Source organism: Paraburkholderia sp. TE9906 (assembly GCF_056279605.1).
Genome location: NZ_JBWCCT010000004.1, coordinates 338,000 through 449,431 on the forward strand (window position 1 = coordinate 338,000; position 111,432 = coordinate 449,431).

Below are 111,432 nucleotides of genomic sequence, written 5' to 3' on the forward strand. Positions count from 1 at the left end.
CCAGGAGCTCGACCTGTATGTGTGTCTGCGGCCCGTCCAGTATTTCAAGGGCGTGCCGTCGCCGGTGCGCGAGCCCGAGAAGACCAACATGGTGATCTTCCGCGAGAACTCGGAAGACATCTATGCGGGCATCGAATGGGCGGCTGAATCGGAGCAGGCCAAGAAGGTCATCAAGTTCCTGCAGGACGAGATGGGCGTGAAGAAGATCCGCTTTCCGGAGTCGTCGGGGATCGGCATCAAGCCGGTGTCGCGCGAAGGCACCGAGCGTCTGGTGCGCAAGGCGATCCAGTACGCGATCGACAACGATCGCCGTTCGGTCACGCTGGTGCACAAGGGCAACATCATGAAGTTCACCGAAGGCGCGTTCCGTGACTACGGCTATGCGCTCGCGCAAAAGGAATTCGGCGCGGAACTGATCGACGGCGGCCCGTGGATGAAGGTCAAGAATCCGAAGACGGGCGGCGACATCGTGGTGAAAGACGTGATCGCCGATGCGTTCCTGCAGCAGATCCTGTTGCGCCCGGCCGAATACGACGTGATCGCCACGCTGAACCTGAACGGCGACTATGTCTCTGATGCGCTGGCCGCGCAGGTCGGCGGCATCGGCATCGCCCCGGGAGCGAATCTGTCGGACTCGGTCGCGATGTTCGAAGCGACGCACGGCACGGCGCCGAAATACGCGGGCAAGGACTATGTGAATCCGGGTTCGGAAATTCTCTCGGCGGAAATGATGCTGCGCCACATCGGCTGGACCGAAGCGGCGGATCTGATCATCCATTCGATGGAGAAATCGATTCTGCAAAAACGCGTCACTTACGACTTCGCACGCCTGATGGAAGGCGCGACCCAGGTGTCGTGCTCGGGCTTCGGCCAGGTGATGATCGAGAATATGTAGAACGAAGCGAACTGAATTATTCAGTTCGCATGAAAAGCCCTGGCATCGCAAGAAGGCCGGGGCATTTTTTTGCCCACTCGTGGAAGCGGCCGCCATCGATCCGAAGAGCGGGCAGCGTGAGCGCGAAATCCGCCGGCAGCCAAAAAAATACGGATGTACCCGATAATTGGGAGCCACGACTGTCCGATAAGAACTAACGAAACGACAAAAGCGCCGCGCAAAAAAAGAAACCCGGCAAGCCGGGCTTCAAAGGACGGGTAACGAACAGCCTCAGGCGGGTGCCTGAATGTTCGATGCCTGTTTGCCTTTCGGGCCTTGAACGACCTCGAAGGTTACCTTTTGGCCTTCCTTGAGGGTCTTGAACCCATTCATCTGGATGGCCGAGAAGTGTGCAAACAGATCCTCACCACCTTCATCCGGCGTGATGAATCCGAAACCTTTTGCGTCATTGAACCATTTGACCGTACCAGTTGCCATTCCAACATCCCCTGTAACTCATGTCACTACCACGAGCCCTCGAAAAGCGCCGCGACCACGCAAGTAGCCGCTCCCTCCTCACAAGCTCACCATCGGCATTTTTTCGAAATTATGGCTCGGTGAAAAAAGTGCCAGCTTGATTGTTGGGGCTCTTTATTCGAGTGTCAAGAAAATTTTGAGATGTCGTTGTCGCGTTGCAAACAAGCGCTTTCCAGGGGTTTTTCCCGCTTCCGTTATGTGCGGTTGCGCAAGCGGGCCGTCTTGAAAAGTCGCATAATCGACTCACATGCTGTGCTACGGGCCGCCCGCCGCCGTCAGGCTCCGGCGGCGCCGGCAACCAGCTCCGGCAGGTTGTGCGATACTCGATCCGACTGCGGTGCAACACGGCCGCACTGCATCATTGGATAGGGGCCGGCTCCGCAATCGGCTCGTCGAATCGCACATGCATGGCGGGTCATTCACCCATCACGCAGAAGCGAACGGGCTCACCGGCGGGTTGACCGGGTTTTGACAGGATTGCGGGCCTGTCCTAGTTGTTTAGAATGGGTGTATGGCGATTATCCCGGACAAGCAGGACGGCACCGTACTGGAGCGGCAGGAGAAGAAGCTCAAGCCGCCATCCATGTACAAGGTGGTGCTGCTGAATGACGACTTCACGCCAATGGAATTTGTCGTGATGATCGTGCAGGAATATTTCAATAAAGATCGTGAAACCGCAACGCAGGTGATGTTGAAGGTGCATCGCGAGGGCAGGGGAGTTTGTGGGGTCTATACGCGGGACATCGCGTCGACCAAAGTCGAGCAAGTCGTTACCCACGCACGGCAGGCCGGGCATCCGCTGCAGTGTGTGATGGAGGAAGCATGATTGCCCAGGAACTGGAAGTCAGCCTGCACATGGCGTTCATGGAAGCACGCCAGGCGCGGCACGAGTTCATAACGGTCGAACATCTTTTGCTGGCACTGTTGGACAATCCGACAGCGGCGGAGGTGTTGCGTGCATGCGCGGCCAATATCGAGGATCTGCGTCAGAACCTGCGCAACTTCATTCATGACAACACGCCAACCGTGCCCGGCACGGACGACGTCGACACGCAGCCCACGCTGGGTTTCCAGCGTGTGATCCAGCGCGCGATCATGCATGTGCAGTCCACCTCGAACGGCAAGAAGGAAGTGACCGGCGCGAACGTGCTGGTGGCGATCTTCGGCGAGAAGGATTCGCACGCGGTGTACTACCTGCAGCAGCAGGGCGTGACGCGTCTGGACGTGGTCAATTTCATCTCGCATGGCATCGCCAAGACGAGCAGCACGGACGCCGCGAAAGCGAGCGACGCGAATGCCGAGTCTGACGAAGCCGCCGCGCAGAAGGAAACGCCGCTCGCCCAGTTCACGCAGAACCTGAACCAGATGGCGAAGGACGGCCGCATCGATCCGCTGATCGGGCGCGAGTCGGAAGTCGAGCGCGTGGTCCAGGTGCTGTGCCGCCGGCGCAAGAACAATCCGCTGCTGGTCGGTGAGGCCGGCGTCGGCAAGACGGCGATCGCCGAAGGTCTCGCGTGGCGTATTACGCGCGGTGAAGTGCCGGACATCCTCGCGGATGCGCAGGTGTATTCGCTCGACATGGGCGCGCTGCTCGCTGGTACCAAGTACCGCGGCGACTTCGAGCAGCGGCTGAAGACGGTCCTCAAGGAGTTGAAGGAACGTCCGCACGCAATCCTGTTCATCGACGAAATTCACACGCTGATCGGCGCGGGCGCCGCGTCGGGCGGCACGCTGGACGCGTCGAATCTGCTGAAGCCGGCATTGTCCTCGGGCACCCTCAAGTGCATCGGCGCGACCACGTTCACGGAATATCGCGGCATCTTCGAAAAAGACGCGGCCCTGTCGCGCCGTTTCCAGAAGGTCGACGTGACCGAGCCGACCGTCGAGCAGACGGTAGCGATCCTGCGTGGCCTCAAGTCGCGTTTCGAAGAGCACCACGGCGTGAAGTATTCGTCGGGCGCGCTGTCGGCGGCGGCTGAGTTGTCGGCACGCTTCATCACGGATCGTCATCTGCCGGACAAGGCGATCGACGTGATCGACGAAGCGGGCGCCGCGCAACGCATCCTGCCGAAGTCGAAGCAGAAGAAGACCATCGGCAAGAACGAGATCGAGGAAATCATCTCGAAGATCGCCCGTGTCCCGCCGCAAAGCGTGTCGCAAGACGATCGCAGCAAGCTGCAAACGCTCGATCGCGATCTGAAGAGTGTGGTGTTCGGGCAAGACCCGGCCATCGACGCGCTGTCGGCCGCGATCAAGATGGCGCGTGCGGGTCTCGGCAAGCTGGACAAGCCGATCGGCGCGTTCCTGTTCTCCGGCCCCACGGGTGTCGGCAAGACGGAAGTGGCGAAGCAGCTGGCGTTCACGCTGGGCATCGAGCTGATCCGCTTCGACATGTCGGAATACATGGAGCGTCATGCGGTCAGCCGCTTGATCGGCGCGCCGCCGGGCTATGTCGGTTTCGACCAGGGTGGTCTGCTGACCGAAGCCGTCACGAAGAAGCCGCACTGCGTGCTGCTGCTCGACGAAATCGAGAAGGCGCATCCGGACATCTACAACGTGCTGCTGCAGGTGATGGACCACGGCACGTTGACGGACAACAACGGCCGCAAGGCGGACTTCCGCAACGTCATCATCATCATGACGACGAATGCGGGTGCCGAGGCGATGGGCAAGTCGGTGATCGGCTTCACGAACCGCCGGGAAGCCGGCGACGAGATGGTCGACATCAAGCGCATGTTCACGCCGGAGTTCCGTAACCGTCTGGACGCGACGATCAGCTTCCGTTCGCTCGATGAAGAAATCATCATGCGCGTGGTCGACAAGTTCCTGATGCAGCTGGAAGATCAGTTGCACGAGAAGAAGGTCGATGCGCTCTTCACCGACGCGTTGCGCAAGCATCTCGCCAAACACGGTTTCGATCCGTTGATGGGCGCGCGGCCAATGCAGCGTCTGATCCAGGACACGATCCGTCGTGCGCTGGCCGACGAACTGCTGTTCGGCAAGCTGATGAACGGCGGCCGGGTCTCGGTCGACGTGGATGCGGAAGACAAGGTGCAGTTGACCTTCGACGAGCATCCGGCGCCGCGCAATCCGAATCCGGAAGCGGTCGAAGTCGAGTAAGGCGGCGAATAAGTCTCAGGCAGTATTGAAGAAAGCAGAACGGCGCGGGTTCAACCCCGCGCCGTTCTGCTTTTTGCGCCCTGATTTGCGTCGTTCAGGGTTAGTGCTTGCCGGTACTGCCGAAGCCGCCCGCACCGCGCTCGCTTTGTTCGAAATCATCGACGATGTTGAACTCGGCCTGCACGACCGGCACGATCACGAGTTGCGCAAGGCGCTCCATCGGATTCAGCACGAATGTCGTTTGGCCACGATTCCACGTCGAGATCATCAGTTGACCCTGGTAATCGGAGTCGATCAGGCCGACCAGATTGCCGAGCACGATCCCATGCTTATGTCCCAGTCCCGAACGCGGCAGAATCAGCGCCGCATAGCCCGGGTCGCCGACGTGAATCGCGAGGCCGGTCGGCACCAGCGCGGTTTCGCCGGGCTTCAGCGTCAACGGCTCGTCGAGGCAGGCACGCAGATCGAGGCCGGCACTGCCGGTGGTCGCGTAAGCCGGGAGTTGCTCGCGCATGCGCGCATCGAGAATCTTCAGGTCGAGTTTCATGCAGATTGGAGTGAGGTTAGGGCGTGGTGTTTGAGCCGAGCTGGAATGCGTCGGCGAGAAGTTCATAGGAGCGCAGCCGGGCGCGATAGCTGCCTGCGACGGTCAGCACCATCAGCTCGTCTGCCTGGAATTGCTCCTGCAATGCATGTAGCCGCTCGGTGACCATCTCCGGCGTACCGATGATGCTGCGTGGCTTTTCTCGTGCAATCACGAGTTGTTCGCGCTCGCCATACTCCTGCTCGATCCCCTGTTCGATGTTTGGAATGGGTTCGTTCAGGCCGTACGCCATTTGAACGCGACGCAGGTCGACGGCCTTTTCCAGATCGGCGGCTTCCTGTTCCGTATCCGCGCAAATCACGAAGACGGCAGCGGCCAGATACGCTTGCTGCGTTTCCTGACTGGCCTTGAAGCGTTCGCGATAGGCAAGGGCCACCTGATGCCCGAAATGCGCATTGATGAAATGCGCGAACGCGAAGCGAATGCCGAGCTGCGCGGCGAGCAAGCCGCCGAATTCGCTCGAACCGAGCATCCACAGTTGCGGACGCGTGTCGATCTGTGGCTGCAGCAGCACGCCACGCGCGATGTGGTCCTCGGGGAGCGTCCCGTGCATCAGGCCGAGCAGGTCGGCGACCTGCTGCGGAAAAATGTCGCCGCGGTTGTAGTCGCCAGCGGCAACCGCCTGTGCTGTGCGCATGTCGCCTCCCGGTGCGCGTCCCACGCCGAGATCGATGCGATTCGGGAACAGTGCCTCGAGCATCATGAATTGCTCGGCGACCTTGAACGGGCTGTAGTACGGCAGCATCACGCCGCCGGAGCCGAGGCGGATGCGTTGGGTCACGCTCCCAAGGCGGGCCAGCATGACCTCGGGACAAGGATTCGATACGCCACGCAAGCCGTGATGTTCGGCGCACCAATAGCGCGTGTAGCCAAGGTCGTCGGCGAGCTGCGCGAGTTCGATGGTGGCGGCGATGGCGTCCGCCACCGAGTGCCCGGCGATCACGGGCGTTTGATCGAGCACGGAAAGTAGCGTCATGTCAGTGGCTCCAGATGATCCGATTCGTCAGCGCGGCTTGCCGTGGTGGCGAAAAATACGCCTTGACGGACTCAACGAATCAGACTCGTGTCGGGCAGACGCTTCGCAATCTCTGCGATCAGCGCACGCGCGAGCGTCTGCTTGTCCGCGCGCGGGAGCTTCGTGGCGCCGCCGGCTTCGAACAGGATCACTTCGTTGTCGTCGAGACCGAAGGTGAGGGGGCCGAGATTGCCGATCAGCAGCGGCACGTTTTTGCGCACGCGCTTTTCTTCGCCATGCACTTCGAGGTCGCCGCTTTCCGCCGCGAAGCCGACCGCGAACGGTGGATGCGGCAGCTTCGCCACCGAGGCCAGAATGTCGGGATTCTCGACGAATGTGAAGCTTGGCAGCGCGCGTTCGGCGGTCTTCTTGATCTTATGCTCGCTCGCGTGATCGACGCGCCAGTCGGCCACCGCGGCGACGCCGATGAAGATGTCGGCGTCGGCGACCGAGCGCATCACCGCGTCGTGCATTTGCTGCGCGGTTTGCACGTCCTGGCGGAACACGCCCCACGGCGTTTCCAGCGCGACCGGGCCGGCGACCAGGTGCACTTCGGCGCCGGCCTGTTGCGCGGCGCGCGCGAGCGCGAAGCCCATTTTGCCGCTGGAGCGGTTGGTGATGCCGCGCACCGGATCGAGCGGTTCGAAAGTCGGCCCGGCGGTCAGCAATACGCGCCGGCCGGACAGGATCTTCGGCGAAAAGAACGATGCGATTGCCTCGTAGGTCGCCTTGGCTTCGAGCATGCGTCCGTCGCCGATTTCGCCGCAGGCCTGCGGGCCGGAGTCCGGACCCAGCAGCGTGACGCCGTCCGCGCGCAGTTGCGCGACGTTGCGTTGCGTGGCCGGGTTTTGCCACATCTGCCGGTTCATCGCCGGGACGACGAGCAGCGGACAATCGCGGGCGACGCACAGCGTCGACAGCAAATCGTCGGCCATGCCGTGCGCGAGTTTGGCGAGGAAGTCGGTGGAGGCGGGCGCGATCACGATCGCATCCGCTTCACGCGACAGATCGATGTGCGCCATGTTGTTCGGCACGCGCCCGTCCCACTGGCTCGTATAGACCGGACGGCCCGAGAGCGCCTGCATCGTGACGGGGGTGATGAACTGGGTGGCCGCTTCGGTCATGACGACCTGCACGGTTGCGCCTGCCTTGGTCAACAGACGCGTGAGTTCGGCGATCTTGTAGCAGGCAATCCCGCCCGTCATGCCGAGGACGAGGTGTTTTCCTGCGAGTTCTGCGGTTGCCAACGAAAGCCTCCGGCAAAGCGTGGTGGCGGGTGGCAGGGCGGGCGTTATCCGCGCCGCCGCGCCTTTGAATCCTGACACAAAGCGCGGACGCCGGCGCCTCGTGTCGGTGACGTTAGCGTGTGCTGCGCACGCGCCGCAACTCGTCGAGCACGAGCAGGATCGCGCCGATCGTGATCGCGCTGTCGGCGAGATTGAACGCCGGCCAGTGCCAGCCGCGCACGTGGAAATCGAGGAAGTCGATCACGTGCCCGTACGCGAGCCGGTCGATCACATTGCCGAGCGCGCCGCCCAGAATCAGCGCGAGCGCCGTGCAGAACATCTTCTGCCCGCCGTGACGCTTGAGCAGATAGCAGATCACGAGCGCGGCAACCACGCCGAGCGCGGTGAACGCCCAACGTTGCCAGCCGCCCGCCATCGCGAGGAAGCTGAATGCCGCGCCACGGTTGTACACGAGCACCAGGTTGAAAAACGGCGTGACTTCATGCGCGACACCGTAGGCGAACACCTTCTGGACCGCGATTTTCGTCAACTGGTCGAACAGGATGACGATTAGCGCGATGCCCAGCCAAGGGGCCAGCGAACTGCTTCCAGTGGACGTTTTCGACGAGGTTTTCGACATGGTTCTCGCCATTATGCAGCGCTCCTCGTTTCACCGTTGCCGAACAGGTTGCTGAAGCAGCGGCCGCACAGCGTGGGGTGCTCGGCGTTCGCGCCGACGTCCGCGCGGTAGTGCCAGCAGCGCTCGCACTTCAGGTACTTCGACGCGATCACGTCGACGCCTTCTTCCGCTTCGCTCGCGACCTTCACGACGTTCGCGCTCGAGGTGATCAGCACGAACTTCAGGTCGTCGGCGAGACTCGCGAGTGCGTCGTAACGCGCGCCGCTCGCGCGGATTTCCACTTCGGCCTGCAGCGACGAGCCGATCAGATTCGCGACGCGTGCCTCTTCCAGCGCCTTCGTCACGTCGCTGCGCGCGGCGCGCAACAGCGTCCATTTGTCGAGCAGCGCGCCGGCTTCCGGCACTGCCGGGAACGCGTGATACGTCTCGGTGAAGATGGTTTCGCTGTTCGGCTGGAACACCTTCCACGCTTCTTCCGCGGTGAACGACAGGAACGGCGCCATCTGGCGCAGCAAGCCATGCGCGATGTGATACAGCGCGGTCTGCGCCGAGCGGCGCGCGACGGAGTCGGCGGCGGTGGTGTACAGGCGGTCTTTCAGCACATCCAGATAGAAGCCGCCGAGGTCTTCCGAGCAGAACGTCTGCAGCTTGGCGACCACCGGGTGGAACTCGTATTTCTCGTAGTGCGAGAGGATGTCGTCCTGCAGATTCGCCGACAGCGCCACCGCATAGCGGTCGATTTCGAGCCAGTCTTCGACCGGACGCGCGTGTTGCGCGAAGTCGAAGTCCGACAGATTCGCGAGCAGGAAGCGCAGCGTGTTGCGGATGCGGCGATAGCCTTCGGTGACACGCTTGAGAATTTCCTCGGAAATCGCCAGCTCGCCCGAGTAATCGGTCGACGCGATCCACAGGCGGATGATTTCCGCGCCGAGGCGGTTCGCCACTTCATGCGGATCGATACCGTTGCCGAGCGACTTGCTCATCTTGCGGCCTTCGCCGTCGACGGTGAAGCCGTGCGTGAGCAGCGCGTTGTACGGCGGGCGGCCGTCGAGCATCGACGCGGTCAGCAGCGACGAGTGGAACCAGCCGCGGTGCTGGTCCGAGCCTTCCAGATACAGGTCGGCCGGGAATTGCAGTTCGTCCTTGTGCGAGCCGCGCAGCACATGCCAGTGCGTGGTGCCCGAGTCGAACCAGACGTCCAGCGTGTCGCGGTTCTTCTCGTACATGTTGGCGTCGTCGCCGAGTAACTCGCGCGGGTCGAGCGATTGCCATGCTTCAATGCCGGCCTTCTCGACGCGTTGCGCGACTTCTTCGAGCAATTCCTGCGTGCGCGGATGCAGCTCGCCGGTTTCCTTGTGCACGAAGAACGCCATCGGCACACCCCATTGACGTTGCCGCGACAGCGTCCAGTCCGGGCGGTTGGCGATCATGCTGAAGAGGCGCTGCTTGCCCCAAGCCGGATAAAACGCGGTGTTTTCGATGCCTTCGAGCGCGGTTTCGCGCAGCGTCCTGTCGGTGTCGTTCGGCTTCACGTCCATGCCGGCGAACCATTGCGACGTCGCACGGTAGATGATCGGCGTCTTGTGGCGCCAGCAGTGCATGTAGCTGTGCGTGTACTTCTCGGTGCGCATCAGCGAGCCGGCGCCTTGCAGCGCTTCGACGATCTGTGGATTGGCCGCCCAGATCGACAGGCCGCCGAACAGCGCGAGCGATTCGATGTAGCGGCCGTCGCCCATCACCGGGTTGATGATGTCGGAGTCGGACATGCCGTGCGCCTTGCACGACACGAAGTCTTCCACGCCGTAGGCCGGCGACGAGTGCACGACGCCCGTACCGGTTTCAGTCGTCACGTAGTCGCCGAGATAGACCGGCGCGGTGCGCTTGTAGGCCGGATGCGCGGACGCGAGCGGGTGATTGAAGCGCAGGTTGACGAGCATTTCGCCCGGCGTGGTGGCGACGACCGAGCCATCCAGTCCGTATTGCTTCAGGCAGGCTTCGACGCGTTCTTCAGCGAGGATCAGCAGGCCGCGCGACGTATCGACCAGCGCGTAGACGATTTCCGGATGCAGGTTCAGCGCCTGGTTGGCGGGGATGGTCCATGGCGTGGTGGTCCAGATGACGATGCCGCCTTCGTTGCGCGGCAGCGCATTCAGGCCGAACGCCTGCGCGGTCTTTTCCGGCTCGGCGAAGCTGAACAGCACGTCGATGGTCGGATCGGTCTTGTCCTTGTACTCGACCTCCGCCTCGGCCAATGCCGAGCCGCAGTCGAAACACCAGTTCACCGGCTTCAGGCCGCGGAACACGTAGCCCTTTTCCATGATCTTCGCGAGCGCGCGGATTTCGCCGGCCTCGTTCGTGAAGTTCATCGTCTTGTACGGGTTGTCCCAGTCGCCGAGCACGCCCAGACGGCGGAAGCCGACCTTCTGCTTCTCGATCTGCTCGGTCGCATAGGCGCGCGCCTTCTGCATCACTTCGGCCGCCGGCAGCGACTTGCCGAACTGCTTTTCGATCTGGATTTCGATCGGCATGCCGTGGCAGTCCCAGCCCGGCACGTAGACCGCGTCGAAGCCCGCCAGATTGCGCGCCTTGACGATCATGTCCTTGAGAATCTTGTTGACCGCGTGGCCGAGGTGGATGTCGCCGTTCGCATAGGGGGGGCCGTCGTGCAGGATGAACTTCTTGCGGCCCTTGGAAGCGGCGCGGATCTTTTCGTAGATCTTGCGTTCCTGCCATTCCTTGACCCATTGCGGCTCGCGCTTGGGCAGGTCGCCGCGCATCGGGAACGGCGTGTCGAGCAGGTTCACCGGGTAGCGTGACTGCGGTTTCGAATCGGCTTTCTTGTTGCTCATGATGTGGTCGCGGTGAATTCGTTCTATGCGCAGCAAAGGCGCGGGGTTGCGCACGATGCGCGAGGACGTGGGACGCGCCCGGCAGGTCTGTCGCGTGATCCACGGACGCCTTTCGATGCGCGCAACGACGGTACGCGCGGCGCTTGAGCGCTCGCCGTACCGCGGCGGCTACCTAATTCGGTCGGTGGCCGAGGTGGCGAAACCGGTGGAACGGCTGCCCGGCGTGCCGGCGCCGACGGCCGCGAACCACGCGCGCGCATTGGCGACGTCGCGCGCGATGGCCGCGGTCAGCGTTTCGAGGTCGACGTACTTTTCCTCGTCGCGCAGCTTCTTCAGGAATTCGACGCGCACGAGTTTGCCATACGCGTCGCCGTGCCAATCGAGCAGGTGCACTTCGAGCAGCACGCGGCCGGAGTCGTCGACGGTAGGGCGCAGGCCGAGGCTTGCGACGCCCGGCAGCGGCTCGTCCGCCACGCCGTGCACGCGCACGACGAAAATGCCGGCGAGCGCCGGACGCTTGTGGGCGATCGGCAGATTGAGCGTGGGGAAGCCCAGATCGCGGCCGAGCTTCATGCCGTGTGCGACGTGGCCGCTGATCAGATAATCGCGGCCGAGCGCGGCACGCGCCGCGTCGAGGTCGCCCGCCACCAGCGCCGCGCGCACGCCCGAACTGGAAATGCGCGCGCCCGACGGATCGGCGACCGTGGCCATCTGTTCGACTTCGAAGCCATACTGCTGGCCCGCGGCCTTGAGCGACGCGAAGTCGCCGGCGCGCTTCGCGCCGTAGCGGAAGTCGTCGCCGATCATGACCCAGCGCGCGTGCAGCCCGTTGACGATGATCCGCTCGACGAACGCATCCGGCGACTGGCTCGCGAACGTGTGATTGAAATGCTCGACCACCACACGGTCGACGCCGTTGGTGCGCAGCGCCTCCAGCTTGTCGCGCAGCATCGCGATGCGCGGCGGCGCGCCGGCCGGATTGAAGAATTCGCGCGGGTGCGGCTCGAAGGTCATCACGCAGACGGGCAGGCCGCGCGCATCCGCTGCTGCGCGCACGTGGGCGAGCAGAGCCTGATGGCCGCGGTGGACACCGTCGAAATTGCCGATGGTCAGTGCGCAGGGCGCACGGCTTTCAGCATTGGGAAGACCGCGGAAGACTCTCACGATAGCGGGTTGCAGTAGGGCGGCCGGGATGCCGCAAAACAAACGATTATAAACGCTCGGCGCAGCAGCCGCCTCTCGCGTCGCGGTTTGAGTGTTGCCGAATGATAAAATCCGCGGATGAAAAAACTCGTCATCCTGATTTCGGGGCGGGGAAGCAACATGGAAGCCATCGTTCGAGCCTGTCTGGACGAAGGCTGGCCGGCGCGCATCGCCGCTGTGATTGCCAACCGTCCTGACGCCGCGGGCCTTGCGTTCGCGGCGTCGCACGGCATTGCCACGGCGGTGGTCGACTACCGCCAGTTTCCCGACCGCGACAGCTTCGACGCCGCGCTGGCGCGCGAAGTCGACGGTTTCGCGCCGGACCTGGTGGTGCTCGCCGGCTTCATGCGGGTGCTTACCGCTGGTTTCGTCGACCGGTACGCCGGGCGCATGCTCAACGTGCACCCGTCGCTGCTGCCGAGCTTTCCGGGCCTGAAAACCCATCAGCAGGCGCTCGACGCCGGCGTGCGGCTGCATGGCGCGTCGGTGCATTTCGTCACGTCGCAGCTGGATCACGGCCCGATCGTCGCGCAGGCGGCGGTTCCCGTGGAAACCGGCGACACCCCCGCCACGCTCGCCGAACGCGTCCTGGCAACCGAACATATTATTTATCCACGCGCGGTGCGCTGGTTCGTCGAAGGGCGTCTTGCGCTCGACGGTCTGCGTGTCACGCTTACGCCGCCAGAGCCGCAGTGGCTCTTTGCCGGTCACACCGCCGGAGAGGGCGCATGAGATTACATGGTTTTTTGATTGGACAAACCGAGACTTTGCTGGCTGAAGTCCTGAAGCTGACCGGCCCCGCCGACGCCACCACCAGCCGCTTTTTCCGCGCCCATCCGAAGCTCGGGCACGGTGAGCGCGGCGTGATCGCCGAGGCGGTCTTCGCGGTGCTGCGCCGCCGGATGGAATTCGCCCACCTCGCCGAAAGCGGCGCGGGCAGCCCGGCGCGGCGCATGGCCTTGCTGGGCCTGATGCAGACGGCAGGGCGCTCGGCGCTCAAGCCGTTCGTGTCGGAGGCGGAATCGAAGTGGCTCGATCACGTCGCGATGATCGACCCGGAAAGCCTGCCGCTGCGCATTCGCCTGAATTTGCCCGGCTGGATCAGCGAGGCGCTGAGCCAGCGTTTCGAAGCCGCGGAACTCGCGCAACTGGCTGCCGCGCTGAACTACCCGGCGCCGCTGGATCTGCGCGCGAACCCGATCAAGGCGAGCCGGGACGACGTACTGAACGCGCTGTCAAAAGCCGGCATCGAGGCCGGCGCGACGCCGTTCGCGCCGTTTGGCGTGCGCGTGGTCGGCAAGCCGCCGCTCACCAAACTCGACGCGTTCCAGCATGGCTGGCTCGAAGTGCAGGACGAAGGCAGCCAGTTGCTGTGCTCGCTGGTCGCGCCCAAGCGTGGCGAGATGATCGTCGACTTTTGCGCGGGCGCGGGCGGCAAGACGCTGGCGCTTGGCGCGGCGATGCGCTCCACCGGGCGTCTCTACGCATTCGACATCTCCGAGCGGCGTCTGGCCAAGCTCAAGCCGCGCCTCGCGCGCAGCGGGCTGTCGAACGTGAATCCGGTGCTGATCGACAGCGAGCATGACGCGAAGATCAAGCGCCTCGCCGGTAAGATCGACCGCGTGCTGGTCGACGCGCCGTGCAGCGGCTTGGGCACGCTGCGCCGCAACCCTGACCTGAAGTGGCGCCAGTCGCCGGAATCCGTTGCCGAGCTGGCGCCGAAGCAATTGTCGATTCTGGCGAGCGCGGCGCGTCTGGTGAAGAAGGGCGGCCGTCTCGTCTACGCGACCTGCTCGATTCTGGAAGCCGAAAACGAGGCCGTGGTGCAGCAGTTCCTCGCCAATCATCCGGACTTCGCGCTGGTGCCCGTGCGTGACGTGCTCGCCGAGCAGCGAATCGACCTCGAAATGGGCGACTACCTGTCGATGTGGCCGCATCGCCACGCCACCGACGGCTTCTTCGCCGCCGTGCTGGAACGCCAGAGCTAACGCAACAGTGGCTTGTTGCCGGCGCTAGCGGGTTCATTGCCGAACCCGCCGGTGCCGGCCGATTCGGCAACAACATGGAAAACCGCATTTTTTCTCACATGTTCGGCGACCTCGCGCGCGACTTCGGTCAGCCCGTGATGATGTGGCAAGCCGGCATCCTGCTCGCGACGCTCGTGCTCGCGTGGTTGCTCGCGCGTCTGCTGCGCCGCTCGCTGGATCAGCGCCAGGAGTCGCGCTACCACACGGTGCGCTTCGGCGCGGAAAGCCTGAACCGCGCGGCCTTTCCGCTGATCGGCGCGGTGCTGGTGTGGCTCGCCCGGGCGATCGCCGGGCGCTTCATGCACACGGCGCTGCTCGATCTGGCGCTCGTGCCGCTGTTCGGCATCAGCCTGATTTACATCGTGTTTTTCTTCGCGCGACGGGTGTTCAGCCGGGACGGGAAAATCCATCCGTGGCTGTTCCTCGTCGAGAAAATCGTTTCCATCGTCGTCTGGCTCGGCATGCTGCTCACCGTGATGGGCATTCAGGACGACGTGATCGCGTGGCTGGGCAGCGTCCAGTTCCGCATTGCCAACGCGCACCTGACGCTGCTCTCGCTCGTCACGGGCCTGCTGTGGGTGGGCGTGACGATGATCGTCGCGATGTGGCTCGGCTCCGCGTTCGAAGACCGGCTGATGCGCTCTACCACGCTCGACGCCAACCTGAAGGTGGTGGTGGCGCGGGTCGGCCGGGCGGCTTTCGTGCTGGCGGCGGTGCTGGTCAGCCTGTCGGTGGTCGGCATCGACATTACGGTGCTGGGCGTATTCGGCGGCGCGCTCGGCGTCGGGCTGGGCTTCGGCATGCAGAAGATCACCAGCAACTACGTGTCGGGCTTCATCATCCTGCTCGACCGGTCGCTGCGCATCGGCGACACGATCAACGTGAGCGGCCTGCAGGGCATGGTCACGCAGATCCGCACGCGCTACACCGTGGTGCGCGGCCTGGACGGCATCGAAACGCTGATTCCGAACGAAAAGCTGATTACGGACGTGGTGCAGAACCAGTCGTCGTATCTGACGCGCGGTTATGCGAAGGTGGCCGTGCAGGTCGCGTACACGTCCGATGTCGAGCAGGCGATGAGCCTGCTCGCCCGGGCCGCCGAAGACGTTCCGCGGGTGCTGCGGGAGCCGGCGCCGACCCCTTATCTGGCGAGCTTCGGCCCGGACGGCATCAATCTCGAACTGGGCTTCTGGATCGAGGATGCGGCAACCGGAACCTCGGGCGTGCGCTCGACGGTCAACCGCAATATCTGGCGTTTGTTCTCCGAGCACGGCATTGCGATTCCGCTGGCGCAGCGCGAAGTGCGACTCGTCGGCAACGCGGCCGAAGCAATGCTGAATCCGGTAACAGTGACCGCCCCGGCTGCTAACGCGACGGACGGCGCCCGCTGACGGGCCGCTGGGGCCTGCCGGCAGCGTTAAATTTGGCTCCGGCAGGCTTCGTTCTCTTGATGCCGCACAAAAAATCCCTATTTGTTACAAACACTTGGAACGCTTCGAGTAGAATGTCGTCCAATCCCGCTGTATGCTTTCACTTTCTTGACACGCGCATTCCGCGGGTGTCTCGTGTCTCTCGTTTCACAGGTAAATTGCCTTGTTGAATTCATTGCTCGCTTTCCTTGCCCACGGCCTGTTGCACTTCTCGTGGTGGCAACTCGTCGTGTACACGCTGGTCGTGACGCACATCACCATTATTGGGGTGACGGTCTATCTGCACCGCTGCCAGGCGCACCGCGCGCTGGAGCTGCATCCGATCGCCAGTCATTTTTTCCGCTTCTGGCTGTGGATGACCACCGGCATGCTGACCGGCCAGTGGGCCGCGATTCACCGGAAGCATCACGCCAAGTGCGAAACCGAAGAAGATCCGCACAGCCCGCAGACGCGCGGCATCTGGAAGGTGCTGCTCGAAGGCGCGGAACTGTATCGCACCGAAGCGAAGAACGAAGAAACGATGCGCAAGTTCAGTCACGGCACGCCGAACGACTGGATGGAACGCAACGTGTACACCAAGTACCCGATCCTCGGCGTGAGCCTGATGATGGTGCTGAACGTCGCGCTGTTCGGCGTCGTCGGTCTGACGATCTGGGCCGTGCAGATGGTCTGGATTCCGTTCTGGGCCGCCGGCGTGGTCAACGGTCTCGCGCACTTCTGGGGCTATCGCAACTTCAACTCGTCGGATGCGAGCACCAACATCTTCCCGTGGGGCATCATCATCGGCGGCGAAGAGCTGCATAACAATCACCACACGTATGCGACATCGGCCAAGCTGTCGAACAAGTGGTACGAGTTCGATATCGGCTGGATGTACATCCGCATCATGTCGGCGTTTCGTCTGGCCAAGGTGAAGAAGGTCGCGCCTACGCCGCGTCTGACCACCGGCAAGCTGGTACTCGACCAGGACACGCTGCAAGCTGTGCTGGCCAACCGCTACGAAGTGATGGCCCGTTACGGCAAGGCGCTCAAGCGTGCATACCGTCAGGAGCTCGCGCATCTGAAGGAAGTCGGCGCGCGGGAAAAGTATCAGGTCATGCGTGGTGCCCGCAGCTGGTTCCATAAGGAAGAGGCCGGGCTCGATGAGCCGCAGAAGCGCCTGTTGCCGCAAATCTTCGCGAACAGCCAGAAGCTCAAGACGTACATCGACATGCGCAATGAGCTCTCGGCCATGTGGGAGCGCTCCAATGCGTCGCGCGATCAGCTGCTGATCCAGTTGCAGGACTGGTGCCATCGCGCTGAGCAGAGCGGTATCAAGGCGCTACAGGATTTCGCGACGCGACTGCGTCGTTATGCTTGATCGCGAAATCTATTAAAATTTCGTTACGTCACAAAACCCCGCGTTGGCGGGGTTTTGCTTTTTGGGCCGCGGAAATTGCAACGACATGAGATTGGCAGTCGGCGGCGGCAGAGCGAAGGTAGAGGAGATCATGGATCAGCAGGCGATCAGGACGGTCGAGTACGACCGCCCGCAAGCACAGGGCACCACCTGTGGGATCGGGCAGGCGTGGGCGAAGGTGCCAGTGACGCCGTCGGTGGAAGAGAAAGTTGCGCTCAAAGCCCGCATCCGCGCGTTGCTCGAGCGCGAGAAAGCCGTGCTTGTCGCGCACTATTATGTCGACGCGCAATTGCAGGAGCTTGCGGACGAAACCGGTGGTTGCGTGGCGGACTCGCTGGAGATGGCGCGTTTCGGGCGCGATCACGAAGCGCAAACGCTCGTGGTGGCCGGCGTGCGCTTTATGGGCGAGACGGCGAAAATCCTTAGCCCGGACAAGCGCATTCTGATGCCGGATCTGGACGCAACCTGTTCGCTCGATCTGGGCTGTCCCGTGGACGAATTCTCCGCTTTCTGCGACGCGCACCCCGATCGCACGGTGGTCGTGTACGCGAACACAAGCGCCGCGGTCAAGGCGCGCGCGGACTGGATGGTGACCTCGTCGATAGGGCTGGAGATCGTCGCCGACCTGCACGCGCGTGGCGAAAAGATCATCTGGGCCCCGGACCGGCACCTTGGCAGCTATATCCAGAACAAGACCGGCGCGGACATGCTGTTGTGGCAGGGCTCGTGCCTCGTGCACGACGAATTCAAAGGCATCGAACTCGATCTGTTGCGCGCCGAGTATCCGGGCGCGAAGGTGCTCGTGCATCCGGAGTCGCCTGCCAACGTGGTCGCGCAAGCGGACGTGGTGGGCTCGACCACGCAATTGATCGACGCCGCGCAAAAGCTTGACGCAACGCACTTCATCGTGGCGACCGATCTCGGCATTCTGCACAAGATGCAGCTCGCCGCACCCGGCAAGACGTTGATCGCCGCGCCGACGGCCGGCAATAGTGCGACTTGCAAGAGTTGCGCGCACTGCCCGTGGATGGCCATGAACGGGCTCGCGAATCTGGCCGACGTGCTGGAGCGTGGCCACAACGAAATCTTCGTCGATCGCGCGATCGGCGAGCGGGCGCGTCAGCCGATCGACCGGATGCTGGACTTCGCCGCGCGTCACAAGAAGCGCGTGCAGGCAAGCGGCGATCTCGCGCGCGACGCGCAACTGTATTCGAACGTGGGGGCAGCGTGATGGGGGCGGTTGAAGGGAGCGTTGACGGAGCAGTCGAGCGCGCGCGGATCGAGGCGGTGTCGCCGCTGTTCGCCGAGATTCACGCGCAGTACGGCGCGGCGTTCGACGCCGCCTTGGCGCGCAATGTCGTCGATGCGTTGGCCGAAGATGTCGGTACGGGCGATCAGACCGGCCGCCTTGTCCCCGTCGACGACGTGCGCGATGCGCGCATCATCGTGCGCGAGGAGGCGGTGTTGTGCGGCGTGCCGTGGTTCAACGCGGTGATGCGCGAGGTCGATCCGCGGATCGACGTGCGGTGGCGTTATCGTGAGGGTGATCGGATGATCGCGGACACGCCGGTCTGCGAACTGCGCGGACCGGTTCGCGCGCTGTTGACTGCGGAACGCAATGCGCTGAATTTTCTGCAATTGCTGTCGGGTGTGTCGAGCGCGACGCGCCGGTATGTCGACGCGATCGCGCATACGCGCACGCACATTCTCGACACACGCAAGACACTGCCGGGTTTGCGGCTCGCGCAAAAGTACGCGGTGCGCGTGGGCGGCGGGGCGAATCAACGGCTCGCACTGTACGACGGCATCCTCATCAAGGAAAACCATATTGCTGCGGCAGGCGGCGTGGGTGCCGCTATGGACGCGGCGCTCGCGTTGAACGCGGGCGTGTCGATCCAGATCGAAGTCGAGACGCTCGAGCAACTGGAAACCGCGCTGGCGCATCGCGCGCAATCCATTTTGCTGGACAACTTTTCGTTCGATGCAATGCGCGACGCGGTCCGCATCACGGCGGGGCGGGCGGTGCTGGAGGTGTCCGGCGGCGTGAACTTCGAGACCGTGCGGACGATTGCCGAAACGGGCGTCGATCGCGTCTCGATCGGCGCGCTGACCAAGGACGTGCGCGCGACGGATTACTCGATGCGGATCGTTTGATCGCTCGCCCGCAAGCGGTTGCGGTCAATGATAAAGGCCATCGCCGGATCATTCCGGCGATGGCCTTTTCGTTTCATGCAGCTCGAAACGATCACACGTTGCGGTTGCGCACGTGCTCTGGCGAGAGAACCGTCGGCAGCGCTTTGGGCAGCGTTGCCGGCCAGTCCCGGCTGAAATGCAGCCCGCGGCTCTCACGCCGTGAGCGCGCGCCTTCGACGATCAACGAGGCGACGTCGACCAGATTGCGCAGTTCCAGCAGATCGCGGCTCACCTTGAAGTTCGCGTAATACTCATGAATCTCGTCGCGCAGTAACGCCAACCGGTGTTTCGCGCGTGCGAGCCGCTTGTCGGTGCGCACGATGCCGACGTAATTCCACATCAGCCGACGCAGTTCATCCCAGTTGTGAGCGACCACGACTTCTTCGTCGGGATCCGACACGCGGCTTTCGTCCCAATCCGGCAACGGCGCATGAACGGCCGCGCTGAAGCCTTCTTCCTCGATAGCCTGCGCCGCGGAGCGTCCGATCACGAGGCATTCGAGCAGTGAGTTGCTGGCGAGCCGGTTCGCGCCGTGCAGGCCGGTGCACGACGTCTCGCCGACGGCATACAGGCCCGCGAGATCGGTGCGGCCCGCCAGATCGGTCACGACGCCGCCGCACGTGTAGTGCGCCGCCGGCACGACGGGGATCGGCTCCTTGGTGATGTCGATGCCGAACTCCAGGCAGCGCGCGAGAATTGTCGGGAAGTGTTCGCGCAGAAATTCGGGTGGTTGATGGCTGATGTCGAGATACACACAGTCGATGCCGCGCTTCTTGATCTCGAAATCGATCGCACGCGCGACGATATCGCGCGGTGCAAGTTCGGCGCGCTCGTCGTGGTTCGGCATGAAGCGCGTGCCGTCCGGTAGCTTCAGAATGCCGCCTTCGCCGCGCACCGCCTCGGAAATCAGAAACGACTTCGCGTACGGATGGAACAGGCAGGTCGGATGGAACTGGATGAATTCCATGTTCGACACGCGGCAGCCGGCTCGCCATGCCATGGCGATGCCGTCGCCGGTCGCGGTGTCGGGGTTCGTGGTGTACAGATAGACCTTACCGGCGCCGCCGGTGGCGAGCACCGTATGCGGCGCTTCTATCGTCACGGTGCGGCCGCTTTGCAGATCGAGCGCGTACAGACCGTGGCAACGGCGGCCCGGCAGACCGAGGCGGTCGGACGTGATCAGGTCGATCGCGTAGTGATCTTCGAACAGCGTGATGTTCGGATGGCGGCGCACGCGCTCGCTGAGCGTGGCAACCACCGCGTGGCCGGTCGCATCGGCAGCATGAATGATCCGGCGATGGCTGTGCCCGCCTTCGCGCGTCAGGTGGAAGCCAAGTTCGGCGGCATCGTCTTTGGTGAACGGCACGCCTTGCTCGATCAGCCATTCGATCGCGGCACGCCCATGCTCGACAATGAAGCGTGTAGCGGCCTCGTCACACAGTCCGCCGCCGGCGATCAGCGTGTCGCGCACGTGATTTTCGATGCTGTCCGCTGAATCCAGCACCGCGGCGATGCCGCCTTGCGCCCAGTCGCTTGCGCCTTCGGTCATCGATCGCTTGGCGACCACTGCAACCCGCCGGGTCTCCGCCAGATTGAGCGCAACGCTCAAGCCAGCCAGACCGCTACCGACAATCGCCACATCGAATTCCATTACCTGCATCTCCGTCTTTCGTTTTGCCACGACGGCGCGCGATCCGCTCGCCGCTAAAACAAGAAAGCATACGCGCCGCAACGGATGAACGAAAGCTGGCTGAACGACATAAGACTGTTCGCGTGGACGAAGAACGGAGCAACTTGGCGGCGGTGAGGTAAGAAGGGCGCGCAGAAAACAAAAAAGCCCCGCACGAATGCGAGGCTTTTTTGCATGTCTTTTGCCTTCGTCAGGCTGGAGCCAAGATTTATTTGATCTTGCTTTCCTTGTACTCAACGTGCTTACGGACGACCGGATCAAACTTCTTGATCAGCATCTTTTCCGGCATGTTGCGTTTGTTCTTCGTCGTCGTGTAGAAGTGACCCGTGCCTGCGGTCGATTCCAGCTTGATCTTGTCGCGTGCGCCTTTCGCCATGATTTACTCCTTAGGCTTCACCGCGTGCGCGCAGATCTGCGAGCACAGCGTCGATACCGTTCTTGTCGATCAGGCGCAGGCCGGCGTTCGAAACGCGCAGACGCACCCAACGGTTTTCGCTTTCCACCCAAATGCGGCGGTTTTGCAGGTTCGGCAGGAACCGGCGCTTGGTTTTGTTGTTCGCGTGGGAAACGTTGTTGCCGCTCATCGGCGCTTTCCCAGTTACTTGGCATACGCGTGCCATGAGAGCACTCCTAATACGCTAATTCTGAGTTCGAACGCCGTGAAAGTTTCCCGAAAAGAGCCGCGCTTAAGTTTGGAAACTAGAGGCGCTTGAGCTTTCCGGAACGCCTTGATGGCTTCGGAACAGGGGGTTGGAAATAGGCAAACCGGAATTATAGCGGAAAAAAAGCCGCAAAATCAAACCTTATTTGCGACACCGGACACGGCGCCCCGCCTGCGCGGCCCTGGTCCTTGTGCCATCACGGCCAGCCGGCGCGGGCAAACGAGTAGACGCTGTCCGCGCCGACCACCAGATGATCGATCAGTTGCACGTCGATCAACGCCAACGCGTCGCGCAGCGTGTGCGTCAGGCGGCAGTCGCTGGCGCTTGGCTGGACGGCGCCGGAAGGGTGATTATGCGCGACGATCAGGCTCGCCGCATTGAGATTCAGCGCGCGCCGTACGATTTCGCGAGGATAGACCGCCATGCGCGTGACCGAGCCCTGCGCGCTTTCCTCGCAGCGTATCAGCCGATGCCGCGCGTCGAGAAAGAGCGACACGAACACTTCCTGCGGACGACCGCCGATCAGCAGGCGCAAATAGTTCTCCACGGCTTCGGGCGAGTTCAACAGCGAGCGCCTGCGCATTTTATCGACCAGGGAGCGCCGGGCCATTTCCATGATCGCCAGCAACTGCGCTTTTTTCGCCGGCCCGAGGCCGCGGATGCCGTCGAGGTCCACGTAGGCCGCGTCGAGCATGGCGCGCAGTGAGCCGAAGCGGTCGAGCAATGCGCGCGCGACGCTGAAGACGTCGTGGCCGGGCCGGCCCGAGCCTAGCACCAGTGCGATCATCTCGGTATCTGACAGGGCGCTCGCGCCCAGGTCGATCAGACGCTCGCGCGGCATGTCTTTTTTTTGCCATTTGCCGCGCAGCAGCGGTGGCCGGGCGGGCGCGCCAGCCGCTGCGGCGGCGCGTGGGGTCGGCGCCTCCGGCAGCGCTGTCTGTGCGGCTGCATCGTCAATCGTGCTCACGTAATCGGCCATATAAAGAGAATCCTCCGCTTCGGTGGGTGGTGCAGGGCGAGGTTATGCCCTGCCGCCATGCGCGCGACTGACCCAAGCCGCCGCCCGCTATGTGGCTTACAATAGACGCTTTGCGCACGGCACCCCGATGGTGTGCCACACGCGTGAACTGCGGCGTCGACTGCGCCTGCAGCACACCCGTGCAGCGCGCTTCGACTGAGCGAGCATTGCATGAGCATCATCGACATTTCCGAGGTGAAGGCCGGTTCACACGTGACGCTTCACTACCGGCTTTCCCTTGCCGATGGCGCCGAAGTCATCAACACGTTTACTGACAAGCCGGCCACGCTGCTGCTTGGCGCCGGTCAACTGGCGCCGCCGCTGGAAGATATTTTGCTGGGTTTGAAGGTGGGCCACCATTCGACCTTTCAGCTAACCCCGGGCCAGGCGTTCGGCCCCCGCAATCCGGAGCTGATCCAGCGCGTGTCGCTGGCCACGCTGCGCGAAAACAGCATGATCGGCGAGGATTTTTCGCCAGGTGACCTGGTCGAATTCAACGCGCCGGGCGGCGGGCGCTACGCCGGTGTCCTGAAGGAGGTCGGCGAGACGTCGGCCCTGTTCGATTTCAACCATCCGCTTGCCGGCCAGGCGCTGGCGTTTGAAGTGAAAATCATCGGGATTTTGTAAACATGAGCATCACGGATACGACTCTTGCCGAAACCGAGATCCTGCTGGCGCAGCCGCGTGGATTTTGCGCCGGCGTCGATCGGGCGATCGAGATCGTCGAGCGGGCCATCAAGCTGCACGGCTCGCCGATCTACGTGCGCCACGAAATCGTCCACAACGCCTATGTGGTCGAAGACTTGCGCAAGAAGGGCGCGATCTTCATCGAGCGGCTGGAAGAAGTGCCGGCCGGCAATACGGTCATCTTCAGTGCGCACGGCGTGTCGAAGGCCGTGCGTTCGGAAGCCGAGTCGCGCGGGCTGCGCGTGTACGACGCCACGTGCCCGCTCGTGACGAAGGTGCATATCGAAGTCGCGAAGATGCGCCAGGACGGCTTCGACATCGTGATGATCGGCCACAAGGGCCACCCGGAAGTCGAAGGAACGATGGGGCAGGCGGGCGAAGGCATGCATCTGGTCGAAGACATCGAAGACGTGCAGGCTTTGCAGCTGGCCGATCCGGAGCGGATCGCGTTCGTCACGCAAACCACGTTGTCAGTCGACGATGCGGCTGAAATCATCCGCGCGCTGAAGACCAAGTATCCGTCTATCCGTGAGCCGAAGAAGCAGGACATCTGCTACGCCACGCAAAACCGCCAGGACGCCGTGAAATTCATGGCGCCGCAGTGCGACGTCGTGATCGTGGTTGGCAGCCCGAATAGTTCGAACTCCAACCGGCTGCGCGAACTGGCCGAAAAACTCGGCGTGCCGGCCTATATGGTGGATTCGCCCGATCAGATCGATCCGATATGGGTCGAAGGCAAGCGGCGTATCGGCGTGACTGCCGGCGCGTCGGCGCCGGAAGTGCTGGCGCAGGCGGTGATCGCCCGCTTGCGCGATCTCGGCGTGCGCAATGTGCGCGCACTCGACGGCATCGAGGAAAATATCGCGTTTCCGCTGCCGCGCGGATTGGGTCTGCCGGCCTGACAGTTCCGCTGAACCAGGTTGGAAGAAGGCGCGCCCCAGGGCGCGTTTTTTTTCGTCCGAAGCCTGGGCAAGTTCATGAAAATAAAGTGCCATATCAGCTCGGCGAGCCGGTTGGAGTGCCCTCCCGCACAAATTCTTTTGAATCGTGATTCGGTTTTTTATCCATAACGGTTCGATGTGTCCCCGTTTTGTCGGTGTTAAATCCGTCGCATTGAATTTTGACGCACTAAAGTAGTGCGTCGTCTTCGATATTGCAGGAAACGTAATACATAACGCAAACCAAGCTCCAACCGGGTATCGGGCCGATTCGCTGCAACACTTGATGCCATTGGGTCCCGAGCTGGTGCAACTGATGCACGAAAAACTGTCGCAACCCGGTTGCGCCTTTTAGCGGTTTTAGCTCTCAAAATAAGGTTGCAATGCAGGAAAACCCCACCGGTTCAACAATATTGCCAGCCGTAAAATTGGAGTTACAATGCGCGCGTTCTCAAGGCCTTACGGTCCCGAACAACGGATTTTGCAAGGCGCAGGAGACCTACTTAATGCGAGTCAAATTTGCTTACGCCGTGTCCGTCGCGACTGCGGTTGCGATGTTGACCGCGTGCGGCAAGAAACAGGATGTCGAAGCGGGAGCGGGCGCCTCGGCGGCGGTAGCAGCAGCCCCCGCCAGTGAAGCGACCGTCGTGAAGATCGGTCATGCGGCCCCTTTGACGGGTGGCATCGCCCATCTCGGCAAGGACAATGAAAACGGCGCGCGTCTGGCGGTCGAGGAAATCAATGCGCAGGGTTTGACGATCGACGGTCACAAGATCCAGCTGCAGCTCGACGCGCAGGACGATGCGGCGGACCCGAAAACGGGCACCGCCGTCGCGCAGAAGCTGGTCGACGACCATGTGGTCGCGGTGGTCGGGCATCTGAACTCGGGGGTGTCGATTCCGGCTTCGAAGATCTATAGCGATGCGAGCATCGTGCAGATCTCGCCGTCGTCGACCAATCCGGCGTACACGCAGCAGGGTTTCAAGACGACCTACCGGGTCGTCGCCACCGACGCGCAACAAGGTCCGGCGCTCGCCAATTACGCGACAAAGGCGTTGGGCGCCAAACGCATCGCCATCGTGGACGATGCAACCGCCTACGGTAAGGGGCTCGCGGACGAATTCGCGAAGACCGTCGAGGCGAGCGGGGCGAAAGTCGTCGCACGGGAGGCGACGAACGACCGGGCCACGGATTTCCGGGCCATCCTCACAAAGATCAAGAGTGTTCAGCCGGACGTGATCATGTTCGGCGGCATGGACGCGACGGGCGGGCCGTTTACGAAGCAGGCGGCGGCGCTCGGTATCAGGGCAAAAATCCTTGGCGGCGACGGTGTGTGTACCGACAAGGTGGGTGAGCTGGCGGGAACCGCCGTGCAAAACCTGGTCTGTTCGGAAGCAGGGCTCGCGCTTTCGAAAATGGACCGCGGAGCGGACTTCGAAAAGAAGTACGAGGACCGCTTCCACACACCGGTGCAGATTTACGCGCCGTTCACGTATGACGCTGTGTACGTGATCGTCGATGCAATGAAGCGCGCTAATTCGATCGAGGCGCCCAAGGTGCTGGCTGCGATGCCCTCGACCGATTACAACGGGGTAATCGGTCACATCGCGTTCGACGACAAGGGTGATTTGAAAGAGGGCGCCATTACGCTTTACGACTTCAAGAACGGCAAGAAAGCGGTTCTCGACGTCGTGAAGATGTGATGACGGGACGTTCAGCCTGACGGCACCGAAACCACCCAACGGTGCCGTTTTTGCATCCGTTCAAGGGCAAGCCCGCGACCGCATCCCGGTCGTCTGGGCGAACCGGCGGCGGATAACCCTTACCGGTCTTTTACATCAGTACCCGCAGTGCCGTTGAGATTCCGTAGCGCATCACCGCCCACCGGCTGATGAAGAACGCGAATCCAGTCGCACGGGCTAAGGAGCATTAAATGGATATCTTCATCCAGCAGATCCTAAACGGACTGGTGCTTGGCAGCGTTTATGCCATCATCGCACTGGGCTATACGATGGTTTACGGCATTCTGGGCATCATCAACTTCGCTCACGGCGACGTGTTGATGGTGGGCGCGATGGTCGCGCTCTCCGCCATAGGCGTGCTGCAGAACCACTTCCCCGGCCTCGGCAACGTGCCGACGCTGATCATCGCGCTGATCATCGCGGCGGTGGTCTGCTCGCTGGTCGGCTACACGATCGAGCGCGTGGCCTACCGGCCGCTGCGTAAGGCACCGCGTCTCGCACCGCTGATCACCGCGATCGGTGTGTCGATCCTGCTGCAGACCCTCGCGATGATGATCTGGTCGCGCAACCCGCTGCCGTTCCCGCAACTGCTGCCCACCGATCCGATCAACGTGATCAAGGCCACCGACACGACGCCGGGCGCCGTGATCTCGATGACCGAAATCGTGATCATCGTGGTGGCGTTCCTCGTGATGGGCGGGCTGCTGCTGCTCGTGCACAAGACCAAGCTCGGCCGCGCGATGCGCGCGATCGCCGAGAACCCCGGCGTCGCGAGCCTGATGGGCGTGAACCCGAACTTCGTGATCTCGGCGACCTTCATGATCGGCTCGGCGCTCGCCGCCCTGGCTGGCGTGATGATCGCGTCCGAATACGGCAACGCACACTTCTACATGGGCTTCATCCCTGGCCTCAAGGCCTTTACCGCAGCGGTGCTGGGCGGTATCGGCAATCTCGGCGGCGCGATGGTGGGCGGGGTGATCCTCGGCCTGATCGAACAGTTGGGGGCGGGGTATATCGGCAACCTCACGGGCGGCGTGTTCGGCAGTAACTACCAGGACGTGTTCGCGTTCGTGGTGCTGATCGTCGTGCTGGTGTTCCGTCCGTCGGGTCTGCTCGGCGAACGCGTTGCGGATCGCGCTTGATCCCGGGCCATAAGGAGTAAATAGACATGACCTCAATTCAACCGATCGAGCCGTCCACGACGCTCATCCCTGAAAAGAACCTGGGCAAGACGCTGACTGTCGGCATCATCACGGCGGTTCTCGTGATCGCCGCACCGATGATCATCGGCGCGGCCGGCGGCAACTACTGGGTCCGTGTGCTCGATTTCGCGATGCTGTATGTGATGCTCGCGTTGGGCCTGAACGTAGTGGTCGGCTTCGCCGGCCTGCTGGATTTGGGCTACATCGCGTTCTACGCGATCGGCGCCTACACGGCCGCGTTGCTGAGTTCGCCGCACCTCTCGTCGCAATTCGAGTGGATCGCACATCTGGCTCCGAACGGGCTGCATGTGCCCATCTGGATCATCGTGCCGGTCGCGATGTCGTTCGCCGCGTTCTTCGGCATCGTGCTCGGTGCGCCGACCCTGCGCTTGCGTGGCGACTACCTCGCCATCGTGACGTTGGGCTTCGGAGAAATCGTGCGGATTTTCATGAACAACCTCGACCGTCCGGTGAACATCACCAACGGCCCGAAGGGGATCACGGGGATCGATCCGGTGCAGGTGGGCGGCTTCAGCCTCGCGCAAACGCATTCGCTGTTCGGCTTCCAGTTCCCGTCGGTGTACTCGTATTACTACCTGTTCGTGTTGTGCGCGCTGCTCGTGATCTGGGTCTGTACCCGCTTGCAGCATTCGCGTATCGGCCGCGCATGGGCCGCCATCCGTGAAGACGAAATCGCCGCCAAGGCGATGGGCATCAACACCCGCAACGTGAAGCTGCTGGCGTTCGCGATGGGCGCGTCGTTCGGCGGCCTGTCGGGCGCGATGTTCGGTTCGTTCCAGGGCTTCGTGTCGCCGGAATCGTTCACGTTCTGGGAGTCGGTCGTGGTGCTGGCGTGCGTGGTGCTCGGCGGCATGGGCCACATTCCTGGCGTGATCCTCGGCGCGGTGCTGCTCGCGGTGTTCCCGGAATTCCTGCGCTCGACGATGGGTCCGCTGCAGAACATGATCTTCGGCCACGAAATCGTCGATACGGAAGTGATCCGTCAGCTCCTGTACGGTCTCGCGATGGTCGTGATCATGCTGTATCGCTCGGAAGGCCTGTGGCCGTCGCCGAAGCACGAAGACAAGATTGCGAAACTGGCCAAGCGTAACGGCAAAAAGCCGGTGCGCGCCTAAGCCCCGCGGGAGAAACGATATGAGCGATAACGTAAGCAACAACGCGGGCAGCGATCAGATCCGCCTCTCGGTGAAGGGCGTCAACAAGCGCTTCGGCGGCTTGCAGGCGCTGTCCGACGTGGGCCTGCAAATCAAGGCCGGCCAGATCTACGGTTTGATCGGTCCGAACGGCGCCGGCAAGACGACCTTCTTCAACGTGATCACGGGTCTGTACACGCCGGATTCGGGCGAGTTCAAGCTCGACGGCGAGAACTACACGCCGACCGCGGTGTACCAGGTGGCGAAGGCGGGCATCGCCCGCACATTCCAGAACATTCGTCTGTTCGGCGGCATGACCGCGCTCGAAAACGTGATGGTCGGCCGCCATGTGCGCACGAAGCATGGCCTGATCGGCGCGGTGTTCCAGACGCCGGCCGAGCGCAAGGAAGAACGCGAGATCAAGGAACGCGCGGTCGAACTGCTGGACTACGTGGGCATTGCGCAGTACGCGGATTACACGTCGCGCAATCTGTCGTATGGTCACCAGCGTCGTCTGGAAATCGCGCGCGCGTTGGCAACCGATCCGAAGCTGCTCGCGCTCGACGAACCGGCCGCCGGCATGAACGCGACGGAAAAGGTCGAGCTGACCAAGCTGCTCGACAAGATCCGTGCTGACGGCAAGACGATTCTCCTGATCGAACACGACGTGAAACTCGTGATGGGTCTGTGCAACCAGATGACGGTGCTCGACTACGGCAAGGTGATTGCGCAAGGTCTGCCGCAAGACGTGCAGAAGGATGCGAAGGTGATCGAAGCTTATCTGGGTGCGGGAGTCCACTGATGTCCACAACGCAAGCAATGTTGAAAATCAAGGGCCTGCAGGTCAATTACGGCGGCATCCAGGCAGTCAAGGGCATCGACCTCGAAGTCGCGCAGGGCGAGCTGGTCACACTGATCGGCGCGAACGGCGCGGGCAAGACCACGACGATGAAGGCGATCACGGGTCTGAAGCCCTACGCGGCGGGCGACATCGAGTACATGGGCCAGTCGATCAAGGGCATCCCCGCGCACGAGCTGCTCAAGCGCGGTCTCGCGATGGTGCCGGAAGGGCGCGGCATCTTCGCGCGCATGTCGATCGTCGAGAACATGCAGATGGGCGCGTATCTGCGCACGGACACGGAAGGCATCAAGAAGGACGTCGATCGCATGTTCGGCTTCTTCCCGCGCCTGAAGGAACGTGCGTCGCAATACGCGGGCACGCTCTCGGGCGGCGAACAGCAGATGCTGGCGATGGCGCGCGCGATCATCTCGCGCCCCAAGCTGTTGCTGCTGGACGAACCGTCGATGGGTCTGTCGCCGATCATGGTCGAGAAGATCTTCGAAGTGGTGCGCGCGATTTCCGCTGAAGGCATGACCGTGCTGCTGGTCGAGCAGAACGCGCGTCTCGCGTTGCAGGCGGCGAACCGCGGCTACGTGATGGACTCGGGCCTGGTCACGATGTCGGGCGACGCGAAGCAGATGCTGGACGATCCGAAGGTTAGGGCGGCTTATCTGGGTGAATAAGTTGGACTGAACAACCCGGCTGTACCGATAAAAAAGCCGCATGCGTTTTCGCATGCGGCTTTTTCCATTCAGGCGTGCGACGCTTCAGCCAGCCGGCACGGGGTCTGCCAGTTCGCCCAAGCGCTTGCCGAGACTGATCACCGCATCGGTGCGATACCCGAGCGCCTCGTAAAACGCGCGTAGGTCGTTCTTCGCGGACAGAATTTGCAGATTCAGCTTCGGACAGCCAAGTGCGGTCAACACCTGTTCGACGTGCGCGACCAGACGCGTGCCGATGCCGTGACGACGCAGCGATTCATCCACCGCAAGCGAATACATCCAGCCGCGATGCCCGTCATAACCACCCATCACCGTGCCGACGATACGCTCGCCGAGCACCGCGACAAAGAACAGCTCGGGTTGCGTCGCCAGCTTGTTGGCGATCGACAGATGCGGATTGCGCTGCGGCCTCGTCGCGTCCCGATACTCGGGGAAGGCTTGTTGCCACAGTGCGACCACGGCATCGGTATCGCGCGCGTCGAAGCGGCGGATCGATAGCGTTGTGCCCGTCGTCATCGGCGTGCTCCGGTTGATTACAGCGTGTCGAGAATCGAACGCAGCATCGCCATCATCTGGTCGATCTCTTCGTTCGTCACGTTCAGCGCCGGCATGAAGCGCAGCAGGTTCGGACGCGCCGCGTTCAGCAGCAGGCCGTCGGGCTGCATGTCGCGCGCCTTCTCGACGATCTGGTTGCCGATGTCCTTGCCGAGCAGCAGCGCGCGCAGCAGACCCTCGCCGCGCTCGCCCTTGAAGCCACGTTCCTCGGACAACTCCAGCAGCTTCGCGCGCAGATACTCGCCACGCGCGCGCACGCCTTCGAGGAAGCCCGGCGCGGTCAGTTGCGAGATCACCGAATAGCCGACCGCGGTCATCAGCGGATTGCCATTGTAGGTGCCGCCCTGATCGCCCGCTTCGAACACGGCGACCTCCGCTTTCGACAGCAGCGCCGCGAGCGGCACGCCGCCGCCGATGCCCTTGCCGAGCGTCATGATGTCCGGCTCGATGCCCGACAGCTCGTAGGCGAACAGCGTACCCGCGCGGCCGCAGCCGCTTTGCACTTCGTCGACGATCAGCAGCAGGTTGTGCTTCTTCGTCAGCTCGCGCAGTTGCTGCATGAATTCACGCGACGCGGGAATCACGCCGCCTTCGCCCTGAATCGGTTCGAGCATCACCGCGACCGTCTTCGCGTTGATGAGCTTTTCCACCGATGCGATGTCGTTCAGATCCGCCTTCGGGAAGCCCGACACCTGCGGTGCATAGATCGTGTCCCAGCCCGGCTTGCCGCTTGCCGACATGGTGGCGATCGTGCGGCCGTGGAAGCTGTGATCGAACGTGATGATTTCGAACGCGCCGTCCTTGAACTTCTTGCCCCACTTGCGCGCGAGCTTGATCGCGCCTTCGTTGGCTTCGGCGCCGCTGTTCGCGAAGAACACCTTGTCGAAGCAGCTGTGCTGCGTGAGGAGGTCCGCGAGTCGCGCCATCGGCTCGTTGTAGAACGCCGGCGACGGATTGAGCAGCAGCTTCGCCTGCTTGTTCAACGCTTCGATCATGCCGTCGTTGCAATGGCCGAGGCTATTGACCGCCCATCCCTGGATGAAGTCGAGATAGCGCTTGCCGTTGTTGTCGTAGAGCCATGAGCCCTTACCGTGCGTGAAAACGATTTCAGGCCGGTTCGTGATGTACATCAGCGACTCGATCGGGTACTCATTGAAATTCATGACGGCGGGCTCCAGGAGACAGGTGAAAGCAGGGTGAAGGTGAATGAACGGTTGGCCAGATAGCGGCCGGAAAAACAAAAAGCCACGGCATGCCGTGGCTTTCATGATTCGAACAGCTTGCGCTCTGGTGTGGCGCGAATCCGTGACGAAGCCAGCGGCGTCCCTAAGGGAGCGGCGAGCGGCGACGTCGGAGTTCGGACTGGATGTGGTTCATGCGCGAAAGAATACGACAAGGAAAGCGCCGGTGTAAACCATGAATTTGCACCGCGGCGCATGAAGGCGATTTTTTGCGCCGCGGCCTTGATGCCGACACGTTGCGCGAGAACCGCCTCGCCGATACACCGACGAGGCCTTCCAGTCGCGCAGACCGTGCGCTCGAACGCGCGTTCAGACCGCGTTGGCCAGATCCGCTTCGCTCGTGAACGAGTCCGCATAGAACTCGTCTTCCGGTAGAGCATGATGCTGCGTGAAATCGCGCTGTGCCGACTCGACCATCACCGGCGCGCCGCACGCATACACCTGGTACGCCGACAGATCGGGCAGATCCTCGATCACCGCGCGGTGCACGAAGCCGACCCGGCCCGTCCACGCGTCGCCCGCGTCCGGCTCGGACAGCACCGGCACGAACTCGAAGTTCGGGATCTCGCGCGCCCACTGTTCGGCCAGCTCGAGCAGATACAGGTCTTTCTTGCGGCGCGCGCCCCAGTACAGCGTCATGGGGCGATCGAGATTCTTGTACAGCGCGTGCTCGACGATTGCCTTCAGCGGCGCGAAGCCGGTGCCCGATGCGAGCAGCACGATCGGCTTGTCCGAATCTTCACGCAGGAAGAACGTGCCGAGCGGCGCTTCGAAGCGCAGGATGTCGCGCTCTTTCATCGTGTTGAACACGTGATCGGTGAAGGCGCCGCCGGGCATGTGACGGATGTGCAGTTCGATCGGGCCTTCGGTATGCGGCGCGCTCGCCATCGAATAGCTGCGGCGTTTGCCGTCTTTCAGAATGAATTCGAGGTACTGGCCGGCCAGATATTGCAGACGCTCGTTGGCGGGCAACTGCAGTTTCACGACGACGACGTCGTCGGCCTTGCGCTCGATCGCGTTCACGCGGCAGGGCAGCTTCTTGACTTGCACGTCGCCGACCCCGGCCACTTCGCGGATATCCACTTCGAGATCGGAGCAGGCGGTGGCGCAACACAGGAGTGCCATGCCGCGCGTCTTTTCGTCGTTCGACAACGCCGACGACGAATGCGCGCGCTGTTCGACTTCGCCGCTCACGGTGCCCTTGCACGAACCGCAGGCGCCGTTCTTGCAACCGTAGGGCAGGCCGATGCCCTGGCGCAAGGCGGCGCTCAGTACCGGTTCGTCCTGTTCTACCTGAAACTGCCGGCCGCTTTGCCGGAGCGTGACGTTAAATGCCATAGAGTGTTCGAAATCGAAAAGTCGGGAATCGTTATCGGACGCGCCGGATCAACCGCGCGATACCTGCCGCGCTTGACGGCTACAATGCGTCCACCATGAACGCGACACGAAACTTCCGCCGGCCGCGCGTGCTGATCGTAGGATGCGGCGATGTCGGCATGCGCTGCGTGCCGCTGTTGCGCCCGCGCGCGCATATCTTCGCACTGACCAGCCACGCCGAACGCAGCGCCGAGTTGCGTGCCGCCGGTGTGACGCCGCTCGTCGGCGATCTCGATGTGCGCCGCAGCCTGAAACGGCTCGCGGGCCTCGCGCCAACCGTGCTGCATCTTGCTCCGCCGCAAAAAAGCGGCGACGACGACCGCCGGACTCGCGCCTTGCTCGCCACGCTGGGCGCGCGCCGCGATGCCGCGCTGCGTGCCGCGAGGGCGCCCGCCGTGTCGCCGGCGGGGCGCTTGCGCTCCGGGTTGCGCGCCATTCATGTCTCGTGGGCGCGTTCTGAAACAGCCCGTATTGTACCCGACGGGGTGCGCCGGACCGCTGCAGCGCGTGCGCCCGTGCGTCTCGTCTACGCGAGCACGACGGGCGTGTACGGCGATTGCGGCGGGGTATGGATCGACGAAACGCGCGCGACGCAGCCGGCCAATGCGCGCGCGAAACGCCGCGTCTCGGCCGAGCGGCAGTTGCGGCGCGCGAGCGCGCGCGGCAGCGTGACGGCGAGCATCGCGCGGATTCCGGGCATCTATGCGCGTAACCGTCTGCCGCTCGCGCGTCTCGACAAGGGCACGCCGGCCCTCATCGACGCCGACGACGTCTACACCAATCACATTCATGCCGACGATCTCGCCAAGATCCTCGTGCGTCTCGCGACGCACGGCAAGCCGGCGCGCGTGATCCATGCGTCCGACGATTCGTCGCTGAAGATGGGCGAGTATTTCGATGCGGTGGCCGATGCGTTCGGCCTGCCGCGCGCGCCGCGCATCACGCGGGCGCAAGCCGAAGAGCGCATCGACCCGAACCTGCTGTCGTTCATGCGCGAATCGAGACGGCTCGTGAACCGGCGTCTGAAGGACGAGTTGCGCGTGCGTTTGCGTTATCCGAGCGTGGCGGATTTTCTGCATGCAGCAGACGTGAAATGAACGTATGAGCGGGCGGCGCGTAGGCGCTGAAAGCGCCGAACCCGAAGCTCCTTTTCAGGAAAGCTCGACCAGCGAAGCCTTGCACAGCGAGCCGAAAACCCGGCAAATACGCGCCGCGCCGGGCATCGTCCGGAAAAATTCCGTTGCGCGTCGGGTGGTGCGCCGCGCGTGGCTTCGCTCGCTCAGGTCAGCGACGGCAGGAATTCCAGCAGCAGGAAACACAGCATCCCGCCGACCAGAGCGCCGATCAGATTCGGCGAATATTTGTGCCGCAGCCGCATGATGACCACCAGTCCGCCGACCAGCAGCAGCCCGAAGCATACGAAAGCAATCATCACCTGCGAGATCGTGATGGTGTCGACGATGTGCATGGCGCCCCTCCTTGCAAGCCTTTTATAGTCGTTTGTTTAGTCGAGTATAGGGCGCGGTATAAGGAAGAGCATGCTGCGACGCAGCGGTTCTGCGGGCCGCCGCTCGAATCGTTCTCGCGGATCGACGGGCTTTTCCTGCTGCATCAATACCTTAGCGGGCGCTAGCGGTTTACCCGCTCCGTAAAGAAATGAGGTCGGTTTCGTCGAGCCATTGCCAGGCGCCGGGCGCGAGCGCGGCGGGCATCGCGAGTGCGCCGATCCGCTCGCGGTGCAGCGCCTCGCAACGGTTGCCGGCTGCGGCGATCATCCGCTTGAGCTGGTGGTACTTGCCTTCCATCACGGTGAGCGCGAGTGTGTGTGCGTCGCGCGCTTCGGCGTCGACAGCGGCGCTCGGTTTGGTCTCGCCATGCAGCAGCACGCCGCCGCGCAGCGCGCTCAATTGCGCGTCGTCGAGCGGATGACGTGTGGTTGCGACATACAGCTTCGGCACCTTGCGTTTCGGCGACGTGAACAGGTGGACGAACTTGCCGTCGTCGGAGAGCAGCAGCAGGCCGGTCGTGTCCTGATCGAGCCGGCCCACGCATTGCACGCCGCGCTCGGCGAACTGCGGCGGCAACAGGCTGAATACGCTCAGATGATGTTGCGGATCGCGCGAACACTCGTAGCCGGCGGGCTTGTTCAGCAGCACATACGCATGCTCGCGATACGGCCAGACGACGCCGTCTACGCTGAAGCGCAGGGTGTCGTCGTGGGTCGGGAAATCGGCGTCGGCGTCGGTGCACACAGTGCCGCCGACGCTCACGCGCGCATCGGCGATCAGCGCGCGGCATTGGCGGCGCGAGCCGAAACCTTGAGTGAAGAGAATGCTTTCGAGATTCATGGCGAGCGAAGAATAACACCGCAAGAAGCGGAGCGCCCCGCGGCGCCGGACGGACGACGATGAACTCCTTTCTCAACGCAGGAGTTCATCGATGCCCGCCACGTCTTCTTCAGCTTCCGCGATCCGATTGCCGGCCGTTTTCCAGCGGCTCGCGTGGTCGAATCTGGCCGCGCAATCGGCCGAGCAGATCAGTCTCGCCGCCGCGCCGCTCGTCGCGGTGTTCGCGCTCGGCGCCGACGCGCGCGGCACCGGGCTCCTGCAAACCGCACAGACGCTGCCGTTCCTGTTGCTGTCGATTCCGCTCGGCGTGTGGGCCGACCGCCGCTCGCGCCGCATGTTGATGACGCTCGCCGAAAGCGTGCGCGTGTTCGCAATGCTATGTGTGCTGCTGCTCGTGATGACGCATGCGCTGAACCTGCCGCTGCTCGCCGCGCTCGGTTTCATCGCGGCGACGGGCACCGTGGCCTACAACGTCGCCGCGCCGTCGCTGGTGCCGTCCATCGTGCCGCGCGAAGCGTATGCGAGCGCGAACGGCCGGCTCGAACTCGCGCGTAGCGTCGCGTATTCCGCGGGGCCGGCGGCGGGAGGTTTGCTGGTTGGCTGGATTGGCGCGGGTTGGGCCTATGGATGCGCGGCGGCGTTGTCGGCGCTGGCCGTCGCGTTGCTGGCGGGACTGCGGGAGCCGCCGCGCGCGGCCGCTCCCGCGCGCCACTTCATGCTCGAACTGCGCGACGGCACACGCTTCGTGCTGCGCGACGAGTTATTGAGGCCGATGCTCGCGACCGCGGTGTTCTTCAACCTCGGCTTCTTCATCCTGCAGGCGGTGTATGTGCCGTACGCGGTGCATCGGTTGGGGCTGAGCGCCTCGGCGGTCGGCGCGACGCTCGGCGCTTACGGCGTCGGCATGGTGTGCGGCGCGCTGGCCGCGCCCGCCATCGCGCGACGGCTCGCGTTCGGCCGCGTGCTGATCATCGGGCCGTCGTGCGGTCTGCTCGCCTCGCTCGTGATGGTGGCGACGCTCGTCGCGCCATCGTTCTGGCTCGCGACGGCGAGCTTCTTCCTGCTCGGCGCCGGACCGATCCTGTGGGTGGTCGGCTCCACGACGCTGCGCCAGGCGATCACCCCCGAGCGCATGATGGGCCGCGTTTCGGCGCTGATCAGCACCGCCACCTACGGCGCACGCCCGGTGGGCGCGCTGCTCGGCACGGCACTCAGCGCGCGCTGGAATGTCGACGCCTGTCTGGTCGCCGCAGCGGCGGCTTTTCTCGTGCAGGCGCTGATCATCGTGATGTCGCCGGCGGCGCGGCTCGCGAGTGTTCCGGCGCGGACAGCGGTGGCCTGCTGACGTGCGTTGTGCCGCACCAGCCTTAGCCTGAGGTCGGCGAGCCTGATTCGTTCCGCCTGACCGGGACGAACCCGACCTGCAGGCCGAAGAGTTTCGCCACGCTGTTGAGCGAATCGACGGTCGGGTTCCCTGTCCCGCGCTCGATGTCCTGGATGACCCGGCGGCTGACGCCTCGGTGCGCGGCGAATTCGGCCTGGGTCAGGCCCGTCATCGCGCGCATCGCTTTCATGGCCTCGGGAATCGTCATGTCGCCCCGGCCGATCCTTTCGTAGAAAACGCGGCGCAGGGCGTTCTGCTCTTCACGGGTGGGTCGGTTCCGACGGGGCATGATGAGCCTCTGGTGGTTGAAGGGCTTTCAGTTGTCGGACCTGCGTGTCGATGGACGGCGTCAGGAACTCGATGATGTCGTGATCGACGCCTTGCGTTTCCATGATGTCGGGCAGGCGTTCGATCTGCACGGCAAAGCGGCCTAATGCCTGGGCGAGCAGCTCGCGCTCATGGTCCGGGACAGGCAGCGCCGCCAGTACGTCGGCCCAGTCCGTCAGCTCGACCCGGGTGTCCGGCCGATACCATCTCAGCGCACGTAGAATCAACGCGGGGTCCAGGTACATCGGTGCGAAGTCGAACAAGGGGGTGAGCCGGACTTTGCCCTCGGCCAGTTGCACGGCTGTATTGCGCGCATGATTGTCCGTGTTGCGCATGGCCAGATTGAGGACATCCCGCTTGATGAACTCGAGCGTTTCGGCCGGTGGGTCGGTCACCACCTTGCGGATTCCTGCCACGACGTCGAAGAGGTTCGGGCGCAGGTCGAAGCCGGCCAAACCCAGAATAGATGCCACGCTTTCCTGATGCAGGCGCACGACTTTGCCGTCGCTCGCGATCCGGTCGAAGCGCGGGATCAGCAGGACATCGCCATGAAGGGTTGGCAAATCCGTGTGCGTGCGGATACCCAGCGCGGCGGCCACCCGCATGTACGCCGCTTCGTTGCGCAGGACCTTGTCGTCGGCCGCGCTGTTCCCGCGCGGCAGTTTCGCGATCAGATGCTGGGTGGCGTCGGCATCGGGCAGCACGGCATCACCGTGCAGCAGGCCCGCCCGGTCCCGGGTGAGCAGGTATTTCGGCGCCGCACCCTGAACCCCGGTGGTGCCCGTGCCGAGCATTCCGTGCAGGAACATCCTTTCCTTGAATTCCGCGCTACGTATGACGACGTCGTCGATTGTCAGGCCGGGTAGGCCACGCGCGGCCGGGTGCCTCGCCACATGCGTTTCAAAGTAGTCGACGGCCTCGGCGACGCGGATCCGGCCGACCGGATTGAAGGCGCCCGCGCAGATCAGCGGAAAGTCCGCGTCGGGGCCATCTGGTAGCGTCAGCTCGCCCAGCAGGAAGCGACGACCGTCCCCTTGCGGGACGAGGTCGTAGAGGAAGGCGGGCATGGTCCGGGCGCCGTGGATGTCCATATCGACGGGCTCGGCAAGGGACAGCGGGGCGTCCGTGTGCTCGATGGCGTACATGACCAGATGATTCCACTGGCAAATGCCGTCGTTGAGTTCGATCTGCGCGCAATCGACCCAGCGATCGTCCAGGAATATCTGCAGGGTGCAATCCATAGAGGTAACTCCTTGTGCCTCATAAATGTAGCACGACACAGCGACAGAGTGCTGATGCGCATCTTATAAGTGTTTTTATTGAATTGCCGGTTAGATGATCGGAAGGCATTTCACCGTCCCATCCAAGTCACCCGACCGCATCAATTCCGGCACCCACGCCAGTCGGCGTTCAGTGAAAACCCTCGACAATGAAAATGAATTTTTTTCCAGGAAGTTTTCATGTAAATATACTTTCATGAGGTCCAACTACAACCGCCGCGCAGACGCACTCGCATGATCGACCATCCCTCCGCCGCATCCCGTCACGCCGAGCAGGCCATTGCCGCGCGCATCGCCGCGGCCATGCCGACGCTGACGCCGATTCACCGACGCATGGGCGACTACGTGCTGGCCAATCTGTTTCGCGCGGCGACCATGCGGATCGACGAACTGGCGAGCGTAGTCGGCGCGTCAGTGGCGACGGCGAACCGCTTTGCCCGGGCGCTCGATTTCGACGGCTACCCGCAGTTCCGCGAAGCGCTCGTACGCGGCTTCGAAGCGACGCTCGCACCGGTCGAGCGCCTGCGCAGCGCGCAGGAGTCGCTCGCGCCCGGCGACGATCTGGTCGACGCATCGCTGGAGCAGGCCGCCAACAACCTGCACGCGACGCGCACCGCGATCGACCGCGCCGCCGCGGACGCCGCCGTCGAAGCGATCATCGCGGCGCGCCGCGTGTTCGTGCTCGGCTACGGCGCCAGCGCGTTTCTCGCCGGTCTGATGGAACACGGTCTGATGCCGTATCACGACAACGTGCAGTCGCTTGCGCTGATCGGCGGGCCGTCGCATGCGGCGCGGCGTCTGTTTGCGTCGAACGAAAACGATCTCGTGATCGGCATTGCGTTTCCGCGTTATGTCGAAGACACGATCGAACTCGCGCGCCGCGCGGCCAGCCGGGGCGCCCGCGTGCTGGCGCTGACCGACGGTCCACATTCGCCGCTCGCGCGATTCGCAAGTCTCTCGCTCTATATCCGCACCGACCGGCGGCTGGCGGCGAACGCCGATTCGGCCGTGCTGGCGGTGATCGAAGCGCTCTGCGACGCGGTCGCGTACCGCGCCCAACGCTCGGTGAAGGCCGCCGCCGAGGTCAGCGAATTCGTGCTGCCCTGGCTCGTCGAACCGCAGGCCGGTCCGAGCGACGCGGCGGGCGAACCCGTGCGCGCCCCGAGCCGCGCGCCGCGAGCCACCCGCGCCCCCCATACCACCAGCACTCCCAAAACGAAACGATGAACTCCAACGCAGTCATTGCCATTCACGGCGGGGCAGGGACGATCCTGCGCGCGTCGATGTCGGCCAGTGCCGAAACCGAATACCACGCGGCGCTGCATGCAGTGCTGAGCGCGGGCCAGCGCGTGCTCGCCGACGGCGGCAGCGCGCTCGACGCGGTCAGCGAAGCCGTGCGTCTGCTCGAAGATTGCCCGCTCTTCAATGCGGGACACGGCGCGGTCTACACGGCCGCCGGCACCCACGAACTCGACGCCGCCATCATGGACGGCAGCACGCTCGAAGCCGGCGCGATCTGCTGCGTGACGCGCGTGCGCAATCCGATTCTGGCCGCGCGCCGCGTGCTCGAACGCAGCGAGCATGTGCTGTTCACCGGCGAAGGCGCGGAGGCGTTCGCCGCCGCGCAAGGGCTCGAATTCGTCGAGCCCGGGTACTTCGATACCGAAGCGCGTCATCGTCAGTGGCTGCTCGCGCGCGATCAGCAGCGCGCGGTGCTCGATCACGACGGCGCGGCGCTTGACGCGGCATCGTCGGCGAATCACGGCGATGGCGAACCCACACCGCACGAGCCGATCGATCCGAACCGCAAGTTCGGCACCGTCGGCGCGGTCGCGCTCGACCAGCACGGCCACGTGGCGGCGGCCACGTCGACCGGCGGCGTCACCAACAAGCAGGTCGGCCGGGTCGGCGATACGCCGCTGATCGGCGCGGGCTGCTATGCGGACGACGCGACCTGCGCGGTCTCGACCACCGGCTCCGGCGAAATGTTCATGCGCATGGTCGCCGCTTACGACGTCGCCGCGCAAATGGCCTATCGCAACGTCTCGCTGCAGGACGCGGCCCACGACGTCGTGATGAACCGTCTGCCGAAGATCGACGGCCGCGGCGGTCTGATCGCCGTCGACGCGCGCGGCAACGTCACGCTGCCGTTCAATACCGAAGGCATGTACCGCGGTTTCGCGCGGCTCGGCGAAACGCCGGTGACGGCGATCTACCGCTAGCGCGTGCGACAGCGCCTGACATCCCGCTCGAAGTTTTGCCAGAACCTACGTTAGCCGCGTTCGAAATCAAAGGAACCACCGTGCCGACTCCCTCGCACACTGCCCGTCCGCTTATCGAAACCTTGCCGCCGCAACGCGTGCTCGCGGTCGACGATCTGTCGGTCGCGTTTCGCCGCGGCAACTCGACCTTCAACGCGGTGCGCAATCTGTCGCTGAGCGTCGAGCGCGGCGAGACGCTGGCGATCGTCGGCGAATCGGGTTCGGGCAAATCGGTGACTTCGCTCGCGTTGATGCGGCTGATCGAGCATGGCGGTGGGCGCCTGGCCGGCGGCAGCATCGCATTCCGGCGCCGCGACGGCAGCGTGCTCGACCTCGCGCAAGCGTCGTCCGGCACGATGCGCTCGATTCGCGGCGCCGACATCGCGATGATCTTCCAGGAACCGATGACCTCGCTCAACCCGGTCTTCACGGTCGGCGATCAGATCAGCGAAGCGATCGCGCTGCATCAGGGCAAGAGCCGTCAGGCCGCCCACGCCGAAACGCTGCGACTGCTCGAACTGGTTCGGATTCCTGAGGCACGGCGGGTGGCGGCGCGCTTTCCGCATCAACTGTCGGGCGGCATGCGCCAGCGCGTGATGATCGCAATGGCGTTGTCGTGCAAGCCCGCGCTGCTGATTGCGGACGAGCCGACCACCGCGCTCGACGTGACGATTCAGGCGCAGATCCTGCAACTGATCCGCGGCTTGCAGGACGAGATGAACATGGGCGTGATCTTCATCACGCACGACATGGGCGTGGTGGCCGAAGTGGCCGATCGCGTGCTGGTGATGTATCGCGGCGAAAAGGTCGAAGAAGGCGCGTCGGATGCGCTGTTCGCCGCGCCGTCGCATCCCTATACCAAAGCGCTGCTGGCGGCCGTGCCGCGCCTGGGCGCGATGCAGGGCACCGATCAACCCGCGCGCTTTCCGATTCTCACCGTCGAACAGGCGAGCCTGAGCGGCGCCGGGCAGGCCGTGCAGTCCGCCGCAGCGATCGCCGATGCGGCGCAGCCGCTGGTGCGGCAAGACACGCCGCCGATTCTGCGCGTGCGCGATCTCGTCACGCGCTTTCCGGTGCGCAGCGGCATGTTCGGCCGCATGACGGGGCGCGTGCATGCGGTCGAAAAAGTCAGCTTCGACTTGCGGCCGGGCGAAACGCTCGCGCTGGTCGGCGAATCGGGTTGCGGCAAGTCCACGACGGGCCGCTCGCTGCTGCGCCTCGTCGAAAGTCAGAGCGGCTCGATCGAATTCGACGGCAAGGAAATCAGTTCACTGACCGGCCCCGCGTTGCAGGCGTTGCGGCGCGATATCCAGTTCATTTTCCAGGACCCGTTCGCGTCGCTGAATCCGCGCTTGACGGTTGGCTTTTCGATCATGGAGCCGCTGCTCGTGCACGGCGTCGCGCAGGGTGCGCAAGCACAGGCGCGGGTCGCGTGGCTGCTCGAAAAAGTCGGCTTGCCGGCCGAAGCCGCGCGCCGCTATCCGCACGAATTCTCCGGCGGCCAGCGCCAGCGCATCGCGATTGCACGCGCGCTCGCGCTGAATCCGAAAGTCGTGATCGCCGATGAATCCGTGTCCGCGCTCGACGTGTCGGTGCAGGCGCAGATCGTCAATCTGATGCTCGATCTGCAGCGCGAACTCGGTGTCGCGTATCTGTTCATTTCGCACGACATGGCGGTGGTCGAGCGCGTCAGTCATCGCGTCGCGGTGATGTATCTCGGCCAGATTGTCGAGATCGGGCCGCGCCGCGCGGTGTTTGAAGCGCCGCAGCATCCGTACACGAGAAAGCTGATGGGCGCGGTGCCGGTCGCCGATCCGGCGCGCCGGCACGCGAAACGCATGCTCGCCGCCGACGACATTCCGAGCCCGATCCGCGCGCTCGACGACGAGCCGGTCGTCGCGCCGCTGGTCGCGGTTGGCCCGGATCACTACGTCGCACAGCATCGCGTCGGCGGGGCTTACTGAGACGCAGACCTGCAGAAGACCCGAAGCGCAAAACCGAAGCCAAAGAATCGACGCAAAAGAATCGACGCAAAAGAATCGCAGCAAAACGTCAAGCAGAACGCAACGCAAAACCCGAAGCAAAAACGAGCCTCTCGCAATCTCAACTCTGTTTCATCTTGCAGCCTGGAGCCAACCTCATGAACCTGCTGGTCCCGTCTTCTCCGTTTCGTTTGCGCGCGCTGGTCAGCGGCGGCGCGGTAGTGTTCGCGATGCTCGCGGGCAATGCGGCGCACGCCGACACCACGGCCGTCATGGCTGTCGCCTCGACCTTCACGACGCTCGATCCGTACGATGCCAACGACACGCTGTCGCAAGCGGTCGCGAAGTCGTTCTATCAAGGGCTGTTCGGTTTCGACAAGGACATGAAGCTGGTCAACGTGCTGGCCGAGAGCTACGAGGCGAGCCCGGATGCGAAGGTCTACACGTTCAAGCTGCGCCATGGCGTGAAGTTCCAGGACGGCACCGACTTCAACGCGGCGGCGGTGAAAGCGAACTTCGACCGTGTGACTGATCCGGCGAACAAGCTCAAGCGCTACAACATGTTCAGCCGCATCGAGAAAACCGAAGTGGTCGATCCGTACACGGTGAAAGTCACGCTGAAGACGCCGTTCTCCGCGTTCGTCAACGTGCTCGCGCATCCGTCGGCGGTGATGATCTCGCCGGACGCGCTGAAGAAGTACGGCAAGGACATCGCGTTTCATCCGGTCGGCACGGGTCCGTTCGAACTCGGGAAGTGGGACCCGGCGGGCGATCTGACGGTGAAGAAGTTCGCCGGCTACTGGAAGAAGGGCTACCCGAAGATCGACGCGATCGACTGGAAGCCGGTGGTCGACAACAACACGCGCGCCGCGCTGATGCGAACCGGCGAAGCGGACTTCGCGTTCCAGGTGCCGTTCGAACAGGCCGCGCAATTGCAGTCGAGCCCGAAGGTCGACCTGATCGCATCGCCGTCGATCATTCAGCGCTACATCAGCCTGAACGTGAACCAGAAGCCGTTCGACAACCCGAAGGTGCGCGAAGCGCTGAACTACGCGGTCAACAAGGAAGCGCTGAGCAAGGTCGTATTCGCTGGCTACGCGACGCCGGCCGACGGCGTGGTGCCGCAAGGCGTCGACTATGCGACCAAACTCGGGCCGTGGCCGTACGACCCGGCCAAGGCGCGTGCGTTGCTGAAGGAAGCGGGCTATCCGAACGGTTTCGAAACCACGCTGTGGTCCGCGTATAACTACTCGACCGCGCAGAAGGTGATCCAGTTCGTGCAGCAGCAGCTCGCGCAAGTCGGCATCAAGGCGCAGGTCGAAGCGCTCGAAGCGGGGCAGCGCGTCGCCAAGGTGGAGAGCGCGCAGGATCCGGCTACCGCGCCGGTGCGGATGTATTACTCGGGCTGGTCGTCGTCGACCGGCGAGGCCGACTGGGCGGTCACACCGCTGCTCGCGTCCGTCTCGTTCCCGCCAAAGATGGTCAATACCGCGTACTACAGGAACGACACGGTCGACAGCGATCTGAAGCAGGCGCTCGAAACCACCGACCGCACGCAGAAGGCCGCGCTTTACACCGATGCGCAAAAACGCATCTGGGCCGACGCGCCGTGGATCTTCCTCGTCAAGGAGAAGGTGGTGTACGCGCGCAGCAAGCGTCTGTCGGGTGCTTACGTCGCGCCGGACGGCTCGTTCAATTTCGACGAGATCGCGATCAGGTAATGCGCTGAACGCCCGTCCCGGCATATTCGATGAAATACGCCGGGGCGATAGCCGCGCTATCGCCGATCTCGACTCTTCGTTGCCCGTATCACTGCCGGATTGGGTTCCATGCTGAACTTCCTCGTCAAACGTTTCTGTGGCCTGCTGCCGACGCTCTTCATCGTCGCCGTGCTGGTGTTTCTGTTCGTGCATCTGCTGCCGGGCGACCCGGCGCGGCTGGCCGCCGGTCCCGAAGCGGACGAGGCGACGGTTGCGCTGGTGCGCGCCGATCTCGGTCTCGACCGGCCGATGCCGCAGCAGTTCGTCCATTTCTTCTGGCGCATCGCGCACGGCGACTTCGGTATCTCGACGCGCAGCAAGCGGCCCGTCAGCCAGGAAATCGCCGAGCGCTTCATGCCGACGTTGCTGCTCACGGTCGCGAGCATGGCATGGGCGGTCGTGATCGGCATGGCGCTCGGCATCGTGTCGGCGGTGTGGCGCAACCGCTGGCCCGACCGGCTCGGCATGACGCTCGCGGTGTCGGGTATTTCGTTTCCGGCGTTCGCGCTCGGCATGCTGCTCATGGAGATTTTCTCGGTGAAGCTCGGCTGGCTGCCCATCGTCGCCGATGGCTCCTGGCAGAGCTACGTGCTGCCGTCGCTCACGCTCGGCGCGGCGGTGGCGGCGGTGATGGCGCGCTTCACGCGGGCGTCGTTCGTCGAAGTGATGCACGAGGATTTCGTGCGCACCGCGCGCGCCAAGGGGGTGCCCGAGCGGCTCGTGATCGTCAAACACTGCCTGCGCAACGCGCTGATTCCCGTCATCACGATGATGGGTCTGCAGTTCGGTTTTCTGCTGGGCGGCTCGATCGTGGTCGAAGTGGTGTTCAACTGGCCGGGGCTCGGGCGCCTGCTGGTGGATGCCGTATCGATGCGCGACTATCCGGTGATTCAGGCCGAAGTGCTGTTGTTCTCGCTCGAATTCATCATCATCAATCTGGTCGTGGACGTGCTGTACGCCGTGATCAACCCGACCATCCGTTTCAAGTGAGGCCTGCATGAGCACGACCGTGACCGAGTCGAATGTGGCCGACGCCGCGTCCGCCGAACGCGTGATCCGCACACCGTGGAGCGAGTTCTGGCGCAAATTCCGCAAGCAGCACGTGGCGCTCGCCGCCGGTATTTTCGTGCTGCTGCTGATCGTGGTCGCGCTTGCCGCGCCGCATCTAGTGCCGTACGACCCGGAGAATTTCTTCGATTACGACGCGTTGAATGCGGGGCCGTCCGCCGCTCACTGGTTCGGCGTCGATTCGCTGGGCCGCGATATTTTCAGCCGCATTCTCGCAGGCTCGCGCATTTCGCTCGAAGCGGGCTTTCTGTCGGTGGCGATCGGCGCGGTGATCGGCACGTTCTTCGGACTGCTGGCCGGTTACTACGAGGGCTGGTGGGATCGCATCACGATGCGCGTCGCCGACGTGCTGTTCGCGTTCCCCGGCATTCTGCTGGCGATCGGTGTGGTGGCGATTCTCGGCAACGGCATGATCAATGTGATCTGCGCGGTGGCGATCTTCAGCATTCCCGCATTCGCGCGGCTGGTGCGCGGCAATACGCTGATGCTCAAGCAGCTCACCTATATCGAAGCGGCGCGCAGCATCGGCGCGTCGGACTGGACCATCATCGTGCGGCACATTCTGCCGGGCACGATCTCGTCGATCGTGGTGTACTTCACGATGCGCATCGGCACGTCGATCATCACTGCGGCGAGCCTGTCGTTTCTCGGCCTGGGCGCGCAACCGCCGACCCCCGAGTGGGGCGCGATGCTCAACGAAGCGCGCGCGGATATGGTGACCGCACCGCATATCGCGCTGTTTCCGAGTCTGGCGATCTTCCTCACCGTGCTCGCGTTCAATCTGCTCGGCGACGGCTTGCGCGATGCGCTCGATCCGAAGCTCGACCGGCCATGAGCGCAGCCGTTGACTCAGGGCTGCCTGCGCCGCATATCGGCACGTTGTCCGACGGCCCGCTCGGCACGATTGCGGACGTGCCAGGCGTCACTGTCGGCCATTGCACGCTCGATCAAGGCGCGCTGCAAACGGGCGTGACCGTGATCCGTGCGCATCGGGGCGATCCTTTTATCGACAAGGTGCCGGCGGCGGCGTCGGTGATCAACGGGTTCGGCAAGAGCATCGGGCTCGTGCAGGTCGAGGAACTCGGTACGCTCGAAACGCCGATCGCGTTGACCAATACGTTCGGCGTCGCCTCGGTTGCGCAGGCGCAGATTCGCGCCGCGATACGCGCGAATCCGCAGATCGGGCGCGAATGGTCGACGGTCAATCCGCTGGTGTTCGAGTGCAATGACGGCTACCTGAACGACATCCAGGCGCTGGCCGTTACCGACCAGCATTTCAATCAGGCATTCGACAACGCGAACACGCATGTCGCAAGCGGCTCGGTCGGCGCGGGGCGCGGCATGTCGTGCTTCGATCTGAAGGGCGGCATCGGCAACGCGTCGCGCGTGGTCGAGGTGGCGGGGCGTGGCTATACGGTCGGCGCGCTGGTGCTGGCGAACTTCGGCCGCCTGCCGATGCTGACGATCGACGGCACGCCGCTTGGGCGCGTGCTGGCCGAACGCGCGCGCGTGGCGCACGCGGCCTCCGAAGCGGCGGCGGGTGCGTCGACGACGAAGCCCGAGCAAGGCTCGATCATCATGATCGTCGCCACCGATGCCCCGCTCGACGCGCGCCAGCTCAAGCGCCTCTCGCTGCGGGCGGCGGCGGGCCTCGCGCGAACCGGCTCGGTATACGGCCACGGCAGCGGCGATATCGCGCTCGCGTTTTCGACTGCTTATACGGTGCCGCACGCCGCCGGCTTCGTCACGCTGCCGCCGCTCGTCGCCGATGCGCGTCTGGACCCGCTGTTTCGCGCGTGCGCGGACAGCGTCGAGCAGGCGATCGTCGATGCGTTGTGGAGCGCCGCTTCCGTGACGGGCCGCGACGATCATCGACGCTTGTCGCTGCACGACAGCGTGCCCGATCTCGCTCAACTACTGAGACCCACTCGCTGATGAAAGTCCTGATTTCCGCCGACATCGAAGGCGTGGCCGGCGTATTCCACCCCGAGCAGACGCGCGCGGGCAACGGCGAATATGAAGCCGCGCGCCGCTGGATGACGCTCGAAGCCAACGCCGCGATCGAAGGCGCATTCGACGGTGGCGCGACCGAGGTGTGGGTCAACGATTCGCACGGCGGCTTTCGCAACCTGCTGCCCGATCTGCTCGATGCGCGCGCCCAGATCGTGCTCGGCAAACCGCGCACGCTCGGCATGATGGCCGGGCTCGAATACGGCGCGTCGCTGGTGTTCATGATCGGCTATCACGCGATGTCGCAAACGCGCGGCGTCCTCGCGCACACGATCAATAGTTTTGCGTTCGCGCGGGTTTCGTTCAACGGCGTCGAACTCGGCGAGGCGGGCGTATATGGCGCGCTGGCCGAAGAATATGGCGCACGTGTCGCGCTTTTATCCGGCGACGATGTCTTCGCCGAAGAAACCGCGCCGCGCTTTCCGCATGCGCGCTTCGTCGTGACGAAACGCGCGACCGGGCAGACGAGCGGCGCGACACAATCGCCAGCCGGCGCGCGCGAGGCGATCAGGAGCGCTGCGCGCGAAGTGGTCCGGCAACACATCGCCGATGGTTATGTGCCGCACGCGACGCGCGCGCAAGCGAAGCCGGTCGACTGTGAACTGCGCGTGCAGACGAGCGCGCTGGCTGATCTGTTCTGCCAATGGCCGACGCTTACGCGTGTCGACGCGGTGACGTTGCGCTTTGGCGCGGCGTCGGCGGAACATGCGGTGCGGATGCTGAACTGTCTGTCGGCGATGTCGTTCATGCTGCGATAGTGGCGAAGTCAGCGGGGCGACGGCCGCGTGCCAGGTCTACACGGCAATTTCACCACGCTTACATCTTGTTCAAGAAAGCCGCCTTGATGACACGTTTCGCGAGGAAGCGGTACTCTCTGGCATTCCGGAGGTACCGACTTTCTCACTGAATGGGGTACGGCATGGCTAAGCAGACTATCGCGGACTATCTGGCCAGAACACTGGCCGCAGCGGACGTCGAACGGATTTGGGGCGTGACGGGCGACAGCCTGAACGGCTTGTCGGATAGCTTGCAACGGCTCGGCTCGATTCGCTGGATGCATACGCGTCACGAAGAAGTCGCCGCCTTCGCCGCCGGTGCCGACGCCGCCGCAACCGGCAAGCTCGCGGTCTGCGCGGGCAGTTGCGGGCCGGGCAATCTGCATCTGATCAACGGGCTGTACGACTGTCATCGCAATCATCAGCCCGTGCTCGCCATCGCCGCGCATATTCCGTCCTCGGAAATCGGCCTCGGCTACTTTCAGGAAACCCATCCGCAAGAGTTGTTCAAGGAGTGCAGCCACTTCGTCGAACTGGTGACGAATCCGTCGCAGTTTCCGCGCGTGCTGGCGCGCGCGATGCGCACCGCGATCGAAGAGCGCGGCGTCGCGGTGATCGTGCTGCCGGGCGATGTCGCGCTCGGCGAGGCGCCCGATGAAACGCCGGCATGGGCCGGCACGCTGGAGCGCTCGACCGTGGTGCCGTCCGCCGCCGATATCGACCGGCTCGCCGATCTTCTGAATCAGGCTGGCGGGGTGACCCTGCTATGCGGCAGCGGCTGCGCGGGCGCCCACGACGAAGTGATCGCGTTCGCCGACCAGCTCGGCGCGCCGACCGTGCATGCGCTGCGCGGCAAGCAGTACGTCGAGTGGGACAATCCGTTCGACGTCGGCATGACCGGGCTGATCGGCTTCAGCTCCGGCTATCACGCGATGATGTCGTGCGACACGCTCGTGATGCTCGGCACCGACTTCCCGTATCGCAACTTCTATCCGTCGCATGGCAACGTGGTGCAGATCGACCGGCGCGGCTCCGCGCTCGGCAAGCGCGCGCCGCTGAAGCTGGGGCTCGTCGGCGACGTCAAGGCGACCTTGCAGGCGCTGTTGCCGAAGCTCAAGCGCAAGACCGACCGGCGCTTCCTCGACAACGCGCGCAAGCACTACGCGGATACGCGCAAGGGCCTCGACGATCTCGCGCGGCCCTCCGATCTGGGGCGCGCGATTCATCCGCAATATCTCACCAGCATCGTCGACCAGGTCGCGAATGAAGACGCCGTGTTTGCCGCCGACGTCGGCACACCGACGCTATGGGCCGCGCGCTATCTGACGATGAACGGCAAGCGCAGCCTGCATGGTTCGTTCAATCACGGCTCGATGGCCAATGCGATGCCGCAGGCGCTCGGTGCGCAGGCCGCGGAGCCGGGGCGCCAGGTGATCGCGCTGTCGGGCGACGGCGGTTTGTCGATGCTGCTCGGCGATCTGCTCAGCGCGCGTCAGCTCGACCTGCCGATCAAGGTCGTGGTGTTCAACAACAGCACGCTCGGTTTTGTCGCGATGGAGATGAAGGCGGGCGGCTATCTGGAAGCCGGCACCGATCTCGCCGCGACCGACTTCGCGGCGATCGCGCGCGGCGCGGGAATCTACGGAGTCCGGATCGAACAATCGGAGAACATCGAAGCGGCGTTGCGCGAGGCGTTCGCGCATCCGGGGCCGGCGGTGATCGACGTGGTGACCGCGAAGCACGAACTCGCGCTGCCGCCGAAGATTCAGTGGGCGCAGGCGAAGGGCTTCAGTCTGTATATGTTGAAGGCGGTGCTCAATGGGCGAGGGGACGAGGTCGTCGAACTGGCGGCTACGAATTTGCGGTGAGGTTTGAGGCTCGTGATGCGAGCCGGGCGACGCAGGCGGCTGCGGCGGTGAGACTCGCGCTGCCGTAGCCGCGTCTTCACCGCGCGCCACACGCACACCGCTGCCTCACGCGCAAACGCAGCGACATACCTGCGCGCCAGAGCACGCCAGACTACTGCTGCCGGCTCAGCTCACGCGCCGCGCGATCGATCACATCGGCAACCGCGCCCGCATGCGATACCGGCGCGAGATGGCTCGACGCCATCGGCACGACCTTCGCGCCCATCCGCTCGGCCATGAAGCGCTGGACTTCGGGTGACACCGCGCGGTCTTTGGTCGTCAGCACGTACCACGACGGCTTGTCCTTCCAGCCGACCTGGCTGACCGTTTCGCCGAACGCCTTCTGCGCGATCGGCACCTGCGCGGCAGAGAGCACGCGCGTGACGTTCTCGGGCACGTCCGCGGCGAAGTCGGCGTGGTAGCGGGCGCGGTCGAGCCACAGGAAGCCGCTCGGGTCCGCGCTGATGGCCTGGCCCGCGGGCATCGGCGCCGCGCGCTTCATCAGGTCCATCGCCGACTCGTGCAACTGCGGCGCGATCGCGGCGATATACACGAGGCCCACGACGTTGGGCGCATTCGCGGTTTCGGTGATCACGACGCCGCCCCACGAGTGCCCCACGAGAATCGTCGGACCCTGCTGGCGCGCGAGCACGCGGCGCGTGGCGGCGACATCGTCGGCGAGCGAAGTGAGCGGGTTCTGCACCGAACTCACGTGATAGCCCTTCTGCTGCAATTTAGCGACGACGCCGTTCCAGCTGGACCCGTCGACGAACGCGCCGTGGACCAGCACGACATTGCGTACCGGGCCGTTCAGCGGCGCGGCAGGAGGTTGGGGAGCCGTGGCGACTGACGGCGCGGGACTGGCGGGCGCGGCCATCGGCGCAGCGGGGGCGGGAACGGGGGCACCGGTTTCCATGCCTGGCTGGTCGGCCGCGGCCGGTTGCGTCGTGGGGGCCGCCGTTTGCGCGAAGGCGGCCGACCCCGCGAAGCAGAGAGACAAAGCAGCGGCGCAAAGCAGGCGTTTGGGCGACATGTTGAATCTCCGCAGGCGGAAAACTTCGACTAGGGCAACATACCGAAGCACCAGGCCAGTGACAATCACAATCCTCGCGGATAAGTGCGGCGCAGAACCAACGCGGGTTGCTCCCAGTATTTAGGTCATATCCACCGAGGTAAAATTACCGGTTTTGCCGGGCCGAACCATAAGTTCGACTGGGTGATCGATATCCATACACTGGGGCGCAATTTGAATAGTGCACAGCAACAAGACGGCCTGAAGCGGGGGCTGAAGAATCGCCACATCCAGTTAATCGCGCTGGGCGGCGCCATCGGCACGGGCCTCTTTCTCGGCTCCGCGAGCGTGTTGCAGGCAGCCGGCCCGTCGATGATTCTCGGCTACGCGATCGGCGGCATCATCGCTTTCATGATCATGCGGCAGTTGGGCGAAATGGTCGCGCAGGAGCCGGTCGCCGGATCGTTCAGTCATTTCGCGTACAAGTACTGGGGCGATTTTCCGGGTTTCCTGTCCGGCTGGAACTATTGGGTGCTGTACGTGCTCGTCAGCATGGCCGAGCTGACCGCGGTCGGCACCTACGTGCATTACTGGTGGCCGGGCGTGCCCACGTGGGTGTCGGCGCTGGTGTGTTTCGCCGCCATCAACGCGATCAATCTCGCCAACGTCAAGGCCTACGGCGAAACCGAGTTCTGGTTCTCGATCATCAAGGTCGTGGCGGTGATCGGCATGATCGTGTTCGGCGGCTTTCTGCTGATCAGCGGCCATGGCGGCCCGCAAGCGTCGGTCACCAATCTGTGGAGCCATGGCGGCTTTTTCCCGCATGGCTTTCATGGTCTCTTCATGATGCTCGCGGTGATCATGTTCTCGTTTGGCGGGCTGGAGCTGATCGGCATCACGGCAGCCGAGGCCGCCGATCCGCAGAAAAGCATTCCGAAGGCCGTGAATCAGGTGATCTACCGGATTCTGATTTTCTACATCTGCTCGCTGGCGGTGTTGCTGTCGCTGTATCCGTGGAACGAGGTGGCGGCGGGCGGCAGTCCGTTCGTGATGATCTTCTCGCAGATCGGCTCGACGCTGACCGCGAACGTCCTCAACGTGGTGGTGCTGACGGCGGCGCTGTCGGTGTACAACAGCGGCGTGTACGCGAATAGCCGCATGCTCTACGGTCTCGCGGAGCAGGGCAATGCGCCGCGCGCGCTGATGAAGGTCGACCGGCGCGGCGTGCCGTATATGGCGATCGGTTTGTCGGCGCTCGCTACGTTCACCTGCGTGATCATCAACTATCTGATTCCGGCCGAAGCGCTTGGTCTGTTGATGGCGCTGGTGGTCGCGGCACTGGTGCTGAACTGGGCGCTGATCAGCCTGACGCATCTGAAGTCGCGCAAGGCGATGGTGGCTGCAGGCGAGACGCTCGTGTTCAAGTCGCTATGGTTCCCGGTCAGCAACTGGATCTGCCTCGCGTTCATGGCGCTGATCCTCGTGATTCTGGCGATGACGCCGGGCCTGTCGGTGTCGGTGTGGCTCGTGCCGGTGTGGCTGCTGGTGATGTGGGGTGGCTACGTGTTCAAGCGTTGGCGCGCGGAGATGCATCGTGGCGCGCGGGTAGCGGAGCGGTAAGTTTTTAGGAGAAGGCGTGGGTGGCGGATTTGCGCTCACGCTGTTGATCGAGGCTGAGAGTGCATCTTCGATGCGATGTGCTCTCGTCAGGCCGGCCCAACCGCCAGAAACGAAAAACCCCGCAGGCGGCAAACGCTGGCGGGGCTCGTGGCACTACGCAAACAAACGGTCAATCGAATTCTCTGGTGCCCAGGGCCGGAATCGAACCGGCACGCCTTGCGGCGGGGGATTTTGAGTCCCCTGCGTCTACCAATTTCACCACCTGGGCAGATCCTGCAGCGTGCGCGTCAGAATCTGGCGCGCCGCGAAGACGCAGATTATGGCCGAAAATTCGACGACGGGCAAGCCACTTGCCTTCAGCGCGTCACGTGGCACTCACACCGTGCGGGAAAACCGTTCGAGCGTCTGCTGGCCGAGGTAGCGGTCGAACACCATCGCGATGTTGCGCACGAGCATGCGGCCGGCCATCTGCACGTCGAGCCGGTCGGCGCCGATCGACACCAGTCCATCCTCCTCGAAACCGCGCAAGCGCTCCAGCTCTGGCGCGAACGTTTCGCCGAAGTGGATGCCGTAAGCAGCTTCGAATTCATCGAAGCGCAGTTCCAGGTTGCACATGAGTTGCGTGATTACGTCGCGACGCAGACGGTCGTCGGCGGTGAGGCGCACGCCGCGCGTGATCGCGAGGCGCCCCGCGTCGATCGCGGCCGCATAGCCGGGCAAGTCCTTCGCGTTCTGCGCGTACACGTCGCCGACCTTGCCGATCGACGACGCGCCGAAGCCGATCAGATCGCATTCCGCCCGCGTGCTATAGCCCTGGAAATTGCGATGCAAGGTGCGCTGCGCCTGTGCGCGGGCGAGTTCATCGGTAGGCAGCGCGAAGTGATCCATGCCGATGTAGACGTAGCCCGCGTCCGTCAGCCGTTCGACCACCCGCTGCAGCAGCGCGAGCCGCTGCGCCGGCGAGGGTAGCGTCGCGGGGTCCATCTGACGCTGCATCTTGAAGAGCTGCGGCATGTGCGCGTACGCGAACACCGACAGACGATCGGGCGCGAGGTCGATCATCGTGTCGAGCGTGCGGCTGAAGCTGTCGACTGTTTGATGCGGCAGTCCGTAAATCAGATCGACGCCGATCGAATGAAAGTGCGTGTCGCGTGCGGCCTGCATCACGGACACCGTCATCTCGAGCGGCTGAATGCGGTTGATCGCCTGCTGCACGAGCGGATCGAAGTCCTGCACGCCGAGGCTCAAGCGATTGAAGCCCAGTTTGCGCAGATGCGCGATGGTGTCGGGCGACGCTTCGCGCGGATCGACTTCGATCGAATATTCGGCCTCGGCATCGGGCTGCAACGCGAAGTGTTCACGTGTGGCGGCCATCAGTTCTGCCGTTTCGTCGTGCGACAGAAAGGTGGGCGTGCCGCCGCCCCAATGCAGTTGTGACACCGGACGTCGCGTGTCGAAACAGGCGGCTTGCAACGCGATCTCCCGCTTCAACTGATCGAGGTAGGGGCGCGCGTGCGCGCGGTTTTTCGTCGCGACCTTGTTGCAGCCGCAGTAGAAGCACACGGTGTCGCAAAACGGAATGTGGAAGTACAGCGAGAGATCGGTCGAGGATGCGCCGGGGTCGGCCGCAGCACGCAGATAATCGGCGGGGTCGAACTGGTCGTGGAACTGCAGCGCGGTCGGATAGGACGTATACCGTGGGCCGTTCGCGCTGTATCTGGCGAGCAGGTCAGGGCGGAAAAGCGTATTGGTGAGGGTCATGAGAGGCTCGTGGCAGTTGGCCACGAGGAAGAGGCGGGAGCCGGCGCGTTTGCCAGACCGGATCGAACTGCGCGAACGCCTCTTGAGCATGGCCTTTCGGAGTCGTTGAGTTTAAGTGAGGGGTGACCGCCCGGATTGTGTAAAAAGGTCGCACGGAACGTGGTGGCACAATGCGGGTCTGGCAATGCGGTTGCCTGTTTCCGAGATCAGGATGGATGTCGTGAGTGATGTGTTGAACAGCAAGTTGAAAAGCCCGTCGAACAGCGATGTGAAGCGCGAGTTGCCGTTTCACGCGGCTGATCACGCGTGCCGTCCCGATTGCGGCGCGTGCTGTATCGCGCCGTCGATTTCGAGTCCGATTCCGGGCATGCCACACGGCAAGCCGGCGGGCGTGCGCTGCGTGCAACTCGGTGACGATCTGCGTTGTGCAATCTTCGGGCAGCCGGAGCGGCCTGCGTGCTGTTCCGGTCTGCAACCGCAGACCGACATGTGCGGCACCGATCGTGGCGAAGCACTCGCCTGGCTGACGCAGCTCGAGATACAAACGCAACCGCACGTAGCGGCTCGCTAGTCCGTCAGGTTGGCCGCACCTGCCTTGTGCGCCAGACAACCCGCATCAGCCGACCATCAAACAACCCAACCGCATGCTCGAAAAGGCTTTCACTGGAGATTTCGCATGACTCGATCCGCAGCGCCGGCCCGGCGCCGCTTTCTGCGCGCCGCGCTGACCGGCTGTAGCGTGCTCGGCATCACCGTATCGCTCGCGGCCTGCGCGACGCCGACGTTTCCGTTCATTCCATCGCACTACACGTTCTCGCAGCAGCAGGTGCAGGACGCGGTGCAGCGCAAATTCCCGTATCAGCGCACGGTCTCGCAAGTGTTCGACGTCGCGCTGACTCATCCTGTAGTCGGTTTTCTGCCGGATGCGAACCGCGTCTCCGTGAAGCTCGACGCGCGCTTCGCGAGTCCGTTCATGCCGCAGCCGGTGGACGGCGTGTTCACGCTGTCGAGCGAACTCGCCTATGACGCCGCCAGCAGATCGGTCGTATTGAAGTCGCCGAATGTCGACAATGTCAGCGTGAACGGACAGGCGCAGGTCTACACCCAGCAGATCAACGCCGCGGCGGCGCTGCTCGCGACGCAGTTGCTGACCAACTATCCGATCTACACATTCAAGCCCGAACAACTGCAATTTGCCGGAGTGAATTACGAACCCGGTACAATCACCATCCTTACAAACGGCATACGCGTGCAAATCGTCGAAAAATGACGGAGCGCGCGGCCGGCGGGGCCGCGCAAGCACGTGACTGTTCGCGCCGGTCCTGTTCGTTCCGACAATCTACCGCGATAAGGGGCACGGATGGACTGGCTACTGGCTTGCAAGGCGCTGATTCTGGGCGTCGTCGAAGGGTTGACCGAGTTTTTGCCGGTGTCGAGCACGGGGCATCTGATCGTCGTCGGTAGTCTGCTGAATTTCACCGACCAACACGCGAAAACCTTCGATGTCGTGATCCAGCTCGGCGCGATTCTCGCCGTGTGCTGGGAGTTTCGCCGCCGCATCGGCACCGTGGTGGTTGGATTGCCGAGTCGGCCCGAAGCACGCCGCTTCACGCTAAACGTGATCATTGCGACGATTCCGGCGATCGTGCTCGGCCTGCTGTTCGAAAAAACGATCAAGGCGGCGCTGTTTTCGCCGGTGCCGGTCGCGTTTGCGCTGGTGGCGGGCGGTGTCGTGATCCTGTGGGCGGAGGCCCGTCAGCGGGCGCGCGGCGCCGAGGTGGTACGGGTGCGCAACGTGGACGACATGAGCGCGCTCGATGCGCTGAAAGTCGGTCTCGCGCAGTGTTTCGCACTGATTCCGGGCACCTCGCGTTCGGGCGCAACGATTATCGGTGGGATGCTGTTCGGGCTGGAGCGGCGGGTCGCCACGGAATTTTCGTTTTTCCTCGCGATTCCGATCATCTTCGGCGCGACCGCGTACGAGCTCTATAAGGACTGGCATCTGCTGTCCACCGACGCGCTTGGCAGCTTCGCGGTCGGCTTCGTCGCGGCCTTCGTCAGCGCGTTCATCTGCGTGCGCTGGCTGCTGCGCTACATCGCCTCCCATGATTTCACCGCGTTCGCGTGGTATCGGATCGGCTTCGGCTTGCTGATCCTGCTGGTCGGTTATAGCGGTGCGTTGAGCTGGGCCGAATGAGGTTTTGCGTTTTGCTCGTGCCATGAAAAAAGGTCCGCTCGATTGAGTGGACCTTTTTGCTTTCGGGGCGTGATTTCCCGGCGACTTGCCGGCGCCAAGTTTTACCCGGCGTTGCGTTTGCGGAACACGAGGTCCCACACGCCATGCCCGAGGCGCAGCCCGCGCCGCTCGAACTTCGTCACCGGACGATACTCCGGGCGCGGCGCGTAGCCGTCAGCGGTGTTCTGCAGGGCCGGTTCGGCGCCCAGCACTTCGAGCATCTGCTCCGCGTAGTTTTGCCAGTCGGTCGCGCAATGCAGATAGGCGCCCGGCTTCAGGCGCGACACGAGCAGTGCGACGAACTTCGGCTGGATCAGCCGGCGCTTGTGGTGGCGCGCCTTGTGCCAGGGGTCCGGGAAAAAGATGTGCACGCCGTCGAGGCTATCCGGCGCGATCATCTGTTCGAGCACTTCGACGGCGTCGTGCTGGATGATGCGGATGTTCGACAGCGACTGCTCGCCCATCAGCTTTAGCAGCGCGCCGACGCCCGGTTCGTGCACTTCCACGCCGAGGAAGTCGTCGTCGGGACGATGCAAGGCGATTTCCGCAGTGGTCGCGCCCATCCCGAAACCGATTTCCAGCACACGCGGCGCGGTGCGGCCGAACACGCTGGTCCAGTCGGGCTGCTGCGGCGCGTAGGGCACCACGAAGCGCGGGCCGAGTTCGTCCATCGCGCGGCGCTGGCCGGTCGACACGCGGCCGGCGCGCGTGACAAAGCTGCGGATACGGCGCCGATGCAGCGCTTCGTCTTGCGGCGCGTCGTCGCCGGCGGATTGGCCTTCGGCAACGCTCGGGGGCGTCGGGAGTTCGTCCGGCAGGCCGGTGTCGTTTGGATCGTGGATCATCGTCGATGCTGCTACAAGGGTGAGGGCTTCGCGGCTTGCGCGCCGTGCCTGTCCGCGCTGGCGGCGTGGGCTGCGAAACGTGCGCGTGGTTGGCTAGCGCCGTGTTTTGCGACTCCGGTGCCTTGCGACTCGCCACGCCGGGCCGCCGCCACTACAAAAAAGCCGCCTTCATGGAGGCGGCTCGTGCTGTATTTTTGCTGAAGGCTCAGCGGAAGGTGGAGCGGGCGATGGGAATCGAACCCACGGCTCTAGCTTGGGAAGCTAGGGTATTACCATTATACGACGCCCGCAGAGCGCACAATTCTACTCGGGAAAGGGGGTTCAGCGCAAATCAGGCCACCCTTTCCCGCCAATGCTGCGCGTCTTCAGATCACAAAGTACGTCAGTTGAACGGCGGCGCGAGTGACCACCATCAGCAGCACCTGCACGATCACGAACAGCAGGATCGGCGACAGATCGATCCCGCCCAGTTGCGGAATCACCCGGCGCAGCGGATTCAGGAACGGCGCGGTCAGCTGATACAGAATCGGCATGGCCGGCGAGCGCGGGTTGAGCCACGACAGCAGCGCCATCAGGATCGTCATCCAGATAATCAGATTCAGCGCCCACTTGATGAGGGTCAGCACGGCGACGATCAGCAGCGTCGGCACGAGCGTGAGCGGATCGGCGCCCGTGAGGACCACCATCAGCACGACGTACACGATCGCCGCGATCAGCGCCGCGACGAGGCTCGCCCAGTCGATGCTGCGTGTACTCGGCAAGATGCGCCGCAGCGGCAGCACGATCCAGTTAGTGGCGTGCAGCACGGCGTTCGTCACCGGGTTGTAGGGCGGCATGCGCACGACCTGCAGCCAGGCGCGCAGCAGCAGCGCCGCGCCGAACAGCGTGAAGACGGTATTGAGCAGAAAACGGGCGATATCGCCAAACATCTCGTGTCCTTATGCTTCGGATGGCGGCCGTCGATCGGCCGCGGAGTGCCGGCGTCGACCGATCGGTGGGCGCCGGCGGTTCATTGGGATTGCATGCGCGTTTCGCGCGTGGATTCGGTGACGCGGCTTGACCGGATGCACCGGCAAGCATGATGACACGCCACCGTTTCGCCGCGGTCTGCTCGGCATCACACGGAAATCTTGATCTCGCTGATCAGAATCGTGCCGTTGCCGCCGTTGGTGTAATTAGGAATGTCGGCCGTCAGTTGCTCCGCGGCTGGCTTGAAGACCTTGTAGAAGTCGTCCGCGCTGTCGAACAGGAAGTGGCCCGCGGCCACGTACGGCGGCGGCGTTCCCGGCGGCCCGGCGTTGATGCCGACGTCGACCGACCAGCCCTTCAGCGACGGCCCGAACAGCTTCGCCGCAAGCGGCATATGCGTGACGCTGTAATAGTCCACATCGAAGTGGCCGTTTTCCCGATACGGATAGAGGATGCTGACCTTGATCATTGTGCGTTCTCGTCTGTTGGTCCCGAAGCGCGGCGCCGGCGGATTGCGTGCTGCGCCGGACGTCACATTATCACGCCTTACTTGACGCTTGCACCTGCCGCGGCCTGATTCAGCGACCGGTTCAGCGATTCTTCCACCGCCTCGGCAATTGCCTCGATCGCCGCAGGCGGGCTCGCGCGGCGTTCGGCGAGTCCGACCGCGCGCCGGGACAGCAAACCGTACAGCGCGGCGTGGTCGCCACCGAGGTTTTCGAGCAGCGCCAACTGCTTCTCCACGACCCCGGTGTCGCCGCGCGACACGGGGCCCGCGAGCGCGTTGGGCAAGCCTTTGTCGCGGGCGGTTTCGATGGTGCCGGCGAGCATCGGCAGGAGCGCGCGCAGCGCGTCGTCTTCGGCGAAACCCAGGGTGCGCCATAGCGCGACGCATTCAGCGAGGCTGCACAGCGCGAAGCTGGCTGCGTAGTGCGCGGCGGCGTGATACAGCATGCGGCCGCCCGGCGGAATCGACAGCGGATGGCAGCGCAGCGCGATGGCCAGCGCCGTCAGCGTGTCCTTCAGCGCGCCGTCGGCCTCAATCGTCACCGAGCAGCCGGCGATCCGGTCGAGATCGGCGAGGTCCCCGCTAAAGAGGTAGAGTGGATGAAATCCTCCGATCGCTGCGCCCTGGTCGCGCGCCGGCGCCAGCAGCTCCACCGGCGACGCGCCGCTGCAGTGCACCAGCGCCTTGCCGGACTGGGCAGCGTCCCGGCCGAAGCGCAGTGTGTGCGCTGACGTACCGATGCTGTCGTCCGGAACGGCTAAAAAGACGATATCGGCGGCGTCGACAACGTGCTGTGGATCGTCGGATGCCGTGCAATGCTCGATTTGACTGGCAAGCCTGGCGGCCGAGGCTGCCGAGCGGCTCGCCACCGCCGTGACCGGATAGCCGGCGCGTGAAAAGCTCAGCGCGAGACAACGCGCGAGCCGGCCCGCACCGATAAACCCGAGGCGCGGCAGAGAGGACTGGGACATGGTTGCCTGCTCCAGACGGAACATTTGAACGGGAAAGCAGAAGTATCGCGCATTCGGCTGTCAGCAGCGTGATCTGGCACCGACTTTCCTTCGAGCGGCTTGCGCACGATCTGGCGCCTGCAGCCGGTCATCCGACCGTGCCACGGCGGGTTCGAAAACTGCTCGCCATTCGTGATTTGCGTGATACGTCAGTTTGGTAGTCGCTGTTTCTGGGTACTTCGTTTCGCAGTCAGATTCGGGAGGTCGACGATGAGTATTTTTTCGTACCGAAAGCACTTGCGGTTCTTGACACATGCACAGCGCCGTCGCTGGTGGGACCAGAAAAAGCGGCTGACGCCGCGTGTGCGCATCAGCGGCGCCTATGTCCCGCCTAGCGTGTCTCGTGAATTCGCCTATGTGAAAGTCGGCTGAACCGCGACGCTCACAGATGAGAAATGCCCGGCGCATTCGCCGGGCATTTTTTATGGCGCGGCCCAATTGCGCTGTCAGTATTGAATCTAATTTGTAATCAAAGATTACCGAAACGCGAACTCGAAAAACGCCGGTTTCGGGAAATAACGATTGGCGTATCTCTGAAGCCCCTCAAACCCTTGATTTTCGGCTTGCCCCGGAGCTGCAGTGAGGCTCGGCGCGCCTGAGCGAACCAAAACCTATTGCCACGAATTGCAATTTGCAACAAATGCGAACAGAAGTGTGCGGTCTTTTTCGATAAATTGTTCCAATAGCATGCAAGGCATGCGAAGTCGGCGACCTTGGTAGGCCGCGCTAGGAGAACAAAGTGAAAAAGATCGTTCCGTTCGTTGTTGCCGCAGGGCTCGGCCTTGGACTTGCCGGTGCTGCTGAGGCGCACGTTTCCGTGGGTATCGGGATTGGGGTGCCGGTCGCGCCGGCTTATCCGGTGTATGCCGCGCCGCCACCCGTCTACTACGCACCGCCGCCGCCGGTCTATGCACCGCCCGTCGTGTACGCGCCGCCGCCTGTCGTGGTAGGTGGCTATTACGGGGGCTATGGCCGTCCTTATTATCGCCACGGCTACTATCACGGTTATTACGGCCACGGCTACTACCGCCGCTAGACGCGGTAGGCCCGTTGAGGCATATCGACGGCGTAACGCCGGCTTGATCGCCGGGTTACGCCGTTTTCAGTTTATGCGCCCGCGCCAGCGGCGTTGACGTTCAAAAGCATTCGCGAAGCTGGGAGAATGGCTGTTTCGCCACCGCTCAGGAGAATTTCGCCGATGCAAGCGCTTCCCGCTCCCACTTTCGACGACGTACTCGACGCCGCAGCGCGTCTTGAAGGCGTCGCCCACCGCACCCCAGTCCTGACGTCGAGCACGTTCAACGAGCGCACGGGCGCGTCGGTGTTCTTCAAGTGTGAAAATTTTCAGCGCATGGGCGCGTTCAAGTTTCGCGGCGCCTGTAACGCGATTTCGCATTTCGACGCGGAGCAGCGCAAGGCGGGTGTGCTGACGTATTCGTCGGGCAATCACGCGCAGGCGATCGCGCTGTCGGCGCGCCTCGCCGGCATCCGCGCGACGATCATCATGCCGCACGACGCCCCCGCTGCCAAAGTCGCGGCGACCAAGGGCTACGGCGGCGAAGTGATCACCTACGACCGCTACAAGGAAAACCGCGAGGAGATCGGCCGGCGGCTCGCCGAGGAGCGCGGCATGACGCTGATTCCGCCGTACGACCACCCGCATGTGATTGCCGGGCAGGGCACCGCGGTGAAAGAGTTGCTCGACGAAACCGGTCCGCTCGACATGCTCTTCGTGTGCCTCGGCGGCGGCGGCTTGCTCGGCGGCAGCACTTTGTCGGCGGTTCAGCTGAGCCCGACGTGCACGATAATCGGCGTGGAACCGGAGGCGGGCAACGACGGCCAGCAGTCGCTCGCGTGCGGCGAGATCGTGCATATCGACACGCCACGCACGATCGCCGACGGCGCCGCCTCCACGCATCTCGGCGACTACACGTTCGCGATCATCCGCAAGCACGTGGCGCGGATCGAAACCGTCAGCGACGCGCAGTTGATCGAGACGATGCGCTTTTTCGCGCAACGCATGAAGATGGTGGTCGAGCCCACCGGTTGCCTCGCCGCGGCGGCGGTGCTCAACGGTATCGTGCCGGTGAAGGGCAAGCGGGTCGGCGTGGTGGTGAGCGGCGGCAACGTCGATTTGCCGAAGCTCGCGGGGTATCTCGCCTGAACGACCGGTTCGAATCGGATTGACGACGACGGCTTGCCCACGCAAGCCGTTTTTTCATCAGCTCGCGACGTGCGTGCTTTGCACGATCAGATCGTGATATCCGTTGACGATCACGCTGTACGAAAAATACGCGAACAGCAGTGCGGACAGCACATGACAGGCGCGCAGCAGACCGGCGCCGGCGCGCTTGCGGCCATGACTGCCGAGCCCGCAGATGAAGATCGTCCAGCACAGCCCGCCGAGAAAAAAGCCGCCGAGGAAGATCAGCGCGGTCTTCGGGCTGGTGGCGCCGGCCTTCGCGATCAACGCACCGCCGACCGCCGCGAACCATAGAATCGCCGACGGCGACGACACCGCCAGCAGCACGCCGCGCAAAAATCCGCGCCACGGCGACAGATGCAGCGCATCGGCGCCGCCTTGGCCCGCCACCGTCGGCGCCGTTGCCGGGAACATCGCCTCGCGCGCCATTTTCCACGTGAGAAACAGCAGGATCGCCGCGCCGCCGATCCATACCACCCAGCGCACCGAATCGAACTGCAGCAGCGCGGCCATGCCCGCGAGCGCGAGCGCCGCGTAAATCAGATCGCCGACACAGGAGCCGAGACCGAGCCAGAACCCGGGCTTGAAACCGTGCGAGAGCGTCAGCGAAATGATCGCGACATTCACGAGACCGATATCCAGGCACAGCGACAACGACAGAAAAAATCCGTCCGACATCATAGAAAAGGCGTGCATCCGTGCAACTACTCCATCTGCTTTGTTATTGGTCTTGTCGTGCGGCTCGCCTTACAGGCCCAGGCCCAGCTCGTTCCACAAGCTGTCGACGCGCTGTTTGACCGCATCGTCCATGACGATCGGGCGGCCCCATTCGCGGTCGGTTTCGCCGGGCCATTTGTTGGTCGCGTCGAGTCCCATCTTCGAGCCGAGGCCCGCGACGGGCGATGCGAAATCCAGATAGTCGATCGGCGTGCGATCGACCAGCACCGTGTCGCGCGCCGGATCGATGCGCGTGGTGATCGCCCAGATCACCTCTTTCCAGTCGCGGATGTTGACGTCCTCGTCCACCACCACGATGAATTTCGTATACATGAACTGGCGCAGGAAGCTCCACACGCCGAACATCACGCGCTTCGCGTGGCCGGGGTAGCTCTTCTTCATCTGCACGATCGCCATGCGGTAGCTGCAGCCTTCGGGCGGCAGATAGAAGTCGGTGATCTCGGTGAACTGCTTCTGCAGCAGCGGCACGAACACTTCGTTGAGCGCGACGCCGAGCACGGCGGGCTCGTCGGGCGGTTTGCCGGTGTACGTGGAGTGATAGATCGCGTCGCGCCGCATCGTGATGCGCTCGACCGTGAAGACCGGGAACCACTCCTGTTCGTTGTAATAGCCGGTATGGTCGCCGTACGGGCCTTCGAGCGCGTGCTCGTACGCGGCCGACGCGCCCTTGGCCGGACGCGGCGGCGCGCCTGCGGGAGCGGGCGAGGGCGTGCCCTCTTGCGGATAGATGAAGCCTTCGAGCACGATCTCGGCGCGCGCGGGCACCTGCAGGCCGTCGACGCCCGGCGTGAGGCACTTAGCGAGCTCGGTGCGCCCGCCGCGCAGCAGGCCTGCGAACTGGTATTCGGACAGCGTGTCGGGCACCGGCGTGACCGCGCCGAGGATGGTCGCCGGATCGGCGCCCAGCACCACGGCCACCGGATAGGGCTTGCCGGGGTTCTGCAGCGCGAATTCGCGGAAATCGAGCGCGCCGCCGCGATGCGCGAGCCAGCGCATGATCAGTTTGTTACGTCCGATTAGCTGCTGGCGATAGATGCCTAAATTCTGGCGGCTCTTGTTCGGACCTTTCGTGACGGTCAGGCCCCATGTGATCAGCGGACCGGCGTCGCCCGGCCAGCAGGTCTGGATCGGCAGTCTGCCGAGGTCGACGTCGTTGCCCTCCCAGACGATTTCCTGACAGGGCGGCGCGCTCACGGTTTTCGGCGCCATATCCCACACCGCCTTGGCGAGCGAAAGCAGCTTGCCCGCATCCTTGAGGCCCTTCGGCGGCTCCGGCTCCTTCAGCCCCGAGAGCAGCCGGCCGACGTCGCGCAGCGACTCCAGCGCCGCGCCGTCGCCTTCGCCGGCTTGCGCGTCGATACCCATGCCGAGCGCGACCCGGCGCGGTGTGCCGAACAGGTTGCCGAGCACCGGGAACGCATGCCGCTCCTTGCTCTCGAACAGCAACGCGGGGCCACCGGCGCGCAGCACGCGGTCGCATACCTCGGTCATTTCCAGGTTCGGCGAGACGTGTTGCGAGATGCGGCGCAGTTCGCCAATCGTTTCGAGACGGCCGACGAAGTCGCGCAGGTCTTTGTATTTCATCTGGTGCGGGTCAGGGCCGCATCAGCGGCAAAAGAGAAGGGCGCGGCGGGCTGCAGGGTGCCGGAACGAATTGTCGATTTTACCTGCGTTGGCTAGCGCACGTAGATCGACCGAATGGCTTACTCCGAACAGATGAGGTCGGTGCGTCCAAAAGGCGCATCCCGCGTGGCTCCTGCTGAACTGAACACTGTTCATTATTACAAATAGTTATACATTTGCTATTCTATAGTGTTGACGATCTATAAAACCCTGCATAGAATCCGTCCACATTGGTTGCAGGGCGTGAACCTTTTTACCACTGCCCCCGGTCCCACTGACGCAACGCGTCACCGCTTACCGATTCCCTGCACGGTTTTGCCGGTTTTTGAAGTCCTCGCCAGCGCCGATTGACGCTGGTTTTTCGCGTGGGAGCCAACGCCTGCTTTCTTAGCATCGCGTGTGCCATTTTTTCGAGATGGGCTCCCCACAAACGGTATTTGCCGTTTTCCCGACGTCGCTGCTGCCCTAACCAGACAGAGCACGCGATGTCTTGACTCTACGAACGTGTGGTACCGCCATCTTCATCGGGCGGGGTTCGCAGATCATGCAACATGGGAGATCTGAATGAACGCCTGGTTATCGTGGCGTCCCGATGAGCGTATTGCGCAAGTTGTGCGTGGTGTGCTGCGTCGCGGGACGCGAATGAGTCATTACCTGTTCAGCATTGTCGGCGGTGTCGCTGTCGTGCTGGCAGTCGCGCTGTGGCTGATGCCGGCTTGGCGCGGCACTCTTGCCGCGCGGTTGATGCCGGTCATCTCCGCCGCTGTGCAAGCGGGTCCCGCCCGTCTGCTGCAGGGCAATCCGCTGCCGTCCTTCGGTCCGCCCGGCAACGCGGGTGTGTCTTCCGACGACACGCTCTCGTCCAACTCGACGAACGGCGCGGAGACGAACAACGGTGCAAACAGCGGCGGCACCAGCCTCACCGTGAGCAACACCAGCTTCGACGGCGCTTTCGACGGCTCCGGCTCGGCCGGTATGGGCGTCGCGGCGCTGAACGGCCTCGATCCGCGCACCATGCAGAGCGTCACCGCGCTCGCACGCATGATCCCGTCGCAGCGCGTGTCCGCCGATGCGCGTGACGATCGCGTGCTGATCTCAAGCCGTGAGCAGGATCTGGTTGCGTCGTACCTGGCGCGGCGTTATCGCGTCGCTCAGGAGCCTGTCAGCGAGCTGGTGAAGGCGGCCTTCGACACGGGCCGCGAAGTTGGTCTCGATCCGCTCCTGCTGCTTTCCGTGATGGCGATCGAATCGGGCTTCAACCCATACGCCGAAAGCGGCGTGGGTGCGCAAGGCCTGATGCAGGTGATGTCCAAAGTGCATTCGGACAAATTCCAGTATTTTGGCGGCGAGAGCGCAGCTCTCGAACCGGTCGCGAACATCAAGGTGGGCGCGCTGGTGCTGAAGGATTGCATCGCCCGAGGGGGTTCGCTGCCGGGCGGCTTGCGTCTTTACGTCGGCTCGACCTCGCAGGACGACGGCGGCTACGGTGCCAAGGTGATGGCCGAGCGTGGCCGTCTGCGCGACGTGGCCCGGGGCCGCAAGGTGCCGATCAACGCGCCGCAGGCGCCGGTGCTGACCGCGTCGACCACCACCACGGCGGCGGCTGCCAGCGGCGGCAAGCGCGTGCAGGTGACGCTTCAGGGCGCCCATCAGCTGAGCGAGGCGAGTCCCGTGAAGGCGCCGGCGGCTCCTGAGCAGGACGATGCCAACACGAAGCACGTGGCATCGGCTTCGGAGTTGGGCGCTTGAAGTTGGGCGGCATCATGCCGGTGTAGCTGTCGGCAATTTGGTGCACGAGTAGCGGTTATGAAAAAGGACACCTAGGTGTCCTTTTTTGCGTCTGGAGAATCAGGAGGCGCGGTGTGCGGGCGGTCGGTGGGTCAGGGCGCGCGCGCAGAGGTCATCGGCAGGCCCGTCGCGGCAAATTCCGAGCGCCGCAGATCCGGCCCGCTGCTTGTCAGTGCCGCCCGAAGAGCTTCGCCAACCGCTCGACCGCTTCCTTCAGCTTGGGATAGGCCGTGGCATACGACAACCGGATGTACTCCTTCGGCGCGCGCGTGCCGAAGTCCATGCCCGGCACCAGCACCACGCCCGCGTCGTGCAGCATTGCTTTGGTGAGCGCTGCGCTGTCGCCGGCCGCGGGATGCGCGACGGTGCGGCAGTCGGCGTACACATAGAAGGCGCCGTCGGGCATCACCGGTACCGAGAAGCCCAGCGACTCCAGCGCCGGCGCGATGAAGTCGCGGCGGCGCTTGAACTCGAGGCGCCGCGCTTCATAGATGGCGATCGTTTCCGGCTCGAAGCAGGCGAGCGCCGCGTGCTGGGCGAGCGCCGACGCGCAGATGAACAGGTTCTGCGCGAGCTTTTCGAATGCGCCGACCATGCCGGGCGGCACTACCAGCCAGCCCAGCCGCCAGCCGGTCATGTTGAAGTACTTCGAGAAGCTATTGACGGTAATCACGTCGTCGCCGAACGAGAGCGCCGACACTGGCTTGGCGTCGTAGCTCAAGCCTTGGTAAATCTCGTCGACGATGGTGAACCCGCCACGCGCCCGTACGGACTTGACGATGCGTTCGAGTTCGGCCGGTTCGATCGACGTGCCGGTTGGGTTCGACGGCGACGCGAGCAGCACGCCGCGGGTGCGCTCGTTCCATAGGCGCTCGACATCGGCGGCGGTCAGCTGGAAGCGTTCGGCCGGCCCGCTCGGCACCATCACCGGCTTGCCTTCGGCGGCGATCACGAAATGACGGTTGCACGGATAGCATGGATCGGGCATCAGCACTTCGTCGTCGCGGTCGACCAGCGCAGCACAGGCCAGCAGCAACGCGGCGGAGGCGCCGGCGGTGACGACGATCCGCGCCGGATCGACGCTGACGCCGTAGACCTCGGCGTAATGCGCCGAAATCGCTTCGCGCAGCGCGTGCAGGCCGAGCGCATTGGTGTATTGCGTGACGCCACGGCGCAGCGCATTGCCCGCCGCTTCGATGACCGGCTCGGGCGCGGTGAAATCGGGCTCGCCGATTCCCATGTGAATGATGTCGCGTCCGTCGCGCTCGAGGAGCGCGGCCTCCTTGGCCAGTTCCATCACGTAGAAAGGCTGGATGGCGTCGACACGCGCAGCAAGCCGCACCAAAGGTTCGGTCACGGAGTTCATACAGTCAAATCCAGTTCAGAAGCAAAAGCGGGACGGCGTCCTGCGCGTTCATCACGCGTGAAACGGCGTCCCTGCAAACAGTTCGGCTTTTCCAGGCGAGGCGCGTGACACCGGCGTGGCCGACGTCTTGCACCGCATACTCAATGCTTGCGAGCCGACTGCGTTTCGTCAGCGCGCAGTTGCGCCGAGAGCTTGTCCAGCACACCGTTCACGTACTTGTAGCCGTCCGAGCCGCCGAACGTCTTGGCGAGCTCAACCGCCTCGTTGATGACCACGCGATAGGGAATATCGACGTGATTCTTCAGCTCGAACGCGGCCACCAGCAGCACCGCGCGTTCGACCGGCGAGAGCTGCTCGATGGGACGGTCGAGACACGGCGCGATGGCGGCGGAGAGCGCTTCCGAATCGCGCATCACGCCATGCAGGATCGCGTCCAGATGTTCGTGATCCGCCTTGTCGAAGCCTTGCGCGCCGCGCAGTTGCGCGTCGATCTCGCCGGCGGGCGAACCCGACAGCAGCCACTGATAAAGCCCCTGCGTGGCCAGTTCGCGGGAGCGTCGGCGTGCGCTCTTCATGCCTCTTCCTCTTCTTCGTCTTCTTCTTTGTCGTCGCCGCCGAGTTGTTCGAGCGCGACGGCGAGATTCGCCATTTCGACGGCCACGCGCGCCGCGTCACGACCTTTCTCGGTCATACGGGCGACGGCTTGTTCGTCGTTCTCGGTGGTCAGCACGGCGTTTGCAACCGGAATGCCGAAGTCCAGGCCGATACGCGTGATGCCCGCGCCGCTTTCGTTCGACACCAGTTCGAAGTGGTACGTTTCGCCGCGAATCACCGCGCCGAGCGCGATCAGTGCGTCGAATTGCGCGCTTTCCGCGAGCTTTTGCAGCGCCAGCGGGATTTCCAGTGCGCCCGGCACGGTGACGAGCAGCACGTCTTCGCCGGTCACGCCGAGGCGTTCCAGTTCTTCGATACAGGAGTCCGCGAGGCCGTTGCAGACGGGTTCGTTAAAGCGCGCCTGGACGATGCCGATGCGCAGCCCGTCGCCGTCGAGATTCGGTTGGTATTGTCCGATTTCCATGTGAATTCCGTAGTGTTTTGAGTGGGCGCTAAGCGCGTGAATGGTCGGATCAGCCTTGCGGGGCCTGCGCGGCGCTGCCCGGCATCGGTACGAAGCCTGTGACTTCGAGACCGTAACCCGACATGCTGCCCAGCTTGCGCGGGTTCGACAGCACCTGCATCTTGCCGACACCGAGCTCGCGCAGAATCTGCGCGCCGATGCCGTACGTCTTGAAATCGACCGGCCGGCGCTTGAGCGCGTTGGCTTTTTCCTTCGAGTCGAACGCCTTGAACACGTCGATCAGATGATCTTTCGAGTCGCCGCAGTTCAGCAGCACGACCACACCGAGGTCGCGTTCGGCGATTTCTTTCATCGCCGCGTCTAGCGTCCACGAGTGGGTGGATTCGCCGACTTCGAGCAGATCCAGCACCGACAGCGGTTCGTGCACCCGCACCAGCGTGTCCTCGTCCGGGTTCGGCGTGCCGCGCACCAGCGCGATATGCGGCTGGCCGCTCGGCTGATCGAGATACATGACCGCGCGGAACGCGCCGTGCGCGGTCTGCATGGTGCGTTCGCAAATACGCTCGACGATCGACTCGGTGCGGCTGCGGTAGTGGATCAGATCCGCGATCGTGCCGATTTTCAGATCGTGCTCTTTCGCGAACTCCATCAGGTCCGGCAGGCGCGCCATCGTGCCATCGTCCTTGATGACTTCGCAGATCACCGCGGCCGGCGTGAGACCCGCCAGCGCGGTGAAGTCGCAACCCGCCTCGGTATGGCCGGCGCGCACCAGCACGCCGCCGGGCTGGGCCATGATCGGGAAGATGTGGCCCGGCTGCACGATGTGCTCTGCTTTGGCGTCCGGCGCGACCGCCGCGGAGATCGTGCGGGCGCGGTCGGCCGCCGAAATGCCGGTGGTCACGCCTTCGGCCGCTTCGATGCTGACCGTGAACGCCGTGCCGTACTGCGTGCCGTTGCGGTAGGTCATCAGCGGCAGGTTCAGCAGCTTGCAGCGTTCCTGCGTGAGCGTCAGGCAGATCAGGCCACGGCCGTAGCGGGCCATGAAATTGATCGCTTCCGGCGTGACGAACTCGGCGGCGATCACGAGGTCGCCCTCGTTTTCGCGGTCTTCTTCGTCGACGAGGATCACCATCCGGCCGGCTTTGAGTTCGGCGATGATCTCTGGAGTGGAGGCGAGCGTCATGTTGGCGAGATTTTCGGGAAAGCGCGTATTTTACGCCACGCGCGAGTCCAAGTCGCCTCCGCCGGATGGCATAGGCCGTTTGGCCGACTGGCGACGGCCCCTGGGCCGTTGCTATGCTCGTCGAAACGATGCACGCATGAACCGGCTGAAAGCGGCAGGGCGCCGCCGCCAGCCCATGCGCGGCCGGGCCTCGCGCCCGGCATTGGCCCGTTATTTCGGCGCGTTCAGCATGCGCTCGACGTAACGCGCGATCAGATCGATTTCCAGGTTCACCTGCGTGCCTTCGCGCAAACGCTTGAGCGCGGTCACTTCGACCGTGTGCGGAATCAGGTTGATCGAGAACTCGCAACCATCGTCGCGATCTTTAACCGAGTTGACGGTCAGGCTCACGCCGTTGACAGTGATGGAGCCTTTGTACGCCAGATAGCGGCCGATCTCGCGCGGCGCCAGCACGCGCAGTTCGTGCGATTCGCCGACCGGCGCGAAATGCGTGACCGTGCCGAGGCCGTCCACGTGGCCGGAGACGATGTGACCGCCGAGCCGGTCGTGCGCGCGCAGCGCCTTCTCCAGATTGACTTCGCCGATTTCGCCGAGGCCCGCCGTGCAGTTCAGGCTTTCGCGCGACACGTCGACTTCGAAAGAATGGGCGGTCTTCGCGACCACGGTCATGCAGGCGCCCTGGATCGTGATGCTGTCGCCGAGCTGCACGTCGCCGAGGTCGAGGCCGCCGGCTTCAACGTTCAGGCGCACGCCCGCGTCGCCGTCCGCGCCCAGCGGCTTGACTGATTCGATGCGGCCCACTGCCGCGACGATTCCTGTGAACATCGTGCTAATCCTTGGTCATTTCGAAACGGAGGGAGGCGCGGGCGTCGTGCCGGTTTCGGCTGAGGTCTGCGGCGCGAAGCGCGCAAGAATCCGCAGATCGTCGCCGATCCGGTCAACCGCGTGGAAATTCAGTTTGACACGGCCGTCGAGCGTTTCGGGCGCGCCGAGGTTGAACATGCTCATCGAATCCATGCCGAGCAGGCTCGGCGCGAGATAGACGAGCAGTTCGTCGACACAGCCCTCGCGCAGCAGCGAGCCGTTCAGCTTGTAGCCCGCCTCGACGTGCAACTCATTGACGTTGCGCTGGCCGAGCACTTTCAGCAGGGCGGGCAGATCGACCTTGCCGGCCGCGTTCGCCAACTGGATGATCTCGGCGCCGCGATCGCGTAACGCGGCTGCGCGATCGGCATGGCGCTGATCGAGATTGCCGCAGAAGATCAGCGTGGGTGCGCCGGCCAGGATCTGTGCGTCCGGCGGCACGTCGAGCTGACTGTCGATGAGCACGCGTTGCGGCTGGCGCGGCGTGTCGACCGCGCGGACCGTCATGCGCGGGTCGTCTTCCCGGACGGTGCCGATGCCGGTCAGAATAGCCGATGCGCGGGCACGCCACGCGTGACCATCGGCGCGCGCGGCTTCGCCGGTGATCCATTGGCTGATGCCCGACGGCAAGCCGGTGCGGCCATCCAGCGACGCCGCCACTTTCATGCGCACCCACGGGCGGCCACGCGTCATGCGCGACACGAAGCCGATGTTCAGTTCATGCGCTTCGTTCGCAAGGAGCCCGCAACGCACTTCGATGCCGGCGTCGCGCAACATCGCGAGACCGCGTCCCGACACTTGCGGATTCGGGTCTTCCATCGCCGCGACCACGCGCGCGACCTGCGCGTCGATGAGCGCGTTCGCGCACGGCGGCGTGCGGCCGAAGTGGCTGCACGGTTCGAGCGTCACGTAAGCGGTGGCGTCGCGCAGATCGTGGCCGCGCGAGCGCGCGTCCTTCAACGCGCGGATCTCCGCGTGATCCTGGCCCGCCGGTTGCGTGAAGCCTTCGCCGATCACCTCGCCGTTCTTGACGAGCACGCAGCCTACGCGCGGATTCGGGTCGGTGGTGTACATGCCGCGCCTGGCCAACGCGAGCGCGCGTTCCATATGGACGAAGTCGGTTTGCGAAAACATCGGGATCCGGTCGGGTACGGTGGCTAGGCTATGTCGAGTTTCGGTTTCGCTGTTTCTGCTGTTTCGAAGCCGCGCGGGCCTCAGGCCGCAAGCGACGCGAAGGCGCCGCGCGCCGCGTCGATCGTGGCGTCGATGATCGCATCGTCGTGAGCGATCGACACGAAGCCCGCCTCATACGCCGACGGCGCGAAGTACACGCCCGCGTCGAGCATCTTGTGAAAGAACGCGTTAAAGCGCGGCACGTCGCTCTTCGTGACTTCGGCGAAGCTGCCCGGGATCGAGTCGGTGAAGTAGAGGCCGAACATGCCGCCGAGCGAATCGGCCGCAAACGGTACCTTCGCTTCGCCCGCGACTTGCGCGAGTCCCTGCACGAGGCGTGCGGTGCGTGCCGCGAGCGTCTCGTAGAAGCCCGGCGCCTGGATCAGTTGCAGCGTCTTCAGGCCCGCGGCAACCGCGATCGGGTTGCCCGACAGCGTGCCCGCCTGATAGACGCCGCCGAGCGGCGCGAGGTGAGCCATGATGTCGCGCCGTCCGCCGAAGGCCGCCGCCGGCATGCCGCCGCCGATCACCTTGCCCAGACACGTGAGGTCCGGCGTGATGCCGTACACCTCTTGCGCGCCGCCGAGCGCCACGCGAAAGCCGCACATCACTTCGTCGAAGATCAGCACCGAGCCGTATTCACTGCACAGGCGTCGCAACGCCTGCAGGAATTCCGGCGTGGCGCGCACGAGGTTCATGTTGCCCGCGACCGGCTCGACGATCACCGACGCGATCTCGTTGCCGAACGCCTTGAACGCTTCTTCGAGTTCGGCGACGTTGTTGTATTCGAGCACGGTGGTGTGCTTCGCGATATCCACCGGCACGCCCGCCGAGGTCGGATTGCCGAAGGTCAGCAGGCCCGAGCCGGCTTTGACGAGCAGGCTGTCCGCGTGACCGTGATAGCAGCCTTCGAACTTGACGATGCGGCTGCGGTTCGTGAAGCCGCGCGCGAGACGCAGCGCGCTCATGGTTGCTTCCGTGCCGCTCGACACCATGCGTACCTGTTCGATCGACGGCACCAGCTTGCAGATTTCTTCGGCGATTTCCACTTCCGACTCGGTCGGCGCGCCGAACGAAAAGCCGTTGGCCAGCACGCGCTGCACTGCTTCGAGCACTTCCGGGTGGACGTGGCCGAGGATCATCGGGCCCCACGAGCCGATGTAGTCGGTGTAGCGCTGGCCGTCCGCGTCCCAGAAGTAGGGGCCTTGCGCGCGCTCGATAAAGCGCGGCGTGCCGCCGACGGAACGGAAGGCGCGCACCGGCGAGTTCACGCCGCCCGGAATGGTGCGTTGCGCGCGTTCGAAGAGGAGTTCGTTTTTGGACATGGCGATGGCTGGAATTGGGGTTGCGCAGCGGCGCAGGCTGCCCGTGGGCGATTCGCGCGATGCTGGGATAGGTGGAGAAATTGTACCGGAGTCGGCGTGAACGGGTTTTGCGGCGGGCCCGATAGCGTCCTGATGGCGCGGCTTGTGCGCCACTTTTTTAACCTTGTTGTGCGCGTTTCGTCACGGCCTTCTTCACCGTGGTTCGGGTTGTCGGCGCGCGTCTCTGCTTGCTTGCCTGGTTGCTTGCCGTCTTTGGCTTCGAGTCCTCGGGACTTGCCGCCGCGCGTTGTGCCGCCGCCGCATGCGCCGTGACTTTGCTCGACCGCGTGGGGCCCGCTGGCGTGTCGAGTTTCGGCTGCTTGCGTTTGCCCGTGAGTTCGGCCCAGCGCTTTTCCAGCGCGCCTTCGGCGATCGGCTTGATCACGGTGCCCGAGCTCTGCGCGTCCCATGTCTGCACGGAGAACGGAAACGTGCGCAACATCTCGCGCGGGATCACCGGTGCTTCGTGCGCGTCGACGAGCCAGTCGTATACGAAGTCGATGCACAGGCGATAGCCGCGTTTCGTCGCCGGGTCGGGGACTTCATATGGCGCGCGCGTCACGTAACCTGAGCCGAAGATGCCCTTCGGTTGCTGCGCGACGCGATGCAGGAACACGCGATCGCCCGGCAGGATGCCGCGCGCAAATCCGCAGCCCCACACGTCGCTGACCGCGACGCCCGCGGCGACGCGTTTCGCAACGTCGGGCAACTCGGGCCACGGCCATTTCTTGGGGCTCCAGATCAGCAGGAAGGCGGTCATCGCATGCTCGAAACAGAATGGATGGGGAAGGGCGTGCCTGGTTTCTGGCGCGGACCGAACGGTCAGGCGGCAGCTTAACCGATCGACGGCGCGCTTGCCGCGTGCTGTCCGCGCGGTGGCCATCCGGCCATGTTCGCATGTGGAAACCGGCGAGGCACGGCTAAACACGGCGCGAAGGGCGAGCATAGCCCGAGCACTCGCGAGCCCGAGCCCGTCGCGTACAATCGAACCCGATACACTGCCGCTGTCCCGTTCTACCCGTTCCGCTGCCGATGACGGCGCGGCGCTCCATCCGGATTCCCATGTCTCACGTCGTCAGAAGCCGGCCCGATGGCCGGCTGATTCTGTTGCTCGGTGCGCTTGCCGCATGCGGGCCGATTTCCATCGATATGTATTTGCCGAGCCTGCCCACCATCGCGCAAGCGTTCGCGATCAGCACCGGCGCGGCCCAGGCGACGCTCACCAGTTTCATGTTCGGCTTTTCGATCGGCATGCTGCTGTATGGCCCGCTGTCCGATACGTATGGACGGCGGCCGGTCCTGCTAGGCGGTATCGTCATGTACGCGCTGGCGAGCGTAGCGTGCGCGCTGTCATTCTCGATCGGCTCGCTGGTGATGTTCCGCTTCGTGCAGGCGCTCGGCGCGGGCGCGGCGTCGGTGCTCGCGCGTGCGATTGCGCGCGACGCGCACGGGCCGACCGATGCCGCCCGCGTGCTGTCGATGCTCGCGATCGTCACGTCGATCGGTCCATTGCTTGCGCCGCTGATCGGCGGCCAGTTGCTGCTGCTCGGCGGCTGGCGCGTGGTGTTCGTCGTGCTGACGCTGTTCGGCGCTGTGTGCGCGGTGACCGCTTTCCTCAAGGTGCCGGAAACGTGGCCGCGCGAGAAGCGCGCGCAGTCGGCGTTGCTGAAATCGTTCGGCGCGTACGGCAAGCTGCTGCGCGATCCGGTCGCCTGGGGGCACATGCTGTGCGGCGGCATGGCGTTCGCGTCGATGTTCGCCTACATCACGGCGACGCCGTTCGTGTACATCGAGTATTTCCACGTGTCGGCGCAGCATTACGGCTTCCTGTTCGCGTTGAATATCGTCGGCATCATGTTCGGCAACTTCCTGAACACGCGTCTGGTCGGCCGGCTCGGCTCGCTGCCGATCATCTCCTTTGCGGCGACCGTGAGCTGTGTGGCTTCGCTGTTCGTCTGTCTTGTTTCGCTGACCGGGTGGGGCGGCTTGTGGTCGATCGTGTTCGGTCTGTTCTTCGTGGTGGGCGTGGTGGGTGTGCTGTCCGCCAATTGCACGACCGACCTGATGCACCGTTATCCGCTGAACGCCGGCGCTGCGGCCGCCGTGTTCGGCGCGGTGCAACTGGCGCTCGGCGCGTTGTCGAGTCTCGCGGTCGGACTATGGCAGGACGGTTCGCCGAGAGGCATGGGCGTCGTGGTGGGCGTTGCCGGTTCGTTATGTTATGTCGGGCGGATACTGGTCGTCCGATGGCACGGGACGAAGGCGCCTGCGGCTGTTGTGTGACAGTTGCCTGGGCGCTTTGCCCGAGGCGAACCCGCTGGATCGTCGGCATGGCACATCCGTTCGTCGCGCGCAACCAGGCGTCTCTACGGAAAACACCAGGTGTTGCGTGCGCGCGACCTTGCGTTTCAAATTGCATTGCTATGATGGAGTCACTGTTCCTCGGAGCGGCAATCATGGCGATCAGAGGCTTGATGAATGGCGAACGGCAGCATGCGGCTTTCGCCGAAGCGCAGAAGCTGGCTGACAGCGGCGCCTATCACGATTACACGGACATCGAATACGTCTTGCGCTTTGATTATGGGTTGACCGATGTGTCGGCGCTGCTTGACAGTCAGCCGATGCATCGCGACCTGAATCGTCGTTGCGCGGATGCGCGCGAAAAGCTGGAGGCGCTCAGCGTGTGACGGGTGCGGTGAGCGGTCGAGCGGAATCGTGGGTCGATGCGTGCGAGCGGCGCCGGATGCTGGTTGGTCCTTAACTCTTTGGCGCAGCGCCTCGCGCATTGAGCGCAACGGCTTCCTTGCGCGATGGCCGCGTGTCCCTTCATCGCTTTCGAGCATGACGACGCTCGTTGCATGACCGCGCGAATGCGTGCGGCGGGGTTCATCATGTGCGCAACTTGCGTCGCTGATGCTTCGTCACCGTTGGAGTGAATTCATGGCTGTTAGCCAGCACGATCCACGTCTGCCCAAGACGGACAATCCCACTACGCTTGCAAAACCAGGCGGTCACTACAGCCACGTCGCGATCGCGAACGGCTTCGTGTTCGTCTCCGGGCAATTGCCGATCAATGCGCGGGGCGACAAGCTCGCCGATGCGTCGTTCGAAGCGCAGGCCGAACAGGTTCTGGCGAACGTGCAGGCCGCTCTCGAAAGTGCCGGCAGCAGCATCGCGCAACTCGTGCAGGTGCGCGTCTATATCGTCGATGTCGAACACTGGATGAGCTTCAACCAGATCTACGCGCGCTGGGCCGGTGAAGCGCGGCCCGCGCGCGCTGTCGTGCCGGTGCCGCAACTGCACTATGGATTCAAGATCGAGGTCGAGGCGACTGCGCTGGTTTAAAGCGCGGCGTTTGCGTCGAAGATGGCGCTGCCGAACACACTCGGGGCGGGGGAGGTGCGCGTGCTGCATAAGCAGCGGTGCAGTCCCGCGTGAGCGCGCGCGGCGCAAACGAAAAACGGGCCAATTGGCCCGTTTCCTGATGACTTGGCGGAGGCGGTGAGATTCGAACTCACGGAAAGATTGCTCCTTCGCCGGTTTTCAAGACCGGTGCCTTAAACCACTCGGCCACACCTCCAAGCCCGAAATTGTAACCTGAAAAAACCTCGCTGCGGTGCTCGGTCGATCGGCAATCACTGCGGATCTTTCAGAAACAGCGCTTGCAGATCGTTCAGGAACGCCTGGCCGAGCGGTGTCGGCGCGATCTTCTCGTGGTCGCGCGTGATCAGCTTGCGTTTTTCGGCTTCCTGCAACGCCGGTTCGATCGACGTCATCGACAGCCCCGTGCGCTCGATGAACCGATGCACCGGAAAGCCTTCCACCAGCCGCAGCGCGTTCAGCATGAACTCGAACGGCAAATCGCGCGGCGCGACTTCGTGCTCTTCCTGCACCGCCGTGCCCGCCTTCGCCTGCTCGATGAACGTGGTCGGATGTTTGTAGCGCACCTGGCGCAGCACGCGATTCGGAAACGACAGCTTCGTATGCGCGCCGGCGCCGATGCCCAGATAGTCGCCGAAGCGCCAGTAGTTCAAATTGTGCTTGCTCTGCCGATGCGGCTGCGCATACGCCGACACCTCATAGCGCTCGTAGCCGGCGGCCGTCGTGCGTTCGTGAATCCAGTCCTGCATGTCGGCGGACGCGTCGTCGTCGGGCAAGGCGGGCGGGAATTTCGCAAACAGCGTGTTCGGTTCGAGCGTCAGGTGATACAGCGACAGGTGCGGCGGAGCGAACGACAGCGCCGTGTCGATATCGGCCTGGCATTCGGCGAGCGTCTGCCCCGGCAGCGCGAACATCAGGTCGAGGTTGAAGTTGTCGAACGTGGTCGCGGCGACTTCGACCGCATGGCGCGCTTGCGCCGCATCGTGAATCCGGCCGAGCGCCTTCAGATGCGCTTCATTGAAACTCTGGATGCCCACCGACAGACGGTTCACGCCGCTCGCGCGAAACTGCGCGAACTTGTCGGCCTCGAACGTGCCGGGATTGGCTTCGAGCGTGATCTCCGCGTCGGCGTCGAGCGGCAGCAGCGCGCGGATATCCGACAGCATGCGGTCGAGACCCGCCGCCGACAACAGGCTGGGCGTGCCCCCACCGATGAACACCGTATGCACCTGGCGCCCCCAGATCAGCGGCAGCGCCATCTCGAGATCGGCGCGCAATGCGTCGAGGTAATCGCTCTCGGGAAACGTTTCGCCTTTCCACTCGTGCGAGTTGAAATCGCAATACGGACACTTGCGCACGCACCACGGAAAATGCACGTACAGCGCCAACGGCGGCAGCGACGTCAGTCGAATACTGCCCGGCGAGGTGAATGCCTTGATGACGCCGTTGCCGATGTCGGCGGGCGCCGGCCTGATCGGAATCACGCTTCCTCCGAGAGGCGCGCGAGCAGTTGCCGCAATGCAATCGCGCGATGGCTGCTGGCGTTTTTCACCGCGGGCTCCAACTCGGCGGCGCTCGCGTTCAACGACGGCAAAAAGAAGTACGGGTCGTAGCCGAAGCCATGCTCGCCGCGCGGCGCTTCGAGAATTTCGCCATGCCAGCGGCCTTCGGCGATCAGCGGTTCGGGATCGTCCGCGTGACGCACGAGCGCGAGCACACAGTAGTAATAGCCGCGCCGATCGCCTTCGCCCTGCAACGCGGCGACGAGGCGCGCGTTATTCGCCGCGTCGCTTTTCTCGCCGCCGGCGAGTTGCGCGTAGCGCGCCGAATACACACCCGGCGCGCCCCGCAATGCGCGCACGCACAGACCGGAGTCGTCGGCGAGCGCGGGCAGGCCGGTGAGCTTCGCCGCATGACGTGCCTTGGTCAGCGCGTTTTCGACGAAGGTCGGATGCGGCTCTTCCGCTTCCGGCACGTTCAGCGCGCCCTGGGCGATCAGTTCGATGCCGGCCGCGTCGAGCAGCGCCGCGAACTCGCGCAGCTTGCCCGCGTTGTTCGACGCCAGCACGACTTTCTTCAAGGGCGCGCCTGCTGCATACGCGCCGTCGTCTTGACGAACCTCACTCACTCTTTTGCTCCAGCGCTTCTTTCTGCTTGGCGATCAGCGTGTTGATGCCGTCGCTCGCCAGATCCAGCAGCGCATTCATTTCGTCGCGCGAGAACGGCACGCCCTCGGCGGTGCCCTGAATTTCGACGAAGCCGCCTGCGCCCGTCATCACCACGTTCATGTCGGTGTCGCACTGCGAGTCTTCGTCGTAGTCGAGGTCGAGCACCGGCAGCCCGTCGTACACGCCGACCGAGATGGCCGCGACGTAATCGGTGATCGGCGAGCTTTCGATGCGGCCCGTGGTCAGCAGTTTCGCCACCGCGTCATGCGCGGCCACGAACGCGCCGGTGATGCTGGCCGTACGCGTGCCGCCGTCGGCCTGGATCACGTCGCAATCGATGTGCAGCGTGCGCGCGCCGAGCTTCTCGAGATCGAACACCGAGCGCAGCGCGCGGCCGATCAGCCGCTGGATTTCCTGGGTGCGCCCGGTCTGCTTGCCGCGCGCCGCTTCACGGTCGCTGCGGGTATGCGTGGCGCGCGGCAGCATGCCGTATTCGGCGGTGAGCCAGCCTTGGCCGCGGTCGCGCAGGAACGACGGCACGCTCTCGGCGATGCTCGCGGTGCAGATCACTTTCGTGTCGCCGAATTCGACCAGCGCCGAGCCCTCCGCGTGCTTCGTGTAGTGGCGCGTGATGCGCACGTCGCGCAGCTGATTGGCCTGGCGGCCGCTGGGGCGTTGGGTGTCGTTGGTCATGTTGGGATCGGTCAGGAAGAAATGCGGAGGGAAACCGCGATTTTACAGCCGATCGACGGGCGCGGTCAGCCGCGCGCATTGCCGATGAACGGCGGTGGCGGGCGACGAGCGCGAATGCAGGGCGGTAAGCCGCGCCGAATGATGTATCGGCGAAGTCGGGCCACTGAGCCGGCCACTGAGCGCTCTCCCGCATGCACGCTCGTTCGCGGCGGAGGTCGCCACCAAAAATGGGATAATGCCGATTCCCCGCCCCGCGTCTCGTACACGCCGGGCGCTTTGCCTCTCAGGCCGGCGTTGAACGCATGGCCGCAATCGCGAGAAATACGATGATCTACAGCATGACTGGCTATGCGAGCGCCACGCGCGAACTCGTCGCGGCCTCGGGTACCGGCGGCGTGAGCGTGTCGGTCGAACTGCGCACGGTGAACTCGCGTTTTCTCGATCTGAACTTCCGCATGCCGGAAGACGTGCGCGTCTGCGAGCCAACGCTGCGTGAAATGCTGATGAACAAACTGTCGCGCGGCAAGGTGGATATCCGTATCAACCTGCAACGCAGCGAACAGTCGGCGAACGCGGGCGCGATCAATCGCGACGCGCTCACGCAACTGGCGCTGCTCGAACGCACGGTGCTCTCGACGTTCCCCGAAGCGGGCCGCCTGCGCACCGGCGAAATTCTGCGCTGGCCGGGCGTGCTGGCCGAAAGCGGCGTGGCGCCGGAAGTGCTGCGCGATGCGGTGCTCGCGTGCGGCAAGCAGGCGATCACCGATCTGATCGACGTGCGGGCCCGCGAAGGCGCGCAACTCGCGACGATGCTGCTCGCCAACGTCACCGAAATGGAAACGATCGTCACGAAGATCACGCCGCTCGTGCCGGAATTGATTACGAAGCATCAGCAAAAGATCGTCGAGCGTTTGCAGGAAGCGCTCGGTATCGCCGCGCCGGATACGGCCGCGACCATCGTTTCGCGCGAAGAGATCAACGAGCGGATTCGCCAGGAAGTGACGATGTACGGGATCCGTATCGACATCGCCGAAGAACTGTCGCGCCTCACGGCCCACCTGAACGAAACGCGTCACGTGATCGAGAAGGGCGGCAAGGTCGGCAAGCGGCTCGACTTCATGATGCAGGAGTTGAACCGCGAAGCGAACACGCTCGGCTCGAAGGCGGCTGCAAAGGAACTCGCGGATTCGTCGATGACCCTGAAGCTGCTCATCGAACAGATGCGCGAGCAAGTACAGAATCTGGAATAAAGCTGGACACCACCAACATGACCGATCACCACACACGCGAAAGCGGCGCACCGCGCAATCCGTACGCCGGCGCTTATCCCGGCAATCTGTTCATGGTCGTCGCGCCTTCGGGCGCGGGCAAGTCGACGCTCGTGAACGCATTGCTCGCCGGCGACGACGCGATCCGCCTGTCGATCTCGTACACGACGCGCCCGCCGCGCCCCAAGGAGCAGGACGGCGAACACTACCACTTCACCAGCGTCGACGACTTCATGAAGCGTCACGACGAGGGCGAGTTTCTCGAAAGTGCGGAAGTGCACGGCAACTACTACGGCACGTCGCGCGTGTGGATCGAGGAGCAGATGAGGAGCGGCCACGACGTGCTGCTCGAAATCGACTGGCAGGGTGCGCAGCAGGTGAAAAAGCAGTTTCACAACGCGGTCGAAATTTTCATCCTGCCGCCGTCGCTCGATGCGCTCGAAGAGCGTCTGAAAAAGCGCGGCCAGGACGAGCCGAATGTGATCACGCGCCGCCTGCTGGCAGCCGGCAGCGAGATGGCGCACGCGGCCGAAGCGGAGTACGTCGTGATCAACGAGAACTTCGATCGCGCATTGAGCGAACTGCAGTGCCTCGTCGCCGCCACGCGTTCGCGCTTCGCCTCGCAGTACGCGCGTCACACGCAGCTTTTCGTGCAGCTCGGCATTCACCTGCCGCACGCTTGAGCGCGGCGTTGTGCCGAGCACATAAGGTAGAATAAGCAACATACTGAGAAGGAACCCAACATGGCCCGCATTACCGTCGAAGACTGCCTCAAACAGATCCCGAACCGTTTCGAACTCGCACTTGCTGCAACCTATCGCGCGCGTCAGCTCGCGCAAGGCCACACGCCGAAGATCGAAAGCCGCGACAAGCCCACCGTCGTCGCACTGCGCGAAATCGCATCCGGCCAGGTCGGCGTCGAAATGCTGAAGAAGGTGCCGGTTTAAGGCGCAGTGTTCCGTTTTCGATTGCCACGTATTTGCCACACCCAGTTGCATCATTAACGTACAGACCGGCGTCCAACCCTAACCCGCTACGGAGGCGACCATGAGTGCTACCCCGCCCACCGCCACGGAAGCGGACCACGACGCCGACTCACCCTCGTCTGCACGGAAGTACATCGACGCGGTCCTGGAACAATCGTTCCGCCATCTGTTCGGACCCACCGCCACGCCGGAGCAGCCACGCCGGCATGACGTCGTCTCCATCGCCAAACTGACGTCCGTGTTGTCCGGCTATCTGCAGCCGGAAGAGATCAAGGACATCAAGGCGGCGTTCCATTTCAGCGACGAAGCCCACCTCGGCCAGTACCGCCAGAGTGGCGAGCCCTACATCACGCACCCTGTCGCCGTCGCGGAAATGTGCGCCGGCTGGAATCTCGACGCCCAGTCGATCATGGCGGCGCTGCTGCATGACGTGATGGAAGACCAGGGCGTGACCAAGGCCGAACTCGCCGAGCGCTTCGGCGCGAAGGTCGCGGAACTGGTCGACGGCCTGTCGAAGCTGGACAAGATGGAGTTTCGCAATCGCGAAGAAGCGCAGGCGGAAAACTTCCGCAAGATGCTGCTCGCGATGGCGCGCGACGTCCGCGTGATTCTGGTGAAGCTCGCGGACCGGCTGCACAACATGCGCACACTCGGCGCGGTGCCGCCGGAAAAGCGCCGCCGCGTGGCTCGCGAGACTCTGGATATCTACGCGCCCATCGCTCACCGCCTGGGTCTGAACAACACCTATCGCGAGCTGCAGGATCTGAGCTTCGCCAACTTCAATCCGCATCGGTACGCCACGCTCGAAAAAGCCGTCAAGGCGGCGCGCGGCAACCGGCGCGAAGTGGTGGGCAAGATTCTGGAGTCGGTGCAACGCGCCATTGCCGACGCGAAGATCGACGCGGAAGTCACCGGCCGCGAGAAAACCATCTTCAGTATCTACAAGAAGATGCGCGACAAGCAGTTGTCATTCTCGCAGGTGCTCGACGTGTACGGCTTCCGTGTGGTGGTGGAGAGCGCGCTGGAGTGCTACACCTGCATCGGTGCGCTGCATGCCTTGTATAAGCCCGTGCCGGGCAAGTTCAAGGACTACATTGCGATCCCCAAGGTGAATGGCTATCAGTCGCTGCACACCACGCTGGTCGGCCCGTTCGGCGCGCCGATCGAGTTTCAGGTGCGCACGCGCAAGATGCACGAGATCGCCGAAGCGGGCGTGGCCGCGCACTGGCTGTACAAGAACGGCAGCGCGGACCTGAACGATGTGCAGAAACGCGCGCACCAGTGGCTGAAGTCGCTGCTCGACATTCAGAGCGAGGCGGGCGATTCGAGCGAATTCCTCGAACACGTCAAGATCGATCTTTTCCCGGATGCGGTCTACGTGTTCACGCCGAAGTCGAAAATCATGGCGCTGCCGCGCGGTGCCACCGCGCTCGACTTCGCGTATTCGATCCACAGCGACCTGGGCAATCAGTGCGTCGCGGTGAAGATCAACAATGAACTGCTGCCCCTGCGCACCGAGTTGAAGAGCGGCGATATCGTCGAAGTGATCACGGCGCCGTACTCGAAGCCGAATCCGGCATGGCTCGGTTTCGTGCGCAGCGGCAAGGCGCGCTCGGCCATTCGCCACTATCTGAAGACGATGCGTCTGAACGAGTCCGTGCAGCTCGGCGAGCGTCTGGTCGACCAGGCGCTGAAGGGCTACGGTCTCGCGCTGTCGGATGTGACGCCGGAGGCGTGGGAAAAGCTCGTGCAGTGGACGGGTAACAAGAACCGTCAGGAAATTTTCGCGGACATCGGTCTCGGCCGGCGTGTCGCGGCGGTGATGGCCAAGCGCATCGAAGTGCTGATGAGCGGGCGCGACGCCGACGACGACGGCTCGCGCTCGGGGTCCGCGCCGCATGCGCCGCCGGTGGTCATCACGGGCACCGAGGGCATGTCGGTGCAACTGTCCGCCTGCTGCCGTCCGATTCCGGGCGACGACATCATGGGCTATATCGGCATCGGGTTGGGCATGGCCATCCACACCACTGACTGCCGCGTCGCGCAGCGCATCCACAAGCGCGATCCGGGCCGCTGGATCGACGTTGCGTGGGCGCCGCAGCCGGGCCGTCTGTTCGACGTCGCCGTGAAGGTGCTGGTCAAGAACACCAAGGGCGTGTTTGCTCGCGTGGCGGCCGACATCACGTCGGCGGATGCGAACATCGTCCACATCGCGATGGACGAAGACCTGTCGCAGGAATCCACGGTGCTGCGCTTCGTGATCCAGGTCAGCGATCGCGTTCATCTGGCCAACGTGATGCGCCGCGTGCGTACGAATCCGGACGTCATGCGCATTGCGCGCGAACGGCCGAGCGAAGAGGCGCATCACCGTCACGAAGGCGGCATGCGAATCGATCGCGAGCGCGCGGACTACTGACCGCGCGGTTTTGCGCCCCTGGGTTGGCCTCGGCGTGCTCGGCGAGCGCCAGATGTTCTCTGCTCTTATCTGAACGTGCCGGCTACCGGCGAGTCTCACCTGAAACTCTGGGAGAACGCTGATGAATGTAGCCGACCTCAACGGCGTGGCGCTCGATTATTGGGTGGCCCGCAGCCTGCACGACTTCGTGCGCGAAATCTATTTCACCGACAGCGGCGAAACCGTCTCGATCCGCGGCAACGATCGCGGCCGTCCCTGGGATGGGCGCTTCACGCCGTCCACGTCATGGGAGGCAGCCGCGGCGGTCCTGGAGCGTGCGCAGCGGCTCGAAGTGCGTGAGCGGACCGACGGCGGCGCGGCGCACTGTGTCGCGGAATTTCACGGCGGGCAGCGGGCCGTCGAAGGGCGGGGCGATTCATTGCGGGTGGCGTTGCTCCGGGCGTTCGTTGCAAGCCGTTTCGGCGATAGCGTCGACGAAGTGCTGCGCGAGCCGCAAGCGCTGACCGGCGGCCGGGTTCGTCCGATCGGCGAGCCTACGTCGGAAGGTGTTATCGAGGACGTGCCGAGCCCGGATGGGCGAATCGGAGATATCCAGTCGCCGCCGCGGTAATCTGAAAGGTGATGCGAGCAGGGTGCCCGGGCGCTTACGCAAAAGCGCGAGACAAAAACAAAGGGCCTTCCGATTGGAAGGCCCTTCATGGTTGGTGCGGCTGGCAGGATTCGAACCCACGACCCCTTGGTTCGTAGCCAAGTACTCTATCCAACTGAGCTACAGCCGCACGCTTAAACCGGTGATATTTACTTCAACGAAACCGGGTAAAACTGAGGACTTCCCGCAGGAAACCCTCGAATAGTTGGTGCGGCTGGCAGGATTCGAACCCACGACCCCTTGGTTCGTAGCCAAGTACTCTATCCAACTGAGCTACAGCCGCACACAGAAACGAGATTATAGCCAAAGGTTTTGGAAAATGGAAGCGTGTAACTGCGATTTGTCTCATGGGCCTGATCGTGTACCCTTGATAGGCAGTCGATTGCTGCAGTTAACGGACCATCATGAACAAGGCCTTTGTCAAAGAGTCGAGTGAAGAGAATGACGACGACCTCGACGTCGCCCAGCCGGAAGTCCCCGCGGGTACCAAAAACTACATCACGCCTGCCGGCTACCGGCGCATGCGCGATGAACTGCTGAATCTGATCGATGTCGAGCGGCCGGAAGTGGTCAGGCTCGTGTCGTGGGCGGCGTCGAACGGCGATCGCTCGGAGAACGGCGACTACATCTACGGCAAGCGCCGCTTGCGCGAGATCGACCGGCGAATTCGCTTTCTGACCAAGCGGCTGGACCTTGCTGAGATCGTGGATAGCAGCAAACAGGAGAACGTCGATCAGGTTTTCTTCGGCGCGACCGTCGACTATGCGACGGAAGATGGCGACGCGCATGCGGTGACGATTGTCGGGATTGACGAGGTTGATCTGGATATCGGGCACGTGAGCTGGATTTCGCCGATTGCGCGTGCGTTGCTCAAGGCGAAGATCGGCGATACGGTCACGCTGTTCACGCCGGCCGGTCCACAGCCGATCGATATTCTCGACGTCAAGTACCCGCCGCCGGATACGGGCGGATAAGCGCGCCGCGCGGCGCGCTTGATATCAATGAGAGCGGAGCGGATCAGGCTGTCTCGATGAGGTCCGCGCTGCTCGGCGTGGGGCAACCGGGAGCGCTTGTTTGCTTATGGGCGAGCAGCGTACGCACCTGATCGAGTATGCCGCTACGCTTCCAGTTCAGGTACTTCGCATAACAGGTCTGTTGCGGCGGAAAGTGCGCGGGCAGGTACATCCATCGCTCGCCGGTACGCTCGACCCACAGGATAGCCTCGAGCACGGCGCGCGAGTCGGCGGCGGGGCGTCCAGTGGCCCGCAACCGGAAACAGGTGCTGAATGCGCTCCCACTCGGCATTCGACAATCGGTCCATCTCGTCTTCTCCTCAAAGCATCGTGGGGGCGCAAATAAACGAGGCGAAAAAAAGGCGCCGCGAGCGGCGCCTTCGATACTGCGACTACTCCGCAGCTTTGGAAGCTTAGAAGCGGTGACGCAGACCTGCGGTCACAGCAATTTGCTTGTTGCTGCTCGACGCTGCGCCCAGGCCATTGATGCTGGCGTCGACGATGGCGCCCTCGTTGGTTTGCTGATACACGCCTTGCAGGTACACGTCGGTACGCTTGGACAGCGAGTATGCCGTTTGCAGGTTGAACTGGTTCCAGTGCATATGCGAGCTGGACAGGTTCGCGCGGGTGTACGTGTACGCACCGGCGATGCTCAGAGCCGGCGTCAGAGCGTAACGAGCATTGGCTTCGAAGTTCTGGAACTGAGCACTGTTGGTCGGGAAGCCGACGCCACCCGCCACACCCGACGAGCCCTGGCTGATGCCGGCGAGGCCCGACAGGTTCGTTTGCGAGTACACGAGGCCGACCGTTGCCGGGCCGAACGCGTAGTTAGCGCCTGCGCCCCACGTTTGCTGACGTTCAGCGAAGAACGTGTTGTCGCCCGAAACCGCACCACCCGAGTTGAATGCAGCGGCCGCAGTGTTCGCGCCGTTGCTGTTCAGTTGCATATAAGCAGCAGCGACGTTCAGGCCGCCCCAGTTGTACGACGCGCCCGCGCTGTACGCACGGTTGTTCGCGAAGCCGGCAGCCTGATTCGAGAAGCCGTACAACGCGCCGAACTTGAAGCCGCCGTAGTTCGCGCTCTGGTACTTGACCGAGTTATTGATACGGAACGAGTTGTTCAGGTTGTCGTTGTCGAACGGGTGGGCGAACTGCGTGCCGCCGTATTGCGTGCCCGTCAGTGCCAGCGGGCCGACGTAGTCGACCATGCTGTCATATTGACGGCCGAGGGTCACGGCGCCGAACTGGTCGCTCGCCAGACCGACGAAGGCCTGACGGCCGAACAGACGGCTGTTCTGCTTGAGCGTGCCGTCATTGATGCCGAAGCCGTTTTCCAACGTGAAGATGGCCTTCAGACCGCCGCCCAGATCCTCAGCGCCACGCAAGCCGAAACGGCTGCCGTTCACCGAGCCGCTCGTCATCTGCCAGTTGCTGTGGTCATGCTGGTTGTTCGTATAGGTGATGCCGGCGTCGATCAAGCCGTACAACGTTACGCTGCTTTGCGCATGCGCGGCGGTTGCAAAAACGCCCGTGAGGGCCGCGACCATGAGTGTCTTCTTCATTGTGTAACTCCGAGAGCGAGAGGTGTATCTGGAACCCTGGCTTGGGAGACCTTCACACGAGAGCATGCTGCGAGAGGCGGATTCGTGTGAAAAGCGCGTTGACCAAATCGCGCTGGTTTCCGGTTAGGCAGAGTTTAGAGAGACACTTCGCAAAGTGGGCGTTCCGATTTTCGCAATAAAGTATTACGCAATTAGAAACGATGCATGAATGCGGCGTGAGCCTTATGGATAAAGGCTTGCAGCGTTATTGCGGGAGTGGAGTGATGGGTGCGCGGGAGATTGCGTTGCTCATTTGCGACACTAAACGACGCAAAAAAACAACGCATCAATATCAAAACAGGATTGTTGTTATCCGTGCAATAGCAGATTGTTAATTGTGTGAATAATGGAAATGAATTGGGCGGCTATACTCTAATTTCTGCTTTTCGAAGCGGACTTTTTCGTTGACGAAAAAGATCTCCAAACCTTTGTCGGCGCGACTCCCCAGTCGCGCTTTTTTTCGTCTGCGCGATGCGAATCCGTTGCATATCACTCAGTGTGCGGGTGCTGCGCCCTCTAGGTGGCTCCAGTCGGTCGCCGACGACGCGCTCCAGTCTTCCATCACGTACCGGCGCGCGTCCATTGGGGACGACAGCAGGTTCTGCCAATGATCCCCATGCCACATGGGATCGAATTCGAACGCCGCGTCGGTGATCGGCTCGGGATGATCGGAAGCGGTCTTTGCGTGCGAGGGGGTGAGCCAGACAAAGAGGCGGTGGAGTTGATTGAGCAGCATGGCAATCTCCTGATACGCGTTTACTACAACAACTGGGCTCGATCATCCCGCCGTGAATGTGGCGCAGCAAGTCGGACAAACACTTACTAAATACAGATTTTGTTACATTTATTATCTATAAATCAGAAAAAATTCCCGTCGGTGGGGGTGTATTTGAACTGTCCGGGCAATATTTCCTTGATGGGTTACTCAGTAGTTAATGAATATGCATCAGGGATTTTCTAGTGAAATTCGGTCGTTATCTCAGTATGTGCTAACTGCATATGGAAAATTTTCTTGACGACAATTATTCGTTCCCCGTATAACGGCAAGTCTGAATTTCGGCTGCCAGTTCGGGGTATTGGAAGGCTGCCTGATATCAGGATAGCTGGCGAAGTGGCGGTGTTATTCGGACATAAGGGCAATGCCCGATTTTTGTAAATCATCGAGGGAAACTGAAAAATGGAAACTGGTATCGTCAAATGGTTCAACGATGCTAAGGGTTTTGGCTTCATTACGTCGGATTCAGGCGGAGAAGATCTGTTCGCGCATTTTTCCGAAATTCGCGCGGACGGCTTCAAGTCGCTGAAGGAAAACCAGCGTGTTTCCTTCGACGTCAAAGCCGGCCCGAAGGGCAAGCAGGCAGCGAACATCCAGCCGCTGTGAGCCGTGCGGCGCGCGCCGCCGATTGCCAGAGAGCCCTCGCCGCGTGCGAGGGTTTTTTATGGCTTATACGATTTTTCCAATCAGATCCGTAGGAATTTTTGATTAAAGCCGCGTGGGTTTGAAGTGGCGAAGCGTTGATTTTTGGGTGTGGCAGTTATTGTTTTTGATCAAATCATTTTGATCGAATCAAATAGTGCCCCACGGTCCGCCGGCATTCAGCGGCATCCGGCGGTTTACCCTCAAAATGCCATCTCCCTCGCGGCAATCCCGTCGCATCAACGCGATGCGATTTGGGTGTGGGGCGGTCAACTAGTGCATACTTGCCGCAAAGCCACATGTCTAAAGTATCTCTTTCCATGTCTGAACAGTTTTTGCCGGAACCGGCCCTGGATTTACCCATTGTCTTCGTCGACCTCGAAACCACCGGTGGTTCGACCAGTGAGCATCGCATTACCGAGGTCGGCGTCGTCGAAGTAGGGCCGGCCGGCGTGTCGCGCTGGAGCACGCTGGTCGATCCGCAGCAGTCGATTCCGTCGTTCATCCAGCAGCTCACCGGCATCACGAACGCCATGGTGCGCGGTGCGCCGACCTTCGACGAAATCGCGCCGGCGCTGTTCGAACGCCTGAGCGGCAAACTCTTCATCGCGCATAACGCCAGTTTCGACCGCGGTTTTCTGCGCGGCGAGTTTCGGCGGGCCGGGCTCGCGTTCGATCCGGATGTGTTGTGCACCGTGCGTCTGTCGCGCGCATTGTTTCCGGCGGAAAAGCGTCATGGTCTGGACGCGCTGGTCGAGCGTCATGCGCTTGTGCCGTCCGATCGCCACCGTGCGCTTGCCGACGCCGACTTGATCTGGCAGTTCTGGCAACGTCTGCACGGCCTCGTGCCGCTCGACGTGCTGCGCGCGCAGATCGAGCGCACCACGCGGCGCTACCGGCTTGCCGGTGACATCACGGAGGATCTGCTCGACACCGCGCCGGCCGGTTGCGGCGTCTACGCTTTTTATGGCGAAGGAGACTCCCCGCTGTATGTCGGGCGAAGCGTGCGCGTACGTCAGCGGTTGCGCTCGCATCTGACAGGCGAGCGGCGTTCGTCGAAGGATATTCGGCTGGCGCAGCAGGTACGGCGTGTCGAATGGCGTGCGACCGGCGGCGAGTTGGGGGCGATGCTTGCAGAGGCGCAATGGATTGCGACGCTGCGTCCTGGCCATAACCGGCTGCCGCGTGTGACGAAAAGCGATCCGGCGGACGCGCCCTGGCCGTTTCAGGGGCCGGTCGTTTTTGAGGAGCGCGAGGAAGCGTCGCAGGCGCGGGCTTTCCATGTCGTCGACCGCTGGTGCTATATCGGTCATGCGCCGTCGCTCGCGCAGGCGGCCGAGTTGTATGCGTCGAGCGTTGCGGGGCCGTTCGAGCTCTCGACGTATCGCATCCTGCAGAGTCATCTTGCACGGGGGCTGCGCGTGATGCCGTTGAGCGCGTCGAGCGACGCTCCGGCTTCGAGCCTCGCTTGACGCGAGACTTCGCCGCGCAAAGCAAAGCAGGTTCAGTCAATCAGGTGACCGCAGTTCGGTCGCGCGCGGCGGCCCGGGTGCCTCGGGCCGCGTGCTTCGTCACCCGGTCCGGATCAGCCGGTCGCGCCCACGCCGCCCGTTTCGCACACGTGACCTAGCGCGCGCGTCAACGCGCTCGCGTGAGCAGAGTCGTAGCGGGTCAGCGATTTCCAGTTGGCAAGCGATTGCGCGACGCGCGACGGGCAGTCGTCCGCCGTCCGAAGCGGCTGCACGCGCGCAAGACTGGTTACGAGCGATTGCGTCAGTCGGTCCAACTGAGGCCTCGTGCTGGTCGCGAGGTCGGGCGCGGGCCCTTGCGGCGGCTGTGTGCTGCGCCAGGTGGCAAACAGCGCGTTCTGCACGTCCTTGCTCGCGTCGATCTGATCCTGGAAGAACGCACGGGCGAACGCCGGATCGACGTTCGCCGCCGCAGCGCGCTTTTCGACGTCGGCAAGCAGCGCGTTCTCGCGCGGCGTGTCGGTAATCGCCTGATGGTTGGCCCACTTCCAGCGCGCGACCGGTTCCGCGAGCGCGAGGCGCTGCGAAGCCAGCGCAATCAGATTGGTGAGCGCCGTGTCGCCGCCATCGGCGACGGCGGGGGCGGGCGCGAGGGCGACGCAAGCAGCCAACGCGAGTGCGCATGACGCGCCAAATCGATACGAGCGATTCATGGGAAATGGATGTGGCCGAATGGCCGCTGAGGAAAACCAGAAGAATAAATGATGCGGCGGTCGCGGAGCGTTTTGTCTGGCCGGCAGTCGGTCAGTGTGCGGTTCTCAGGTATGTGAACCGGAAGCGCACGCGATCAGACGCCGCGGTCCGAATAGCCGGACGGTGGCGTACATCAGGCGAGTCGAATCAGCGTCGCGGCGCACGTAACACGCTTAATAGGGCGCGTGTACACACCGCGCGCGGCTACGCGCGCACGTCGATGCTGCATCGCGCCACTGTTCAATTACTTCGAGTCGCACGACTTGCGTTGTTCGTCGAAAAATGCGCGAACGTGCTCAGGCAGTTCGGCACCCAGAAACTCGACGCCAGCGGGTTCCGGATCCGGGCAAAAGACTTTATCCGGGGTCGGAATCTTCGTTGGTTTGGCATCCATGATCTTTCTCCTTTACAAGCGGATTATCAGCCTCGGTCCCTGTTTCGCACCAGTGTCTGATGTAGGCCAGATGTTCTCTGTTGCTTTAACGGCACAAGCCAACACTTCAACAGAGTGTTTGAATAGAATTTATCGTCTGTCTATTGCCATGCGGATTTCCCGCGCGAATCAAACCAGTCCCGCCGGCCGCATCGATTCCCTTCTCAGCCTTGTCCCGTGCGCTTTCCAGCCGAAGTTCCGTTGGCACCTGCGCCATACACACTCCATATGAATTTTGTGTGAATAAATCGGCGCAATTTGTGCAGTGCCGCATCGGCAGGATTTTCTCGATAATTGACTGAACGTTCGTTAATTACCGATGCGTTCAGTTTGCGTGGCCGTCTCCCTAATGTTTCGTAAACGATTGATTTTGAGGTTTCGTTGACGAAATTTAACTTTTATTAAAGTTTTTCTTCAAAGATTCGCGAATCCACGGTCGGCGTCTGCGCAAGCTCGAGACGTGAATGCCTCGGAGCGTTGAGCACCGGTACTAACCCCCCGCCAGGCCGAGTCGGGGATTCGGGGGAGGGGACTTCCCATGCCTGTCTTCGAAGAGGGATTTGCCACTGCGTTGACTGCGCGCACCGGTGTGCATTCACGTCCTGAGGCAGGTCGCCGCGAACAGAAAGCGCGGGGGCAACGAGCCTCCCCGCATTTCTGTGCGCGATGCCACGCTCCCACGTTCGTGCCGAAACCTCGTCACCCGACGCCAGGCCGCTCAACGCCCCTGTCGCCGCCTATGCTTGAAGCCGCCATCTGCCACACGACGTGCGGCGGCTAACGGACGCGTCCGTCCCCGCGCGGAAGATGTCAGTCTTCGCCATTCGGAGAAGTGCAATGGAAAACGCCGTCTATTGGAAAGGACGTAAGGTCGGAATCGAATGTGCCGGCAGAATCTTATGGTTTGCGTCGGCGCCGCGGGAAGCGATCGCCGCGTACGGCAAGCCGCAAGAAGAGCCGGCAGCGGCCGAGGATTCCGTCGTGGCCCGCAACCTCGTTATGGCGCTGCCATATGGCAGGTCCCATTTTCGTGGGTGAGAGCAGCACGGTTGCTTCCGTTGAGGTGGCTCTGAAAGGAGCAAATGAGACCGGCTTGCTCTCAGGTGAGCGAATCGAACACCCGCTGTTTGTGCCGGGGAATTCTCTTCCCGCGCGACGAAGCGTTTGAGGTATACAACCGTCGTCGTATCAGCATTACCACCTCAGCTGGAAGTGGGTGTTCACACGGTTCAAGCCTGCAAGTTCTGACTGATGCATGACCGTACACAGTCCGTTCGAATGAACTTGCAGGGTGCGCACCATTGCGCACCAGCATCGCCGGTCGATCCGCGCCGAACGGTTCGACTATCTCTTCCTGTTTCCGCTTTGCGCGAAAGTGCTGCAACGGTGTTCGCTGCGGTGCCGATTTATTGAGAGACGTGGATCAACATGGCGGGCGATGGACATCCAGAAAGCAAAAAGCCCAGTCGCAAGGACTGGGCTTTTTGCTTGAATCTTGATGGGGAAAGAGGAATCGTAAATCTTCGACAAAGCCTCTTCCAGTAAGAGTGTGATGTCGCGTCACGAAAAACGTGCCCCCATTCATGCCCCCAAAAAAAGTCGACACGTTTGTCTGCAAGGGGACGCATTTCTGTGTGTTGTAAAGACGCAACGAATGTTTTCTTTCTCGTCGCTTGTCGCGGGCTCGCCGGTGGGCGAAACTTCAAGTTCGTTTCATCGGACAAAAAGTTAGAGAAGCCACATGCATACAAGAACGATAACGGCCGCAGAACGGTTACTCCTGTCAATTAAGCCGGAGGATCACTTTTACGACAGGAAAGCCGCTGCAATCAAAGGTGCGAAGCTCCAGAAGATCGCGGTTGCTCTGGCGAACGCAGACGGCGGTGAGTGCATTGTTGGCATTTCCGATGACAAGGCGGAGCCGGACCCCGACAAGCGCTGGTCCGGTGTTGGAAACATTGAAGATTACAATCAACAGATTCAGGCTCTGACAGAGGTTCAGCCGGCGCTGCCGATGCAATTTACGTTTCTCAAGGCAGAGGATCAGCCGTCGTATGTTTTGCTCATACAAATAGAGAAAAGCCAGTCGGTTCATAAGACCAGCGATGGCAGCATCTATGAGAGGAAAGGCGCTCAGTCATTGCCAGTGACGGACCCCGCTCGTATAACTGCGATGTCCTTCGCAAAAGGCGCAGCGTCGTATGAAGATTTTACGGTTGAAGGGGCGTTGGCGGAAGACATCGTTGATTCGCCTGTCCTTGCCAATTTCTTGAGCGAATACTCGCCGAGCACGGACCCCTTAGATCTGACTCTCAACAAGAACTTGGTGGATCGGAAATCGTTTAAGCCCAAAGTGGCCGGACTTCTTCTCTTTGCCCCCGAGCCGTCAAGTATTGTTCCGAAAAAATGCTCCGTGCGGATAATTCGCTACGAGACTAAGGAAGATGATCCGGATCGAGACCATCTAGGCGCGATTGAAGCTGTTGAAGGACCGCTGTATGAGTTAATCTATAAGAGCGTCGCGCGTGTTACGGCGATCATGTCGTCGATTAATGTTTGGACGACGGATGGCCCTAAGGCGATGGCCTATCCTCCCGAGACGCTGTGGGAGATCATGGTGAATGCGATCATTCATCGCGACTACTCGATGTCTGATGATGTGCAAATTCTCATCTTCGACAACCGGATCGAAGTCTTGAGCCCGGGACGCTTGCCGGCGTTCGTAACGCGGGACAACATTCTCGATGTGCGCTATGCGCGCAATCCTCGCATCGTTGGGATGCTCTCTCGTTACAAGGTTCCGCCGAACAAGGACATCGGTGAGGGCTTGAACACCGCCTTCAAAAAAATGAAGGAGTGGAAATTGCGAAGCCCCGAAATTTTTGATGAGGGAAATTACGTTCGCGTGATTATTCCGCACGCGCCGCTGGCTACGCCGCAAGAAGCAATCAGTGAATTTGTCACTAAGCATGGGACGATCACAAACCGGCAGGCCCGAGATATCACCGGTATCAAAAGCGAAAACGCCGTCAAGGCGGAGTTCTACAAACTCAGGGATATCGGCTTGATTGAAATGATTCCGGAGCTTAAAGGAAACAAAGCAGCGTGGCGGTTGGTCGCTAAATAATTTCTTGGATAGAGGCTCGTTTAGTGCTGGATTGTCGATGTATAAGAATCGGCGAATTGGCTCCCGGATTGACGACAAGACCGCCATCCGGCTGTCGCGTTTTTTCTAAGACTTTGATATTGGGGGGGCGGCGCTTGCGCCGCCACTGCGGTGAGTTGTCTTTGGGTTGCGTCTAAGTTGCACTAGAAACGACAGTTTTCCCGTAGCAGTCGTTGACTAAACCACCTACCGTCCGTGCTCGTCGGTGCCGAGATGCACGATGGCGTGCCCAGCGTCGATAGTCTGGGTGACCGTCATTGCTTCGAGCATGTCACCGGCTTAGTGTAGATCTAGTATTTGCATAGTTGTTTCCTCTTGGTTGGCGGCGGCGCGGTGCGCCGCTGCCGGTTGCGTCGGGGGTGACAGAAAGGAGCGTCAAGGGGTGACAGAGAGTCGGAGTTTGTCACCCCTTCTCGTGGTCTTTTTGTCACCTCCTGAAACCCTTGTTGGGTAAGGGCTGGCGGGGGTGACGAGACCAATCCGACCTTTAGGTCGGAAAAGGCACCCATGAGAGAAGAAAATGGAATTGTCATCGCAGCGTTTTCTCGATGGTCCGAAGCTGGTTAGCGACAACGTTTCTGGCGATACGCTCGCCGGTCATCTGCTCGTATCGCTTCGCCACTTTGGTTGGACTGTCACCGAACATTTTCGAACAAAGCCACAAGCGTTCGCGACGCAGAAGTGATGCCGCTGCATCGTTGTTGTTGAATGCCCTGTTGCGCGCCGCGTAGATTGCTTCCTTTAGGCGTTTGTGCACCGTTGGCCGCGTCACTGCAATGGTATCCGCGCGCTTGGTGATGTGCTTCGAGCGAATCCATGCGCACTCCCACTGTTGCTCGTCGGTCAACGCCAACCCGCCTGCGATCTTCCCCGGTGGCCGCTGACCATAGTAGAACGTGAACAGCGCAGCCTGGTGGAACGAAGATTCCTTGAAAAGCCTCTTGGTCTGTTCGTAGCGCACCGCATCGACCTGTCCGGGATAGCTGCGCGCAATCCACCGTGCGTCATATACAAATAAGTCGAATCGCGCGGTCAGACAGAGATGCTTTCGCTCGATGTCGCAAAGACCGCGTAGGCTAGGCGGAACGCCGCGCGCCGTTAGTTCTTCAGCGAGAAGGAACGCCGCGACGCGTTGGCCGTCTGTATAGGCCGTTTGCAGCGATGAGCATAGTGTGACGGTAGGGTGGAGAGGCAGGGCGGCGCGGACGCGCTCGTATGGTTCGACGTTCGCGTCCGCTATGCACTGAGCCAACGGAGTGAGACCGTAGTCTTCAGGCTCCATCCGTGGGGCCGCAGGCATCTTCATTTGTCGGTCCTCCAGGCCGGACCAGAAGTAGGCGCAGTGCTTTCGGGCACTCTTTTGTAGGTCGCGCGCACACAAACGGATTTTTTCGCGATCCGCGACATAGTGTGCGCTCTATCGTGCCTCGCTTTCACCGGCGTGCCATCCTTCTCAAATCGGTTCGCTCGCCAGTTGATTGAGGAGTCAAGCAGCAACGAGACCGCCTTCAATGGGCGTTTCCCTGCCGCAGGCGTTACCGCGAGAATCTCGGCGATAAAATTCTCCACGTCCGCTAGGGCATAAACGGGACGATACAAGCCGCTATAGTCCTTCTGCATACCGCACGGCAGGAGACGATGTCCGGAGATGGCTTGCTTGCCCGCGATGTTGTCCGTCAAGAACGGATACCACGCCCTAATAGGACCGAGCCGTGCCCGAAGTAACACGGCCGCTTCCGACAATGGGATAGCGCGCACCGTCGTTGTGCTCATCGAGTGGCCCTCACGCAAACGCCAACCGCCTCAATCAAGTCGTTTGCCATTGCGCTGGCTTGTTCCGTTTCTAGGCGATAGACCCGCAGGGGATTGTTCATGATGACCTGAATGAATGACTTACCGTCCTTCTCGTCAATCTGCGGGGTGATGGCAGTTATGGCCAAGCTGCGCCCAGTGGGGCGACCACCGTTCTCGTCGATTCCGAACGAGCGCAGAACTTCGTTGATGCGTGTGTTCTCGCTGTCGGTCGAGCCCGAGTGGAATGTGTTTTCCTGGCTGTTCATGTTGGCTCCCGAATCAGTGCGCAGATTGCTGGCTCGTTTTTGCGTCGAGCCAGTCGTCCAACGAAGAAGTGTCCCAACCGACTGAGTTCTCGCTAAGCCGGAGAGGCGTTGGGAACTGGCCGAGCTTCAACAGCCGATACACCGTTGATCGCGATAGTCCAACATAGGCGCTGGTCTCGCCGATGCGCTTGATGCGTGCTGCGGGAGTGGTTGTGTGGCGCTCAGGTTTCATGTGTTCAATCCTAAATGGGTCTCGTTGAGACGGGATTGAACTGTAAAGTCGCGACCATCTGGGTGCATCCGACCCAGACACTCAGTCTTTCATTCCGCTATCTGAGAGAGACGCCGTGCTTTTGCAGGATTGGCCGGATCACGTTGCGTTTTCTGTCGTCGACGATTTTCGACGACAAACCTGGACTGGGGGCCAGTCCACCGGTCGCCGGAACGCCCGCCTCGTCCTCTTGAGGCGTCCTGCCGTATTGAACCTTGTATGCGGCGTCGACGCCGCGCTTGTCCGCCGCTTTTATTGATTCGCCCTCGGCCATTTGCTGAATGCCGGTTTGATACGCGAAGCATATGGCGATCTCGCGATCAGGTGTCATCGGCTTTCCGCTTTGCGCCCGCCCGCGCTCGACGGATTTGCGTCCTTTCCCGTGGATTCGCAGCACGCTTTCGATTGTGGTTCTCTTCCCTGTTTTGCCCGCATGCAGTCCGTCCCATTCGTCCAAGACACAGAGAACGCCGTCTGCTACCCAATTGAGAAACATCGGGTGTGGCGATGCGCCGCGCCGTATCGCTTCAAAGTTCTCGCGCAGCACGCGGCGCGCTTTGATTCCGATGTCTCCGTCAGGGTCGTCGGGCCGGTCGATTTTTCCGGAGCGCAGCGCTTGAATATCCGCTGGGATTTCAAAGAGTGCTTTGAACTCGGCCTCAATATGTCCAGGCATGCCATGCTTACTCAAGGGTTTTTCGAGTTCGGCGTCGAGGTTCTCAAGGGACGAAGGAGTGGCGGACAGGGGTTCGTTCTTGTCGGGCATTCGTACACAAACGGAAATTTTAGGAAGCGGCTGCGGCGTGGAGATTCAGCACGTTATTGCCTGCCTTTTGATCAATGAAGTCTCCCCACCATTGCATGAGGCGGTGCCGCTCGTCCATGTGCTGTGCGTGGTTGTAGGCTCGGCGCACTTTGTTTCCAACTACATGCGCTAATTGGCGCTCAATGACGTCCGGATTGGTTCCGCTGCGCTCGTTCATGATCGTGGATGCGAGACCTCGGAATCCGTGCCCGGTCTGTCGGCCTTCGAATCCAAGACTTTTCAGTGCTTTGTTGATGGTCTCTGCTGAGATAGGCTGGACCGCACCATTCTTCGAACCAGGGAACAGAAGCTCATAGCGTCCAGTCAGCGGCTTGAGCTCACCCAGCAACTTGACCGCCTGGCGCGATAGGGGGACGATGTGAGCGATGCCGGACGCCTTCTGTTCCAACGTGCCCTTCATCCGCGTCGACGGCACGCGCCATTCCTTTGAGTCAAGGTCGAACTCGTCCCAGCGTGCCCACCGTAGCTCGTTGGTGCGAAGAAATGTCAGGATCATCAGCTTGACCGCGAGCTTGGTTTCCGCGCCGCCGGAGTAGCCTTCGATACGCTGAAGAAGGGTAGGCAGTTCCGCCTCGGTGACGTGTGGGTAGTGCTTCACCGGTGGGCGCGGTGCCAGAAAGTGGCGTAGCCCGCTCGTCGGATCGCGGTCAGCTACGCCGGTGGCGCACGCATGCCGGAATATACCGCCGCATGTTTCAAGCGCCTTCACTGCAATCTCATGCGCTCCGCGCGCTTCGATCTTGCGGATGCTGGCCAACACGACAGGGCCTGTGATGGAGGCTATAGGGCGCTTCCCGATTTGAGGGAATACGTCATTCTTGAGGATGGCTGTGATGCGCTTGTCATGGCTCGCGCTCCAACCGTTGCGCTTGATCTGAAGCCACTCGTCGGCAACGACCTGAAATGTATTGCCAGCAGAGATTTGCGCGACCAGCCGCTGTTCTTCGCGATGTAGGGAGGGATCAATGCCGTCAGCCAGCTGGCGCTTTGCTTTTTCGCGACGGTCGCGCGCTTCGGCCAGAGAGAGGGCCGGGTAGTCACCGAACGTCAGCCGGTTCTCCTTCCCATTGAACCGATACTTCAGCCGCCACTTCTTTGAGCCGCTTGGCATCAGTTCCAGATACAGCCCACCGCCGTCGAATAGCTTGTTGCCGCCGTGTGGGTTGTGCTTCGTCTGTTTGCACTTCGCGTCGGTCAGTGCCGTCGTCTTCGCCATGCCCGCCCCGTGTTTCTTCTGGTGTTGTGATCGTGCCCCCACGATTCTAGGGCATGCCCCCGTGCTTGCCCCCAGTTTTTTGGGATGGGGTGAGATGCAAACAGACACCATGAAACAAAAAACCCGCGCTATCACTGGGATAGAAGCGGGTTTCGAGACTGCTTGATACTGCTTGGAATTCTTGATGGTGCCGGAAAGAGGAATCGAACCCCCGACCTTCGCATTACGAATGCGCTGCTCTACCGTCTGAGCTATTCCGGCATCAGGAGAAACGAGATTATAGGGACTTCTTCAGTAGCTTGGCAAGCCCCCTAACTCACTTTTTTGCTTCGAGATGGTAGCGGGTGACGCGATCGACCTCGTTCTTCGAGCCGAGGAACACCGCGACACGCTCGTGCAGGCTTTTCGGCTGGATGTCCAGAATGCGTTGTTCGCCGTTGGTCGCCGCGCCGCCCGCCTGCTCGACGATGAACGCCATCGGGTTCGCTTCGTACATCAGGCGCAGCTTGCCCGGCTTGTCCGGCGTGCGCTTGTCGGCGGGGTACATGAAGATGCCGCCACGATTCAGGATACGGTGCACGTCCGCGACCATCGACGCGATCCAGCGCATGTTGAAATCGCTCTGGCGCGAACCATCCTTGCCGGCCTTCAATTCGCCGATGTATTGCTCGACCGGCGGATACCAGTGGCGCTCGTTCGACGCGTTGATTGCATACTCGCGCGTTTCGACCGGAATGCGCATGTCGCTTTGCGTGAGCACCCACGATCCGAGTTCGCGGTCGAGCGTAAAGCAGTTCACGCCGTTGCCCGTGGTCAGCACGAGCACGGTTTGCGGACCGTACACCGCGTAACCCGCAGCGACCTGTTGCGTGCCCGGTTGCAGGAACGACTGCTCGGTGGGCTGCTGGCCGTCCGGGCAACGCAGCACCGAGAAGATCGTGCCGATCGACACGTTGACGTCGATGTTCGACGAGCCGTCGAGCGGATCGAACACCAGCAGGTATTCGCCCTTCGGATAGTTGGCCGGGATCGGGAAGAACTGTTCCATTTCCTCGGACGCCATGCCGGCCAGGTTGCCGCCCCATTCATTCGCTTCGAGCAGGATTTCGTTCGACAGGATGTCGAGCTTCTTCTGCACTTCGCCCTGCACGTTCTCGCTGCCCGCGGTGCCGAGCGCATCGCCGAGCGCGCCTTTGCTGACGTGGTAGCTGATCGCCTTGCACGCACGCGCGACGACTTCGATCAAAAGGCGCAGGTCGGCCGGCAGGTTATTGGTCTCGCGCTGCTGCTCGATCAGGTACTTCGTGAGAGTGGTACGACGTTGCAAAGCCATTGCTGTACTCCGGGAAGGCTAGAGGAATATCCCGATTTTAACCGCTCACTGTGTCTGCTCTGTGCTTTTAAGCGCGAAGAGCGTGCGTTGATGCGACCGGCGCGGTGCGGCGCAGGCGTCATTCAGGCTTTGCGGTGTGCCTTGCCGGCGGTGTGGCTGCTGCTCACGCTGACCGCGAGCGCTGCTGCCCGGGCATGCTCGGCTGACACTTTCGGCATTGTCGGGCGATCCGCCCGGGGCATCGGTTCGATCTCCCGTTCGATCTGCTCGCCGGCCGCCGCGGTGGCGATGCGCAGGTCATAGGCGATCTGCAGGTTGAGCCAGAATTGCGCGCTCGCGCCAAAGTAGCGCTGGAGCCGCAGCGCGGTGTCGGCCGAAATGGCGCGCTTACCGCGTACGACGTCGTTGATGCGCGGCGCCGGCACGCGCAGCGCAAGCGCGAGCGCGTTGACGGACATGCCGAGCGGTTCGAGGAATTCGCTGCGCAGAATCTCGCCCGGATGGATGTCGGGGATGGTGTCGCCAGTATCGATGTCCGAGAAATCGATGCTCTCCAGCGCGGAGCGTTTGATGACCATGCCGGTCTCCCACTAATCAGTGATAGTCGACAATCTCGACATTCAGCGTTTCCTCGGCGACGAAGTGGAAACAGATGCGCCATTGCGCATTGATGCGGATGCTCCACTGCCCACTGCGCTGGCCTTGCAGGGCCTCGAGCCGGTTACCGGGCGGCGCGTGCAGACTCATGATGGAGTCGGTCGCGTCGATCATCAGCAGCTTGCGGCGTGCGAGCGCCTGGATATGAAGCGGCAGTGAGTGCACGAACTTGCCTTGAAAGATTCTCGCCGTAGCCTTGTCGCCGAATGTCGTGATCATAGGGATCATATAACGCATTGCGTTAAACGTAAACCGTTAACCGAATGCGTTTGCTTTCGCCTCGTTGGCATCAGATGAACAGCCGTCCAGATGGCTAACGAGTCCTTCGGCACGCACGGACGCCGGGGCCGAACTCAGGACGAAAAAAAGCCGGCAACGTGTGCCGGCTTGTCGAGGCGAGTGCCGCTGTCAGGCGGCGATCACGCCAAGGCTTTCTCCACGATCTCGCGCACGTCGCGCGACTTCACCTGCGACGCCACTTTCTCCAGCGCCGCGCGCATGCCTTCGCGCAGCGCCGGCGTGAAGCGGCGCCACAATTCGAGCGAGCGGGCGAGGCGGGCAGCCACTTGCGGATTGATCGCGTCGAGCGCAATCACCTGATCGGCCCAGAACGCGTAGCCCGAGCCGTCTTCGGCGTGGAACTGCGCGGGGTTCGCCGCGCAGAAGCTGAAGATCAGCGAACGCGCGCGGTTCGGATTTTTCAGATTAAAGGCCGGATGCGTCATCAGCTTGCGCACGATGTCGATTACCGGACGTTGCGCGCTGCCGCGCTGCGTGGCCTGCAAGGCGAACCATTTGTCGATGACGAGCGGCTCCTTTTCGAAGCGCCGGTAGAAGTCGTCGAGCGCCTGCTGCGCCTGCACGCTGCCGCCGTTGGCGGCAGCCGCGTTGAGCAGCGCGGAGAGTGCCGCCGCGCGGTCGGTCATGTTGTTCGCCGCGTCGTATTGCGCGGACGCGAGGCGTACCGCTTCGGCCGGATCGTCGAGCTCCGCGAGATACGACAGCGCGAGATTCTTCAGCGCGCGATGACCGGCCGCCTCGGGCGTCGCCTCGTAGGCACCCGGCGTGCGATGCTGCTCGTACACCTTCAGCCACTCGTTTTCGAGCGCATTGGCGAGCCGCTTGCGCACGAACTGCCGGGCGGCATGCACGGCCGCCGGATTCGATTCGGCCATCTGCTCGGCCAGATACGCTTCGGACGGCAGCATCAACGCGAGTTCGCGGAACGCCGGCGACAGCGTTTCGTCGGTGAGCACGCGCGCGAACGCGGCGACCACCGAGTCGTCGAGTTGCAGCGGCACGCCCGAGGCCGCGCGGCCGGCGAGCGCCATCAACTCGCGGGTGGCGAGCCGTTGACCGGCTTCCCAGCGGTTGAACGGATCGCTGTCGTGCGCGAGCAGGAACGCGAGCTGGTCCGCCGAGTAGTCGTATTCGACGATCACCGGTGCGGAGAAATTGCGCAGCAGCGACGGCAGCGGCTCCTGCGCGACGTCGACGAACGTGAAGCTCTGTTCGGTTTGCGTGAATTCGAGCACGCGCGTGGTGGCCGCCGACGCCTTCGCTTCGCCTTCGAGCTTGAGCGGCAAATCCGCGCCGTCCTTGCCGATCAGGCCGATCGCAAACGGAATCAGCAGCGGTCCTTTCTGCGTCTCGCGCGCGGCCGCCGGAGCGTCGGCGTAGCCTTGGCGCAGCGTCACGCTGTAGCGCCGCTGCGCGGCGTCGTACTGGGTGCGCACGGATACCCGGGGGGTGCCGGCCTGGCTGTACCAGCGCTCGAACTGCGCGAGGTCGCGGCCGTTCGCGTCGGCGAGCGCGTGGCGGAAGTCGTCGCAGGTCACGGCCTGGCCGTCATGGCGCTTGAAGTACAGGTCCATGCCCTTGCGGAAGCCGTCGCGGCCAAACAGCGTCTGATACATACGCACGACTTCGGAGCCTTTCTCGTAGACCGTCATCGTGTAGAAGTTGTTGATCTCGACGTAGCTTTCCGGGCGCACCGGATGCGCCATCGGGCCCGCGTCTTCGGCGAACTGCATCTGGCGCAGCACGCGCACGTCCTCGATGCGCTTGGTCGCGCGCGCGGCTTCGTCCGTCGCGCCGCCGGCCATGTCGGCCGAGAATTCCTGATCGCGGAACACCGTCAAGCCTTCCTTCAGGCTCAGCTGGAACCAGTCGCGGCAGGTCACGCGGTTGCCGGTCCAGTTGTGGAAGTACTCGTGGCCGACCACCGCCTCGATGTTCGCGAAGTCGGTATCGGTTGCCGTTTCGGGGTTCGCCAGCACGTACTTCGTGTTGAAGATGTTGAGCCCCTTGTTCTCCATCGCGCCCATGTTGAAGTCGCTCACCGCGACGATCATGAAGCGGTCCAGATCGAGTTCGAGCCCGAAGCGTTCTTCGTCCCAGCGGATCGAATGGATCAGCGAATCCATCGCGTGACGGGTCTTGTCCAGATCGTGCGGCTCGACCCACACCTGCAGCAGCTTTTCCTTGCCCGAGCCGCTCTTCACGCGTTCTTCGAGCGCGACCAGCTTGCCCGCGACCAGCGCGAACAGATAGCTAGGTTTCCTGAACGGATCTTCCCAGCGCGCGAAATGGCGTCCGTCCGGCAAGTCGCCTTCTTCGAGCAGATTGCCGTTCGACAGCAGCACCGGATAGTCGGCCCGGCTCGCGCGCAGCGTGACCGTGAAGGTCGCCATCACGTCCGGGCGGTCGAGGAAATAGGTGATGCGGCGAAAGCCTTCGGCCTCGCACTGCGTGAAGAAGTTGCCGCCCGATACATAGAGGCCCGACAGCGTGGTGTTCGCGGCCGGATTGCAGATGCTGGTGAGCGTCAGTTCGAAGCTGTCCGGCACGTTGTCGAGCAGCAGTCCGTGCTCGTGCGCATGCGCGTTGGCGAACGGTTGGCCGTCGATTTCCGCGCCGACGAACTCCAGTTGCTCGCCCATCAGTTCGAGATGCGCGGCGCGGGACGCGTCAGGGTTGCGGCGCACGCGCATCGTATTCCTGACGATCGTGCGTTCGGGGACCAGATCGAACTCCAGCGCGACGGTGTCGATCAGGAAGGCGGGCGGCGCGTAATCGGCGCGGCGGATCACATTGGGCGTTGCGGTATCGGCCATGGCGTTCTGTAGTGTTGGTACTCGAGCGGTCAGGCGCGCGCAGGGCACGCAAGCCGGGCTGGTCGGGCCATTGTACAAAGCCTCGGGCAATCGTGCGGAGCGAACTTTTTACCGGCTCGCGGGGTCAGCGTATTATCGGGCGCCCGCGCGTGAAAAAGCCGCGTGCGCGTTCGACGCAGCCGGTCATCACTGGCGATAATAGGCAATTCAAAAGGCCTCACGAGGTAGACCATGAACATCGATCGATGGGCCCGCCGCGCCACGCTGTTGTTGGCCGCGCTGGCGGTGCTTCTGTCCGGCTGCACGACCTACGTGACCACTCAGGTCACGGCGTTCTCCGACTGGAGCGGCAATGACGCCACCCGCACCTTCGCGTTCACGCGGGCGCCGGATCAGCAGAACAATCTCGAACTCGCCACCTACGAACGCATGGTCGCCAGCGAACTCGCGGGGCATGCGTTCCGTGAAGTCGACAGCGCACAAGCGCGCTATCTGGTTGGACTCTCGTACGGCATCCGCTCGGACATGGTGACGGTTGCGCAACCGGTGTACTACAACCCGTGGCCGTCGCCGTACTGGGGCCGCCCGTTCGACCCGTGGGGACCGTGGGGTCCGTATCCGGCCACGTACGTGAACCAGACCTATCCGATTTTCACGCATCTGCTGGGCATACGGATCACCGAGCGCGCGAGCGGCAAGGAGGTCTATAACGTGACGGCCCGCAACTCGGGCGGCGAGTCGTCGCTGGTGAGGGCGATGCCGTATCTGGCGCGCAGCGCGCTGGCCGATTTCCCGCTCGGCAACGGTGCGGTGCATACGGTGAAGATTCCGCGCGGCGAGGGCGGCGGCCCGGCGAACGAAGTGGTCGCGACCGGCGGCGCGCCGGCCGGGGTGCCGGTTCCGGCGTCGGGTGCCAAGGCGGCGGAGTAGGGGGCAGGCAGAGTGGCGCAGGTTGAAGCGCAATGAGAACGGCCCGGCGGGTTATCCCTGCCGGGCCGTTCTGTTTTTGCAGTCGTGAGAAGCAGGGGCGTCTCACGCGATGTGGCGTTTTACAGGCTGGCCGATGCAGCGACGCGCAACGTTAGCGCGATGCACCCGCGCGCGCAGCGCCGCCTGAAGACCACACAGAAGTCGCCCGGGCACAGCCTAAACGCAGCCTAAACGCCGATCCCAAACAACGCCATCGCCCCCAGCACCACGAACAGCACCGCCGCGATGCCGTGTACGAGCCCGGTCGGCAGGCGGTGGGCGAAGCGGTCGCCGAGCAGGATCGCCGGCACGTTGGCGATCATCATGCCGAGCGTGGTGCCCGCCACCACGCCGAAGAAATCGTGAAAGCGCGCGGCGAGGGCGATCGTCGCAATCTGCGTCTTGTCGCCCATTTCCGCGATGAAGAACGCCACCACGGTCGCGCCGAACACGCCGAAGTGCGTGCGGTTCGTGTTGGCTTCGTCGTCGTCGAGCTTGTCCGGCACGAGGATCCACAGGCCCATCGCGACGAACGAGGCGGCCAGCGCCCAGCGCATGATGGTCGGCGTGAGCAGCGAGCCGAGCCACGCGCCGAGCGCGCCCGCACCCGCGTGATTGATGAGGGTGGCGGTAAGCACGCCGAGGATGATCGGGACGGGTTTGCGGTAGCGGGCCGCGAGCACGAGCGAGAGCAGTTGCGTCTTGTCGCCGATCTCGGCGAGCGCGACCGCTCCGGTCGAAATGAGAAAAGCGTGATTCACGATTGTGTGGGTTCCTCGGGCCGAGATGTGTACGAGCGACGACCCACGACACGCCGGGCCCTGTTGCGGCGCGTGTGGATCATCGGTCTCGCCAGGCCAGAGGCTGCGGCTGCCATGGCCATGAAGGCCAAGTCTGTTGACAGGCGCCCCCGCGAACCGCACGTTCGACGCACCCAGGCACAGCGGTGCGGACATGCCGCGGGGCGGCTACTCCCCAATGAGCGACGGAGTATAGCAGGCAAGGATGTGTCTGATTGCTCAAGCGGGCTGTGCGGCGGCCGCGGCGTTGCGTAGTCGGATTGGCAATGAGCGAGGTGAGGCCGGGAAACGTTTCTCGCATGTCGAGCCCGCGCGAACAACTCGCCTGTGTGCAAATGTTCCGATGTGAAACACCTGTCGAGAAAGTCGAATGAAAGTATTTGCGCAGATCTGGCGTTTTTGACCAGCCGCCGGCTCGATCGGAAACATACCGGAAGGGGCTTTCCGCCGGATCGCGGCGCGCCGCGCAAAATGTTAATCCGCGGCCCGCCGCCATTTGACCATCCGTCGCACTGGGGATACGGATACAGATGGATACGTCTTTTCTGGCTGATTTAATCCAGAATATTCAGTATGATTCCGCCGACCAGGAGAGCCTGGGACGATTCATCTGATTAAATGTCACAGGCCTCTAAACAATTGGGGCCAAGTGCCGTTAATGCGCTGACCCTATAAGAAAAGTGCCCACCGGCTGGCGATCGCCGATCCGCGCGGCGCATGCAGGCCGTGACGGTTTCATGTTCCGTCTGGCGCCTGAGCCTCTCTCCCGTTTCAACGCGCAAGCACCGATATGCCCGATCTGCACTGGACCATTCCGGTCGGTCGCTGGTCTAGCTGGCCGGCCACCGCATCTGCCGCACCCGATATTGGCTTTATCGAGCCGATCGTGCGGCGTCGTCTGAGCACGCTGTCCAAAGTCGCGCTGAAGGTCGCGCACGACTGCGTCGCGCAGGACGCGGTCCGGGTCGTGTTCGGGTCGCGGCATGGCGAATTGCGCCGCACCACCGACATCCTGCGCAGCATCAGCGCCGGGGAGCCCGTTTCGCCGAGCGCGTTCAGCCTGTCGGTGCTGAACGCGATGACCGGCGTGTTCGGTATCGCGCGCGGTGACCGCTCGGCGGCCAGCGCGATTTCGGCCGGCGCGCAAACCCTCGGCTACGCACTGCTGGAAGCGCATGCACAATACGCGATGCAGCCCGACTCGCCGGTATTGCTGGTGTACGCCGACGAACCGGCGGACGCGGCGTACGGCACGATCGAAGACGAAGTGCAGGGTGGCGCGCTCGCCATTCTGCTCGACCGCGAGGCGGCGACCGGGCACATGGTGTGCTCCCTGTCACGCGCCGCCGGTGATCAGACGTCAGGACCGCTCGGCGGCGCAAGCGAAACCGGCGAAGTCCAGCCCGGCGAAACCGGCAATGGCCTGAGCGCGGGCACAAGCACCGACACCGCCCCACACGCCGCGCCCGCGTTCTTCGCGACTCAAAGCCAGGCGTTGCTGTACTGCCTGGAAACCGGCCAGCCTGCGTGCTGGCAGCGCGCAGGCATCATCTGGCATTGGAGTTGGCATGACCGCGCGGCTTGATTATCTGTGGCGTTTTTGCGCGACCGGCATCGCCTTCGTGATATTCGGCGTGTGCGGCGTGCTGTTTTCCGTGCTGGTGTTTCCGCTCGCGTGGCTGTGGCCGCATCGCGCGTCGCGGCAGCGGGTGGTGACCGGCGTGATCCACTGGTTTTTCCGCGCGCTGGTCGCCGTGTTGCGGCGCATCGGCGTGATGGAGCTCGACGTGTCGGGCTCGGACGCGCTACGCACCGGCGGCCCGGCGATCGTGGTCGCGAATCACCCGACCTACCTCGACGTGATGGTGCTGCTGTCGCTCACGCCGCGCGCCTGCTGCGTCGTGAAGAACGCGCACTGGCGCAACCCGTGTTTCTGGGGGATCGTGCGCGCGGCGGAATACGTCAGCAACGCGGACCCCACTGAATTGATCGAAGCGGGCGCCCGGCAGCTCGCGGCCGGCTACACGATGATTATTTTTCCCGAAGGCACGCGCAGTCCCGCGCCGAACCGGCTGCACGCTTTTTCGCGCGGCTTCGCGCACATGGCATTGAAGGCCGGCGCGCCGATCGTGCCGGTGCTGATGGATTGCGACCCGCCCGCGTTCACCCGGCAGCTGCGCTGGTACGACGTGCCGGCGCGCGCGTTCCGCATGCGCGTGAACGTGCTCGAGCCGCTCGGTGTCGAGCAGTTCGCCGCCCATGACACGACTCCGGCTTTGGCGGCGCGCAGCGTAACGAGCGCCGTCGAAGCTCACATTACCCGGCACCTGTTCGATTATGGATTCTTTAAAACTGGAAATTAAACAGCTCCTGATCGAAGCCCTCGATCTGGAAGACCTGAGCCCGGCCGATATCGACGACGATGCCCCGCTGTTCGACACCGACGGCATCGGTCTCGATTCGATCGACGCGCTCGAAATCGGCATCGTGCTGCGCAAACAATACCAACTGACCATTGCGGCCAATGACGAACGCACGCGCGAACATTTTCGCTCGATCAGCACGCTGGCCGCGCTGGTCGAGAGTCAGCGCGAAGCGGCGCACGCTGCGAACGAAACCGCAAAGAAGGGGGATTAAACCGTGTCCGACGCAGAGATTCTTGAACGTATCCGTGCGATCTTCAAAGAGAACTTCGCCATCGAGCCCGAACGGGTGACGCCCGACGCGCACCTGTTCGAAGACCTCGATCTCGACAGTATCGACGCCGTCGACCTCGCGATCAAACTGCAGGAAATGACCGGCCGCCGCATCAAGCCGGAAGAATTCAAATCGGTGCGCACGGTCGGCGACGTGATCGGTGCGGTCGAATCCCTGCTGGCGGCCCAAGGCTGATGCCGGTCGCGCGCTCGCGAGTGCCAACGGCGGTGCCCGACGCTGCCGCAGCGACGCCTGGCACGGAGCGCCATTGGGGCAAGACCGTCGTGCAGGTGCTGTTGAAGCTCGCGTATCCCGCGCTGATTCTGTGCGCGTGGCGCTGGGACGAGCCGCGCCTCGTCGGCGGCATGCTGTTTGCGATTCTGTGGCTGCAGCGCTGGGCCGGTAACGGCCCCGTCGCGGCTTCGCTGCGGCGTCTGTCCGCGATCGACTGGAGCGTGGTCGGCTTGCTGAGTGTCGCGTCGGCGGCGATCGTCGTCACCGATAGCGAACTGCTGTTGCGCCTCTACCCGTCGCTCGTCAATCTCGGTTTGCTGATCGCGTTCGGCACGACGCTCGTGCGCGGCCCGTCGATGATCGAGAAATTCGCGCGCCTCGGCAATCCGGATCTGCCGCCCGCGGCGGTCCATCACACGCGACGCGTGACGCAGGTGTGGTGTGCGTTCTTCGTGCTGAACGGCGCGTTCTCCGCCTACACGGCGCTGTACTGGAGCCGCGCGAACTGGTCGCTGTATAACGGCGCGATTGCCTATGGGCTGATCGGCGTGCTGCTCGTGGCCGAGTTCATCTGGCGTTATCTGGTCGTGTTGCCGCGCGCCGCGCGTTCGGAGGCGGCATGATCGCGTTGCATGATCTGCTTTCGGTTTGCGGGGAAGCTGCGTCGAACACCCCGGTGTGCCGGGACGGCCGCGAGGTGCTCGACCGCGCGGCGTTTCGCGCGCGCGTCGCGGCATGGATCGCACGAGTGCAAACGCAGGCCGCGCAACGCTACGCGTTGTGCATCGACGATCCGTTCGACTTCGCCTGTGCGTTGTTCGCGCTATTCGCGTGCGGCAAGGAGCCGGTGATTCCGGCCAACGCGACGCCTGGCTATCTGGCCGATCTCGCCGACGCCTACGATGCGATGCTGACCGATGCGGATCTGCCGCCGTTTGCGCGGCAAGCGCATGCAAACGCCAGCGCCGCCGTCGGCACAGCCTACCCCATCGACCCGCAAGCCCCGCTGACGCTTTACACCTCCGGCAGCAGCGGCAGCCCCAAGCCGATCCTCAAGACGCTCGCGCAGTTCAACGCCGAAGTGCACACGCTCGAGCAGCAGTGGGGCGCGCTGGTGGGCGACGCGACGATGCTCGCGAGCGTGCCGCACCATCACATCTACGGTTTGTTGTTTCGCGTGCTCTGGCCGCTGGCGGCCGGCCGCGCGTTCGACCGTGCGATCAGCATCGAGCCGCTGCATTTGCAGAGCCGCATCGAGCAATGCGGCGCAACCGTCGTCGTCTCGACGCCCGCGCAGTTGTCGCGCTGGCCCGCATTGCCCGGCTTCGCGTCATTGACGCCGGCCCCGCGCACCTTCTTTTCGTCGGGTGGCCCGCTCGCGCTCGACGCCGCGCAGCACTACGCCGCGGCTTACGGCGCGGCGCCGCTCGAAATCTACGGCAGCACGGAGACGGGCGGCATCGCGTGGCGGCGTCAGGATCAGACCGATGCGTGGCAACCGGTGAGCGGCATCGAAATTCGCCGCGATGAGGACGGCGCGTTGAACGTGCGCTCTGCGCATCTTGGCCACGCCGGCTGGCACCGCACCGACGACCAGATCGCCTGCGACGAGCACGGCCGCTTCCGTCTGCAAGGCCGGCTCGACCGTGTGCTGAAGCTGGACGGCAAACGCGTGTCGCTGCCCGAGCTGGAGGCGCGTCTCGCGCTGCATCCGTATGTCGCGCAAGCGGCGCTCGTGCCGCTTGCCGGCGCGTCGCGCGAACGCGTGGGCGCGCTGGTCGCATTGACCGATGCGGGCAACGCGGCCTTGCGCGACGAAGGCCGCGTGCTGCTCGCGCGAACTTTACGCCGGCATCTCGCCGGTTATTTCGACGTGGTGGTGCTGCCGCGTCATTGGCGTTTCCGGCTGAGCTTGCCGTTCGACGCGCGCGGCAAGCTGCCGGTCAGCGCGGTGGCGGCCGCCTTCGCTGCGCGCGCCGAAGGTATCGAAGTGCTGGCCGAAGCGCGGACCCAGGCACACAGCGGCGACACGCTGCACTACGCGCTGCGCGTGCCGCCCACGCTCGTGCATTTCGCCGGCCATTTTCCGGGGCTGCCGATTTTGCCCGGCGTGGTCCAGGTCGACTGGGCAGTGCGTCTTGCCGCCGATCATCTGCCGGCCGTGCGCGCGGTGGCGTCGATCGATCGGCTCAAATTCATGGCGCCGGTTTCGCCGGGCGCGGTGCTCAAACTCACGCTGGCCCACGACGCCGCACGCCGGCGCGTGCAGTTCGCGTACCGGCTGGACGGCCGCGAATGCGCGTCGGGCGTGATCGTCTATCGGGAGCCCGCGTGATGAAGTTCGCTCCCTGCATCGTCATTCCGATCTACAACCACAAGGATGCGATCGGCGCGACCGTCGCGCATCTCGCGGTGCATCGCCTGCCGATCTTCGTCGTCGACGACGGCAG

107 protein-coding genes, 6 tRNA genes, 1 pseudogene and 1 riboswitch (2 of these 115 only partly in view) are annotated in these 111,432 nt (G+C 63.2%); of the genes and pseudogenes, 55 read left to right on the forward strand and 59 right to left on the reverse strand.

Annotation, left to right across the window (positions count from 1 at the left end; translation table 11 throughout):
- A protein-coding gene (icd, locus tag ACZ9H4_RS12435; RefSeq protein WP_408140644.1) for an NADP-dependent isocitrate dehydrogenase crosses the window boundary here: on the forward strand, positions 1-895 show its 3' portion. The gene continues 362 nt to the left of window position 1, outside the view; only the last 895 of its 1,257 coding nucleotides appear in the window; its start codon lies beyond the left edge, outside the window; the stop codon is at positions 893-895.
- Between the two features lie 270 nt (positions 896-1,165).
- On the opposite strand, the gene ACZ9H4_RS12440 is transcribed toward icd, so the two are convergent.
- A complete protein-coding gene (locus ACZ9H4_RS12440) occupies positions 1,166-1,372 on the reverse strand; it encodes a cold-shock protein (protein WP_007180614.1) in 207 nt (68 codons plus the stop codon).
- A 550-nt stretch (positions 1,373-1,922) separates the two neighbouring features.
- On the opposite strand from ACZ9H4_RS12440, the gene clpS reads away from it, so the two are divergent.
- A complete protein-coding gene (gene clpS / locus ACZ9H4_RS12445; protein ID WP_006050100.1) occupies positions 1,923-2,237 on the forward strand; it encodes an ATP-dependent Clp protease adapter ClpS in 315 nt (104 codons plus the stop codon).
- Complete coding sequence (gene clpA, locus ACZ9H4_RS12450) at positions 2,234-4,531, forward strand: ATP-dependent Clp protease ATP-binding subunit ClpA (RefSeq protein ID WP_042321496.1); 2,298 nt, start codon at positions 2,234-2,236, stop codon at positions 4,529-4,531. Before clpS ends, clpA begins: the two co-directional genes overlap by 4 nt.
- Positions 4,532-4,631: 100 nt before the next feature.
- Here the strand turns inward: clpA and dut are convergent, their stop codons facing one another.
- From dut to ACZ9H4_RS12480, 6 genes are all read right to left on the reverse strand, one after another.
- Positions 4,632-5,078, reverse strand: a complete 447-nt coding sequence (gene dut, locus ACZ9H4_RS12455; protein WP_408140646.1) for a dUTP diphosphatase — start codon at positions 5,076-5,078, stop codon at positions 4,632-4,634.
- A 16-nt stretch (positions 5,079-5,094) separates the two neighbouring features.
- The gene (locus tag ACZ9H4_RS12460; protein WP_408140648.1) at positions 5,095-6,111 is read right to left on the reverse strand and encodes an LLM class flavin-dependent oxidoreductase; all 1,017 of its coding nucleotides are present in this window, start codon (positions 6,109-6,111) and stop codon (positions 5,095-5,097) included.
- 71 nt (positions 6,112-6,182) lie between these two features.
- Positions 6,183-7,397 (reverse strand): bifunctional phosphopantothenoylcysteine decarboxylase/phosphopantothenate--cysteine ligase CoaBC, encoded by a 1,215-nt coding sequence (gene coaBC, locus ACZ9H4_RS12465; protein WP_408140650.1) that lies wholly within the window; start codon positions 7,395-7,397, stop codon positions 6,183-6,185.
- Between the two features lie 112 nt (positions 7,398-7,509).
- Positions 7,510-8,016: a signal peptidase II gene (gene lspA / locus ACZ9H4_RS12470; RefSeq protein ID WP_408140652.1), complete on the reverse strand. Its 507-nt coding sequence runs from the start codon at positions 8,014-8,016 to the stop codon at positions 7,510-7,512.
- 11 nt (positions 8,017-8,027) lie between these two features.
- Complete coding sequence (gene ileS, locus ACZ9H4_RS12475; protein ID WP_476119174.1) at positions 8,028-10,865, reverse strand: isoleucine--tRNA ligase; 2,838 nt, start codon at positions 10,863-10,865, stop codon at positions 8,028-8,030.
- Between the two features lie 168 nt (positions 10,866-11,033).
- A complete protein-coding gene (locus tag ACZ9H4_RS12480; protein WP_408140654.1) occupies positions 11,034-12,029 on the reverse strand; it encodes a bifunctional riboflavin kinase/FAD synthetase in 996 nt (331 codons plus the stop codon).
- A 117-nt stretch (positions 12,030-12,146) separates the two neighbouring features.
- Here ACZ9H4_RS12480 and purN point away from each other — a divergent pair, with 117 nt between their 5' ends.
- The 6 genes from purN to nadC all read left to right on the forward strand — a co-directional run bounded on the left by purN (position 12,147) and on the right by nadC (position 19,078).
- A complete protein-coding gene (purN, locus tag ACZ9H4_RS12485) occupies positions 12,147-12,800 on the forward strand; it encodes a phosphoribosylglycinamide formyltransferase (protein WP_476119175.1) in 654 nt (217 codons plus the stop codon).
- Entirely contained in the window at positions 12,797-14,056 is a 1,260-nt protein-coding gene (locus ACZ9H4_RS12490) for an RsmB/NOP family class I SAM-dependent RNA methyltransferase (protein WP_408140657.1), read from the forward strand. Before purN ends, ACZ9H4_RS12490 begins: the two co-directional genes overlap by 4 nt.
- Before the next feature lie 74 nt (positions 14,057-14,130).
- Positions 14,131-15,486: a mechanosensitive ion channel family protein gene (locus tag ACZ9H4_RS12495; RefSeq protein WP_476119176.1), complete on the forward strand. Its 1,356-nt coding sequence runs from the start codon at positions 14,131-14,133 to the stop codon at positions 15,484-15,486.
- Positions 15,487-15,688: 202 nt separating this feature from the next.
- On the forward strand, positions 15,689-16,885 hold the full coding sequence (locus tag ACZ9H4_RS12500; RefSeq protein WP_408140661.1) for a DesA family fatty acid desaturase: 1,197 nt from the start codon (positions 15,689-15,691) through the stop codon (positions 16,883-16,885).
- A gap of 130 nt (positions 16,886-17,015) precedes the next feature.
- On the forward strand, positions 17,016-18,155 hold the full coding sequence (gene nadA, locus ACZ9H4_RS12505; RefSeq protein ID WP_408140929.1) for a quinolinate synthase NadA: 1,140 nt from the start codon (positions 17,016-17,018) through the stop codon (positions 18,153-18,155).
- Complete coding sequence (gene nadC, locus ACZ9H4_RS12510; protein WP_476119292.1) at positions 18,155-19,078, forward strand: carboxylating nicotinate-nucleotide diphosphorylase; 924 nt, start codon at positions 18,155-18,157, stop codon at positions 19,076-19,078. The genes nadA and nadC overlap by 1 nt, the downstream gene beginning before the upstream one ends.
- 91 nt (positions 19,079-19,169) lie before the next feature.
- Here the strand turns inward: nadC and nadB are convergent, their stop codons facing one another.
- The 4 genes from nadB to radC form a co-directional block, all read right to left on the reverse strand.
- Complete coding sequence (gene nadB, locus ACZ9H4_RS12515; protein WP_408140665.1) at positions 19,170-20,768, reverse strand: L-aspartate oxidase; 1,599 nt, start codon at positions 20,766-20,768, stop codon at positions 19,170-19,172.
- Between the two features lie 247 nt (positions 20,769-21,015).
- Positions 21,016-21,183, reverse strand: a complete 168-nt coding sequence (gene rpmG / locus ACZ9H4_RS12520; RefSeq protein ID WP_476119177.1) for a 50S ribosomal protein L33 — start codon at positions 21,181-21,183, stop codon at positions 21,016-21,018.
- Between the two features lie 10 nt (positions 21,184-21,193).
- Entirely contained in the window at positions 21,194-21,427 is a 234-nt protein-coding gene (rpmB, locus tag ACZ9H4_RS12525) for a 50S ribosomal protein L28 (protein ID WP_007180631.1), read from the reverse strand.
- 238 nt (positions 21,428-21,665) lie between these two features.
- Positions 21,666-22,448, reverse strand: coding sequence for a RadC family protein (gene radC / locus ACZ9H4_RS12530; RefSeq protein WP_408152443.1), 783 nt, complete (start codon positions 22,446-22,448; stop codon positions 21,666-21,668).
- Positions 22,449-22,658: 210 nt separating this feature from the next.
- Here radC and ACZ9H4_RS12535 point away from each other — a divergent pair, with 210 nt between their 5' ends.
- From ACZ9H4_RS12535 to ACZ9H4_RS12565, 7 genes are all read left to right on the forward strand, one after another.
- A complete protein-coding gene (locus ACZ9H4_RS12535) occupies positions 22,659-23,114 on the forward strand; it encodes an FKBP-type peptidyl-prolyl cis-trans isomerase (protein WP_175158318.1) in 456 nt (151 codons plus the stop codon).
- Positions 23,115-23,116: 2 nt separating this feature from the next.
- Positions 23,117-24,076, forward strand: coding sequence for a 4-hydroxy-3-methylbut-2-enyl diphosphate reductase (gene ispH / locus ACZ9H4_RS12540; protein WP_408140669.1), 960 nt, complete (start codon positions 23,117-23,119; stop codon positions 24,074-24,076).
- A 542-nt stretch (positions 24,077-24,618) separates the two neighbouring features.
- Positions 24,619-25,815 carry a branched-chain amino acid ABC transporter substrate-binding protein gene (locus tag ACZ9H4_RS12545; RefSeq protein WP_408152444.1) on the forward strand — a complete coding sequence of 399 codons (1,197 nt, stop codon included), beginning with the start codon at positions 24,619-24,621 and terminating at the stop codon, positions 25,813-25,815.
- A 230-nt stretch (positions 25,816-26,045) separates the two neighbouring features.
- Positions 26,046-26,996 (forward strand): branched-chain amino acid ABC transporter permease, encoded by a 951-nt coding sequence (locus tag ACZ9H4_RS12550; protein WP_042321524.1) that lies wholly within the window; start codon positions 26,046-26,048, stop codon positions 26,994-26,996.
- Between the two features lie 26 nt (positions 26,997-27,022).
- Positions 27,023-28,192, forward strand: coding sequence for an ABC transporter permease subunit (locus ACZ9H4_RS12555; protein WP_408152445.1), 1,170 nt, complete (start codon positions 27,023-27,025; stop codon positions 28,190-28,192).
- Positions 28,193-28,211: 19 nt separating this feature from the next.
- Positions 28,212-29,012: an ABC transporter ATP-binding protein gene (locus ACZ9H4_RS12560; RefSeq protein WP_408152446.1), complete on the forward strand. Its 801-nt coding sequence runs from the start codon at positions 28,212-28,214 to the stop codon at positions 29,010-29,012.
- A 17-nt stretch (positions 29,013-29,029) separates the two neighbouring features.
- On the forward strand, positions 29,030-29,734 hold the full coding sequence (locus tag ACZ9H4_RS12565; RefSeq protein WP_408152536.1) for an ABC transporter ATP-binding protein: 705 nt from the start codon (positions 29,030-29,032) through the stop codon (positions 29,732-29,734).
- Between the two features lie 84 nt (positions 29,735-29,818).
- Here ACZ9H4_RS12565 and ACZ9H4_RS12570 read toward each other — a convergent pair whose 3' ends face one another.
- The 3 genes and pseudogenes from ACZ9H4_RS12570 to ACZ9H4_RS12580 form a co-directional block, all read right to left on the reverse strand.
- The gene (locus tag ACZ9H4_RS12570; RefSeq protein WP_408152447.1) at positions 29,819-30,289 is read right to left on the reverse strand and encodes a GNAT family acetyltransferase; all 471 of its coding nucleotides are present in this window, start codon (positions 30,287-30,289) and stop codon (positions 29,819-29,821) included.
- A 17-nt stretch (positions 30,290-30,306) separates the two neighbouring features.
- A pseudogene (locus ACZ9H4_RS12575) lies at positions 30,307-31,766 on the reverse strand (acetylornithine transaminase).
- A gap of 112 nt (positions 31,767-31,878) precedes the next feature.
- Complete coding sequence (locus tag ACZ9H4_RS12580; RefSeq protein ID WP_476119178.1) at positions 31,879-32,907, reverse strand: CDP-6-deoxy-delta-3,4-glucoseen reductase; 1,029 nt, start codon at positions 32,905-32,907, stop codon at positions 31,879-31,881.
- A gap of 95 nt (positions 32,908-33,002) precedes the next feature.
- Here ACZ9H4_RS12580 and ACZ9H4_RS12585 point away from each other — a divergent pair, with 95 nt between their 5' ends.
- Positions 33,003-34,043 carry an NAD-dependent epimerase/dehydratase family protein gene (locus tag ACZ9H4_RS12585; RefSeq protein ID WP_476119179.1) on the forward strand — a complete coding sequence of 347 codons (1,041 nt, stop codon included), beginning with the start codon at positions 33,003-33,005 and terminating at the stop codon, positions 34,041-34,043.
- A 182-nt stretch (positions 34,044-34,225) separates the two neighbouring features.
- Here ACZ9H4_RS12585 and ACZ9H4_RS12590 read toward each other — a convergent pair whose 3' ends face one another.
- Both ACZ9H4_RS12590 and ACZ9H4_RS12595 read right to left on the reverse strand, forming a co-directional pair.
- Positions 34,226-34,414: a hypothetical protein gene (locus tag ACZ9H4_RS12590; protein WP_408152450.1), complete on the reverse strand. Its 189-nt coding sequence runs from the start codon at positions 34,412-34,414 to the stop codon at positions 34,226-34,228.
- Between the two features lie 169 nt (positions 34,415-34,583).
- Positions 34,584-35,294 (reverse strand): pseudouridine synthase, encoded by a 711-nt coding sequence (locus tag ACZ9H4_RS12595; RefSeq protein ID WP_476119180.1) that lies wholly within the window; start codon positions 35,292-35,294, stop codon positions 34,584-34,586.
- 91 nt (positions 35,295-35,385) lie between these two features.
- Between ACZ9H4_RS12595 and ACZ9H4_RS12600 the strand changes: the two genes are divergently transcribed.
- Complete coding sequence (locus ACZ9H4_RS12600) at positions 35,386-36,639, forward strand: MFS transporter (RefSeq protein ID WP_476119181.1); 1,254 nt, start codon at positions 35,386-35,388, stop codon at positions 36,637-36,639.
- A 22-nt stretch (positions 36,640-36,661) separates the two neighbouring features.
- On the opposite strand, the gene ACZ9H4_RS12605 is transcribed toward ACZ9H4_RS12600, so the two are convergent.
- Entirely contained in the window at positions 36,662-36,967 is a 306-nt protein-coding gene (locus tag ACZ9H4_RS12605) for a helix-turn-helix domain-containing protein (protein ID WP_476119182.1), read from the reverse strand.
- Positions 36,939-38,246 (reverse strand): type II toxin-antitoxin system HipA family toxin, encoded by a 1,308-nt coding sequence (locus ACZ9H4_RS12610; protein WP_476119183.1) that lies wholly within the window; start codon positions 38,244-38,246, stop codon positions 36,939-36,941. Before ACZ9H4_RS12610 ends, ACZ9H4_RS12605 begins: the two co-directional genes overlap by 29 nt.
- A 273-nt stretch (positions 38,247-38,519) precedes the next feature.
- On the opposite strand from ACZ9H4_RS12610, the gene ACZ9H4_RS12615 reads away from it, so the two are divergent.
- From ACZ9H4_RS12615 to poxB, 9 genes are all read left to right on the forward strand, one after another.
- The gene (locus tag ACZ9H4_RS12615) at positions 38,520-39,512 is read left to right on the forward strand and encodes a MurR/RpiR family transcriptional regulator (protein ID WP_476119184.1); all 993 of its coding nucleotides are present in this window, start codon (positions 38,520-38,522) and stop codon (positions 39,510-39,512) included.
- Positions 39,509-40,507, forward strand: coding sequence for an isoaspartyl peptidase/L-asparaginase family protein (locus ACZ9H4_RS12620; RefSeq protein ID WP_408140688.1), 999 nt, complete (start codon positions 39,509-39,511; stop codon positions 40,505-40,507). The genes ACZ9H4_RS12615 and ACZ9H4_RS12620 overlap by 4 nt, the downstream gene beginning before the upstream one ends.
- An 80-nt stretch (positions 40,508-40,587) precedes the next feature.
- Positions 40,588-42,510, forward strand: a complete 1,923-nt coding sequence (locus tag ACZ9H4_RS12625) for a dipeptide ABC transporter ATP-binding protein (RefSeq protein WP_408140690.1) — start codon at positions 40,588-40,590, stop codon at positions 42,508-42,510.
- Between the two features lie 176 nt (positions 42,511-42,686).
- Positions 42,687-44,249, forward strand: coding sequence for a glutathione ABC transporter substrate-binding protein GsiB (gsiB, locus tag ACZ9H4_RS12630; protein ID WP_476119185.1), 1,563 nt, complete (start codon positions 42,687-42,689; stop codon positions 44,247-44,249).
- Between the two features lie 108 nt (positions 44,250-44,357).
- Positions 44,358-45,278: a glutathione ABC transporter permease GsiC gene (gene gsiC / locus ACZ9H4_RS12635; protein WP_408140692.1), complete on the forward strand. Its 921-nt coding sequence runs from the start codon at positions 44,358-44,360 to the stop codon at positions 45,276-45,278.
- 7 nt (positions 45,279-45,285) lie between these two features.
- On the forward strand, positions 45,286-46,191 hold the full coding sequence (gene gsiD / locus ACZ9H4_RS12640) for a glutathione ABC transporter permease GsiD (RefSeq protein WP_476119186.1): 906 nt from the start codon (positions 45,286-45,288) through the stop codon (positions 46,189-46,191).
- On the forward strand, positions 46,188-47,291 hold the full coding sequence (locus ACZ9H4_RS12645) for a DmpA family aminopeptidase (protein WP_476119187.1): 1,104 nt from the start codon (positions 46,188-46,190) through the stop codon (positions 47,289-47,291). Before gsiD ends, ACZ9H4_RS12645 begins: the two co-directional genes overlap by 4 nt.
- Positions 47,291-48,124, forward strand: a complete 834-nt coding sequence (locus ACZ9H4_RS12650) for a M55 family metallopeptidase (protein WP_408140695.1) — start codon at positions 47,291-47,293, stop codon at positions 48,122-48,124. The genes ACZ9H4_RS12645 and ACZ9H4_RS12650 overlap by 1 nt, the downstream gene beginning before the upstream one ends.
- Positions 48,125-48,285: 161 nt before the next feature.
- The gene (gene poxB / locus ACZ9H4_RS12655) at positions 48,286-50,010 is read left to right on the forward strand and encodes a ubiquinone-dependent pyruvate dehydrogenase (protein ID WP_476119188.1); all 1,725 of its coding nucleotides are present in this window, start codon (positions 48,286-48,288) and stop codon (positions 50,008-50,010) included.
- A gap of 151 nt (positions 50,011-50,161) precedes the next feature.
- On the opposite strand, the gene ACZ9H4_RS12660 is transcribed toward poxB, so the two are convergent.
- Positions 50,162-51,082, reverse strand: coding sequence for an alpha/beta fold hydrolase (locus tag ACZ9H4_RS12660; protein ID WP_476119189.1), 921 nt, complete (start codon positions 51,080-51,082; stop codon positions 50,162-50,164).
- Between the two features lie 213 nt (positions 51,083-51,295).
- On the opposite strand from ACZ9H4_RS12660, the gene ACZ9H4_RS12665 reads away from it, so the two are divergent.
- Entirely contained in the window at positions 51,296-52,681 is a 1,386-nt protein-coding gene (locus ACZ9H4_RS12665; protein ID WP_476119190.1) for an amino acid permease, read from the forward strand.
- A 183-nt stretch (positions 52,682-52,864) separates the two neighbouring features.
- Here the strand turns inward: ACZ9H4_RS12665 and ACZ9H4_RS12670 are convergent.
- Positions 52,865-52,949: transfer RNA gene (locus ACZ9H4_RS12670), tRNA-Leu, on the reverse strand.
- 107 nt (positions 52,950-53,056) lie between these two features.
- Entirely contained in the window at positions 53,057-54,442 is a 1,386-nt protein-coding gene (hemN, locus tag ACZ9H4_RS12675) for an oxygen-independent coproporphyrinogen III oxidase (RefSeq protein WP_476119191.1), read from the reverse strand.
- Between the two features lie 244 nt (positions 54,443-54,686).
- On the opposite strand from hemN, the gene ACZ9H4_RS12680 reads away from it, so the two are divergent.
- From ACZ9H4_RS12680 to ACZ9H4_RS12690, 3 genes are all read left to right on the forward strand, one after another.
- Positions 54,687-55,013: a YkgJ family cysteine cluster protein gene (locus tag ACZ9H4_RS12680; protein WP_476119293.1), complete on the forward strand. Its 327-nt coding sequence runs from the start codon at positions 54,687-54,689 to the stop codon at positions 55,011-55,013.
- 105 nt (positions 55,014-55,118) lie between these two features.
- Entirely contained in the window at positions 55,119-55,712 is a 594-nt protein-coding gene (locus ACZ9H4_RS12685) for a DUF1439 domain-containing protein (protein ID WP_408323606.1), read from the forward strand.
- 90 nt (positions 55,713-55,802) lie between these two features.
- The gene (locus tag ACZ9H4_RS12690; RefSeq protein ID WP_408140706.1) at positions 55,803-56,639 is read left to right on the forward strand and encodes an undecaprenyl-diphosphate phosphatase; all 837 of its coding nucleotides are present in this window, start codon (positions 55,803-55,805) and stop codon (positions 56,637-56,639) included.
- A 101-nt stretch (positions 56,640-56,740) separates the two neighbouring features.
- On the opposite strand, the gene trmB is transcribed toward ACZ9H4_RS12690, so the two are convergent.
- The 5 genes from trmB to ACZ9H4_RS12715 form a co-directional block, all read right to left on the reverse strand.
- Complete coding sequence (trmB, locus tag ACZ9H4_RS12695; protein ID WP_476119192.1) at positions 56,741-57,523, reverse strand: tRNA (guanosine(46)-N7)-methyltransferase TrmB; 783 nt, start codon at positions 57,521-57,523, stop codon at positions 56,741-56,743.
- 216 nt (positions 57,524-57,739) lie between these two features.
- Positions 57,740-57,813 (reverse strand) — tRNA-Gly (locus ACZ9H4_RS12700).
- Between the two features lie 75 nt (positions 57,814-57,888).
- Complete coding sequence (locus ACZ9H4_RS12705; protein WP_408140743.1) at positions 57,889-58,452, reverse strand: YggT family protein; 564 nt, start codon at positions 58,450-58,452, stop codon at positions 57,889-57,891.
- A gap of 188 nt (positions 58,453-58,640) precedes the next feature.
- Positions 58,641-58,961: an EthD family reductase gene (locus ACZ9H4_RS12710; protein WP_408140745.1), complete on the reverse strand. Its 321-nt coding sequence runs from the start codon at positions 58,959-58,961 to the stop codon at positions 58,641-58,643.
- A gap of 77 nt (positions 58,962-59,038) precedes the next feature.
- Positions 59,039-59,971, reverse strand: coding sequence for a Rossmann-like and DUF2520 domain-containing protein (locus ACZ9H4_RS12715; RefSeq protein WP_408140746.1), 933 nt, complete (start codon positions 59,969-59,971; stop codon positions 59,039-59,041).
- Positions 59,972-60,749: 778 nt separating this feature from the next.
- On the opposite strand from ACZ9H4_RS12715, the gene ACZ9H4_RS12720 reads away from it, so the two are divergent.
- On the forward strand, positions 60,750-61,046 hold the full coding sequence (locus tag ACZ9H4_RS12720) for a hypothetical protein (protein WP_476119193.1): 297 nt from the start codon (positions 60,750-60,752) through the stop codon (positions 61,044-61,046).
- Positions 61,047-61,208: 162 nt separating this feature from the next.
- Positions 61,209-62,174 carry a threo-3-hydroxy-L-aspartate ammonia-lyase gene (locus ACZ9H4_RS12725; protein ID WP_476119194.1) on the forward strand — a complete coding sequence of 322 codons (966 nt, stop codon included), beginning with the start codon at positions 61,209-61,211 and terminating at the stop codon, positions 62,172-62,174.
- Between the two features lie 57 nt (positions 62,175-62,231).
- Here ACZ9H4_RS12725 and ACZ9H4_RS12730 read toward each other — a convergent pair whose 3' ends face one another.
- Both ACZ9H4_RS12730 and ACZ9H4_RS12735 read right to left on the reverse strand, forming a co-directional pair.
- Positions 62,232-62,909, reverse strand: coding sequence for a LysE family translocator (locus ACZ9H4_RS12730; RefSeq protein ID WP_476119195.1), 678 nt, complete (start codon positions 62,907-62,909; stop codon positions 62,232-62,234).
- A gap of 51 nt (positions 62,910-62,960) precedes the next feature.
- Positions 62,961-64,535 (reverse strand): UbiD family decarboxylase, encoded by a 1,575-nt coding sequence (locus ACZ9H4_RS12735; protein WP_476119196.1) that lies wholly within the window; start codon positions 64,533-64,535, stop codon positions 62,961-62,963.
- 603 nt (positions 64,536-65,138) lie between these two features.
- Between ACZ9H4_RS12735 and ACZ9H4_RS12740 the strand changes: the two genes are divergently transcribed.
- Positions 65,139-66,323 carry a transglycosylase SLT domain-containing protein gene (locus tag ACZ9H4_RS12740; protein WP_476119197.1) on the forward strand — a complete coding sequence of 395 codons (1,185 nt, stop codon included), beginning with the start codon at positions 65,139-65,141 and terminating at the stop codon, positions 66,321-66,323.
- A 208-nt stretch (positions 66,324-66,531) separates the two neighbouring features.
- Here the strand turns inward: ACZ9H4_RS12740 and ACZ9H4_RS12745 are convergent, their stop codons facing one another.
- The 8 genes from ACZ9H4_RS12745 to ACZ9H4_RS12780 all read right to left on the reverse strand — a co-directional run bounded on the left by ACZ9H4_RS12745 (position 66,532) and on the right by ACZ9H4_RS12780 (position 74,150).
- A complete protein-coding gene (locus ACZ9H4_RS12745; RefSeq protein ID WP_476119198.1) occupies positions 66,532-67,728 on the reverse strand; it encodes a pyridoxal phosphate-dependent aminotransferase in 1,197 nt (398 codons plus the stop codon).
- Between the two features lie 140 nt (positions 67,729-67,868).
- Positions 67,869-68,303, reverse strand: coding sequence for a transcription antitermination factor NusB (nusB, locus tag ACZ9H4_RS12750; protein WP_476119199.1), 435 nt, complete (start codon positions 68,301-68,303; stop codon positions 67,869-67,871).
- Positions 68,300-68,806, reverse strand: coding sequence for a 6,7-dimethyl-8-ribityllumazine synthase (gene ribH, locus ACZ9H4_RS12755; RefSeq protein ID WP_476119200.1), 507 nt, complete (start codon positions 68,804-68,806; stop codon positions 68,300-68,302). The genes nusB and ribH overlap by 4 nt, the downstream gene beginning before the upstream one ends.
- Positions 68,807-68,855: 49 nt before the next feature.
- On the reverse strand, positions 68,856-69,989 hold the full coding sequence (gene ribBA, locus ACZ9H4_RS12760) for a bifunctional 3,4-dihydroxy-2-butanone-4-phosphate synthase/GTP cyclohydrolase II (RefSeq protein WP_408140760.1): 1,134 nt from the start codon (positions 69,987-69,989) through the stop codon (positions 68,856-68,858).
- Positions 69,990-70,199: 210 nt separating this feature from the next.
- A complete protein-coding gene (locus tag ACZ9H4_RS12765; RefSeq protein ID WP_408140762.1) occupies positions 70,200-70,814 on the reverse strand; it encodes a riboflavin synthase in 615 nt (204 codons plus the stop codon).
- Positions 70,815-70,829: 15 nt separating this feature from the next.
- Positions 70,830-71,987 (reverse strand): bifunctional diaminohydroxyphosphoribosylaminopyrimidine deaminase/5-amino-6-(5-phosphoribosylamino)uracil reductase RibD, encoded by a 1,158-nt coding sequence (gene ribD, locus ACZ9H4_RS12770; RefSeq protein WP_408140764.1) that lies wholly within the window; start codon positions 71,985-71,987, stop codon positions 70,830-70,832.
- Between the two features lie 80 nt (positions 71,988-72,067).
- A complete protein-coding gene (hemL, locus tag ACZ9H4_RS12775) occupies positions 72,068-73,351 on the reverse strand; it encodes a glutamate-1-semialdehyde 2,1-aminomutase (protein WP_476119201.1) in 1,284 nt (427 codons plus the stop codon).
- 157 nt (positions 73,352-73,508) lie between these two features.
- Complete coding sequence (locus tag ACZ9H4_RS12780) at positions 73,509-74,150, reverse strand: hypothetical protein (protein ID WP_476119202.1); 642 nt, start codon at positions 74,148-74,150, stop codon at positions 73,509-73,511.
- A gap of 302 nt (positions 74,151-74,452) precedes the next feature.
- On the opposite strand from ACZ9H4_RS12780, the gene ACZ9H4_RS12785 reads away from it, so the two are divergent.
- The 3 genes from ACZ9H4_RS12785 to ACZ9H4_RS12795 all read left to right on the forward strand — a co-directional run bounded on the left by ACZ9H4_RS12785 (position 74,453) and on the right by ACZ9H4_RS12795 (position 76,735).
- Entirely contained in the window at positions 74,453-75,673 is a 1,221-nt protein-coding gene (locus ACZ9H4_RS12785) for a Bcr/CflA family multidrug efflux MFS transporter (protein ID WP_408140769.1), read from the forward strand.
- 173 nt (positions 75,674-75,846) lie between these two features.
- Complete coding sequence (locus tag ACZ9H4_RS12790) at positions 75,847-76,077, forward strand: hypothetical protein (protein WP_476119294.1); 231 nt, start codon at positions 75,847-75,849, stop codon at positions 76,075-76,077.
- A 253-nt stretch (positions 76,078-76,330) separates the two neighbouring features.
- On the forward strand, positions 76,331-76,735 hold the full coding sequence (locus tag ACZ9H4_RS12795) for a RidA family protein (protein WP_476119203.1): 405 nt from the start codon (positions 76,331-76,333) through the stop codon (positions 76,733-76,735).
- Between the two features lie 145 nt (positions 76,736-76,880).
- Here the strand turns inward: ACZ9H4_RS12795 and ACZ9H4_RS12800 are convergent.
- The 4 genes from ACZ9H4_RS12800 to rph form a co-directional block, all read right to left on the reverse strand.
- Positions 76,881-76,970, reverse strand: a tRNA-Ser gene (locus ACZ9H4_RS12800).
- A 55-nt stretch (positions 76,971-77,025) separates the two neighbouring features.
- Positions 77,026-78,255 carry a radical SAM family heme chaperone HemW gene (gene hemW / locus ACZ9H4_RS12805; RefSeq protein ID WP_408152480.1) on the reverse strand — a complete coding sequence of 410 codons (1,230 nt, stop codon included), beginning with the start codon at positions 78,253-78,255 and terminating at the stop codon, positions 77,026-77,028.
- Positions 78,252-78,899 (reverse strand): RdgB/HAM1 family non-canonical purine NTP pyrophosphatase, encoded by a 648-nt coding sequence (rdgB, locus tag ACZ9H4_RS12810; protein WP_476119204.1) that lies wholly within the window; start codon positions 78,897-78,899, stop codon positions 78,252-78,254. Before rdgB ends, hemW begins: the two co-directional genes overlap by 4 nt.
- Entirely contained in the window at positions 78,892-79,632 is a 741-nt protein-coding gene (gene rph, locus ACZ9H4_RS12815) for a ribonuclease PH (protein WP_476119205.1), read from the reverse strand. Before rph ends, rdgB begins: the two co-directional genes overlap by 8 nt.
- Before the next feature lie 326 nt (positions 79,633-79,958).
- Between rph and ACZ9H4_RS12820 the strand changes: the two genes are divergently transcribed.
- The 5 genes from ACZ9H4_RS12820 (at position 79,959) to ACZ9H4_RS12840 (ending at position 84,912) form a co-directional block, all read left to right on the forward strand.
- Positions 79,959-80,882, forward strand: coding sequence for a YicC/YloC family endoribonuclease (locus tag ACZ9H4_RS12820; protein ID WP_408323614.1), 924 nt, complete (start codon positions 79,959-79,961; stop codon positions 80,880-80,882).
- A 17-nt stretch (positions 80,883-80,899) separates the two neighbouring features.
- Positions 80,900-81,583, forward strand: coding sequence for a guanylate kinase (gene gmk, locus ACZ9H4_RS12825; protein WP_408323615.1), 684 nt, complete (start codon positions 80,900-80,902; stop codon positions 81,581-81,583).
- Between the two features lie 60 nt (positions 81,584-81,643).
- The gene (rpoZ, locus tag ACZ9H4_RS12830; RefSeq protein ID WP_044848533.1) at positions 81,644-81,847 is read left to right on the forward strand and encodes a DNA-directed RNA polymerase subunit omega; all 204 of its coding nucleotides are present in this window, start codon (positions 81,644-81,646) and stop codon (positions 81,845-81,847) included.
- Between the two features lie 100 nt (positions 81,848-81,947).
- Positions 81,948-84,302: a RelA/SpoT family protein gene (locus ACZ9H4_RS12835; protein WP_408140781.1), complete on the forward strand. Its 2,355-nt coding sequence runs from the start codon at positions 81,948-81,950 to the stop codon at positions 84,300-84,302.
- Positions 84,303-84,423: 121 nt separating this feature from the next.
- Positions 84,424-84,912 (forward strand): phage protein NinX family protein, encoded by a 489-nt coding sequence (locus tag ACZ9H4_RS12840; protein WP_408323617.1) that lies wholly within the window; start codon positions 84,424-84,426, stop codon positions 84,910-84,912.
- A 92-nt stretch (positions 84,913-85,004) separates the two neighbouring features.
- Here ACZ9H4_RS12840 and ACZ9H4_RS12845 read toward each other — a convergent pair.
- Positions 85,005-85,081: transfer RNA gene (locus tag ACZ9H4_RS12845), tRNA-Arg, on the reverse strand.
- 76 nt (positions 85,082-85,157) lie between these two features.
- Positions 85,158-85,234, reverse strand: a tRNA-Arg gene (locus ACZ9H4_RS12850).
- Between the two features lie 121 nt (positions 85,235-85,355).
- Here ACZ9H4_RS12850 and greB point away from each other — a divergent pair.
- Positions 85,356-85,925 (forward strand): transcription elongation factor GreB, encoded by a 570-nt coding sequence (greB, locus tag ACZ9H4_RS12855; RefSeq protein ID WP_476119206.1) that lies wholly within the window; start codon positions 85,356-85,358, stop codon positions 85,923-85,925.
- A 43-nt stretch (positions 85,926-85,968) separates the two neighbouring features.
- Here greB and ACZ9H4_RS12860 read toward each other — a convergent pair whose 3' ends face one another.
- The 3 genes from ACZ9H4_RS12860 to ACZ9H4_RS12870 all read right to left on the reverse strand — a co-directional run bounded on the left by ACZ9H4_RS12860 (position 85,969) and on the right by ACZ9H4_RS12870 (position 88,301).
- Complete coding sequence (locus tag ACZ9H4_RS12860; protein WP_408152483.1) at positions 85,969-86,256, reverse strand: transposase; 288 nt, start codon at positions 86,254-86,256, stop codon at positions 85,969-85,971.
- Positions 86,257-86,377: 121 nt separating this feature from the next.
- Positions 86,378-87,526 carry a porin gene (locus tag ACZ9H4_RS12865; protein WP_408140789.1) on the reverse strand — a complete coding sequence of 383 codons (1,149 nt, stop codon included), beginning with the start codon at positions 87,524-87,526 and terminating at the stop codon, positions 86,378-86,380.
- Positions 87,527-88,058: 532 nt separating this feature from the next.
- Complete coding sequence (locus ACZ9H4_RS12870) at positions 88,059-88,301, reverse strand: hypothetical protein (RefSeq protein WP_408323620.1); 243 nt, start codon at positions 88,299-88,301, stop codon at positions 88,059-88,061.
- Positions 88,302-88,742: 441 nt separating this feature from the next.
- On the opposite strand from ACZ9H4_RS12870, the gene ACZ9H4_RS12875 reads away from it, so the two are divergent.
- Positions 88,743-88,946, forward strand: a complete 204-nt coding sequence (locus ACZ9H4_RS12875) for a cold-shock protein (RefSeq protein WP_007180812.1) — start codon at positions 88,743-88,745, stop codon at positions 88,944-88,946.
- A gap of 356 nt (positions 88,947-89,302) precedes the next feature.
- Positions 89,303-90,454, forward strand: a complete 1,152-nt coding sequence (locus ACZ9H4_RS12880) for an exonuclease domain-containing protein (protein WP_408323621.1) — start codon at positions 89,303-89,305, stop codon at positions 90,452-90,454.
- 113 nt (positions 90,455-90,567) lie between these two features.
- Here ACZ9H4_RS12880 and ACZ9H4_RS12885 read toward each other — a convergent pair whose 3' ends face one another.
- Entirely contained in the window at positions 90,568-91,164 is a 597-nt protein-coding gene (locus tag ACZ9H4_RS12885) for a chorismate mutase (RefSeq protein WP_408152487.1), read from the reverse strand.
- A gap of 284 nt (positions 91,165-91,448) precedes the next feature.
- Positions 91,449-91,598, reverse strand: a complete 150-nt coding sequence (locus ACZ9H4_RS12890; RefSeq protein WP_042321669.1) for a hypothetical protein — start codon at positions 91,596-91,598, stop codon at positions 91,449-91,451.
- A gap of 876 nt (positions 91,599-92,474) precedes the next feature.
- Here ACZ9H4_RS12890 and ACZ9H4_RS12895 point away from each other — a divergent pair.
- Positions 92,475-92,675: a hypothetical protein gene (locus ACZ9H4_RS12895; protein WP_476119207.1), complete on the forward strand. Its 201-nt coding sequence runs from the start codon at positions 92,475-92,477 to the stop codon at positions 92,673-92,675.
- A 703-nt stretch (positions 92,676-93,378) separates the two neighbouring features.
- Positions 93,379-94,764 (forward strand): ATP-binding protein, encoded by a 1,386-nt coding sequence (locus tag ACZ9H4_RS12900; RefSeq protein WP_476119208.1) that lies wholly within the window; start codon positions 93,379-93,381, stop codon positions 94,762-94,764.
- A gap of 568 nt (positions 94,765-95,332) precedes the next feature.
- Here the strand turns inward: ACZ9H4_RS12900 and ACZ9H4_RS12905 are convergent.
- From ACZ9H4_RS12905 to pepN, 11 genes are all read right to left on the reverse strand, one after another.
- Positions 95,333-96,109, reverse strand: a complete 777-nt coding sequence (locus ACZ9H4_RS12905; RefSeq protein ID WP_476119209.1) for a hypothetical protein — start codon at positions 96,107-96,109, stop codon at positions 95,333-95,335.
- A complete protein-coding gene (locus tag ACZ9H4_RS12910) occupies positions 96,106-96,483 on the reverse strand; it encodes a hypothetical protein (RefSeq protein WP_476119210.1) in 378 nt (125 codons plus the stop codon). Before ACZ9H4_RS12910 ends, ACZ9H4_RS12905 begins: the two co-directional genes overlap by 4 nt.
- 89 nt (positions 96,484-96,572) lie before the next feature.
- Positions 96,573-96,863, reverse strand: coding sequence for a hypothetical protein (locus tag ACZ9H4_RS12915; protein WP_476119211.1), 291 nt, complete (start codon positions 96,861-96,863; stop codon positions 96,573-96,575).
- Positions 96,864-96,876: 13 nt separating this feature from the next.
- Complete coding sequence (locus ACZ9H4_RS12920) at positions 96,877-97,095, reverse strand: helix-turn-helix transcriptional regulator (RefSeq protein ID WP_476119212.1); 219 nt, start codon at positions 97,093-97,095, stop codon at positions 96,877-96,879.
- A 97-nt stretch (positions 97,096-97,192) separates the two neighbouring features.
- Positions 97,193-97,900: a hypothetical protein gene (locus tag ACZ9H4_RS12925; protein ID WP_476119213.1), complete on the reverse strand. Its 708-nt coding sequence runs from the start codon at positions 97,898-97,900 to the stop codon at positions 97,193-97,195.
- Between the two features lie 19 nt (positions 97,901-97,919).
- Positions 97,920-99,176 carry a tyrosine-type recombinase/integrase gene (locus ACZ9H4_RS12930; RefSeq protein ID WP_476119214.1) on the reverse strand — a complete coding sequence of 419 codons (1,257 nt, stop codon included), beginning with the start codon at positions 99,174-99,176 and terminating at the stop codon, positions 97,920-97,922.
- 185 nt (positions 99,177-99,361) lie between these two features.
- Positions 99,362-99,437, reverse strand: a tRNA-Thr gene (locus tag ACZ9H4_RS12935).
- 55 nt (positions 99,438-99,492) lie between these two features.
- The gene (locus ACZ9H4_RS12940; RefSeq protein WP_408140797.1) at positions 99,493-100,509 is read right to left on the reverse strand and encodes a class 1 fructose-bisphosphatase; all 1,017 of its coding nucleotides are present in this window, start codon (positions 100,507-100,509) and stop codon (positions 99,493-99,495) included.
- A 122-nt stretch (positions 100,510-100,631) separates the two neighbouring features.
- Positions 100,632-101,087 carry a HigA family addiction module antitoxin gene (locus ACZ9H4_RS12945; protein ID WP_408152489.1) on the reverse strand — a complete coding sequence of 152 codons (456 nt, stop codon included), beginning with the start codon at positions 101,085-101,087 and terminating at the stop codon, positions 100,632-100,634.
- A gap of 16 nt (positions 101,088-101,103) precedes the next feature.
- Positions 101,104-101,385, reverse strand: a complete 282-nt coding sequence (locus ACZ9H4_RS12950) for a type II toxin-antitoxin system RelE/ParE family toxin (RefSeq protein WP_476119215.1) — start codon at positions 101,383-101,385, stop codon at positions 101,104-101,106.
- A gap of 200 nt (positions 101,386-101,585) precedes the next feature.
- A complete protein-coding gene (pepN, locus tag ACZ9H4_RS12955; RefSeq protein ID WP_476119216.1) occupies positions 101,586-104,282 on the reverse strand; it encodes an aminopeptidase N in 2,697 nt (898 codons plus the stop codon).
- 231 nt (positions 104,283-104,513) lie between these two features.
- On the opposite strand from pepN, the gene ACZ9H4_RS12960 reads away from it, so the two are divergent.
- Complete coding sequence (locus ACZ9H4_RS12960) at positions 104,514-105,212, forward strand: DUF4136 domain-containing protein (RefSeq protein ID WP_408140802.1); 699 nt, start codon at positions 104,514-104,516, stop codon at positions 105,210-105,212.
- Positions 105,213-105,439: 227 nt separating this feature from the next.
- Here ACZ9H4_RS12960 and ACZ9H4_RS12965 read toward each other — a convergent pair whose 3' ends face one another.
- Positions 105,440-106,012: a TMEM165/GDT1 family protein gene (locus tag ACZ9H4_RS12965; protein WP_408140803.1), complete on the reverse strand. Its 573-nt coding sequence runs from the start codon at positions 106,010-106,012 to the stop codon at positions 105,440-105,442.
- Between the two features lie 57 nt (positions 106,013-106,069).
- A riboswitch (yybP-ykoY riboswitch) is annotated at positions 106,070-106,240 on the reverse strand.
- 601 nt (positions 106,241-106,841) lie between these two features.
- On the opposite strand from ACZ9H4_RS12965, the gene ACZ9H4_RS12970 reads away from it, so the two are divergent.
- The 7 genes in view from ACZ9H4_RS12970 to ACZ9H4_RS13000 are tightly spaced (at most 3 nt apart) and all read left to right on the forward strand, a layout consistent with a single transcriptional unit that may run on beyond the window.
- Complete coding sequence (locus ACZ9H4_RS12970; RefSeq protein ID WP_476119217.1) at positions 106,842-107,636, forward strand: beta-ketoacyl synthase chain length factor; 795 nt, start codon at positions 106,842-106,844, stop codon at positions 107,634-107,636.
- Positions 107,620-108,414: a lysophospholipid acyltransferase family protein gene (locus ACZ9H4_RS12975; RefSeq protein WP_408140806.1), complete on the forward strand. Its 795-nt coding sequence runs from the start codon at positions 107,620-107,622 to the stop codon at positions 108,412-108,414. Before ACZ9H4_RS12970 ends, ACZ9H4_RS12975 begins: the two co-directional genes overlap by 17 nt.
- Positions 108,389-108,688, forward strand: coding sequence for a phosphopantetheine-binding protein (locus ACZ9H4_RS12980; RefSeq protein ID WP_408140808.1), 300 nt, complete (start codon positions 108,389-108,391; stop codon positions 108,686-108,688). Before ACZ9H4_RS12975 ends, ACZ9H4_RS12980 begins: the two co-directional genes overlap by 26 nt.
- A gap of 3 nt (positions 108,689-108,691) precedes the next feature.
- Entirely contained in the window at positions 108,692-108,943 is a 252-nt protein-coding gene (locus ACZ9H4_RS12985) for an acyl carrier protein (protein WP_042321734.1), read from the forward strand.
- A complete protein-coding gene (locus tag ACZ9H4_RS12990) occupies positions 108,943-109,605 on the forward strand; it encodes a COG4648 family protein (protein ID WP_476119218.1) in 663 nt (220 codons plus the stop codon). The genes ACZ9H4_RS12985 and ACZ9H4_RS12990 overlap by 1 nt, the downstream gene beginning before the upstream one ends.
- Positions 109,602-111,317 (forward strand): ApeI family dehydratase, encoded by a 1,716-nt coding sequence (locus tag ACZ9H4_RS12995; protein WP_408152492.1) that lies wholly within the window; start codon positions 109,602-109,604, stop codon positions 111,315-111,317. The genes ACZ9H4_RS12990 and ACZ9H4_RS12995 overlap by 4 nt, the downstream gene beginning before the upstream one ends.
- On the forward strand, positions 111,317-111,432 hold the 5' portion of the coding sequence (locus tag ACZ9H4_RS13000; protein WP_476119219.1) for a glycosyltransferase family 2 protein. The gene runs 1,627 nt beyond the window's last position; only the first 116 of its 1,743 coding nucleotides appear in the window; the start codon lies at positions 111,317-111,319; its stop codon lies beyond the right edge, outside the window. Before ACZ9H4_RS12995 ends, ACZ9H4_RS13000 begins: the two co-directional genes overlap by 1 nt.

What these genes read in the sequence shown, in the direction of transcription:
- ACZ9H4_RS12945 (WP_408152489.1), bottom strand. Translation starts at nt 101,087, where the DNA reads ATGGTCATCAAACGCTCCGCGCTGGAGAGCATCGATTTCTCGGACATC.
- ACZ9H4_RS12460 (WP_408140648.1), bottom strand. Translation starts at nt 6,111, where the DNA reads ATGACGCTACTTTCCGTGCTCGATCAAACGCCCGTGATCGCCGGGCAC.
- ACZ9H4_RS12925 (WP_476119213.1), bottom strand. Translation starts at nt 97,900, where the DNA reads ATGCCCGACAAGAACGAACCCCTGTCCGCCACTCCTTCGTCCCTTGAG.
- ACZ9H4_RS12895 (WP_476119207.1), top strand. Translation starts at nt 92,475, where the DNA reads ATGGAAAACGCCGTCTATTGGAAAGGACGTAAGGTCGGAATCGAATGT.
- ACZ9H4_RS12870 (WP_408323620.1), bottom strand. Translation starts at nt 88,301, where the DNA reads ATGCTGCTCAATCAACTCCACCGCCTCTTTGTCTGGCTCACCCCCTCG.
- ribBA (WP_408140760.1), bottom strand. Translation starts at nt 69,989, where the DNA reads ATGACGCTCGCCTCCACTCCAGAGATCATCGCCGAACTCAAAGCCGGC.
- rpmB (WP_007180631.1), bottom strand. Translation starts at nt 21,427, where the DNA reads ATGGCACGCGTATGCCAAGTAACTGGGAAAGCGCCGATGAGCGGCAAC.
- ACZ9H4_RS12970 (WP_476119217.1), top strand. Translation starts at nt 106,842, where the DNA reads ATGCCCGATCTGCACTGGACCATTCCGGTCGGTCGCTGGTCTAGCTGG.
- ribD (WP_408140764.1), bottom strand. Translation starts at nt 71,987, where the DNA reads ATGTTTTCGCAAACCGACTTCGTCCATATGGAACGCGCGCTCGCGTTG.
- gmk (WP_408323615.1), top strand. Translation starts at nt 80,900, where the DNA reads ATGACCGATCACCACACACGCGAAAGCGGCGCACCGCGCAATCCGTAC.
- ACZ9H4_RS12440 (WP_007180614.1), bottom strand. Translation starts at nt 1,372, where the DNA reads ATGGCAACTGGTACGGTCAAATGGTTCAATGACGCAAAAGGTTTCGGA.
- ACZ9H4_RS12715 (WP_408140746.1), bottom strand. Translation starts at nt 59,971, where the DNA reads ATGTCCCAGTCCTCTCTGCCGCGCCTCGGGTTTATCGGTGCGGGCCGG.
- ACZ9H4_RS12915 (WP_476119211.1), bottom strand. Translation starts at nt 96,863, where the DNA reads ATGAACAGCCAGGAAAACACATTCCACTCGGGCTCGACCGACAGCGAG.
- ACZ9H4_RS12860 (WP_408152483.1), bottom strand. Translation starts at nt 86,256, where the DNA reads ATGCCGAGTGGGAGCGCATTCAGCACCTGTTTCCGGTTGCGGGCCACT.
- ACZ9H4_RS12495 (WP_476119176.1), top strand. Translation starts at nt 14,131, where the DNA reads ATGGAAAACCGCATTTTTTCTCACATGTTCGGCGACCTCGCGCGCGAC.
- ACZ9H4_RS12930 (WP_476119214.1), bottom strand. Translation starts at nt 99,176, where the DNA reads ATGGCGAAGACGACGGCACTGACCGACGCGAAGTGCAAACAGACGAAG.
- ACZ9H4_RS12535 (WP_175158318.1), top strand. Translation starts at nt 22,659, where the DNA reads ATGAGCATCATCGACATTTCCGAGGTGAAGGCCGGTTCACACGTGACG.
- gsiB (WP_476119185.1), top strand. Translation starts at nt 42,687, where the DNA reads ATGAACCTGCTGGTCCCGTCTTCTCCGTTTCGTTTGCGCGCGCTGGTC.
- nadC (WP_476119292.1), top strand. Translation starts at nt 18,155, where the DNA reads ATGGGGGCGGTTGAAGGGAGCGTTGACGGAGCAGTCGAGCGCGCGCGG.
- ACZ9H4_RS12905 (WP_476119209.1), bottom strand. Translation starts at nt 96,109, where the DNA reads ATGAAGATGCCTGCGGCCCCACGGATGGAGCCTGAAGACTACGGTCTC.
- ACZ9H4_RS12710 (WP_408140745.1), bottom strand. Translation starts at nt 58,961, where the DNA reads ATGATCAAGGTCAGCATCCTCTATCCGTATCGGGAAAACGGCCACTTC.
- ACZ9H4_RS12875 (WP_007180812.1), top strand. Translation starts at nt 88,743, where the DNA reads ATGGAAACTGGTATCGTCAAATGGTTCAACGATGCTAAGGGTTTTGGC.
- ACZ9H4_RS12580 (WP_476119178.1), bottom strand. Translation starts at nt 32,907, where the DNA reads ATGGCATTTAACGTCACGCTCCGGCAAAGCGGCCGGCAGTTTCAGGTA.
- gsiD (WP_476119186.1), top strand. Translation starts at nt 45,286, where the DNA reads ATGAGCACGACCGTGACCGAGTCGAATGTGGCCGACGCCGCGTCCGCC.
- dut (WP_408140646.1), bottom strand. Translation starts at nt 5,078, where the DNA reads ATGAAACTCGACCTGAAGATTCTCGATGCGCGCATGCGCGAGCAACTC.
- rph (WP_476119205.1), bottom strand. Translation starts at nt 79,632, where the DNA reads ATGACCAACGACACCCAACGCCCCAGCGGCCGCCAGGCCAATCAGCTG.
- ACZ9H4_RS12835 (WP_408140781.1), top strand. Translation starts at nt 81,948, where the DNA reads ATGAGTGCTACCCCGCCCACCGCCACGGAAGCGGACCACGACGCCGAC.
- ACZ9H4_RS12620 (WP_408140688.1), top strand. Translation starts at nt 39,509, where the DNA reads ATGAACTCCAACGCAGTCATTGCCATTCACGGCGGGGCAGGGACGATC.
- ACZ9H4_RS12550 (WP_042321524.1), top strand. Translation starts at nt 26,046, where the DNA reads ATGGATATCTTCATCCAGCAGATCCTAAACGGACTGGTGCTTGGCAGC.
- ACZ9H4_RS12585 (WP_476119179.1), top strand. Translation starts at nt 33,003, where the DNA reads ATGAACGCGACACGAAACTTCCGCCGGCCGCGCGTGCTGATCGTAGGA.
- ACZ9H4_RS12975 (WP_408140806.1), top strand. Translation starts at nt 107,620, where the DNA reads ATGACCGCGCGGCTTGATTATCTGTGGCGTTTTTGCGCGACCGGCATC.
- ACZ9H4_RS12545 (WP_408152444.1), top strand. Translation starts at nt 24,619, where the DNA reads ATGCGAGTCAAATTTGCTTACGCCGTGTCCGTCGCGACTGCGGTTGCG.
- ACZ9H4_RS12890 (WP_042321669.1), bottom strand. Translation starts at nt 91,598, where the DNA reads ATGGATGCCAAACCAACGAAGATTCCGACCCCGGATAAAGTCTTTTGC.
- ACZ9H4_RS12980 (WP_408140808.1), top strand. Translation starts at nt 108,389, where the DNA reads ATGGATTCTTTAAAACTGGAAATTAAACAGCTCCTGATCGAAGCCCTC.
- clpS (WP_006050100.1), top strand. Translation starts at nt 1,923, where the DNA reads ATGGCGATTATCCCGGACAAGCAGGACGGCACCGTACTGGAGCGGCAG.
- ACZ9H4_RS12950 (WP_476119215.1), bottom strand. Translation starts at nt 101,385, where the DNA reads ATGATCACGACATTCGGCGACAAGGCTACGGCGAGAATCTTTCAAGGC.
- ACZ9H4_RS12740 (WP_476119197.1), top strand. Translation starts at nt 65,139, where the DNA reads ATGAACGCCTGGTTATCGTGGCGTCCCGATGAGCGTATTGCGCAAGTT.
- gsiC (WP_408140692.1), top strand. Translation starts at nt 44,358, where the DNA reads ATGCTGAACTTCCTCGTCAAACGTTTCTGTGGCCTGCTGCCGACGCTC.
- ACZ9H4_RS12745 (WP_476119198.1), bottom strand. Translation starts at nt 67,728, where the DNA reads ATGAACTCCGTGACCGAACCTTTGGTGCGGCTTGCTGCGCGTGTCGAC.
- radC (WP_408152443.1), bottom strand. Translation starts at nt 22,448, where the DNA reads ATGGCCGATTACGTGAGCACGATTGACGATGCAGCCGCACAGACAGCG.
- ACZ9H4_RS12995 (WP_408152492.1), top strand. Translation starts at nt 109,602, where the DNA reads ATGATCGCGTTGCATGATCTGCTTTCGGTTTGCGGGGAAGCTGCGTCG.
- ACZ9H4_RS12615 (WP_476119184.1), top strand. Translation starts at nt 38,520, where the DNA reads ATGATCGACCATCCCTCCGCCGCATCCCGTCACGCCGAGCAGGCCATT.
- nusB (WP_476119199.1), bottom strand. Translation starts at nt 68,303, where the DNA reads ATGAAGAGCGCACGCCGACGCTCCCGCGAACTGGCCACGCAGGGGCTT.
- nadB (WP_408140665.1), bottom strand. Translation starts at nt 20,768, where the DNA reads ATGGAATTCGATGTGGCGATTGTCGGTAGCGGTCTGGCTGGCTTGAGC.
- ACZ9H4_RS12780 (WP_476119202.1), bottom strand. Translation starts at nt 74,150, where the DNA reads ATGACCGCCTTCCTGCTGATCTGGAGCCCCAAGAAATGGCCGTGGCCC.
- ACZ9H4_RS12725 (WP_476119194.1), top strand. Translation starts at nt 61,209, where the DNA reads ATGCAAGCGCTTCCCGCTCCCACTTTCGACGACGTACTCGACGCCGCA.
- ACZ9H4_RS12820 (WP_408323614.1), top strand. Translation starts at nt 79,959, where the DNA reads ATGATCTACAGCATGACTGGCTATGCGAGCGCCACGCGCGAACTCGTC.
- ribH (WP_476119200.1), bottom strand. Translation starts at nt 68,806, where the DNA reads ATGGAAATCGGACAATACCAACCGAATCTCGACGGCGACGGGCTGCGC.
- ACZ9H4_RS12560 (WP_408152446.1), top strand. Translation starts at nt 28,212, where the DNA reads ATGAGCGATAACGTAAGCAACAACGCGGGCAGCGATCAGATCCGCCTC.
- ACZ9H4_RS12735 (WP_476119196.1), bottom strand. Translation starts at nt 64,535, where the DNA reads ATGAAATACAAAGACCTGCGCGACTTCGTCGGCCGTCTCGAAACGATT.
- ACZ9H4_RS12840 (WP_408323617.1), top strand. Translation starts at nt 84,424, where the DNA reads ATGAATGTAGCCGACCTCAACGGCGTGGCGCTCGATTATTGGGTGGCC.
- ACZ9H4_RS12690 (WP_408140706.1), top strand. Translation starts at nt 55,803, where the DNA reads ATGGACTGGCTACTGGCTTGCAAGGCGCTGATTCTGGGCGTCGTCGAA.
- ACZ9H4_RS12705 (WP_408140743.1), bottom strand. Translation starts at nt 58,452, where the DNA reads ATGTTTGGCGATATCGCCCGTTTTCTGCTCAATACCGTCTTCACGCTG.
- greB (WP_476119206.1), top strand. Translation starts at nt 85,356, where the DNA reads ATGAACAAGGCCTTTGTCAAAGAGTCGAGTGAAGAGAATGACGACGAC.
- hemN (WP_476119191.1), bottom strand. Translation starts at nt 54,442, where the DNA reads ATGACCCTCACCAATACGCTTTTCCGCCCTGACCTGCTCGCCAGATAC.
- ileS (WP_476119174.1), bottom strand. Translation starts at nt 10,865, where the DNA reads ATGAGCAACAAGAAAGCCGATTCGAAACCGCAGTCACGCTACCCGGTG.
- ACZ9H4_RS12990 (WP_476119218.1), top strand. Translation starts at nt 108,943, where the DNA reads ATGCCGGTCGCGCGCTCGCGAGTGCCAACGGCGGTGCCCGACGCTGCC.
- ACZ9H4_RS12765 (WP_408140762.1), bottom strand. Translation starts at nt 70,814, where the DNA reads ATGTTCACAGGAATCGTCGCGGCAGTGGGCCGCATCGAATCAGTCAAG.
- ACZ9H4_RS12940 (WP_408140797.1), bottom strand. Translation starts at nt 100,509, where the DNA reads ATGGCTTTGCAACGTCGTACCACTCTCACGAAGTACCTGATCGAGCAG.
- trmB (WP_476119192.1), bottom strand. Translation starts at nt 57,523, where the DNA reads ATGATCCACGATCCAAACGACACCGGCCTGCCGGACGAACTCCCGACG.
- ACZ9H4_RS12600 (WP_476119181.1), top strand. Translation starts at nt 35,386, where the DNA reads ATGCCCGCCACGTCTTCTTCAGCTTCCGCGATCCGATTGCCGGCCGTT.
- ACZ9H4_RS12590 (WP_408152450.1), bottom strand. Translation starts at nt 34,414, where the DNA reads ATGCACATCGTCGACACCATCACGATCTCGCAGGTGATGATTGCTTTC.
- ACZ9H4_RS12595 (WP_476119180.1), bottom strand. Translation starts at nt 35,294, where the DNA reads ATGAATCTCGAAAGCATTCTCTTCACTCAAGGTTTCGGCTCGCGCCGC.
- ACZ9H4_RS12565 (WP_408152536.1), top strand. Translation starts at nt 29,030, where the DNA reads ATGTTGAAAATCAAGGGCCTGCAGGTCAATTACGGCGGCATCCAGGCA.
- ACZ9H4_RS12645 (WP_476119187.1), top strand. Translation starts at nt 46,188, where the DNA reads ATGAGCGCAGCCGTTGACTCAGGGCTGCCTGCGCCGCATATCGGCACG.
- ACZ9H4_RS12885 (WP_408152487.1), bottom strand. Translation starts at nt 91,164, where the DNA reads ATGAATCGCTCGTATCGATTTGGCGCGTCATGCGCACTCGCGTTGGCT.
- pepN (WP_476119216.1), bottom strand. Translation starts at nt 104,282, where the DNA reads ATGGCCGATACCGCAACGCCCAATGTGATCCGCCGCGCCGATTACGCG.
- ACZ9H4_RS12900 (WP_476119208.1), top strand. Translation starts at nt 93,379, where the DNA reads ATGCATACAAGAACGATAACGGCCGCAGAACGGTTACTCCTGTCAATT.
- hemL (WP_476119201.1), bottom strand. Translation starts at nt 73,351, where the DNA reads ATGTCCAAAAACGAACTCCTCTTCGAACGCGCGCAACGCACCATTCCG.
- ispH (WP_408140669.1), top strand. Translation starts at nt 23,117, where the DNA reads ATGAGCATCACGGATACGACTCTTGCCGAAACCGAGATCCTGCTGGCG.
- purN (WP_476119175.1), top strand. Translation starts at nt 12,147, where the DNA reads ATGAAAAAACTCGTCATCCTGATTTCGGGGCGGGGAAGCAACATGGAA.
- ACZ9H4_RS12650 (WP_408140695.1), top strand. Translation starts at nt 47,291, where the DNA reads ATGAAAGTCCTGATTTCCGCCGACATCGAAGGCGTGGCCGGCGTATTC.
- ACZ9H4_RS12920 (WP_476119212.1), bottom strand. Translation starts at nt 97,095, where the DNA reads ATGAAACCTGAGCGCCACACAACCACTCCCGCAGCACGCATCAAGCGC.
- lspA (WP_408140652.1), bottom strand. Translation starts at nt 8,016, where the DNA reads ATGTCGAAAACCTCGTCGAAAACGTCCACTGGAAGCAGTTCGCTGGCC.
- rpmG (WP_476119177.1), bottom strand. Translation starts at nt 21,183, where the DNA reads ATGGCGAAAGGCGCACGCGACAAGATCAAGCTGGAATCGACCGCAGGC.
- clpA (WP_042321496.1), top strand. Translation starts at nt 2,234, where the DNA reads ATGATTGCCCAGGAACTGGAAGTCAGCCTGCACATGGCGTTCATGGAA.
- ACZ9H4_RS12880 (WP_408323621.1), top strand. Translation starts at nt 89,303, where the DNA reads ATGTCTGAACAGTTTTTGCCGGAACCGGCCCTGGATTTACCCATTGTC.
- poxB (WP_476119188.1), top strand. Translation starts at nt 48,286, where the DNA reads ATGGCTAAGCAGACTATCGCGGACTATCTGGCCAGAACACTGGCCGCA.
- ACZ9H4_RS12490 (WP_408140657.1), top strand. Translation starts at nt 12,797, where the DNA reads ATGAGATTACATGGTTTTTTGATTGGACAAACCGAGACTTTGCTGGCT.
- ACZ9H4_RS12795 (WP_476119203.1), top strand. Translation starts at nt 76,331, where the DNA reads ATGGCTGTTAGCCAGCACGATCCACGTCTGCCCAAGACGGACAATCCC.
- nadA (WP_408140929.1), top strand. Translation starts at nt 17,016, where the DNA reads ATGGATCAGCAGGCGATCAGGACGGTCGAGTACGACCGCCCGCAAGCA.
- ACZ9H4_RS12960 (WP_408140802.1), top strand. Translation starts at nt 104,514, where the DNA reads ATGAACATCGATCGATGGGCCCGCCGCGCCACGCTGTTGTTGGCCGCG.
- ACZ9H4_RS12555 (WP_408152445.1), top strand. Translation starts at nt 27,023, where the DNA reads ATGACCTCAATTCAACCGATCGAGCCGTCCACGACGCTCATCCCTGAA.
- ACZ9H4_RS12790 (WP_476119294.1), top strand. Translation starts at nt 75,847, where the DNA reads ATGGCGATCAGAGGCTTGATGAATGGCGAACGGCAGCATGCGGCTTTC.
- ACZ9H4_RS12605 (WP_476119182.1), bottom strand. Translation starts at nt 36,967, where the DNA reads ATGCCCCGTCGGAACCGACCCACCCGTGAAGAGCAGAACGCCCTGCGC.
- ACZ9H4_RS12785 (WP_408140769.1), top strand. Translation starts at nt 74,453, where the DNA reads ATGTCTCACGTCGTCAGAAGCCGGCCCGATGGCCGGCTGATTCTGTTG.
- ACZ9H4_RS12865 (WP_408140789.1), bottom strand. Translation starts at nt 87,526, where the DNA reads ATGAAGAAGACACTCATGGTCGCGGCCCTCACGGGCGTTTTTGCAACC.
- ACZ9H4_RS12730 (WP_476119195.1), bottom strand. Translation starts at nt 62,909, where the DNA reads ATGCACGCCTTTTCTATGATGTCGGACGGATTTTTTCTGTCGTTGTCG.
- ACZ9H4_RS12660 (WP_476119189.1), bottom strand. Translation starts at nt 51,082, where the DNA reads ATGTCGCCCAAACGCCTGCTTTGCGCCGCTGCTTTGTCTCTCTGCTTC.
- ACZ9H4_RS12570 (WP_408152447.1), bottom strand. Translation starts at nt 30,289, where the DNA reads ATGACGACGGGCACAACGCTATCGATCCGCCGCTTCGACGCGCGCGAT.
- ACZ9H4_RS12610 (WP_476119183.1), bottom strand. Translation starts at nt 38,246, where the DNA reads ATGGATTGCACCCTGCAGATATTCCTGGACGATCGCTGGGTCGATTGC.
- ACZ9H4_RS12685 (WP_408323606.1), top strand. Translation starts at nt 55,119, where the DNA reads ATGACTCGATCCGCAGCGCCGGCCCGGCGCCGCTTTCTGCGCGCCGCG.
- rpoZ (WP_044848533.1), top strand. Translation starts at nt 81,644, where the DNA reads ATGGCCCGCATTACCGTCGAAGACTGCCTCAAACAGATCCCGAACCGT.